We start from the raw sequence: 115,343 nt of genomic DNA on the forward strand, positions 1-115,343 counted from the left end.
TGCCGAGCCCGCGAGGCTGCGTTCGGCTGCGAAGCAGTCGTGAGTCCGGCTGACGCGGTATGCCTGATGTACTGCAATGACTGATTTTACGACTGCTACGCAGCCGAACGCAGCCTCGCAAGCTCGGCAGCTGCTACAGATCGCGTTACGGCTTAACTGACTGGCATTAGGCAGAGCGTCGGCCCTCTCTCACGTACTCGGCGATTTATGCCACGGATACCCTTTCGCGCNNTGAGTTGAAAGGCGTAATCGAACAAGCGCTTCATGTACTCGCCATCAAATCTATGATTGCGAGAAATATCAAAATCGGAGCCGATGTACGCCAGATTGAAGTCCGCCCCATCCTGCTGTGCAATTCGGTAAATGCGATCCAGATCGCTGATCCCCTGAGTCTGGATCAATGCGCTGATGGCGCGACCGCCGATGCTCAAGGTGCGGCGCTTGGTTCCGGACCACTGCAACTCCAGTTTGCCGTTGCGAATGACATAGAAGTGCCGTTCATCACGCAAACGCGCCCCGGACACGCGGTTCAGCGCCATCACGGTGCCGGGTGGGTAAAGGAACACCTGAGTCAAGACGCCTCCGTCCACGTGCATCTCCTGAAACTGATGGCCGTCAACCTCCACATCGATCATGACGGGTGAGACGGCGCCGGGAATACTCATCGACGCGATCATGATGTTGCGAAACAGGTCTAGCGCGCCCGGTGCCTGGCTGGAGGCAATAGCGCCCATGTTCCAGGTGACCGGGCGTCCTGAATCAAGGTCGGTGGTGCCGATCATCAGCAGTCGTCCTTTGGCGTATTCCGACGCGATCGCCGCAAGAACCTCGGCAGTGACGTGCTGTGCAATCAGCCGCGACAGTGGCTTGCTGTGCGCCATACCATCGCTGGCAAGACGGGTCAGCATATTGCGCGGATGGAAAATGTCTTTTGGACCGACTGCATTGCAGATACCCAGAATGACACCGTCGTACTGGGGCCCCAGGTAGGCAAACGGGGCCACCAGGGCGCCAGCGCTAATGCCGGTGACGACTTTGAACACGGGACGAGACCCATGCAGGGTCCATCCCGCAATGATGCCCCCCGCGAATGTACCTGCGTCGCCGCCCCCCGAAACGGCCAACATGCTTGCCAGCGGCAGGGTGTCACTGGGCATCCCTGCGCTGGCGAGCGCCTCAGCCTCTCGAAGGTTGGCTTGACTCACATCCCGAATGAACGGGGTCAGATCCTGGTCCAGCCAGTAGCGAGCATCTGGAATGTCAGGGATGAGCGCTTTTTCGGTTAACGTTGGCGGCACCGCATCTCGGCGTTGCAGGCACGCTTGACGCAACATGTTCAGCGTTGAGGCGCTAGGCCCGAGCAGGAATGTTTTCAAAACGCCTCCTCCGGCCCCTGCAAGATCCCGTCTGCCAATGTCAGGGCGAGTGTCTGAACACCTTTCATGCTAGCGCAAGCCCGGGCAGTCATAACGTCCGCGGGACGTCCGGTCTGTTCTGCGGCTGATCCTCCACCCATTGCCAGAACAACTGATAGCCGACCGCAAGCACCACCGGGCCGATGAACAGACCGAGGATACCGCTGGTGACCATGCCGCCCAGCGCACCGATCAACACCACCGGCATCGGCACATCGACACCGCGCCCCAGCAGCAAGGGCTTGAGTACGTTATCCACCAGGCCGGCAACGAACACATAGATGGCGAAGACGATGGTCGCCGTGCTGGCCCCTTCGGTGGCGAACACAAAGGCAATCACGGGCAGCGTAATCAGCGTCACCGGTAATTGCATGATGCCGAGCAGCAGCACCGCCAAGGCGAGCAGACCGGCGCCGGGGACACCCTTGATCACGAATCCGATGCCCACCAGCAGCATCTGGATGAAGGCGATGCCGACCACCCCCAGCGCGACCGCACGGATCGTTGCGGTACACAGTTCGGCGATTTTCGACCCCTTGCCCGGATCGCTGACGCGTGAAGCAATCTGTACCGCACTGCGCCTGCCGCTCTCGCCATAGGCCATGAAAATGCCGGCGATGATCAATGCAAAGATAAAGGTGAGGAACCCCATGCCGACGCCGGCCAGTTTGCCCAGGAAACTCAAGCTGAAATGTTTTATCTGCGGCAGGTACTTCGCTGCCAGGTCGGGAAGATCGGTTGAGGCCTGCAGCCATAAAGCAGAAACAGACTTGCCCACTAACGGCCAGTCAGCGACTGAATCGGCGGGTGGCGGAATATGGAAGTTGCCGTCCCTCACGGTGGTCATGGCATGCGCGACCGAATCGGCAATCGAGGTGACCAACAGATAGATCGGCACCATGAGCACAATGATAGCGATCAGCACAATCAGCGCCGCAATACGGCCGTCTTTCTGACCCAACGGCCCTTTGAGCCGCACTTGCAGTGGATAAAGGGTGATCGCCAGGATCAGCGACCACAGCATGAGGTCGCGGAACGGGCTGAAGATCTCAAAGCAGAACAGCACCAGTACGGCAATCAGCCCGGCACGGATCAAAACATCGAGCAGACTGCGTGTGAACGCCTTCTCGGAGCTGGAGGTGGGCACCATTGCTGCCTCCTTGCAGATCGCTGCAGAGGGATGAGATGGGTTAGCCCAGCATAGTCGCTCAATGGAAAACGCGAGCAATCACCGCAGCTTCAGCGGATCGACCAGTTCAGCGGCAATGGCCATGCCCACCAGGTCCGGCAAGGTATTGGCCTGCATGCGCTTCATCACCCGCGAACGATACAGGTCGACGGTTTTTGCGCTCACGCCCAGTTGCTCAGCGATCTCTCGGGTGGTGTACCCCTGAACCAGCGGCAGCAAGACATCGCGCTCCCGTGGGGTCAATGTCAGCAAGCGTGCCTGCAAGGCTTCATGACCCTGATTGCCCGAGCGGTTTGCTGCGCAGTTGCTTAGCGCCTGTTGCACGCTGTCCAGCAGCAATTGCTCGTTATAGGGCTTCTCGATGAAGTCATGGGCGCCCGCCTTGAAGGCGCGAACCACGATCGGCACGTCCGCGTGCCCGCTGACGAAGATGATCGGCAGGTTCAGCTCACGTGCGCGCATTTCTTCCTGCACGTTCAAACCGCCCATGCCGGGCATGCGAACGTCGAGCAGCACGCAGGCATCGAGCGTGGCATCACAAGCACTGAGAAACTCCACGCCACTGGTAAACGGCAAGGCCTTGAGCCCTACCGATTCCAATAACCAGACCGTTGAGTCGAGCATGCCTTGATCGTCGTCGACCACATACACCACGTGCTCCGTCACACCTGCCATTACGTTATTCCTGTTGTTGTTTTGTTGGGCCGGCCAGCGGCAAGCGGCAGCACATCAGCAGCCCGATAGCTTGGCGTCGGGCCTGCAATTCGCCACCGAAACCTTCGATGATGCTGCGGCTCATGGACAAGCCAAGCCCCAGGCCATCGGCCTTGCTGGTATAGAACGGGGTAAATATCTGCTCCAGTTCGGGCTCGCTGACGCCTGGCCCCTGGTCTTGCACACTGATTTCCACGGTGGCACCACCGCCCTGCCCCGCAGCCATCACGATCAGGGAAGGTTGCCCCGGATGTTGTTCGCGGTTGGCATCGATGGCATTGCGCAACAGATTGAGCAGCACCTGCTCCAGCAGCACCCGGTCGGCATAAATCGGCGGCAGATTATCCGGCAGGCGATCCTCGATTGTCACTTGGCAATTGCTCGCTTCCCAGGCACACAAGCGCACGGCCTCGCGGGCGACATCGGTGAAATTCAGGGCCTGCATCCGGCGTTGTCCCTTGCGCAGAAACGCCCGTAAACGTCTGATCACTTCTGAAGCATGCGTGGCGTGATGGGTAATGCGCTCCAGCCCCTGCGCCACTCGGGCGGCGGCTTGGGGATTGGAATCCAGCGTCTGTAAATAGCGCTGGCTGGCATTGGCATAATTGACCACCGCCGCCAGCGGCTGGTTGATTTCGTGAGCGATGCCCGAGGCCAATTCACCCAGGGTGACCAACCGCGCGGTGTGCGCCAGTTCGTCCTGATGGCGGCGCTGTTGCACTTCACGCAGTTCACGCTCGGTCATGTCCCGCGCCACCAAGGAGTAATAGCGCTCGCCGCCGGCCGAACGGTGCGCCAGCAACACCAGCGATACCGGCACTGAAGTGCCGCCACCCGGTGGCTGCAATCGCGCATCGGTGCTCCAGACACCGTCGCGTTCGGCGCTGCTCCAGCCATCACGCTGCAGACGTGTCAGGTCGCCGCTGGCGAACAACGTCGCCAGGGCCGGCATCGGTTGCTGCTCGTCGATCCCGAGGATGCGCCGAGCAGCAGGATTGAGATAAGTGACCTGCCCCTCGGAGTCGATGAACAACACCGGATCGGTGTTGGCCTCGACCACCTCCGCCAGACGCCGCTTGTTCTCCTCGGCTTGCACCCGAGCGGTAATGTCCCGGGACACGCTGACCACTTCAACCACCGTCCCGGTGTAGGTTTCACGAATCGCCCGGCTTGCGGTTTCGAACCACAGGTAATGCCCGTCGCGATGACGAATGCGATAGGTCATCGTGTGATAACCGTCCTGCTCCAGAGCATCCCGCGCGCGCTGCACCAGGCTGGCCAGGTCCTGACCATGGAACAAGCCCTGGGCCATTTGCCCGCGTAACTCTTCCGGCCAGTAGCCAAGCAATGTCCAGGATGCGGGCGATGCATCCAGAAAGCGCCCGTCCGGTGTGTGTCGGGAAATCAGGTCAGTGGTGTTCTCGATGATCAGCCTGTACAGCCGCCGTGCCGTGGCGGCTTCACGCTCGGCCAGCACTTGTGCCGTGGCATCGCGGCAACGGGCGAGCACACGGTTGTCCTGGGGATCGGGGATAAACGTCCAGATCAATATTTGCGCTTCGAACTGGGCTTCGACTCCCTCGATAGCGCGTTGCTGGTCGAGGCAGGCACGGACCAGCACCCGGTGATTGACCGGCAAAAAGCCCAGCACATCGGTCAGCGGCTTTTCGGCGAGCAGTGCCAACAGCGCGGCATTGAATTCCAGCGGCCGGCCCTGCGCATCGAGCAACAGACTCGGCTGCGGATCGTGACCCAACAGCGGCGAGCCCCGCAGCATGCCATTGACGCTGCTCAGCAACGTCGTCAGCAAGTCCTGCACCCAACCCAGCCAATCAAGACTCACGCCCTCGCACACTTCCACCAGCAACAACCCCGGTTGCCCCGGTTGCAAGGCCAGATCAAACACCTGGCCATGGCTGATAGCGGCCCGACGCAATCGGCCGGCCAACCAGCAATCGAGTTGCCGCACTTGCGCCAGGTCCAGCCGCCCCGCCTCGACCAGCCGATCAAACAGCCGCTGATCGCTGGCCAGCGAAGGGTCGCCCAGCCCCGGCGGAAAATGCTGGGCGGCGCCCTCGTGACTGTAAATCCGCGCATTGGCTTGCCAACTCAGATAAACCGCCCGGTGCACCTCGGGACATTCCTGCAACGCACGGCACAACGCATCGGCCCGGGCGGCCAGAGACACACCCTCGCGCTGCAGGCGCAACCAGCTGTGCAATCGAACGGGAGTCAGGGTCATTACAGGTCCGCTTCGTTGAGGAAGCCAAGGATATACCGGCCTTGGCGGTGTCACTGCATTCATTTAGACCTGCTAGAAGAAAATGTAGTACATATCCTATATGACGTAGGTTGTACTTCCATATCAGTAGCTGAATGTTATATAAAGCAAGCCGGACATAAAAGGTGCCCTCAGCGGCGACGCTGCAAGGTCACCTATAGAGCTAACAATCAGCCACCGAGTACCCGTACATGTCGATCTATGAACAAGGGCTAGGCCCTGCGGCTGTCAATCATATTGCCTTGTCTCCGCTCAGCTTCATCGAGCGTACCGCCAGCGTTTACCCCAACTACCCCGCCGTCATCCATGGCTCTATCCGCCGCACCTGGGCGCAGACTTACACCCGCTGCCGCCGCCTGGCTTCGGCGCTGGCCGGTCGCGGCATCGGCAAGAACGACACGGTGGCGGTAATGCTGCCCAACATTCCCGAGATGCTTGAAGTGCATTTCGGCGTGCCGATGATTGGCGCGGTGCTCAACCCGCTCAACGTGCGTCTGGATGCCGAAGCCATCGCCTTCATGCTGCAACATGGCGAAGCCAAGGTGCTGATTACCGACCGCGAGTTCCATGATGTGATTCACGCGGCGGTCGGCATGCTGGATCACCCGCCGCTGGTCATCGACGTCAATGACCCGGAATACGGTGAAGGCCAGGCTGTCAGCGATCTGGACTATGAAGCGCTGTTGGCTGAAGGCGACCCGGCTTTTGCCTGGCAGTGGCCGGCGAACGAATGGCAAGCCATCTCGCTGAACTACACCTCAGGCACCACCGGCAACCCCAAAGGCGTGGTGTACCACCATCGCGGTGCGTACCTGAACTCGTTGGGCAACCAGATGACCTGGGCCATGGGCAACCACCCGGTGTACCTCTGGACCCTGCCGATGTTCCATTGCAACGGTTGGTGCTACCCGTGGATCATCACTGCCATGGCCGGTGTGCATGTGTTCCTGCGCCGTGTCGATCCACAAAAAATCCTCACGCTGATCCGCGAGCATCAGGTCACCCATCTGTGCGCCGCGCCGATCGTGCTCAATGCCTTGGTCAACATGCCGGAATCGGCTAAAGCGGCGATCGATCACCCGGTCAACGCGATGGTCGCCGGTGCCGCGCCCCCGGCCAAAGTGATCGGTGCTGTAGAAGAAATGGGCATCAAGGTCACCCACGTGTATGGCCTGACCGAAACCTATGGCCCGGTGACGCTCTGCGCCTGGCATGCCGAATGGGATGAGTTGCCGCTGGACGAACGGGCGCAGATCAAATCCCGTCAAGGCGTGCGCTACCCGACGCTCGAAGGCGTGATGGTCGGCGATTCGAAGACACTGGAGCCGACCCCGCGGGACGGTCAGACCATCGGTGAAATCTTCATGCGCGGCAACACCGTGATGAAGGGCTACCTGAAGAACCCGACCGCCACGGCCGAAGCGTTCGAAGGCGGCTGGTTCCACACCGGCGACCTGGCGGTGTGTCATCCGAACGGGTACGTCGAGATCAAGGACCGGCTCAAGGACATCATCATTTCCGGCGGCGAGAACATTTCCACCATCGAACTGGAAGGTGTGCTCTATCGCCATCCAGCCGTCATGGAAGCGGCCGTCGTCGCCCGTCCCGATGAGAAGTGGGGCGAAACGCCCTGCGCTTTTATCACGTTGAAGGCTGATCACCAGGACGTTCGCGAGGCCGACATCATCAGTTTCTGCCGCGAACACCTGGCCGGTTTCAAAGTCCCGCGCACGGTGGTTTTCACCCTGCTGCCGAAGACTTCAACCGGCAAGATTCAGAAGTACGTTCTGCGCGACAGGGCCAAAGCGCTCTAACCGAATCCACGTTGTACCCGTCAAGCGGCCGGTGTTTTTACCGGCCGCTTCGGGCTCGTGCAGGCCGGATTCGGCTCTGCTCTGCCCTTAAATACCCAAAGCATCGATAACAACAACAAGATGGAGCCACCCATGATCGACATCCATTCAACCGATACCCAACGCTGTGAACGCATTCGGTCCAACCCGAAATTCCTTCAATTGGTGAGCAGTCGTTCGCGCCTGGCCTGGTCACTCAGTGCTGCGGTGCTGGGTACTTACTACGCGTTCATGCTGGTGGTGGCGTTTGCCCCGCAGTGGCTGCATGCGCCACTCGCCGAGCATCGGATGTTGACCCTGGGCATGCCGGTTGGCGCGGCGATCATCATTTTTTCCTGGCTACTGACCGGTTGGTACGTCTACAGCGCCAACACGCGCTTCGATGCACTGGGCGCCGCCATTCTTGAGGAGAGCAAGTAATGAACCTGCTCCGTAAACTTCTCCTCGCCGCTGCCGGGCTCTTGCCGGCCTCCGTTGTGCTGGCTGCACCCGCGCTGGGTGCGGTGGAAAAACAACCGCTCAACCTGCATGCGATCGGCATGTTCTTCGTCTTCGTGCTGGGCACGCTGGCCATCACCTGGTGGGCCGCGCGGCAAACCAAATCCACGTCGGACTTCTATACCGCGGGCGGTGGGATCACCGGGTTCCAGAACGGTCTGGCGATTGCCGGCGACTACATGTCCGCCGCCACGCTGCTGGGGTTGTCCAGCCTGGTGTTCGCCAAAGGTTACGACGGCTTCATCTATACCATCGGCTTCTTCGTCGGCTGGCCGATCATCACCTTCCTGATGGCCGAGCGTCTGCGCAACCTGGGGCGCTACACCTTTGCCGACATCGTGTCCTATCGACTGGACCAGAACAAAGTGCGGATCTTCGCTGCGTTTGGTTCGTTGACGGTGGTGTGCTGCTACCTGATCGTGCAGATGGTCGGTGCCGGTCAGTTGATCAAATTGCTGTTCGGCCTCGACTACCCGGTAGCCGTGGTGATCGTCGGCGCATTGATGTTGGTGTACGTGATCTTCGGCGGCATGATCGCCACCACTTGGGTGCAGATCATCAAGGCTGTGTTGCTGCTTGCCGGCGGCACGACTCTGGCGTTCATGGCCATGTCGCAATTCGGTTTCAGCTACGAAACCCTGGCCACCAAAGCCGTCGAAGCCCATGCCAGCGGCTGGAACATCATGGGCCCCGGTTCAATGCTCGCCGACCCGATCAACACCGCTTCGATGTCGCTGGGCCTGGTGTTCGGGATTGCCGGTCTGCCGCACATTCTGATGCGCTTCTTCACCGTGCCTAACGCCAAGGAAGCGCGTAAGTCGGTGTTCTATGCCACCGGTTTCATCGGTTTCTTCTTCCTTGTTGTCTGCACCCTGGGCTTTGCCGCAATGGTGATCATCGGCACCGACCCGCAGTACTACGTTAATGGTGAAGTCGGCGGCGCCTTGATTGGCGGCGGCAACATGGTCGCCATGCACCTGGCCAAAGCGGTCGGTGGCAACCTGTTCTTCGGTTTCCTCTCGGCCGTGGCCTTCGCCACCATTCTTGCGGTGGTCTCCGGGCTGGCCCTGGCCGGTGCCTCGGCGATATCCCACGATCTCTACGCCACGGTGTTCAAGAAAGGCAAAGCCAGCCAGAAACAGGAAATGCGCGTGACCCGCATGGCCACCGTGGGCCTAGGCATCATCGCGATTCTGCTGGGCATTCTGTTCGAGAAGATGAACGTCGCGTTCCTGGTGGGCCTGACCTTCGGCATCGCCGCATCGACCAACTTCCCGGTGCTGATCATGGCCATGTACTGGAAAGGCCTGACCACCAAAGGCGCGATCATCGGCGGTTTCGCCGGCCTGATCTGTGCGCTGGTGCTGGTGATCCTCTCGCCAGCCGTCTGGGTCACCGTGCTCGGCCATGCTCACGCGATCTTCCCGTACGACCACCCGGCGCTGTTCTCCATGCCGCTGGCGTTCTTCGTGATCGTCGTGGTGTCGAAACTCGACCGCAGCGTGCGGGCCGACAAAGAGCGTGACGCTTACGCCGACCAGTTCGTTCGCGCCCAGACCGGCCTCGGTGCCGCCAGCGCTTCCAGCCATTGATAGAGAGGGCACGGCCTGCTAAAGCGGCGCCGTGCCCATCGCACAACCTTTTGAGGTTTACGTTATGCCCGAATTCAACGCCCCGCTGCGCGACATGCGCTTTGTGCTGCATGAAGTGTTCGACGCCCCGGCCCTGTGGGCACGCCTGCCAGCCCTAGCTGACAGTGTCGATGCCGCCACCGCTGACGCCATTCTTGAGGAGGCGGCCAAAGTCACCTCGCACCTGATTGCGCCATTGAATCGCAGCGGCGACGAGGAAGGCGCCCAGTGGGTCGATGGCCAGGTCAGCACGCCAATCGGTTTCAAACAGGCTTATGCCACCTACATCGAAGGCGGCTGGGTGGGTCTTTCCGGTAATGCCGATTTCGGCGGCATGGGCATGCCGAAGATGCTCGCCGTGCAGTTCGAAGAAATGCTCTACGGCGCCAACTCCAGTTTCGCCCTGTATTCAGCGTTGAGTTCCGGTGCCTGCCTGGCACTGGATGCCCACGCCAGCGACACCCTGAAAAACCTCTACCTGCCGCCGATGTACGAAGGCCGCTGGGCCGGTTCCATGTGCCTGACCGAGGCCCACGCCGGCACCGATCTGGGGATTATCCGCACCCGCGCCGAACCTCAGGCCGACGGCAGCTTCAGCATCACCGGCAGCAAGATCTTCATCACCGGTGGCGATCAGGACCTGACCGAAAACATTGTCCATCTGGTGCTGGCCAAACTGCCGGACGCACCGGCGGGGCCGAAAGGCATCTCACTGTTCGTAGTGCCCAAAGTACTGGTCAATGCCGACGGTTCCCTCGGCGATGCCAACGCCGTGAGTTGCGGATCGATCGAACACAAAATGGGCATCAAGGCCTCGGCCACCTGTGTGATGAACTTCGACGGCGCCAGCGGCTGGCTGGTCGGCGAAGCCAACAAAGGCCTGGCGGCGATGTTCACCATGATGAATTACGAACGCCTGTCCATCGGCATTCAAGGCATTGGCTGCGCCGAAGCGTCCTATCAGAGCGCCGTCGCCTATGCACGCGAACGTGTACAGAGCCGCGCGCCGAGCGGTGCTATTGCTCCGGACAAAGTGGCTGACCCGATCATCGTCCACCCCGATGTGCGCCGCATGCTGCTGAGCATGAAAGCCATGACCGAGGGCGGCCGTGCGTTTGCCAGCTATGTCGGGCAGCAACTGGACCTGGCGAAGTTTTCCGATGACGCCAAGGAGCGCGACAGCGCGCAAACCCTGATCGCGCTGCTGACGCCGGTGGCTAAGGCATTCTTCACCGACACCGGCCTGGAAAGCTGCATCAACGGCCAGCAAGTGTTCGGCGGCCATGGCTATATCCGTGAATGGGGCCAGGAACAATTGGTCCGTGACGTGCGCATCGCGCAGATCTACGAAGGCACCAACGGCATTCAGGCCCTGGACCTGCTCGGACGCAAAGTACTCGCCGACAAGGGCTTCGCGCTGCGCCAGTTCACCGCTGAGATCCGACATTTCGCCCATCAGCCTGACGCGCCCTACGCCGCTCAACTGTTCGATGCCGTACAGCGTCTGGAAGACCTGAGCGACTGGCTGCAGGATCAGGCCACGACCAACCGCAACGAAATCGGTGCCGCTTCGGTGGAGTATTTGCACCTGTTCGGCTACGTCGCCTACGCCTGGCTTTGGGCGCGCATGGCACAGGTTGCCAAGCAAAAGCTGCACGAAGACGAAGGGTTTTATGGCGCGAAAATCGCCACCGCCGACTTCTATATCCACCGCCTGCTGCCGCGCGTTTTGAGTCTGGAGCAATCCATTCGTGCGGGCAGTGCCTCCTTGTTTGGCCTGAGTGCCGAACAGTTCTAACGATTGAACCGCACGCGGCGCCACGCTCCTATCTTTTCGGCGTTCGCGTTTTTTTATCGATAAGCCCTCGCCCACCTGGCGAGGGCCGCAGGACCTGTCTTTTCATAATAAAAACAAAAGGGGCTTCACCATGGACCGCAATACCCGCACCCTCGCTACCCGACTGTTGCTGGCCGGCGGCGTCATCAGCCTCTCGGCCCCCGCCGCTGCTGACTTTGTCAAAGACAGCAAGGCCAGCCTTGAGCTGCGCAACTTCTATTTCAACCGTGACTATCGCCAGGACAACGCCGCCCAATCCAAACAAGAGGAATGGGCACAGGGCTTCCTGCTGCGCTATGAATCGGGATTCACCGACGGTTTGATCGGTGTCGGTTTCGATGCCATTGGACTGGTCGGCGTCAAGCTCGACTCCAGCCCTGATCGCGCAGGCTCCGGCCTGCTCAAGCGCCACCGCGACACGAGCAAAGGTGCTCAGGACGAGTACGGCGAACTGGGCCTGACCGCCAAAGTGCGGGCCTCAAAAAGCACGCTGAAACTCGGCACGCTGCTGCCGAAACTGCCGACGATACTGGCCAACGATTCACGGCTGTTGCCACAAACCTTCAAGGGCGGTCAGTTGACGTCGCTGGAACTCGAAGGCCTGACAGTGGATGCCGGGCGACTGACCCAGGTCAATCAGCGCGACTCCTCGGACTACGAGGACATGGGCATCACCCGGACCGGCGCCAAGGGCATCACGACGCGTCATGTCGATAGCGACAGCTTCGATTTCGCCAGCCTGAACTACAAATGGACGAGCAACCTCGCCACCGGCTACAGCTACGGCCATCTCGACAACTTCTACAGCCAGCACTTGGTCAACCTGACCTACGTGTTGCCGGTCACAACCGGCCAGTCGCTGAAGACGGACCTGCGCTTCGCCCGCTCCACGGATGATGGCGGCAGCAATGTCGATAACAATGCCATTGGCGCGATGTTCACCTACAACCTCGGCGGGCATGCGTTGGGCCTGGGTTATCAAGGCATGAGCGGTGACACCGGCTACGCCTACGTCAACGGCACCGATGCCTTCCTGGTGAACTTCGTGCAGATCGGCGACTTCGCCAGCAAGGACGAAAAATCCTGGCAGGCTCGCTACGACTACAACTTTGCGGCCATTGGCGTTCCGGGGCTGACGTTCATGACCCGCTACCTCACCGGCGACAATATCGATCTGGGCGGCAATCGTACGGAAGGCAAGGAATGGGAGCGTGATACCGACATCGGTTATGTCGTGCAGAGCGGGCCGCTGAAGAATGTTGGGGTGAAATGGCGTAACGCGACGGTGCGCTCGACCAATTTCGGCAGTGATCTGGATGAAAACCGTTTGATCGTCAGCTACACCTTGCCGATCTGGTAAGTAGATCAAGAGATCGCAGCCTGCGGCAGCTCCTACGGGGTACGCATTCCTTCTGTAGGAGCTGCCGAAGGTTCGGGCCGCGTTCGGACGATCTTTTGATTCTGCCCTTAGCCCCTCCCTCCCAACACCAAACCGCTTCAGTGGCCAGAGTAGGTTAAGATGCCTGCAAACCAGGCCCGCCGCGAGACGCCCCGCATGACTGATACCACCCCCCGCCTGATCAAGAAGTACCCCAATCGCCGACTGTATGACACCCACACCAGCAGTCATTTGACGCTGGCGGACATACGCCAGTTGGTGGTCGACAAAATTGCCTTTCAGGTGGTCGATGCCAAGAGCGGCGAGGACCTGACGCGCAGCATCCTGCTGCAAGTGATTCTGGAAGCCGAAAGCGGCGGTGAGCCCATCTTCACCACCGAAATGCTGCTGGGGGTTATCCAGTTCTACGGCCCTTATCAGGGCGTTCTCGGCAGCTACCTGGATAAAAGCATCCAGACAGTCATCGACATCCAGTCCCAGACCGGCGCCCAGTCGTCCGAGGCCTGGAGCGACTTCATGCATCAACAGGCCCCGGTGATGCAGGACCTGATGCGCCAATATGTCGACCAGTCGAAGGCGTTGTATCTCAATACCCAGAACCTGTTTGGCATGTTCGGCGGCAAGCCAGACACTGATGGCGGAAAGAAAAAAGACGGTGAATGAAGTACTCCCGAGTCATTGACAGTCGTGCGACGTCTACTAGGCTCACAGTCATCCTGCCTCCCCCACTGAACCACGGCACTTAAACGCAAGGCTTGGTGAAGTCGTCAATCTTTAGCGCCTGTTCGCAGCTGTTCGAATGCAGACCTCAAGCAATCGTCAGCGCAACGGGCTAACGCTCTTTCGCACGCATTAATACTTAATGCATAACGCGAATGACCAGGCACTTTCCACCTGCACTTTCACATTGGGAGGCAGTCGTGCACAAAGTCTTGAAGCTCGTCAGCTATGCAGTGCTCGTGCTGATGGCCAGCGCGGTCGTCTATGCCGGAGTGATCGGCATCACCTATTGGACCGGTATCGGCGTATAGGGAGTTCGCAATGAACAAACGCCAGACACGCTCATTCGCGCTGATATCCACTGCTATTGCTACCGTGGTGTTTCTGGGCATGACCGTTGATAGTCACCGGCAGTTTCCCACACTGACCAATGCCCAACAGATCACGCCGCAGGTGACTCGCGGCAAGGATGTCTGGCATCAATACAATTGCATCAATTGCCACACCCTGTTCGGCGAGGGTGCTTATTACGCCCCGGACCTGACGAAAATCACCCAGCAGCGCGGCGCCCCGTATCTCACTGCGTTCCTCAAAGACCCCTCAAAGTTTTATGACGAGAAACGCCATCGGCGTCTGATGCCGAACCTGAAACTCGGCGATGAGGAAATCGCCGATTTGATCACCTTCCTCGACTGGGTGAGCAAGGTCGACAATCAAGGCTGGCCACCGCGCCCGATTCTGGTGACCGGTGCGTCGATCCCCGGCATGGACCTTACCGTGGCACAGCAGAATGCCACCGGCGGCGACCAACCACCCCCCGCCGCCCGCCCGGTGTCCGGCAAGGAAGACCCGATCGCCCTGGGCGAGGCGCTGTTTCGAACAACCGCAACCCCGGTGTGTAGCGCTTGCCACTCGATTGCGCCGGGCGTCAACCTCGCCGGTCCGTCCCTGGCCGGGGTGGCCAGTCGGGCCAAGCAGGTCATCGCCTCGCCTGACTACAAAGGCAAGGCCAAGGACGCCGAAGGCTTCATCCGCGAATCCATCGTCACGCCGAGTGTTTACCTGCATCCGGGCGACATGTTTTCCGCCAACGGTATGTCCTTCATGCCGGACACCTTCGCCAAATCGCTGACGCCCGAACAGATCGATCAACTGGTCGCCTATCTGGCGTCGTTCCAGTAACCGAAGGGGATGACCATGCGCTACAGATCTCAATCCGTCGCCTACTGGTATTTCGCCGTTGCCATGGTGCTGTTTGGCCTGCAACTGGTCTTCGGCCTGCTCTCGGCGGCCAAATACCTCGGGCCGGATCCGCTGCTGAACCTCTTGCCATTCGATGTCACCAAGTCCATTCACACCAACCTGTTGATCGTCTGGGTGCTCACCGGGTTCATGGGCGCGACTTACTGGATGGTGCCGGACGAATCCCGTGGCGAGTTGCACAGCACCAAACTGGCTTACATCCAACTCGGGTTGTGGACGGCCATGGGCGTCACCGCCGTTCTTGGCTACCTGTTCGGCTATGGCACCGGGAACAAGCTGCTCGAACAGCCACTGCCCCACAAGATCGTGATCGTGATTTGCATGCTGATGTTCCTCTACAACATCGGCATGACGATCAAGAAGGCCGGTCGTTTCACCGCCACCGAGGGCGTCCTGCTGCTGGGCCTGGCCAGCGCCGCCGTGCTCTTTCTGCCGGCGCTGCTGCATTATGAAAATTACGTGGTGTCGATCTATTACCGCTGGTGGACGATCCACCTGTGGGTCGAAGGTGTTTGGGAGATGATCCAGGGCGGCTTCCTTGCCTATCTGCTGATCCGGCTGTCCGGCGCTGACCGCGAGGTGATGGAGAAGTGGCTGTACGTCATCGTCGGCCTGGTGTTCATTGCCGGCATTCTGGGCACCGCACACCATTATTACTGGATCGGCGTTCCTCATTACTGGCTGCCACTGGGCGGTTTTTTCAGTGCACTTGAGCCGATGGCGCTGATCGGCATGGCGATCTATGCCTACAACGCGATGCGCCGCTCCGGCCTCTCTCACCCCAACAAACTGGCCTTGCACTGGACCTTGGGCAGCGCGGTGTCCACCATGTTCGGCGCCGGTCTGCTGGGGTTGGCTCACACCTTCCCCGACGTCAACAAGTGGACCCACGGCACCCTGATTACCGCGATGCATGGCCATGCGGCCTTCTATGGCGCCTACGCCATGATTGTCCTGGCGATGATCACCTATGCGTTGCCCGGCATGACCCGTCGTCCGGTGGAGGAAAGCAGTATCGGTTACTGGGCGTTCTGGCTGCAGTTGGGCGGAATGTTCGGCATGACCCTGTCATTTGCCACGGCGGGCATTGGGCAGGTGTACCTGGAGCGCATTCTCGGCCTGGGCTACCTGGACGTGCAGCTGAAAATTCAGGTGCACTTCCTGATGCTGGTGGCGACGGCGTCGATGTTCAGCCTGGGTGCGGGGCTGTTCATCTTCGAATTTTTCCGCCAAGCGCCGGACTTCAATGTCGATGAAGCCGATCCGGTCCTGGCCACACCTCAAGCCTCGGGCGCGGCGCTGTGATGGAACGTTCGCTGATGCACGTCGAACCCGCGTCGCTGCAAGCTGAACCCTATTACCAGCCCAGCGGCGACGAGGTGGCGATTTTCGAGCAATGCCATGCGCAGCAACTGGCCGTCATGCTCAAAGGACCTACCGGTTGTGGCAAAACCCGTTTTGTCGAACACATGGCGTGGCGTCTCAAACGCCCGCTGATCACAATTTCCTGCCATGACGATCTGAGTGCCAGCGACCTGGTCGGGCGCTTCCTGATCGGACATCAGGGTACCCATTGGACGGAAGGCCCGCTGACCCGAGCCGTGCGCGAAGGCGCTATCTGTTACCTGGACGAAGTGGTCGAAGCGCGGCAAGACACGATTGTCGTCCTGCACCCGCTGACCGACCACCGACGGATTCTGCCGCTGGACAAAATCGGCGAGACCCTCGAAGCCTCGCCACACTTTCAGCTGGTGGTGTCCTACAACCCCGGCTACCAACGAATACTCAAGGATTTGAAGCCGAGTACCCGACAGCGCTTTGTGGCACTGGATTTTGACTTCCCGCCGGCCGAGCGCGAAATCGCCATCGTCATCCATGAGGGTGGCACCGACTACGCCACCGCGCACGCCCTGGTCACCCTCGCCCAGCGGCTACGCGCCTTGCAGGACCGGGGCCTGGCGGAAGTCCCCAGCACCCGTCTGCTGATTGCCACTGCACGGCTGATTTCCCGCGGCATTGCTGCGCCCATCGCCTGCCGGGTCGCGTTGATCTTGCCGCTGTCCGATGACGCGGTGCTGGTCGCTGCCATGCGCGACCTCGTCGACCTGACGTTTATCTAGATGGCTGAAGCCGAGGACCTCATCACCGACGTCGCACGCCACGCTACGGTGTATGCGCAGGCGTTGTGGCGTCGTCACCGGGCACCTTCGGACACCGCAAAAGTCGTCACCCTCGGGGATGTCGCACAACACCTCGATTTACTGATCAAGGCCGTGTTCGACACCCACTATTCGCTGCGTGTCGCGCAACCACCCTCGCCCCCTACGTTCCTGAAAAAGCTTTTGCTGCGTCATGAAAAGCCGTGTCGGCAAAACGCCGTCCCGGCGACCGATGGCGTGACGATATGGCTGCCGGAGGACTTGGGCAGTAACGAGGATCCGCTCACGCTGCAACGCTATAAAACCCTGGCCTTGCAACAGGCGATGCGTGCCCGACGAGGCAGTGCCAGCGCCCTGTCAGCCCTCGACAACCCGATGCAGCGCAGCGTCTATCTGCTTCTGGAAGCCTGGGCTGCCGATACGGATTTAGTGCGACTGTTGCCGGGGTTGGCGCCATCGATCCATGGCTTACGCCAACATGCCTTGGCGACCCGCCCGCCACTTCACGCCTTTCCCAACCCGCGACAACCCCTGGAAAATTTCCTTCGTTTACTGCTGCGCAGCGAATGCGGCACGCCTCTGGAAGGGCTGGAGATACCCGCCAAAGCGGACGACTCGGTGCAACAGTCAGAAAACCTCGCAAGAAGTCTCCTGTCCGTCGACGAATCTCACAGGCTGGGCGCTCATCTGTTGCTGCTCGATGCCTGGACCGGCGATCTGCGCGAGCCGTCGGCGGGCCAGAAGGTGTCGCCCCTGCCCGGCGAAATCGACACCGCCGATACCCTGCCACGCAGCGCCCGCCTCGCACGTCAGCCCACTGTGCGTGAAGCCTGTGCCGACGAGGACGACGATCAGGAACAAGGCCCGTGGATGGTGCAACCCGCCGAACCGCTGGAAAAGGCCGAAGATCCCATGGGGATGCAGCGCCCTGCCGACCGGGATACCGACACCCCGGCGGCTGATTTTGCCGAGTCATTGTCCGAACTCAACGAAGCCCGACTGGTGATCGCGGCAGGTCGCCCGAAAGAAGTGCTGCTGTCCGACGGCCCGCCACAGACCCGCGCTCGGCACGGTGCACAGGATCTCGCCAACAACGCAATCAGCTACCCCGAATGGGATTACCGCCGCCAGGTCTACCGTGATCCGGGTGCGACCCTGCAACTGTGTCCCGCCCCGGAAGGCCCGCAGCAGTGGGTCGAGCGAACCCTCGACACCCACCGTCCGGTGCTCGATGCCATCCGCCGGCAATTTGAAAGTCTGTGGGCCCAACGCGTCAGGCTGCGCAAACAATGGGAGGGCGACGATATCGATCTGGAGGCGTATATCGACGGTTGCGCCGAGGCCCGCGTGGGTCTGAGCATGCCGCAGGCGCTGTATCAGACCCAGCGCCGTGGCCGGCGCGACATGGCGATCATGTTGCTGATCGACGTCAGCGGCTCCACTGACAGCTGGCTGTCCTGCCATCGCCGGGTCATTGATGTCGAGCGCGAGGCGTTGCTGCTGGTCTGTCTGGCGCTGGAGAGCCTGGGCGAGCCTTATAGCGTGCTGGCGTTTTCCGGCGAAGGGCCGCAGCGGGTCACGATCCGCACCCTGAAAGCATTCGATGAGCGCTACAGCGATGAAGTCGGTCGGCGCATTGCCGCCCTCGAACCGGAACGCTATACCCGGGCCGGTGCCGCCCTGCGCCACGCCAGCACATTGCTGATGCGCGAAGCCGCCACGCACCGTCTCTTGTTACTGCTCTCCGACGGCAAGCCGAACGATGTTGACCAGTACGAAGGCCGCTATGGTGTGGAAGACCTGCATCAGGCCGTGACTGAAGCCAAGCTCCAAGGCATCTATCCCTTCTGTTTGACCATCGACCGCCAGGCGGCGAATTACCTGCCAGCGGTATTCGGAGCGAGGCAATACGCCTTGCTGCACAGACCAGAACTGTTGCCCAGCGTTCTGCTGGACTGGATCAGACGACTGGTATCAGCGTGAGCCGGAGCCGCCCCGCCAAGGTTTTCGCGGCACAAAAAAAATGGCGATAGGGGAATGAACCCATCGCCATTGGTGCCGCTGATCTAATACGACTTACTTGTTACCGCTGGTAGCCTTGGCGCTTGCTTCTGGAGCCGCTTTGGTGGCTGCGGCAGTCGCTGCGTCGAAACTGCTCTGAGCCACATCGGCAGCCTGTTTTACGGCTTTCTGTGCGCTTTCGAACACAGTACCGGCATTCGCCAGGCTCGACTTGAACGCTGCCACAACAGGCTCGGAGCCGGCCGGTGCATTCTTGCTGATGGCTTCAACGAACTCTTGCACCTGTTGGGTGCCCGCTTCGACTTGACTCGAGGTCAGTTTGGCGATGTCCGACTGAGTACCGACAATCAGCGCTTGGACCTGACGGTTGAATTCAGCCAGACGTTCAGTCTGTGCACTCGGCTGGGTGAAAGAAGCCTGAAGCTCGGCGAAACCTTGTGGATCACGGACGGCCAGCAGCTTGCGAACACCTTCGAAGTGCTCTTCGGTGGAGTCGCGCAGTGCCTTGAACTGCAACTGGCTGAGCTGTTCAACGCTGGCGAAGACTTTGCCGCTGATTTGCTGCAAAAGATCGAGGTTGGCTTTCTGAGCGGTTTGCAGTTTTTCCGAATTGAAAAAAGACATGCTTGAATCTCCTGGTACTGGAAGGCCCTGATGGGCCTGAGGACGCGATAGCGATCCGGCCAGTCATCGCGTTAGCCTTGATATTGCAGTGCACAAAATTATTTGGCAACGTCTATTTTTGTGCGGCGCAAAATAAACTTTGCTCATGCCCTCCCTATTCGCTATAAACTCCAGTCTGTCGAACGGCCAGCCTAGCCCTCTTTAGCTAAAGGGTTCAGATGCGCAGGTTCTCATGCATAGCGTCAGGAGATCACAATGGGTCAGGAAGTTAATATTGCGCTGCAAGATGAAAAGCTCTCCGAACCCGCCGGCTTGTTCGAGCACCTCAATCATCTGCAACGACTTAATACCCGTAACGTCCTCGACGCCGTGCAGAAGCGCCAGGCGAAAACCTTCGCGCCTTTAAGCCTTGGGCAACTCAGACAGCCGACGCCCGCTGACTGGCAGGAATACTTCACGGACCTCGGACAACGCAGCGTGTTGTTCTGGGATACCTTGCGTCAGCGCGGCGACAACACCCTGGCCCACGAGCGCGCCGGGTATCCGCTGCTGCTCAAGTTCAATCATGAAACGCTGGTCGCCGGTGAAGACCTGCCCCGCCCGGTCAACTATTCGTTGTTGCAAATCCTCGGCGGCCCCGGTCAACAGATCGACAGCAAAAAACAGCCGGTGATCATCATTGACCCCCGCGGCGGTCACGGCTCGGGGATCGGCGGGTTCAAACAGGATTCGGTTATCGGCGAAAGTTTGAGAGCCGGCCACCCCACCTACTTTGTCTCCTTCAGTCACTCGCCACGCCCTGGGCAAACCCTCGCCGATATCACAGAAGCCCAGGCGCGGTTCATCGAAGTCGTCAGCGCCCGACATCCCGACAGCACCAAACCCGTGGTAATCGGCAACTGCCAGGCGGGCTGGGCGTTAATGGGCCTGGCCGCCACCCGGCCGGAGCTGCCAGGGCTGATCATTGTCAATGGTGCGCCGTTGTCGTACTGGGCCGGTGTCAATGGTCGCAATCCGATGCGCTACACCGGTGGTTTGCTGGGAGGTGGCTGGATGGCGCGCCTGGGGAGCGACCTCGGTAATGAGCGTTTCGACGGCACCTGGCTGGTCAGCAATTTTGAAAACCTGGACCCGGCCAACACCTATTGGGGCAAGTACTACCACCTGTTCAGCGAAGTCGACAGCGAGGCCGCACGCTTTCTGGATTTCGAACGCTGGTGGGGCAGCCCGACCCTGCTCAATGGCGAAGAGATCGAGATGATTGTCGACGACCTGTTCATCGGCAATCGGCTGTCCGGCGGCCTCGGTCGCAAGAGTAGCGGGCTTGACCTCAAACTGATTGAAGTGCCGGTGGTGGTGTTCTGCTCGTATGGCGACAACATCACCCCCCCGCAACAGGCACTGGACTGGATCTCCGACGTCTATCCAAGCGATCTCGCGTTGCAAAATGCCGGACGCACCATCGTGTACCTGCGGCACGCGAGCATCGGTCACCTGGGCATCTTCGTGTCCGGTGAAGTGGCGCGGCGCGAGCACCGTGAATTGCTCGGTGCAGTCGATGCGATCAATGCGCTGTCAGCCGGGCTGTATGAAATGCTGATCGAAGACCTGCCGGAGAATTCGGCGACGCCGTATGCCGTGCGTTTCGAGCCCCGGCGTATCGCCGACATCCATGGCCAGGTGCAGCCGCCCCGTGATGACGATCGCGAATTTGCGCTGGTCCAGCGCGCGTCCGATATCAACAACAGTGTGTACGACGAATTCATACGCCCGTGGTTGCGTCAGCTGATCAACGAACCAAGCGCCGAAATGTTGCGCCGGGCGCACCCTTTCCATCAGCAGCAAGTGGCCTGGAGCAGTTTGAACCCGGCGCTGTGGTGGCTGGCAGGCAGTGCCGCCCAAGTGAGCAAGGATCGCCACCCCGCCAGCCAGAACAACCCGTTGCTGGTCTGGCAGGAACTGTTTTCCAACCAGGTGCAGGACGCCTTGAACGGCTATCGGGATCTGCGCGATGCGGCTCAGGAAATGTGTTTCTACGGCGTGTATGGCGTACTCAATAGCCTCACCGGCAATGCACCCGGGCGAAATTTGCAGGAACATGCCGAGCAGCACGACAAGGTCCTGATCGAGCGCCTGCAGGATGCCCTGCCCCTTGGCGGTCTGATGGAAGCCTTGATACGGATCCTGTTCCTGCTGGGCCGCGACAGCGACACGTCGGGCAAGGAAAGCGTCGAAAAATTGATCCTGCAACTGCAGGTGCTGCTCCAGGACTACAGTGCCAAACCGCTTGATTTGCGCGAAACCCTGCGCCTGCAAAAACTGCTGGTCGCCACCCATCCGCAAGAAAGCCTGCACAGCCTGCCCTTGATGCTTGCCGAGGTCGAAGAGCGCCAGCAAGTGCTGGCGGCCGTCGCCAATTTGCTGCCGGAACTGCTGACCAGCGGCGCAGACAACCCATTCTGGTGTGAGCTGCACACGCTGCTGGACGTGCCGCTGCCGGGTTTCAGCCTGACCCAACCACCCGGTGAAGCCGATGCCATCGAAGAGAAAGTCCCGGCGATAGCTCCAGAGACGGTCAAGCAGGAAGCCCCAGTGGTCATCCCTGAGCCAATCAAGCAGAAAGCCCCGGCGGTAACCCCAGAGCCAATCAAACAGAAAACCCCAGCGGTAATCCCCAAGCCAATCAAGCAGGAAAAAACCGCAGTGGCCCCTGACCCCGTCGCCAAGGTTGCGAGTCCAGTGCGCAAACCTGCCAAGGGCAAGAAAGGCGTGAAAAAACCTCCGGTGAAATAACGTCGAACGCTGACGAGGACCGCGTCAGACCGGCGCGACCTCCTCGATTTCAAGCGATTCATCGGCCCGATACTGACCGGGTGTCATGCCAAACCAGCGGCTACAAGCTTTGTTGAAACTGCTGTGATCATGAAAACCAAGGAGATAGGCGACATGCTTCATGTTGAAGTGAGAATGACGCAGGTAAAAATCGGCCAGTTGCCGGCGCACCGCGTTCTGCACATCCTTGAATTGCGTCCCTTCTTTTTCCAGCGCGCGTTGCAGCGTCCGCTTGCTGATGTTCAATGCCGCCGCGATCGACTCCATGTCGCACTGTCCATGGCCCTGACTCAAGCGCTCGGTAAGCAGCGCGCGAATCCTGCCGACGATGCAAAAACCAAACAGCAGGTCCAGTTGCGCCTCGGCAAAACTGTCATGCAGCACTGCCAACGCTTCGTTGGCCATGCTCAACGGACGGAGCAGCTCCTGCCCGTCAAACAAAATGCTGTCGTAAGCCGCGTCGAAACGCAGGTCGCAGCCAAACAAACGTCGATGCTCGGTGGTGTCTTCAGGTTCGGGATAGCTGAACTCCACGCTCAAGGGTTGCGGTGAGTTGCCGCCCGCCAGCTTACGGCAGAAGCCCAGCAATGAAGCCAGCGCTGCATCGGTGTATTGGCGAGGTTTGACCGAGCCTTTTTGTTGATGATCGAGGCCGGAAAGTCGGTAATTCTGCTGTTCCGATGTAAAGAAAAGGCTGAATCCGGTGCCGATCAACGGACTGAAACGGACCAGTCGTTCAAGGGCTTTTTTCAGATTCAGGCTGGACATCATGGTGTAGCCGACGATCTGAAAGCTGCCGGGGTGGAAACTTCCATAGGCCCTCAAGCCAATGTGCGGATCACCCGAGGCCTGAGCGGCCAGATCCCATAGTCGATAGATAGCCCTTCGCTCGCAAAACGCTCCTGGTTTGTTCGCGAGCTTCATGTCTAGTTCAGCCTCCTGACACAGACTGGCAACATCCAGTCCTTGAGCCAAGAGCGTATTTACCAGCACGCTGGCATAGCCTGAACTCATTCTATACATGGCGTCCTCAATGACCTGTGGAACCGAACATCCTGTCCGGAGCCATGACTGATCTGCGATGAATCAAATACTAACGGGTGGTTCAGTTGCCAATATTGATCCCAGTATAGGTACTCCTGACTTTTAGCCACTATTTCAGGGCATTCGTCTCACCCTGTAGCAGCTGCCGAGCCCGCGAGGCTGCGTTCGAGCCGGGGTCGCGCTCGACCGAAGTCCTCGCAAATCCGGCGTACGCGGTTTGGCTGAAAGACCACGGTGTCCGGTTTTACGACTGCTTCGTCCGAACGCGGCCCGAGCCGAACGCAGCCTCGCAGGCTCGGCAGCTGCTACACGAACGCTTCGAGGCGACGACAGCAGTGTCGAATAGTTCTATTTCATTTCGTGCATGGCACCGTTGGACACCAGACCGTCACCTCTCAACACTTCCGCACACCCCGTCTATGCCGAACAATCCCCCCATCTTGCAACGCAAAATACAAAAAGGAAGAGAGCATATGAAGTCGCTTGGTCGTATTGCGTTGGTCACGGGTGGTATGGGTGGGATTGGCACTGCGATAAGCCAACGCCTGTACAAGGAAGGATTCAAGGTCATCGTGGGCTGTAGCTCAGATTCCTCCCGCAAGAAAGAATGGATGGCGAGCCAACTGGAGGCGGGTTATCAATTCGAATGCATCTACGGCGACATCACCGATTGGGAATCAACGCGCAAAGCGTTCGAGATGGCTCGCGAGCAGTACGGCCCGATCGATGTATTGGTCAACAACGCCGGCATCACACGTGATGCTTCCTTTCGCAAACTGACGCCCGAAGACTGGAACGCGGTCATCGGCACCAACCTGAGCGGCCTGTTCAACACCACCAAACAGGTGATTGAAGGAATGTTGGCCAAGGGTTGGGGACGGGTCATCAACATCTCATCGATCAACGGTCAGCGCGGCCAGTTCGGCCAGACCAACTACAGCGCGGCCAAGGCCGGCATCCATGGTTTCACCATGGCCCTGGCCCGGGAAGTGTCCGGCAAGGGCGTGACCGTCAATACCGTCTCCCCAGGCTACATCCAGACCAGCATGACCGCGGCCATCCGCCCGGACATTCTCGACACCATGATCGCGGCCACACCGGTCGGGCGCCTCGGCCAACCTGAAGAAATCGCTTCCATCGTGGCCTGGCTGGCTTCCGATGAATCAGCCTATAGCACCGGGGCCGACTTCTCGGTCAACGGCGGCATGAACATGCAGTAGACCTGTCAGGGCAAGGACGCCCTGCTTTCGCTCGACAAAATCTTAATGAGGTCACGCATGAACGAAGTCGTAATCGTTGCCGCTACTCGTACCGCCATTGGCAGTTTCCAAGGTGCCTTGTCCGCGATTCCAGCCACCGAACTGGGCGCGGCGGTCATTCGCCGCCTGCTGGAAGAGACCGGTCTGGACGGCTCGCAGATCGATGAAGTGATCCTCGGCCAGGTACTCACCGCGGGCTCGGGGCAAAACCCGGCACGCCAGACGGCGATCAAGGCCGGCCTGCCCCATACCACCCCTGCCCTGACCCTGAACAAGGTCTGCGGCTCGGGCCTCAAGGCGGTCCAGCTTGCGGTCCAGGCCATCCGTTGCGGCGACGCTGAATTGATCATTGCCGGTGGTCAGGAAAACATGAGCCTGGCTCCCTATGTGCTGCCCAAGGCCCGCACCGGTTTGCGTCTGGGTCATGCGCAACTGCAAGACAGCGTGATTCAGGACGGTTTGTGGGACGCTTTCAACGACTACCACATGGGCATCACCGCCGAGAATCTGGCAGAGAAGTACAGCCTCAGTCGCGAAGACCAGGACGCTTTCGCCGCGGCCTCGCAACAGAAAGCCGCTGCTGCCATCGAAGCGGGTTACTTCAAGCGTGAAATCACCCCGATCCTGATCCCTCAGCGCAAAGGTGAGCCGCTGGTCTTCGACACCGATGAACAGCCGCGTCCGGACAGCACGCTGCAAGCGCTGGGCAACCTCAAACCCGCGTTCCAGAAAAACGGCAGCGTGACCGCCGGCAACTCGTCGACCCTCAACGATGGTGCCGCCGTGCTGTTGCTGGCCAGCGCCGCCAAGGCCAAGGCCCTCGGCTTGCCGGTGCTGGCACGCATCAAGGCTTACGCCAGCGCTGGCGTGGACCCGTCGATCATGGGCATCGGCCCGGTGCCGGCCACCCGCTTGGCATTGACCAAAGCCGGCTGGAGCCTGGACGACCTCGACCTGATCGAAGCCAATGAAGCGTTCGCCGCGCAATCACTGGCAGTCGGCAAAGAACTGGGTTGGGACACCAACAAAGTCAACGTCAATGGCGGCGCGATTGCCCTGGGTCATCCGATCGGTGCATCGGGCGCGCGGATTCTGGTGTCGCTGTTGCACGAGCTGATTCGTCGCGACGGCAAAAAAGGCTTGGCTACGTTGTGCATCGGTGGCGGCCAGGGCGTCAGCCTGGTCATCGAGCGCTAGAAACACAGGAGTGTTTGCTTAAGTTGCTGACGCGGCGCCGAAGTCCGGCGCCGCGGTTTTTTTTCTGCCCGGTTTACGTAAGTGGGCAAGGAGCTCCATGGACAATAACGCGCATACCTTCAACACCTTCTGGTCAGGCCAGGTTCCGTTCATTGCCTCCTTTGCAGTGCAACAATTACGTCTCTGGGTCAGTAGCAATCCGTGGTTTACCGGCCAGGAATACAACGAGTGGTTTGACCTGCCGCGCGGCACCCTGGACAGCCTTCAATCGGATTACCAACAGCAATGGGGCGAACTCGGCCAGCAACTGCTGACCGGTCAGCCATTCAGCTTCGACGATCGACGTTTTTCCAGCGGCAACTGGAGCCAGCCACTGTTCGGCTCCCTCGCCGCCTTTTATCTGCTCAACGCAGAGTTTCTGCTGAAGCTGCTGGACACGTTAGCGATCCCGGACAAAAAACCGCGCCAACGCCTGCTCTATCTGGTGGAACAAGCCATCGCCGCCGGGGCGCCGAGTAACTTTCTGGCCAGCAACCCCGATGCGCTGCAACGTGTCGTCGATACTCAGGGAAGCAGCCTCCTCACCGGCCTGTTGCACCTGGCCAGCGACCTGCAAGAAGGCAAGATGCGCCAGTGCGACGCCGGCGCCTTCAAAGTCGGTGTCGATCTCGCCAACACCCCCGGCGAAGTGGTGTTCGAGAACGAACTCTTCCAGCTCATCCAGTATTACCCGCAAAGCGAAACCCAGTACCAGCGTCCGGTGTTTGTCGTGCCGCCGTCGATCAACAAGTACTACATTCTCGACCTGCGCCCGGACAACTCGATGGTTGGCCATTTGTTGAAACAAGGGCACCCGGTGTTTCTGATGTCGTGGCGCAACTTCGACCAGGAGCACGCTGGCACCACCTGGGATGACCTGATCGAAACCGGCATCATCAAAGGCCTGCAAGTGACCCGCGAAATTAGCGGCGAGCAGCGGCCCAATTGCGTCGGCTTCTGCATCGGCGGCACCCTGTTGAGTTCGGCGCTGGCGGTCCTGGCGGCGCGCGGTGACCGCGAGATTGGCAGCGTGAGCCTGTTGACCACCTTCCTCGACTACCTCGATACCGGCCCCATCGACATCTTCGTCGACGAACAATTGGTGGCCTACCGCGAGCGCACCATCGGCGGCCAAGATGGCCCCATCGGCCTGTTCAAGGGCGAGGACATGGGCAACACCTTCTCGCTGCTGCGCCCCAATGACTTGTGGTGGAACTACAACGTCGACAAATACCTCAAGGGCCAGAAACCGATCCCTCTTGACCTGCTGTTCTGGAACAACGACAGCACCAACCTCCCGGGCCCGATGTATTGCTGGTATCTGCGCCACACCTACCTGCAGAACGACCTGAAATCCGGTGAGCTGGACTGTTGCGGGGTCAAGCTGGACCTGCGCGCCATCGATGCTCCGGCGTACATCCTCGCCACTCATGACGATCACATCGTGCCGTGGAGAAGCGCTTACGCCAGCACCCAGTTGCTCTCCGGGACCAAGCGTTTTGTGCTGGGCGCATCAGGGCATATCGCCGGGGTGATCAACCCGCCGGCCAAGGAAAAACGCCACTACTGGACCAACAACCGGGTCACCAAAAACCCGGAAACCTGGTTCAAGAACGCCGAGCAACATCCCGGTAGCTGGTGGAATGACTGGTTCGTCTGGCTGGCTGAACAGTCTGGCGAACGCCAGCCCTCGGTGCTGCATACCGGTAACGCCCAATACCCGGCGATTGAGTCGGCGCCTGGGCGTTATGTGATGCAGTGATCGACAACCCTGCACGGCGAAAAACTCGGCTCTGTGGTAGTGCCATTTCAGCAACAACGCCTGTTTTGTAGCAGCTGTCGAGCCTGCGAGGCTGCTTCCGACTGCGAAGCAGTCGTAAACCCTGTGTATGCGGTGCGTCTGACGCACCGCAATGTCTGACCTTGCGGCTGCTACGCAGCCGGACGCAGCCTCGCAAGCTCGACAGCTGCTACAGCGCCGAACGGGGTGGAGCAGCATTCCGGCAAGCCCCCTCGCCACAGAGGATCGTGACTACTCAGATGGAACGCGCGATCTTGACTGTGTGGATTTGGCGCTAGCGCGGGTCCCACAAGTGGTGTCGAAAATCAAAAAATAGAGGATTTGTCCCACAAGTTTTTCGGGTTGGCCGTCGGACGCGCGACGTTTAACGTGGTGGCTCAAGTCAGGCAAGAGAGAGAGCGTCTGGCGCCCGGCAGGCTTGGTCAAACTCAATTGCGCAGGTTGCGACAGTTGGCGCTATGATTACGTCAAATGTCGTATGGAGGTAATCGGTATGCCCGCCGCGAATCAAGCAGACAAGCCTACCGTCAAATCCACAGGAAAAGCAGTCGTAGCGACGGAGACAAAAAGTGTCACCCGAAAGCCGACTGAGGTGCTGTTACATGGCCGCGAAGGTGATACGCGCATGTTGATCATCCGATACACAAAGGAAGGCTTTGACCTGAGCGACGTCAGGGACATGCTTTCTATATCCGATCTTTACATGGCGCACGGCCTTGTTCAGCGCATTACAGGGAAGTCCCTCAGGACTGTCCAGCGCTTGGCGAAGGAGACCAAACCAGTGCGGCTAAACCAACAACAAAGTACAGTCGCCTTCCAGTATGCGCAGGCCCTGGAGCACGCCATCAACGTGTTTGGCAATCAGCAGTTGGCTGAGGATTGGTTGAAGAAACCCTGCAAATACCTGGACGGAAATATCCCGCTGGAGCTGATCGACAACTCGCTTGGCTTCCAGGTAGTCGAGGACTATTTGACCCGGATTGAACACGGGGTTTATCAATGAATCCTCTGCCCTGGGATGGGAAGTGGCACGCTTGGCGCCTTGACCGCGAGGTCTTCAAGGACACGTGGGACAGTGGCATTGGTGCGCAGCAATCCGGTGGTCGTTGGAACCCTCCCGGCCGCCGGGTTATTTACGCTTCGGCCGACCCGTCCACTGCCATTCTGGAAGTCGCAGCCCACGCAGGCTTCGATACGCTGGATATGGTGCCTCACGTGTTGACGTGCTTCGAAGTGCTGGATTCGAATTTCATCAAGGTTGTTCAGCCCGATGATGTGCCGAACCCGAATTGGCTCATCCCGTCTCAACTCTCGCCCAATCAGCAGCTGTTTGCTGATGAGCTACTGGCCGAGCATCCCTTTCTGCTCATCCCGTCTGCGGTTACCCGTCATTCGTGGAATCTATTGGTGAGCTGCGACTTGGCCGCGGATCAATTCAAACTTGTTTCTCAGGAACGCTTTGGGCTGGATACTCGGTTGCTCAAGTGAAAGGAAAAATTGGCGGAAGGCAGCCGGAGTCGAACCTGCCCGGGAACGGATGCCGTCCCCAACCGGGTTTGAAGCCCGGCCGCGCCACCGGGCGCGATTGCCTTCCTTGAAGTCAGTGCTCGGTGCCTTGGGCCAAGGCATTGTCGAGGCGGATATGGCGCTTGTCGCCAAACCGTCGCGTCAGGCCGATCCGGTCGAAATATTCGAGAATCTGGATGCTGCGCTTGCGACCCAGGCCCACTGCATCACGAAACGCCGTGACCTGAATCACCGGGTTTTGCGCGGCCAGTTGCACAAGCATAGCCGTCAATCGACGGATCATCGTATCGGTGTAGAACAGGTCACGGACGACTTGATGCACTAATCCCAACCTCGCCATTTTGCACAGCAGCAAGCGCACGGCCGCCTCGTCATGGTCAAGGTCACGCACCCACAGCGGATCAAAACCAGCCTGTTCAAACAACGGTTGCAAGTGTTGCCACAGGGCTTCGTCGTCTTCGCTCAACCGCACCTGATGATCGGGCAAATGCAGCCATGGCCCGCTGGCGGCAATGACCCCGCTGGCGAGTAACTCGTCGAGCAGGCTGATGAACGTCGGACGGTCCAGCGCTGTGCCGGTGAACCGCCGCAGGCGATCCCGGTCCGGGCCCATTTGATCCGGTTCCAGTTGATGAAAGCGTGCGAGGTGTTCCAGCAATGGTGCTTTCAGTGCTTCCCAGCGGACAGCACTGAACAGTAATGGACCTTGGCGGGTGTCGATCAGGCGCACGTCATCGGGCAAAACCCACGTGTTGCGGGGGCGGTTGAACTGACGCTCCAGACGCTGCGGATCGAGCCCGGTATCGCTGTTGGCCAATAACGCCGGCAGGCTGTCTTCCAACTGATTGCATGTGGCGAGGGCGTGTAGCTGCGCCAGCCGCTCGGGGCTTCGGCGTTGTCGGGTCGGTGCAAACGGGTCGAGCACCCGCGCGCCGCCGAGGGTGCGTTGGGCGCTCTGGTCACGCAGGATCAACGGATCGCCCTTCACCGCCTGCACCGGCGCATTCAGCAGCAGTTGCGCAAACATCCGTTCACCTGGCGCCAGGCGGGCGCCTTCCAGCAACGCCACCCGCCCGGTCACATCCTGAGTCCCCATGTGAACGTGCACAGGTTGGAAGTGCTCGAAGGCTTTGGGTTCGCTGGCTAATAATTGCAGGTCGACATCCACTCGCTGGGTCGGCGCGTACAGCCACTCGGCCAGCAACCAGTGACCGCGATGAATCTGCTCCAGGGCCAAGCGTTCGGCACTCAGGTTCAACGCGACTCGCTGTCCGGCCATTGCGACTTCGGCGGCCCGGTTCTGTGCATGCAGGCCGCGCACACGCACGGGTTTGCCCTGCGGGCCGAGCATCAGCGTATCGCCCACTGCCACCACGCCAGACAACGCAGTGCCGGTCACCACGATACCGACGCCGGCCACGCTGAAGGCGCGATCGATCGCCAGGCGAAAACCACCGGTGGTGCTGCGTTGAACGACTTCACGCTGCGCCTTGAGCAAGGCTTGTCGCAGGGTCTCGATGCCCTCCCCGGTCACACTCGACAGCGCAATCTGCGGCGCGCTTGCATAGGGGCCCGGCGCGAGCAACGTCTGGATCTGATCGCGAACGGCTTGCACTCTGGACGGTTCGACGCGGTCGCATTTGCTGATCGCCACCATTGCCCGAGGGATGCCCAGCAGTTCAACGATGGCCAGGTGTTCGCGGGTTTGCGGCATGACGCCGTCGTCGGCCGCGACCACCAGCAACACCAGATCAATGCCCTGAGCCCCCGCCAACATGTTGTGGGTGAAACGCTCATGACCGGGCACATCGATAAAACCGGTCAGGGGCGCTTGCGGTTCCAGCGCCGCGTACAGGTAGCCGAGGTCGATGGTCATGCCGCGTTCACGTTCTTCCCGGCGACGGTCGCCGGCCTGACCGGTCAGGGCCTGGAGCAAGGCGGTCTTGCCGTGGTCGATGTGCCCTGCGGTGCCGACGATCACTCTGCGGCTCCTGCAATTTGATCGAGTTGCGCCAGCCACGCCGGCTCATCGTCCAGTTGCCGCAGGTCCAGCCACAACGCATCGTCATCAATGCGCCCGAGCACCGGAATCGGCAACGCACGCAGGGCCGCCTCCATACTGTGCAGCTGTCGTCCGCGAAGACGCTTGGACGCGTGCGGTCGCAGGCATAAAGCCGCACTCGGCAATCGCGCCACCGGTTGGCTGCCACTGCCGATCATACTCAGCGCCGGTACCGCGCTGACGCTCCAGCCGTCGCCCAAGACTTTGGCCAGCGAGGGTTGCAGGCGCTCAGCCAGCGCGAGGATGTCCGCCTGGGGTCGGGTCAGCAGACGCAAACTCGGCAACCTCTCAGCCAATCGATCAGGGTCGCGGTACAGGCCCAACACCGCTTCGAGGGCGGCCAGGGTCAGTTTGTCGACCCGCAAGGCGCGTTTGAGTGGATTCTTCTTGATCTTCGCGATCAGGTCTTTGCGGCCGACAATCAACCCGGCCTGGGGGCCACCCAGTAACTTGTCGCCGCTGAAGGTGACGATGTCGGCGCCATCGCTCAGCGCCTGGCGCACCGTCGGTTCGGCGGGCAAGCCCCAGCGCGTCAGGTCCAGCAGGCTGCCGCTGCCGAGGTCTTCAAGCAATGGCAAACCGTGTTTATGCGCGAGTTGCGCCAACTCGGCGGTCGGCACCCGAGCGGTGAAGCCTTCGATGTTGTAGTTGCTCGCATGGACGCGCATCACCAAACCACTACGGGGGCCGATGGCCGCCTCGTAATCGCGGGCATGGGTGCGATTGGTGGTGCCGACTTCGTGGAGCCTGACCCCGGCTCTCGCCATGATGTCGGGAATGCGGAAGGCGCCGCCGATTTCGATCAGTTCGCCCCGGGAAATGATGCCTTCCTTGCGCGCGCCCAGGCTGTTGAGCGTCAGCAACACCGCTGCGGCGTTGTTGTTGACCACCGTCACCGCCTCGGCGCCAGTCAACTCGCGGATCAGGCCTTCGATCAGATCGTCACGGTCGCCGCGCTTGCCGCTGTGCAGGTCGAATTCCAGATTGAGTGGATAACGGGCCGCCCTCTGCACGGCGTCGATGGCTTCCTCCGGCAACAACGCTCGCCCCAGATTGGTGTGCAGCACTGTGCCGGTGAGATTGAACACCCGGCGCAAGTTGCTACGATGCTGGGTGGCCAGGCGTTCACCCGCCCTGCCCGCCAACACTTCAGGCGTGATCTCAATGGCGTCGAGTTCCCCTGAAAGCACCTGTTCACGCAAGTCATCCAGCAATTGCCGCAAATTCGCCAACAACGCGTCACGCCCATAACGCTCGGCCAGCGGTTGGCAGGCGGGATGGCGCAGCAGACTGTCGATGGAAGGCAGCCGCAGAGTTTGGCTGGCGGATCTGGAGGACATCAGGCGCTCCTGATTACGAATGATCGTAGCGCCTGAGTGTAGCCGCAGAGTTCAAAGGCAGAGCTCAAAGGGGTAGCTCAGCCACCTCCGGGTGCAAGCAGAAGATTAGGCGCTGGACGCTGGTAGCCTTCCTGCTCCAGGCGCATGTCCAGCAGCAGGCTGGTCAGGTCGGTCGAGAGCGCTTCAGCTTCGGCGTCGTTTTCCAGGTAAAGCAGTTTCAGGTAGCTGCCGCAGCCAGGACAGACCTCCGCGCGTAACGGTGCCTGATTGGCGGCGTAGCGGTCGTCATCGAGGCTGACGTATTCAAGGCCTTTGCTCTGTTCGCAATACACGCATTTGACCCGCACAACATGCCATTCGCAGGCACACAGCGAGCACACCAGATACCGCAAGCCGTTGTACTTGCTGCGATGGCGAATCACCCCGGCCATGGCCGGCGAACCGCAGGCCGGGCATTGGCTGAGACTGTCGCCGGGTTTCAGCGCAAGGTCCGGTGTACTCAGCAACCAATGACTCCAGGCCACCTGCAACGCCGCGCCGAGAAACGGCACCACGGCGGCGGGCAGCAAGGCGAACTGGCCGCTGACCAGCGCAATTGCCCAGGCCTTGAGTTGCCCGACGTTGGCGCTGCGCAAGGTCGCCACGGCTTTTTCCACGGCTGGTTGCGATTGTGGCTGGTAACGCTGCAACAGCGCTTCGAGGTACGGCAGCCAATCGTCCTCGCGCACCAGACTGTCGGCGGCGAACGGCGGCAAGCCGTGTAGCTGGCACACGCGCAGGCGTTCGGCATCGGGCATGGCGGCCACGGGTGGATCGTCCATCAGACCCTGCTGCACGTGGCATAGGCCGGTCACCAGCCGCAGGTAATCGGCCAGTGGATGGCCGACGACCAGACGCTCTAGGCGCAAGGCGCGCAAGGTGAACAGGTTTTTCGGAGGCAGGTAGAGAAACGGCGGTGAACTCGCCGCCGCTTCGATCTCGCCAGGCTCAAGAATCGTCGCCAAGGGGGGTTATCCTTTTTTGCTGATCGGCCGGTCGGGGTGCTCGTCGCGGGTCACTTCGCGGTACCACAGTTCATGGTGTTTTTTCGCCCAGGCGCGGCTGACCCAGCCATGCAACATGGCGTTGACCGAGCCTTTGATCCAGATGCCGGCGTAGATGTGAACGATGATGCTCAGCACCAGGATTAAACCCGCCAACGCATGCAGCAGCATGGCCCAACGAATGCTGGTGATGCCGAAGTACTCGCTGAAATACGCGCGCCAGATCACCAGCCCGCTGAACAGCAGCACCAGCATGCAGGCCAACAAGGTCCAGAACAGCAGCTTCTGCCCAGGGTTGTACTTGCCGATGGGCGGCACGCCCTCCTCCTCGTTCTTGATCACCCGCCCGACTCGCCTCAGCCACAACCGGTCGTTGCTGATAAAGAAGTTCGCCCGCCAGAAACGGATGACCAGTCCAAGGAACAGCACGAACATCACCACGCCCATGAACGGATGCAGGATGCGCGTCCAAGGCCCGCCGCCAAACAGGTTGCTGAGCCAGAACAGCGCCGGGTGGAACAGCGCCAGCCCGGATAGCGCAGCCATGAAAAACAGGATCGCCACCAGCCAGTGATTGGTGCGCTGATTGCTGGTGTAACGAAGGATCGGTTTGTCGTTCATGGCCTGTCCTCCCCCTTCGGATCATAGGTATGCACCGATGGGTCGATTTCATGCACGGCGGGATCGGGGATGCTCGGGTGTTCGTCCTCCTCGACCAGCTGCGGCCCGATGCGCACGTAGTGGAAGAACCCGGCCAGCACCGCCAAGCCCATGGCCAGCAACTCCAAGGGTTTGCTCACGCCTTTCCACAGTTCCACCAGCGGACTGATGGTCGGGTGGTCCGGCAGACCGGCATACAACCGGGGCTCATCGGCATGGTGCAGCACATACATCACGTGAGTACCACCGACGCCTTCCGGGTCGTACAAGCCTGCGTGTTCGAAGCCACGGCTCTTGAGGTCGACGATCCTTTCGGCCGCATGGTCTTTCATATCGTCCTTGGTGCCGAACACAATGGCGCCCGTCGGGCAGGTTTTGACGCAGGCCGGCTCCAGCCCCACTGCCACGCGGTCCGAGCACAACGTGCATTTGTAGGCCTTGTGATCTTTTTGCGAGATTCGCGGGATATTGAACGGGCAACCGGTGATGCAATACCCGCAACCGATGCAATGGTCCTGGTCGAAATCGACGATGCCATTGGCGTGCTTGATGATCGCTCCCGGACTCGGGCACGCCGCCAGGCAACCGGGCTCGGCGCAGTGCATGCAGCCGTCCTTGCGAATCAGCCACTCCAGATTGCCGGCGTCGGTTTCGTGCTCGGTGAAGCGCATCAAGGTCCAGGTTTCTGCGGTCAGGTCTTGAGGGTTGTCATAGGTGCCGAGGTTGTGGCCGACCTCGTCGCGCAGCTCGTTCCATTCCGAACAGGCGACTTGGCAGGCCTTGCAGCCGATGCACTTGGTGGTGTCGATCAGCTTGGCCACTTCCTCCTGGTCGCGTACCGAGGACGGGACGGTCGTGGTGGCCGAACGGGCGATGATGTCTTGGCTGGCCATTTAGACTTTCTCCACGTTGACCAGGAATGACTTGGATTCCGGGGTCTGAGTGTTGCCATCGCCGAGGAACGGCACCAAGGTGTTGGTCAGGTAACCGTGACGCGTGAGCCCGGTAAAACCCCAGTGCAGCGGGATACCAATCTGGTGCACCACCTGATTGTTGACCTGCAGCGGACGAATCCGCTTGGTCACCACCGCCACCGCTTCTATATGTCCGCGCTTGGAACTGACACGGACCCGGTCGCCGGCCACGATGCCTTTCTCCTTGGCCAGCACCTCACCGATCTCGACGAACTGCTCGGGTTGGGCAATCGCATTGAGCTTGCAATGCTTGCTCCAGAAGTGGAAGTGCTCGGTCAGCCGGTAGCTGGTCGCGGCATATGGATAGTCCTTGGCCACGCCTAAGGAATCCCATACCGAATCGAAGATCCGCGCCGCCGGGTTGCTGGTGGCTTTCTTGTTTTCCGGGTGCAACGGGTTGATGCCGATCGGCGTTTCGAACGGTTCATAGTGCTCGGGGAAAGGTCCTTCATTCATCTTGTCGACGGCAAAGAACCGCGCCACGCCTTCGGGGTTCATGATGAACGGATTCATCCCGGCTTCCGGTGGCGAGTCGGCCTTGAAGTCCGGCACATCCGTGCCGCCCCAGACTTTGCCGTTCCACCACACCAGACGTTTTTTCTCGTCCCACGGCTTGCCTTGCGGGTCGCACGAAGCGCGGTTGTAGAGAATCCGTCGGTTCGCCGGCCAGGCCCAGGCCCAGCCCTGATGTTGTTTCATGCCGTACGGGTCGCTGTTGTCGCGCCGGGCCATCTGGTTGCCCGCCTCAGTCCAGCTGCCGCAGAAAATCCAGCAACCGGAAGCGGTGCTGCCGTCGTCCTTGAGCTGGCCAAAACCGGCCAGTTGCGCGTTGCCCTTGATCGCCGCGCCGGTCGCGTCAGTGAAGTCCGTGGTGGCATAGCCGTTGATTTCCTTGGCCAATTCTTCCGGCGAAGGCTCCTCGGCGATTTTGTACGGCCAGGACAGTTTGAGGATCGGCTCGGCATAAGCGCCGCCGTTGGCCTGGTAACGCTGGCGCAGACGGATAAACAGCTCGCTCATGATCCGCACATCGGTGCGCGCTTCGCCGGGGCCGTCGGCACCTTTCCAGTGCCATTGCAGCCAGCGGCTGCTGTTGACCAGCGAGCCGTCTTCTTCGGCGAAACAGGTGGTGGGCAGGCGAATCACTTCGGTCTGGATGCCAGCGGTTTCAACGTCGTTGTACGGCCCGACATTGCGCCAGAACTCCGAGGTTTCGGTGGACAGCGGGTCCATCACCACCAGCCACTTCAGCTTGGCCAGCGCCGCCATCACCCGGTTCTTGTCAGGCAACGCGGCGATGGGGTTGAAGCCCTGGCACAGGTAGCCGTTGACCTTGCCCTGGCCCATCAGGTCGAACACTTTCAGGATGTCGTAGTTCGGGATGTCCAGTTTCGGCAGATAGTCATAAGCCCAGCGGTTTTCGAGCGTGGCATTCGCGCCGTACCAGGCTTTCATCAGGCTGACGTGGAACTTGCCGTAGTTTTGCCAATAGGACAGCTGCCCCGGACGCAACGGCATTTGCGTGCGCTTGGTGATGTAGGCGGTGTAATCCTGCTCGGCGTCGCCCGGCAGGGTCAGATAGCCCGGCAGCGAATTGGACAGCAAACCGAGGTCGGTCAGCCCCTGGATGTTGGAGTGCCCGCGCAAGGCATTGACACCCCCGCCCGGCATGCCGACGTTGCCCAGCAGCAATTGCACCATGGCCGCGCTGCGAATGATCTGCGAACCGATCGAATGCTGCGTCCAGCCCAGCGCATAGAGAATCGTCATGGTCTTGCCCGGTTGCGAGCAGGTGGCGATTTCTTCCCAGATCTTCTGCATGGCATCCACCGGCATGCCGCAAATCTGGCTCGCCAGTTCGATGTTGTAGCGGCTGTAATGCTGCTTCATCAATTGATAGACGCAGTGCGGATCTTGCAGGGTCGGGTCGACCTTGACGAAGCCGTCTTCACCGAGTTCATAACCCCAGCCGGACTTGTCCGTGTAGCTGCGTTTGGCCGCGTCGTAGCCGCTGAAGATTCCGTCCTCGAAGCCATAACCGGCTTTGACGATGAACGACACGTCGGTATAGGCGCGCACGTACTCGTGCTGGATCGTGTCTTCAGTCAGCAGGTAATTGATCAGGCCGCCCATGAAAGCGATGTCGGTGCCGGTGCGAATCGGCGCGTAATAGTCGGCCACCGAGGCGGTCCGGGTAAAACGCGGATCGACCACGATCAAGCGGGCCTTGTTGTGCGCCTTGGCTTCGGTCACCCATTTGAAGCCGCACGGGTGCGCTTCTGCTGCGTTGCCGCCCATCACCAGGATCAGATTCGCGTTGCCGATATCGGTCCAGGTATTGGTCATGGCACCACGGCCGTACGTCGGGGCAAGACTTGCCACCGTCGGGCCGTGTCAGACACGCGCCTGGTTATCGAACCCCAGCATGCCGAGACTGCGAATGACCTTGTGGGTGATGTAACCCGCTTCGTTGGACGCCGCCGAGGCCGCGAGGAAACCGGTGGTCAGCCAACGGTTTACCATTTGGCCCTGGGCATTCTTCTCGATGAAGTTGGCGTCGCGGTCGGCCTTCATCAAGTCGGCGACGCGATCGAGCGCTTCATCCCAGGAGATGCGCGTCCACTCGGTGGTGCCAGGTTTGCGCACCTCTGGGTATTGCAGGCGACCGGGGCTGTGAATGAAGTCCAGCAAGCCGGCGCCTTTGGGGCACAGGGTGCCGCGGTTGACCGGGTGGTCGGAATCGCCTTCGATGTGGATGATGTTTTGCGCGACGTTCTTGGCGGCATCGCCCTGGCTGTACATGATCACGCCGCAGCCGACCGAGCAGTACGGGCAGGTGTTGCGGGTTTCATGGGTGTGGGCAAGCTTGAAGTGGCGCACCTGCTCGGCGAAGGCAGTCGCGGGGGCCATGCCCAGCGCGCCGAGGCTCGAGCCCGCAAGGCCGATACCAGCGACCTTGAAGAACTGACGACGGTTGAGGTCCATCGTGCACTCCTGTCAGGGGGAGACCCGGTACTTTTGCCGGGTTTTTCTGGACAATCACGGTTGTGGCAGTCTGGCTGCCGACATTTAAAACTGTAGACAATGTTAGAACTGACTGTGTGAAAACCGACCATCGGGCAATACCTTGTGGGAGCGAGCTTGCTCGCGATGGCGGTGGGTCATTCAACATCTATGCAAGCTGAGCCACCGCTTTCGCGAGTAAGCTCGCTCCCACAGGGGCTTGGCGTTTATCATGACTGTCGGATTTACCCTGCCCTTTATGAGACTGAGCATGACTTTCGATTTTGATCAGGTGTTCGACCGCCACAACACCGGCAGTACCAAATGGAGCCGTTACCAGGCCGACGTATTGCCGATGTGGGTGGCCGACATGGACTTCTCCGCACCGCCGGTGATCATCCAGGCCCTGCAAAAACGTCTGGAACACCCGATGCTCGGCTACAGCGTGGCCCAGGATGACTTGCGCGATGCCATCGTCGCTGACCTGTGGAACAAGTACGCCTGGCGCGTATTGCCTGAGGAGCTGATTTTCTTGCCGGGCGTGGAGTCGGGTTTCAACATGGCGCTGAATGCGCTGGTCCAGCCGCAGCAGAACGTCGTGGTTCAGGTCCCGAACTACCCGCCGCTGCGTCATGCGCCGGGGCACTGGGGTTTGAACAAGGTAGAACTCGAATTCGACGCGTTGGCGGACGGCACTTACGCCACGCCACTCGATGCCCTGAACCAGGCGCTGACCGGTGGCGGTGCGCTGCTGCTGAGCAACCCGCACAACCCGGTGGGCAAAGTTTTCCCGCGAGAAGAACTGCAAGCGGTCGCCGACATCTGCCTGGAGCAGGATGCCTGGATCATCTCTGACGAGATTCATGCCGAGCTGTGTTTCGACGGGCGTGTGCACATTCCGACGGCCTCCCTGAGCCCGGAAATCGCCAAGCGCACCATCACGCTGATGTCGGCGAGCAAGGCTTACAACATTGCCGGTCTGAAGACGTCTTTCATGATCATTCAGGACTCGGCGTTGCGTACGCGGGTCAACCACGCCCGCTGCGGCATGGTCGACAGCGTCAACCCGTTGGGCATGGAAGCGACTCGTGTCGCCTACAGCGAAGGCGGCCCTTGGCTGGCCGGGCTGAAGGCGTATCTGCAAAGCAATCGGGATTATCTGGTGGAAGCGGTCAACACACGACTGCCGGGTGTGACCATGAATATCCCGCAAGGCACGTATCTGGCGTGGCTCGATTGCTCGGCGCTGGGACTGGATAACCCTCAGCAGTTTTTCCTTGAGCAAGCCAAGGTCGGGTTGAGCCCTGGTCTGGATTTCGGCGATAACAGCAAACAGTTCGTGCGCCTGAATTTCGGCTGCCCGCGGGCATTGCTGGAAGAAGGCATTGCGCGGATGGAGCGTAGTTTGCTCAATCGCAAAGCCTGAATCCAGATCAAAAGATCGCAGCCTTCGGCAGCTCCTACGCGAAATTGCGTACACCCTGTAGGAGCTGCCGAAGGCTGCGATCTTTTGATTTTTCGCGACATGAAATCCAACCGAACTCAAGGCAAAACACCAGGGTCAACCCTTTGACTCTTCTGCCTTGCGAACGGAGATTTCCCAACGACTGCCTATCCCAAACCACCCTTCCCGAAACAGGCCCAGCCAGTCCCCGGTTCCCAAAAGAAAATGGACCCGTACCCCGACTGTGGCGAACAAAGCTACAAGGGCTCAGGCCGACTGGACGGCAAGATCGCCCTGATCACCGGTGCCGACAGTGGCATCGGTCGCGCCGTAGCGATCGCCTTCGCCCGTGAAGGCGCGGATGTCGCCGTCGCCTACCTCAATGAACATGAAGACGCACAGGAAACCGCACGCTGGGTCGAACAGGCCGGACGGCAGTGCCTGTTGCTGCCCGGTGACCTGGCGCAGAAAGCGCACTGCCAGGCCTTGGTGGACAAGACGGTCGAGCGCTTCGGCCGGATCGATGTGCTAGTTAACAACGCGGCGTTCCAGATGACCCATGAACACTTCGAGGACATCCCGGACGAAGAATGGGTGATGACCTTCGACGTCAATATCACCGCCATTTTCAGGCTCTGTCAGGCCGCGTTGAAGCACATGAAACCCGGCAGTTCGATCATCAACACCAGTTCGGTCAATTCAGACATGCCCAAACCCACCCTCCTGCCTTACGCCACGACCAAAGGTGCGATTGCCAACTTCACCGCTGGCCTGGGGCAGATGCTGGGGCCGAAGAACATTCGGGTGAATTGCGTGGCACCGGGGCCGATCTGGACGCCGCTGATTGTCTCGACCATGCCCGATGAAGAAGTGCAGAACTTTGGTGGGCAGACCCCGCTCGGCCGGCCGGGTCAACCGGTGGAAGTGGCGCCGATTTATGTGTTGCTGGCCTCGGATGAGGCCAGTTACATCACCGGACAACGGTACGGGATTACCGGCGGCAAACCGATGCTTTAAATTGAACCTGCCAGCATTTCCAGAACTCCACATTTTATAGGCCCTCCTTTGGCGGGCCTTTCGATATCTGGAGCAGCACGCACCCGACGAGTACCGAGCATGAGCTTCATTTTATGGGTGGCGGTGTTGGGTGCCGTGCTGCTGACACTGGCACTGACGTCGTCGTACCTGCGCTGGATGCCGGTGACTACGTCGGCGGTATGCCTTGTGCTGGGTGTGGCGATCGGGCCAGCGGGGCTCGGGCTGTTGAAACTGGACACCGATAATGCGTCCACCTGGATGGAGCACCTGACGGAAGTCGCAGTGCTGTTTTCGTTGTTTGTCTGCGGTTTGAAGTTGCGCTTGCCGTTCAAGGATAAAAACTGGCGCATTGCCTACGGCCTGGCCGGTCCGGTCATGGTGCTGACCATTTCCGGCGTCAGCCTGTTGCTGCATTACGGTTTCGAATTGTCCTGGGGCGCGTCCGTGTTGATCGGTTCGATTCTGGCGCCCACCGACCCGGTGCTCGCTGCCCTGGTACAAGTCAACGACGCCCGGGATGACGACAGCGTGCGCTTCGGGCTGTCGGGTGAGGCCGGGCTCAATGACGGGATCGCCTTCCCGTTTGTCATCCTCGGCCTGCTCCTGGTGCAGCACGACGGCAACCCCGGCTGGCTGAGCGATTGGGTGCTACGCAGTCTGTTGTGGGCAGTCCCGGCCGGTTTGCTCACCGGCTACTGGATGGGACGCGGTATTGGCCGCCTGACCTTGTTGATGCGAATCCAGAATGACGACAGCACCCTTTCCCCGAATGATTATCTCGCCCTCGCCTTGATTGCCCTGGCTTATGTCGGGGCCGAGTCGATTCACGGTTACGGCTTTCTGTCGGTGTTTGCCGCCGGTCTGGGCTTGCGTCACGAAGAAGTCAAATCCACGGGCGACGACGAACTTCCCGCCGAGCATCTCGTTCAGCCTGTTGTGGGACATCAGAACGTCGAGCCGCAAGACGCCGTTCATGGCGATACCGAGAACCTTGAAGACACCCAGGTCGCCGCGGGAATCATGATGGGCGACATGCTCGCCTTTGGCAGTCTGGTGGAACGGGCCATGGAAGTGTTTCTGGTGACGCTGCTCGGCGTGGTGCTGATGGCGCATTGGGACTGGCGTGCGTTGCCGATCGCCGGCGTGTTGTTTTGCCTGATACGACCGCTGAGCGTCATCGCCATGCCTTGGGGCAATTTGCTCAACGGGCGCCAGCGAATGTTGATTGGCTGGTTCGGCATACGCGGCATCGGCAGTCTGTATTACCTGTTTTATGCCCTGAACCACGGGCTGGGCGCGTCGATCTCAACACTCTGCATGGATCTGACCTTGTCCGTGGTCGCGCTCAGCATCCTCATCCACGGGATCAGTACTCAACCGATCCTGGCTCGATATGAACAACATAAAAAACAGGATATTTGATTTGAGGTCTGTGCGTTCAGGGTCGGAATTATCGAATTTTCACGTTCATAAATTTGAAATTCTTCGCGACCCGGCCAGTCACAACTCTAATCCCGCCCGGCTTTTGCACGGAGGGACTTGCCAGGTTCGGTTCCCCTGCGGCGTCGATACCTATCAACAGGAACCTTGAGAAAATCTGGTGCTGGTCATGATTCACTATTCCACCTCCGAAGAAATCAAAGCCTGCCGGGCCTTCGCCCAGGAACGTAATTGTCAAATGTTTGAAGACGCCCAGGCACTGAGCCGCAGCGCCTGGGCGTTACTTGAGGTGAGCGACATGGATGTGGAACGGTTTGATCGCTATCAGGCCATGCGCAGGAAGGCCGACTTGAAGTTCGAGGAAGCGATCGAGCACTTGCGGCTGCTCAACGAAGATTTCCCGCCTGTCTCGATGTCCACGCAAAACGCTCATCGTTTGCTCCAGCACCCCGAATCCCGAGCCTGAACTTGAAAAGCCCGGGGATAGTCGCCGGGCTTTTTATTGTCTGGAACATTAATGCTCCCCTGCGAACTGCATGAGTCAATTTCCAGACTCATGCAGGCTGCATGACCGCAGTTCGCCATCAGTCACTTCAACTTATTGTTTTATAAACAAGTTATCGCATCGGCAAACCGGCACGACAAATGCTCAAGGACAATGAGCGACTTTCGGCCTTGAGACCGTTCGCGCTCACCCCCTGACTCGTTGGAGAGACTCGACCATGAACGCCATAGACCTGTTGAAAGCAGACCATGAACGCGTAAAAGGCATCCTGACCCAATTAAGCGAATCCACCGAACGTGGTGTTAAAAAACGCGGCGAGTTACTGGCCAAACTGGAAATGGAGATCGCCATCCACACCCGTCTCGAAGAGGAGGTCTTGTACCCGGCGTACAAGAAGGCTGGGGGCAAGGAACAGGACGTCATGTATTACGAAGCCAAGGAAGAACATCGCACCGTAGATTCGCTGGTGCTGCCAGACCTGAAAGTCACCGATCCGTCCACCCCCGAATTCGCCGGTCGCGTGAAAGTGGTCAAGGAACTGCTGGAACATCACATTGAAGAGGAGGAAACGGAAATGTTTCCCCAGGCCAAAAAGTTGCTGGGTAAAGCCACCCTGGAGGAATTGGGCGCACAGATGGAAAGCTTGAAAGCCCAATACAAGAAAGAAATGAGCGCAGCCAATCTGGCGGCTTGATGCTGGTGGCGAGGCAGCAAAAGGCCCGGCATATGCCTAATGCTGGTCAGTTAAGGTGCAAAACCTGTGGGAGCGAGCTTGCTCCCACAGAGGTTGCGGTGTTCACCCCCTTAACTGACCGGCATTACGGCATATGCCGGGCCTTTTTTGTTGTTCGGTTCACGCGCCGGGGTTGGTCACCTGGATATAAAACGCGTAGCTGCCCAGCAGCACCCAGAAGGAGGCGAAAATCCATGGCGTACGCACCGAAAACAACAACGACTTGCGATACCCCTTATGGGACGATTCCATCTCACTGAACAGCGGCGACTCATCGTAAGCGAGGCCCATCAAGGGTTCGCTGCGCAACAACTCACTCTGCTTGAAATGCCAGTGATCGATGATGTCGTATGCCGCGCGAATCCCCGGCCAGGCGTTGAGCGAACTGAGCAGCCCCAATAGCGCCAGGAATGGCGGCACCACCAGGGTGAAGAGTTTTCCCCACTCGGGGTTGAGGTTGGACATGCAGGACGCGAAGGCAATCACCAAAAACGATTGCGCCGCCAGGTAGGCGTCGGTGCGATTGGCCAGAATGCTGGTTTCGTACTGGATTTCCCGGCGGTAGAAATCCAGGCGATCTTTGGGTGAGCCGAACATCTTCGCATTGTGTTCGGTCAGGCTTTCTTCGGTCGGGGCTTTGGTCAGTATTCTTGGCACAGGAGGGGCACGCACGGGGTAGGAAACGTTTAGAAGAAACGTCTACTGACAAGTTCAGCTGGATTTCAACGCGCCCTCCAGGCACCCATCAAGGCACCCTCGCCGCCATACACAGGATCGGCCAAGGGAAGTGGAACCTTGGCAATACGAGCAACGGACTGGTCGTGAGTCGTCGGGTCCGGACGCTGAATGTCATACTTTTCCTGGCCTTTTGGATAGGCACCAACGACCAGAAAATCACTGCTCTGGTCCAGGCTGCAGTGCCCGGTGCCCGCCGGCATAGGATGGCTCATGGCGGGAGTGCTCCAGGACGCTGTTAAAAACTCTGAGCCACTCGATGGCGAAAAATTCAAAGGCATCGTGAGGCAAAGCCTCGAACGGTGCCTCGTCACTGTGGTCCCTCACATAAGGGTCTGACATTAAGGAATGGGGATGGATTATCTCGATTGGGTGCAATGGCCAGCGATGCTGAACACGGTGCTGGCGGCGTGGTTGATCGGCTCGCAAAACCCCAGACGCAGGGTCTCGGGTTTCATCTGTTTTATTGTCAGCAATGTTTTATGGGTGATCTGGGGTTACCACACTCAAGCCTATGCACTGATCGTGTTGCAGTTTTGTCTGTGCGCCATGAACGTGCGCGGTTTCAAGAAGAACGCGGGATCCGCCGCCGAACATTGAGCTCGCTGGTCATTTCATGGCCGTGGCGATGATCTCCACCAGATTCAGTTGGGTAAAAGGTTTGGACAGGCGCGGAAGTCTGGTTGCGAAACCTTCCAGGCGCTCGGCGTAACCGGTGGCAAGGATGATCGGCAGGTCCGGCTTCATGGTTCGGATAGCCTGCGCCAGTTCCGCGCCATTCATCTGGGGCATGGCCATGTCAGTGATGACCAGGTCAATCGCTGACTCACTGTCGAATACTTTCAGCGCTTGCGCCCCGGACGTCGCACTGATCACCCGATGCCCCAGGTCTTCGAGTAACAGGCAGGTACTGGTCAACACCAGGCTGTCATCATCCACGACCAACACGCATAGACGGTGCATCGGCGGTGCGGCCTCCTCGGTAACGGGCTTGGCAACCGAACCAGTCGTGGCGATGGGTATCCACAGTTCGGCGATCGTGCCTATGTCCTTCTGGCTCTTGAGGACGAATCGTCCGCCCAGTTGCTCGATGTAACCATGCACCATCGAAAGTCCCAGCCCCGTGCCTTTGCCAACGCCTTTTGTGGTGAAGAACGGGTCCATTGCCGAAGCGAGTGTGGCGTCATCCATGCCCTCCCCCGTATCGCTGACACTCAGGCAGACATAACGGCCTGACAGCAGGGATAGCTGCGGTTGATCCCAGGTTTCTTCGGTCTTGGCACTGATCACGATTTTTCCGCCATGGGGCATTGCATCGCGGGCGTTGGTCACCAGGTTCAGCACCGCCAGCTCAAGCTGATTGACGTCGGCCAAGACCGGTTCCAGTTCTCGCGAAAAGCGGGTTTCAAGTACCACGGAAGGCCCAAGCGAGCTGCGCAACAGCCCGATGATCCCTTGCACCAGCGCCGGTATCTCGACGGGTTCGGCTTTGAGCTCCTGACGTCTGGCAAAAGCCAGCATGCGTTGGGTCAGAGAGACGCCGCGCAAGGCTCCCTGAGTGGCGTTGTCCACCAATCGGGTGATTTTCGGATCGTCCCCCACGCGTTTGCGGACGATTTCGAGATTGCCGAGGATGACGGTCAGCAAATTGTTGAAGTCGTGGGCAATGCCGCCGCTGAGTTGGCCGATGGCCTGCATCTTCTGCGCCTGAAACAGCGCTTCGCGGGTTTGCTCCAGCACCTGCTGGGCTTGTGCGGCTTCGGTGATATCACGGGTGATCTTGGCGAAACCGAGCAGCGTGCCGGTTTCGCCCCAAATCGGATCGACCACGACATTGGCCAGGAACCGCGTACCGTCCTTGCGCACGCGCCAGCCTTTGTTTTCGAATCGCCCCTCACGTATTGCAATGTCCAGGGTCCGTTGTGGGGCGCCGGCCTCGCGGTCTTCCGGGGTGTAAAACATCGAAAAATGCTGGCCGATAACTTCTTCGGGCAAATACCCCTTTATTCGCTGAGCCCCGGGATTCCAGTTGGTCACGCGACCATCCGGGGCGAGCATGTAGATGGCGTAGTCAGTGACGCTTTGAACCAGCAGGCGGAACTGCTGCTCGCTTTGCTTGAGGACTTCTTCGGCCATTTTGCGGTCGGTCAGGTCGCGGGTAATCTTGGCAAACCCTAGCAACTTGCCCGACGGGTCGAGAATCGGATCAATGACGACGTGGCACCAGAAATGCGTGCCGTCCTTGCGAACCCGCCAGCCTTCCCCCTCGAAACGCCCCTCCCTGATCGCCGTGTCCAGCGCTCGCTGGGGCAAACCGGCACGGCGATCCTCTTCGGTATAGAAACGCGAAAAGTGCTGGCCGAGTATTTCGGCTTCTTCATACCCCTTGAAACGCTTGGCGCCAGCGTTCCAGCTAGTAATGGTTCCATCGGGATCAATCATGTAGATCGCGTAATCAACGACAGCATCGATCAACAATCGAAAACGGCTGTCCTCGATGGCGCTGGCTTTTTCTCGACCCTCGCTCATTGATTCCTCACGGCACTGTTGTGTTTCTGGAGTATGCGGCAAACCACGAAATTGGAAAGTCAGATAAACGACTCTCGTCGTACGTGTTATCGATTCACGTGTTTGACGATGTAGGCGTACAGATCGTTGTAGACGAAATTCGGAACATGCGAAGCATGAGTCGCAATCTTGCACAGTGCCAGATGGCACTCTTTGACCACTTCGTCGCGATCGCTCACCGCGAAGACATGGTTGTCGATGATGCTGGAATAGACGCTGTACGCAAAATCCACCTTGGTTGTCGTTGTGGTGACGGAGCCGTCGGCAGCTTTGGTGTAGGTACTCTGGGCAATCAAGGTCCGCTCGTTCAACACGCCGAACCCGCGTTCGTACACATTGATTTGCGAGCCGCTAACCGCCTTTGCAGCCGTCTCGAAGGCCAGGATGATCGCAGGCGCATAACTCATGCTGGCATTCAGCTTCGATACCGTGAGAAACCGTTCCATTTTCTGGTCTTCAAGGCTTTTGAACGCTCGTTTAATGCTCGACACATGAGCAAACTCTTGAGTGCAGCCAACGATGTGAGTCTCGAATTGATAGCCGGCGGGGGTCGCCGAAGTCGCAAAAGCAACGAAATCGACACTGTCGAACGCACATTCCATGATGATGTTGAATTTATCCGTGAAGGCCTGCGTAAAGATCTTCCTACTGACTTCACGAACAAATGCCTCGGTATGCTCATACGCATGCAAGACGCCAAGTTTGATCATCTCTGTGTATTGGGGGTGTTTCTTGCGGTAGTCGGGCAGGTAAAGGCGAACATAGTTTTCGTAGCGTTTTGAAGGTAGCAGGTTCTTTTCCAGCAGATAGGTTTTGCCTGACCCTTGCAGCCCGGCAACGACCAGAATTTTTGGGGTTGCCTCGGCCGTGATGCCGCTGAACAGTGTCACTTTTATTTCATTGAATGCTGCGGTGACTTGCTCAGGGGTGTACGTGTATTTCGGTGCTACTGACATATCTTGATTTCCTTATCAAAGATTCAGCTTGAAAGTGATGACTGGCTCTTTGAATAAAGACGGCATTCACTGATTGTTCAAACGGGCCTTTCTTTCAAGATATGTCGATGTTTTTAAAGTAAAAAATCCTACTCGATAGCGTGCAAAATCCTCGGAGCAATCGACCACCAGCGCGGCAGTAACTGCTTGACCTTGCTGTCGCCAAACCGATCATCGATCAACATCACCACCCCTTGATCCTGCTGGGTACGGATCACCCTCCCCGCCGCCTGCACCACTTTCTGCACACCGGGAAACAGGTAGGTGTAGTCATAACCGGCGCCGAAAATCGCCGCCATGCGCTGTTTCAACTGCTCGTTGACCGGGTTGAGTTGCGCCAGTCCGAGGGTGGCGATAAACGCTCCGATCAGTCGCGCGCCCGGCAAGTCGATGCCTTCGCCAAACGCCCCGCCCAACACCGCGAAACCGACGCCCTGACTCTCGGCGGTGAACTGATCGAGAAAGTCCTGTCGCTGCCCTTCCCCCATGCCCCGGGACTGCGACCACAGATGGATGTGTGGATGTTTCTCGGCCAGCAACTGCGCCACTTGCTGCAAATAATCGAAGCTGCTGAAAAACGCCAGGTAATTGCCGGGACGTTGGCTGAACTGCCGGGCAATCAGCTCGACGATCGGCGCAAGGGAAGACTGGCGATGGACGAATCGCGTAGAGATCTGGCTGACGATGTGCACTTGCAGCTGATCGGCGTGAAATGGCGATTCAACGTCTATCCACACCGTGTTCACCGGCGTGCCGAGCAGGTCGGCATAGTAGTGGCGAGGGCTCAGGGTCGCGGAAAACAGCACGCTGCTGCGTGCTGCCGTCAAGCGCGGGCGGATGAAGCCGGCGGGCACCACGTTGCGCAGGCACAGCTGCGACAGGTTGCGTTGGCGGTCGAGGTCGCGCTTGCTGATGTCGAACAGAAACTGTTCATCAAAGAGCTCGGCCACCCGGCAAAATTGCAGCATGTCGAAATAGAAGTTCTGTAACGCTCCGTCCAGGCCTTGCGGATGATCGTTCAGGTAGTCGCCGATGCTCGCGCTGCACGATAACAACGCCTGGAGCAGTTTTTCCGGCGCCTTGTCATAGGCCTGATAGGCGCCGAGTTGCAGGTTATGCAGGGCATTCCACTCACGGTTGACCCGCTGCAAGGGTTTTTTCAACGCCTCGGGTGCGGTTTTTCGTACACCGTTGAGGGTCGATTGGTCGAGGCTGGCGCTGTACATCTGCCGGCCACGCTCCACCAGGTTGTGCGCTTCGTCCACCAGCACCGCGACTTTCCAGTTATTGGCCTGGGCCAGCCCGAACAGCAGCGCGCTGAAATCGAAATAGTAGTTGTAATCGGCGACCACCACGTCTGCCCAGCGGGCCATTTCCTGGCTCAGGTAGTAGGGACAGACGTCGTGTTGCAGGGCAACCTCGCGCAAAGCGTTCTGGTTCAGCAGGGACAACTTGCTGGCCGCCTGGCGAGCGGCGGGCAAACGATCATAAAACCCCTGGGCCAGCGGGCAGGATTCTCCGTGACAGGCTTTGTCCGGATGCTCGCAGGCCTTGTCCCGGGCGATCATTTCGAGCACCCGCAAGGGTGGCGCGTCGGCGCTGTCGAGGATCACTTGCGCGGCGTCCAGCGCCAGTTTGCGCCCCGGGGTTTTCGCCGTGAGGAAGAACACCTTGTCCAATTGCTGCGGCGCCAGGGCCTTGAGCATGGGGAACAGCGTGCCGACCGTCTTGCCGATCCCCGTAGGCGCCTGAGCCATCAAGCAACGACCGGTGCTGACGGCCTTGAACACCGATTCCGCCAGATGGCGTTGCCCGGGTCGAAAGTCGGCATGGGGAAACGCCAGTTGTTGCGCGGCCCGATTACGCCCTTCGCGATGAGCCATTTCCTGCTCGGCCCAGAGCAGGAACAAGGCGCAATGTTGTTCGAAGAACAGCCGCAATTGCGCGGCGCTGAAAGCCTCGACCAGGCAGGTTTCCTTTTCATTGACGATGTTGAAGTACACAAGGGCCAGATTGATCTGCGCCAGCTGCAGTTTCTGGCACATCAACCAGCCGTAAATCTTCGCCTGCGCCCAGTGCAGCTGACGGTGGTTGGCCGGTTGCTTGCTCAAGTCGCCGCGATAGGTTTTGACTTCTTCCAGGCAATTTTGCGCGGGGTCGTAGCCGTCGGCCCGGCCCTTTACCTTTAACGTTTGATACAGGCCTTCAAGCGCGACTTCACTCTGGTAGCCCTCGCTGCGCCGGGACGCCACCGTACGGTGGCCGACAATCCCTTCCAGCGCCGTCGGCGAAGGCGTAAAACGCAGGTCGAGGTCACCGACCTTGGCGGTGAACTCACACAGCGCCCGCACCGCGATGCTGTAACTCAAGCGCTCTGCTCCGCCCATTGCACGTAGCAGACGGCAATCGGCATCTGGTGCTCATGGCAGAACTCGAGCCAGCGCAATTGATTGTCTTGCAGGCGATCACCGGGGCCTTTGACTTCGATCATCCGGTAGGTTTTGTCCTGCGGCCAAAACTGGATCAGGTCTGGCATGCCGGCGCGATTGGCCTTGATGTCCAACAGCAGTCGATTGAACCAGTGCTTGAGGTGTTCGGCCGGCAGGCAATCGAGTGCCTGATCGAGCAATTCTTCGCTCAGTACACCCCAGAACACGAAGGGCGACTGCACGCCCCACTTGCTGGCATAGCGTTCACGAATCGTCTGGCGGTAACGCCCGTCATCGAGTTCAGACAGGCAACCCTGGAACAGCTCCGCGCGGCGCGCGTGAAAGTCCTCATTGAGCAGATCCACCGGCCCACGCTGGAACGGGTGGAAAAACGCCCCCGGCAACGGCGCGAAAATCGCCGGCCAGCACAGCAGACCGAACAGCGAGTTGATCAGGCTGTTTTCGACGTAATGCACCGGTGCCGACTCTTGCGCCAAATGCGCCTGAACGTAAGACTCCACCGACAACGCCGGGTCGGTTCTGGGCAGTTGCAGGTCCAGGCGCAGCATCTCCCGTGGGGACGAGCGCTTTATCACCGGCCCGCCCAACTTGCGCCGCAGCCTGGGCAGCACACGCAGCAATTGTTGCTGTTCGGCGGCACTTTCCGGCGATTGCTCCACCGCGGCGGCCAGGTCCATGGCCAGCTGGAATTCACCGCAGCGCTCCAACACGCGAATCAACCGCAGGCGCGCGCCGGGATAGGCACACTCGCGGTAGATCGCCAGTGCGGTAGAGAAATCCGCCATGCGCTCGCAGTGCTGACCTATCTGGAATAACAATTTGCCGCGACGTCGTTGCAGCCAGGGATTGCTCAGCGCCAGCCCTTTTATCTGCTCGACAATGCCGTCCACGGCTTCGCCGGCCTCGAAATGCTGCTGACACTCATAAAGGAAGAGGCAGGCGTCCACGTCGTCACGGCTGCGCAGGCCTCGGGAGTCGGCGCAGAACTCGACTTTTTCATAGGTAAAGATGCCCAGGTCAGCCAGCACGAACTCGGACCAGTCCTGGTACAGATTGCCGAAAAACATCAAGCGCAGGCGGTCGCACAGGCCCATGATGGTCAGGCTGAACAATCGGTCATCCAGCGACGGGCACCACTGGCCGAAGCTGTGAGCCTGAGGAAACTGTTCGCTCAATGCGGGCAGCCAATCGGTCTTTCTTCCTTTTGGTTGATCGATGGTGGTGCCAAAACACTGGAGAATTTCGGCCTTGAGCAACACCTCGAACAGCGCTTCGATCGACAGCGGCGATTGCTCATCGATCCAGCCCAGCGCCAGCAGTGGGCCGGCGGCGATGGCGATGTCGCCGATTTCGACATAATGCAGCTTGCTCGCCCGGAAGTGATTCCCCTTGCGCATCACCATCCTGACCAGCAGCGCCCTGGACTCACGGGGCAACCGCTTGAACTCGCGAATGAAGTGTTGCTCTTCGACGCTCAGCACATCGGCATAGCGATGCTCAAGCCAATCAAGCACTTGCATGAAGTTGTTCAAGTAGTAGAACGGATCGTCGAGAGGGTTTGCAGTCACAGGAAAAAGGCCATGGCGAGCGAGTACTGGTTATGCGTACAGATACCAGCTACGCCCTGCCCGGTGCAAACGGAAAAGGATCAGCGGCGGCGTTATTCGGTAATTTTTCGGATGGCTATGAACTTTCTGCCGATCCATCGCACCAACCGCGTTAGAGGTACAGTGACGATTGATTTCGCTCGTGGCAGTCGCGCTGTTTTTTTGAAGGATGAGAGGTGGTTATGAATATCAAGACTCTGGGCTTGCCCCTGGCGGTAGCGGCCTTTTTGGCCCTGGCCGGTTGCTCGACACCAACGGTTGTGACGCTGCAGAACGGCACCCAGTATTTGACCAAGGACACGCCGAAAACCAAGACCAAGGACGGCTTCTTCGAGTTCGAAGATATTTCCGGGGCGAAAGTGAAGGTCAAGGCCGATGAAGTGACCACGATTCGACAGGAAGACTGAACAGCAAAATCAAAAGATCGCAGGCTGCGCCAGCTCCTACACCCACGACCGGCGTAGGAGCTGGCGAAGCCTGCGATCTTTTGATGGTGTGGCAGCAAACCTAGGCGATAACGATTCCCCCGCCCGGCAAGCTATCCAGCCCAACCCCGACCAACGTCACCGAATCCCCCCCAAACGTCAGCACCGTGTCGTGCCCCACCGCCGTGGCATGCGCCCGATAGTCGTCGTTCGGCGTCACACCCTGAACCCCGAGAAACACCAGTTTGTCGCTGGCCTGGTAGCCAACCACCCGGTCCTGACCAAACGCGCCACTAAACAGGAACGTGTCGATCCCGCCTCCCGACTCCACCAAGTCATTGCCCGCCCCGCCGACAAACACGTCGTTGCCCTTGCCGCCGAGCAAATGGTCGTTGCCCTCCAGCCCCAACAACCAATCGCCACCTCCGTGAGCCGTGAGCGTATCGGCGCCGGTGCCGCCCTTCACCGTTGATGCGTACTGAGTCAGGTTGTTGCCTGCCTTAAGGCCATCGGCAGTGACGCTGTGGGTCACGTCATCCTTGAACAGCCCCCAGAGAAACCCCGGCTCTTTGGTCACAATGCTGCCGATGTCGCGGGTCATGCTGATGCCGCCATTGGCATCGCGGATGTACAGGCTTCCGGCGCCGTCATTGGCGAAGTCGAAGTTTTTCACCGACTGCTGCACATCCAGCACGTTGTTGCCCTTGCCGCCCAACAGGATGTTGTAACCACCACCGTCGCGGAAGGTGTCGTTGCCATCGCGGCCTTCCAGGTAGTCATTGCCCTTGCCACCCTGGATCAGATCGTTGCCGTCACTGCCGATGATGAAGGTGCTGCCCTTGTGGGTTTCGGCGTTGCGATTCAGATCCTGAACCCAAGTGTTGGCGCGCGCCGGGTCCGACAGATTGGCGACGATGATCGTCGAGTCTTTACTGGTGAGGTCGTAGAACTTCGACTCGATCACCCGGTTCATGCCGTCGCCATAGGCGGTGGGCAAGTGCGAGATCCAGGTCGGGATGTTGAGGATCGAAAACGGCAGTACATTCCACGCTGTCGAGGCGTAGTGGTCGTTGAAGCTGACGATGTTATCGGTCGTCGAAACCTTGGCGGCATCGTGCACGCCCACCGACGACAGGTTGAACGATGAACCGTCGAGGGCGCGGTACACCGGGTCGTTTTCGTAACCGACGTTCAGCACTTTGTCGGTGCCGCTTTGGGTCGGCGAGGCGTAGGCGATGTAGTTGGAATCCTGGTAGAACCCGGCCCACTTGTCGTTGCTCAAATCCGCCAGGCTGTTGACCGCCAGCCCGCCGAGGCTGTGACCGCTGACCAGCACGTCCTTGCCCGACAGGCCATTGGCCCGGGCAAAGGCCGCAACGTCGCCAAGCAGGTTGCCGAAGGCTTCGCCGACGTAGTTACTGGCGTAATCCTTGGGCCCTAGCGCCGCCAGCAGATCATTGATCACATCGCCGATGGAGTCGCTGATCTGGCTTTCTCGTGGGCCGCTGGTGCCGCGAAAGGCGATACCGATTTCGCTGAGATGCCCCTGCGCGTCGTACTTGCCGAGGATTTCCATCTGAGCGCTGGTGTACCCGGTCTTTTCGCCGAAGAACGTTCCGCGTGCGTCGACCTTGCCGTCATAGCCCAGTTGCGTGGCGGTGATCGGCGTCCAGCCGGCTTTCTGCACCGCGTCCAATGCGGCTTTTTCCGAATCGGGATTCCATGGGATTCCGGGAATAACGCCCTGGGAGTCGGTGCCACCGATCAGTGCGGACACCAGTGTCGCCGGCAAGCCAAGGCCGAAGCCGTTGTGCTGATAGCCAGTGGCAAAGCCGTTATCCAGGTTGTGGTAGGAATACAGCGTGATCGCCATCGCGTCGGTAAATAACGCTTTGGAATCGGCTGTACCGAAGTTTTTGTAGTCGTACACACCCATTGGTATTGCCTCTCTCTTTGTTGGAATTGTTAGAGATAGCTCACAACCAGGACGCCCGATCATGAGGCGCCCCGGAGCATTTAGTGCATGCAGCCTCAGGCAAACGTAATGCCTGAAGCCGACAGGTTATCCAGTCCCACCCCCACCAGGGTCACGGCAAAGTCGCCAATCTTCAGCACCGTGTCATGGCCCGACTGCGAAGCGTGTTGCTTGAAGTCATAACCCTGCCCCGCGCCCTGAACGCCCATGAACAGCAGTTTGTCGTTGCTCTGGTAGCCATTGATTACGTCGAAACCAAAGGCGCCGCTGAACAGGAACGTGTTGTTGCCACCTGAGGCCTGCATTACGTCATTGCCCGCGCCACCGACGAAGGTCACGTGGCTTTTGTCACTGCGCAGCAGATCGTTGCCGGCATTGCCGAACAACCAGTCGCCGTCGACAGTGGCCGCCAGTGTGTTGCCGTAGGCGTCACCGTTGAGCGAGTGGTTGTAGTGGGTCAGTTCGCTGCCGTTGAGCAAACCGTTGGCGGTGACGCTGTAAGTCACCTCCTTGCTCCCCCACCATGAGCCCGACTCCTGACTGACCAGCGCGCCGATGTCGCGGGTCATGCTGATGCCGCCATAGGCATCACGCACGTACAGCGTGCCGTCGCCGTCGTTGGCAAAGCTGAAGTTCTGCAATGGCTTCTGCAATTCGAAGGTGTTGCTGCCCTTGCCGCCCAGCAGGAGGTTGTAGCCACCGTCATCGCGGAACCGGTCATTGCCATCGCGGCCTTCGATGAAGTCATTGCCGGCACTGCCCTTGAGCAGGTCGTTGCTGTCGGTGCCGATGATGAATGTGCTGCCGGTGTGAGGTTCGCCGCTGCGTCCAAGGTCCTCGACCCAGGTCTTGCCCCGGGACGCTTGCGCCAGGTTGGACACGATCAGCGTCGAGTCCTTGTCGGTGAGGTCGTAGAAACGCGAGTCGATCACCCGGTTCAAACCGTCGGCATAACCCAGCGAGCCGTGAGCCGACCAGTTCAGCGGGTTGAGGATGCTGAACGGCACCAGGTTCTGCGAGGTGGACGCGTACTGGTCATTGAAGTTGACGATGTTGTTGGTCGCCGAGTCCTGATGTCCGTCGTGCTTGCCCAGGGAACCGCTGCTGAACGTGGTGCCGTCGAGTACCCGAAACACTGGATCGTTCTCGTAACCGATGTTCAGCACGTTGTTGCCGGTAGCGCTCTGGGTCGGCGAGGCGAAGGCAACGTAGTTGGCCTCCTTGAAGAAACCGCCCCAGTTGTTGCCGCTCAGTTCGGCGAGGCTATTGACGCCCAATCCACCGAGACTGTGACCGCTGACCAGCACATCCCTGGCGTTCAGGCCATGGGCGAGCGCAAACGTAGCGACGTCCTTGAGCAAATTGTCGAAAGCGTTTTTCGCGTAGTTCGTCGCGTAATCCACCGGGCCGACAGCAGCCAGCAGGTTGTTTTTCATGTCGCCGAAGGTGTCGCTGTAACCCAGGCCGCCGGTGCCACGAAAGGCAATGCCGATACCGATCAGCTTGCCCGCCGCGTCGTACTTGCCGAGCACTTCGGCTTCGGCGCTGGTGAAGCCATCCTTCTCACCATAGTAGGTGCCTTGTGCGCCGACCTTGCCTTGATAACCCAGCTGCGTGGCGCCAATCGGCGCCCAACCGGTCGCCGGCAGCGGTTTACCTGTTGGCGTGTACGCATACAGCGTCAGCGCGATGGCGTCGCTGTACAACGCCTTGCCGTCAGCATTTTTGTAATCAAACAGTCCCATAGGTTTGCTTCCTTTACGTTAAATCAGAACTGCCAGTCGAGTGTCAGACCCACACCGTGGTCTTTCTCGTTGGAGCCAAGCAGTCCGTTGTAATCCAGGCTCAAACGAACGTCCTGCGCCACCGCCAAACCGGCCCGCGCACCCACAACGGCGGCGTTACGATCCAGGGAAACGCTCTGCACGCTGAATGCGGTATTGCCGTTGGCGAAGGCCAGATGATCTTCGGAACGGGTGTTGCTCAGGTTGTGCTGCCAGCCCAGCGTGCCGGACAGTTCCAGCTGCTGTTTGTCCGACAGGGCAATCGCTTTGCTCGCCCGCAGGCCGAGGGTCGAGAGCACGGCGTCGCGGTTGTCTTCGCCACCCTTGAGCGCCGCGGCATCACCTTTCTCGGTGAAGCTGTCGCTGTTCAGGTGCACGTAAGCCAGGTTGGCGAACGGTTCCAGCGCCAGCGGTTGCAGGTCCAGGCGATACGCCGCTTCGGTAAACAGTTGCGCAGTCGTCGCATCGCGTTTGGATTTCTGTTTACCGCTGAGGTCGCCGAATTGCAGGTCACGTTTCACGTCGATGCGGTGCCAGCTGTAAGCGCCACCGACACTCAAACGCAGCGCATCGATTTCATGGCCCAGGTAGGCGCCCAAGTGATAGCTGTCGACGGAGGCTGACGAATGCGTGCCATCGCCCATGCTCAACGAACTGTCGCTGTAACCGGTCACGAAACCCAGCCGCGTATCTTCCGTGATCAGACCGTCGACACCGGCCAGCAAGCCGCCGATGGAGCTGTTGGAACTGGCGTTGTCATGCCCGCCATCGCTCTTGCCCCAGGCGCCGAGGACTTTGACCCAGGCGTTGCTACGGTCATCGGTGGGTGCCGCTGCATTGAACAGATCACGCTCGCGCAGGCGTTCGCCGACGGCATCGCGCAGGTAACGGCTGTCGTTGATCAGCAGCGTGCCGATCGCCGGGTGAATCTCACCGGACAGTTGCTGAAAGGCTTGTTGCGCGACGGCGGCGGTCGGCGAAAGCAGCAAGGTTTCATAGAGCGCATTGCCGGCGCCCAGTTGCTCGGCGGCCGCGGCGCCGGCGCGTTGATTCGGGGTTTGTCCGACGCTGGCGAAGGACGCTGCGTTGCGCTCTACCGCCAGTTGGATGCCATTGGCCGAGTAGCCGAGTGTGCCTCCGATGAACAGATAATCCGGTAGCACGGCGCCGAAACGCCCTTCGATCCCGCCGGCCGCTTGCAGAATGTTGTACTGATGGCCGAGCAGGGATTTCACTTCGCTGGTGGTCAGCAAGGTCGGACTGTTTTCCAGAGACAGGCTGACGGTAGCGCCGTCGATCACGGCTTTACCGCCCGCCACGATCTGATCGCTGCTGGTCGGCGACAACTCCACGGCGTACGTCGAGCCAGGTTCGAAGGTCACGTCGCCCGCCACCTGCAAGGTGCCAATTGAGTTACCTGGCGCCACGGTGCCGCCGCTTTTCGCGGTGAGCGCACTGATGCGACCGTTACCACCAAGGATCCCGCTATCGTTGACGGTGACCGCCGAGAGCAGCGAGCCGTTGATTGCCAATCGGCCCTGATTGACCAGCGTCGGGCCGGCGTAGGTGTTGGCGCCGGTCAGCACCAACGTGCCGATGCCCTGCTTGGTCAGGCCACCATGGCCGGAAATGTCGTTGCGCCACGTGTCGAGGCCGCAGTGCACGTCATTGCACACGCGTTCAGTCGGTTTGCCCGCGTCGATGATCGCGCCGATCCCCGGCAAGTCCGCCACAAACTGGCTCGAACCGTAGGCACCCTGGATGCGGAACTCCTCGGGAATGTCTTGCTCGGTGACAAACATCGCCGGGCCATCGATGCCTTTGCGCAGGTTGATCATGCCCCAGCCGTAGAGCGAATCGACACCTGGCGCACCGAGGTCGGTGGCCGTGGTGCGCAACACGCTGGCGACCTGGGCGCCGGTCATGTACGGGAAGCGTTCCATCAGCACGGCCATGGAACCGGCGACATGCGGCGCCGCCATTGAGGTGCCGTTGTAGTTGGCGTAGCCGGTGGTCAGGTTGTCGGCGTTGGTACCGCTGATGATCGAGCTGTAGATCTTGCTGCCCGGTGCGGACACGCAAAAGCTTGCTGTGTAGCCGCAACGCGATGAGAAGGTGCTGATGTTGTAGAGGTCCGGGCTGTTGAGGTCCGGGTTCCTCTGCAACGCCGCCACGGTGACCCAGTTCGGCGCGATGTCCGGGACGAAATAGCCCAGGCCGGCGATAGCGTCCGGGTTGTTGAGGTTGTAGTCGTTGCCGGCCGCGAAGATCGTCACGATACCGCTGCGAGCCGCCGCGATGGCGCCATCGTAGGCTCCGCCCGGTTTGGTCCCGAGCAACGGACGGATCTCGTTGAACTGCAATTGCGCGTCTTGCACCGTGAAATGCGGGTACGCGGGGTTACGTCCTCCGAGGTCGAAGCGATCGGTGATGCCGATGCCCCAACTGTTATTGATGATCCGTGCGCCGCTGGCGATCAAGGCATCCCATCCGGCCTTGTAGACCGCGCCGTCGTTGCCGCGAATGATGCCGTCTTCCGGGCCCGGATCTCCGTTGTCCGCACTGATGATCTGCGAGCCAAACGCCACGCCATGCATCGGGCCTCCATCGCGACTGCCGGCAGCGATTCCGCCAACGTGGGTGCCGTGGGCACCCAGCTTGCCGTTGGAACCGATCGAGGGCGAACCGTCGTAGCGAAACGCATCGCCGGCTTTGACCGGGATGTACGGGTCGGTGTATTCGCGGATGCCGCTGGTGACCAGAGTGATCACTTTGTTCGGGCCGGAAAACTCCGGATGCGCGGCGTAGACCGGTTGATCGAAGATCCCCAGCTTCACGCCTTTACCGGTGTAACCGGCGGCGTAGGCCTCTTGTGCGTTGACCGCTCCCAGCCCCCAATCGGCATTGAATTCAGTGCTGCGCCAACTGTTGGGATCGCCTGCTCTACCGTTTTCCACGTAAGGCGCCGCTTGCGCGGTACCGAGGGTGGCCAATGCGCAGAGCAAGGCCAGGTTGTTGTGCTTGTTATTCATCCAGCTACCGTCCTTAGTTGTGTTGCCAAAATCCCTGTGCCTTGAAAAGCACCCTTCAAATTCACACGTCCTGTAGCAGCTGGCGCAGCCTGCGTCCGGCTGCGCAGCAGTCGTAAACCCTGCATGCACGGTGTATCTGACGGACCGCAGTGCCTGATTTTGCGACTGCTACGCAGCCGGACGCAGCCTTCGGCAGCTGCTACAGGGTTCGGGTTAAAACTGCCAATTGAGGCTGAGCCCTACTCCATGGCTTTTCTCGCGGCTGGCCAGTTGGCCCGTGTAATCGAGGTTCAAGCGGATGTCCCGGCTCAGGGCGAGGCTGGCATGGGCGCCCAGCAGCGCCGCATCACGCACCATTGGCGAACTCTCCACGGAAAATGCTGTGCTGTCGCCGGCAAACGCCAGGTGCTCTTCGGAATCGGTATGGCTCAGGTTGTGCTGCCAGCCGAGGCTGCCGCTCAGGTCCAGTTTCTGCTGGCCGGAGAGGTTCACGGTTTTCAATGCGCGCACGCCCAACGTGCTGAGCACCGCGTCACGCGTGTCACCACTGCTTTTCAGTGCGGCGGCGTCACCTTTCTCGGTGAAACCTTCGGTGTCGAGGTGCACGTAAGCCAGATTCGCGAAAGGTTCGAGCGCCAGCGGTGGCAGGTTCAGGCGATACGCCGCTTCACCGAACACTTGGGTGGTCCCGGCATCGACCTTGGCTTTCTGTTTGGCGCTGACGTCGCCGTATTGCAGGTCACGTTTGACGTCGGCCCGATGCCAGCTGTAGGCACCGCCGGCACTCAGACGCCAGGCACCTGACTCGCGGCCGGCATAAGCACCCAGGTGATAGCTGTCGACCTTGGCCGATGAGTGAGTGCCAGAGCCCATGCTCACCGAGCTGTCGCTATAGCCGGTGACCAGACCGATCCGGGTTTGCTCATCGAGCGCTCCGTCGACACCGGCGAGCAAGCCGCCAATCGAGGTGGTGTAACCGGCGGTGTCATGGCGCTCATCAGTTTTGCCCCAAGCGCCCAGCGCCTTGATCCAGCCATTGCTTTGAGTGCCTTGGGCGTCAATCAGTCGCTCGCCGACAGCATCACGCAGGTAGCGGCTGTCATTGATCAGTACCGATCCCAGCGCCGGATAGATTTCCCCCGACAACTGCTGAAACGCCTGTTGGGCGGACGTCGCGGTGGGCGACAGCAGCAGGCTTTCGTAAACCGGATTGCCCGCCCCTAGGCCTTCCACGGCGGAGGCTACGGCGCGCTGGTTCGGCGTTTGGCCGACGCTGGCGAAGGTCGTGTCGTTGCGCTCGACACTCAGTTGAATGCCGGTGGCGGCGTAATCGAGGCTGCCGCCGATGAACAGGTAGTTGGGCAGCACCGCGCCGAACTGACCTTGAACGCCGCCGGCCGCTTGCAGGATGTTGTACTGATGACCGAGCAGGCTTTGCACTTGTTGAGTGCTGAGCAAGGTCGGGCTATTTTCCAGTGACAGGCTGACGGTCGCGCCGCTGACCATGGCCGTGCCGCCCGCGACGATCCGGTCGCTATCGGTCGGCGATAGCTCCACCGCGTAAGTCGAGCCCGGCGCAAACGTGACGTCGCCGATGACCTGCAAGGTGCCAATGGAATTGCCGGGCGCAACCGTAGCGCCGCGGTTGGCGGTCAGTGAGCCGACGCGTCCCGACCCACCCAGCGTGCCGCTGTCATTGACGGTCACTTGCGATGCCAGCAAACCGTTGACCGACAGCAGACCGCCATTCACCGTGGTCGGCCCGCGATAAGTGCTGTTGCCGGTCAGCATCAGGCGTCCGCCACCGGATTTGATCAGGCTGCCTTCGTAGACCCGAGTGGAGGCGGCGAGATCGCGTGCCGAGCCCACCGCATAGTCGGTCTGATCCTGCTGGCTGGCACCGACAGGTACACCGTTCTCCCAACCTTTGGTCTTCAGTGTCTGTTGCCAGGCACTGTGTTCCGCCGCGTCTTCACTCTGACGCTGGATCAGCGCCTTGTCGGTGATGTCGTTGCTCCAGACATCGCTCTGCCCTGCCCCCAGATTGGCATCGAAACGTCCGAGCAATTGCCCCGGCCCGTGCATCGCCCGTTCGAGGTTGGCGACGCCCCAGCCGACGCGGGTATTGGGCGCTTCGGTGATCGAACCGTCGAGTTGGGTGGCGGTGGTCAGCAGGGTTTCCAGCGCCTGCTGGTTGTTCATGTACGGATAGCGTTCCATCACCAGCGCCAAGGCACCGGTGGCATGCGGCGCGGACATGGAGGTGCCGGACTTGATCGCATAGCCTGCGCCGGGAATGGTGCTGTCGATCTTTGCGCCGGGGGTGGTGATGCACCAATACTTGGCGATCCCGCACTGGTTGTATTTCTGCTGGTTGCCTTGATCCAGCCCCGACACCGCCAGCCAGTGGCCTTCCAGGTCCGGCTCAAAATAAGGCAAAGCTGAGCGCACGCTGGCGTTGGGGTAACCGCTGTTACCGGCGCTGAACACGTTGATCACGCCGCGCCTGGAAACGTCCGCCGCCTCATCGAGCCAGGTGCCTTTGTTCCAGTGCTGGGCGTAGGCCGCATGCAGATCGTCGAGGGTCCGATAGCTGACGTCCGGCGGTTGGCTGCCCCAGCTGTTGTTGATTGCTCGCACACCGGCATCCGCCAACGCGTTATAGACCGCTTTGAAGTAGCGTGGATCAGGGTTGGGGCCGAACAGGAAGCTGTCGTTCTTGTTGGTGTTGCCGACGTAGACCTGCGCGTTGTAGGCCACGCCGTGCATGCCGGCGCCATCGCGCGAGGCACCGATAGTGCCGGCGACGTGCGTGCCGTGGGAGTCGTTGTTGGCGTTGAGTGTGCCGTCGACATTGAACCGGGAGCCGTCAACGTAACTGCCGCTGGCGGTCACCGCGTGGTAACGGTCGGTGGCGAATTCGGGATGGGCAGCATCGAAGCCTGAATCGAGCTCGCCGATTTTCACGCCTTTGCCAGTGATGCCGGCGGCGTAGGCTTGATCGGCTTGCATGCGGGCAAGCCCCCAGTCGCGCTGGAACTCCGTCGAGCGCCAACTGGCGGCATCGCCGGGCACGCCGGTTTCCAGGTAAGCGGCTTGCGCCGAGCCAGGCATTGCTGACACCAGGAGTAATAGCGTGCCGACCGACATCGGCTTGATCTGTACGTCCGTGTTCATGACTTCTCGCTTTTTTTGTTTTTTGTAGGAGCTGTCGAGTGAAACGAGGCTGCGATCTTTTAACGTTCTTGAAAGCGTTGAAGATCAAAAGATCGCAGCCTCGTTTCACTCGACAGCTCCTACAGGGGGGCATCTATTGGGTTCTCGGGCCTTGGCCGAACGCCTCGTCAACCTTGGCCAAATCCTGCTCACTCAATGTCCCGGCGTAGTAATGCAACTTGGTCCAGGCCATCAAGTAGTCGTAGCGTGCCTGTGCCAGATCGCGGCGGGTGGTAAATAGTTGTTGTTCGGCGTTCAGCGCATCGAGGTTGACGCGCTCACCGCCCAAGATGCTTTGCTTGGTCGAAACCACCAGCGCTTCGGCAGACTTCAGGGCTTTCTGATAAGCCCGCAACTTGTTCACGCCCGACAGGCAGGCGCTGAACTGCCGACGCAGCTCGATCAGGGTTTCCCGGGTCTTGCCATCCAGTTCGTACTCGGCCTGCTCCATGGTGCGGCTGGCCTGACGGGTCGATGCGGACACCCCGCCGCCGGCGTACAGCGGCACGTTGACTTCGATGCCGATGGTGTTGGTGTCGTAACGCTGGTTGTAGGTGTTGCCGCTTTCCGACTCGTTCTGGCGCACCGAGGCGTAGGCACTGACTTTGGGCAGGTGCCCGGCGCGGTTGCGTTCGACTTCATAACGCGCGACTTCCACGGCATGACGCTGCGAAGCCAGATTCGGGTTGTTGGCCACGGCCATCTCGTGCCAGGTGTCGTAATTGGCCGGCTGCAGGGTGAACGTCTGGAAACTCTGATCCAGCGGCGCCAAATCCCCGATGTCGATCGCCGGCACGCCAATCAGCGCGCCCAGCTCTCGTAACGACGCGTCCTGCTCATCACGGGCTTCGATTTCCTCGGCCGTGGCCAGTTCATAGCGGGACTCGGCCTCAAGGATGTCGGTACGCGTGCCCTCGCCCTGTCGGAACATGTGTTCGTTCTGCTGGAACTGTTGCTCGAAAGCCTTTTTCTTGGCCTGCGCGATGTCGATCTGATCCTGAGCGAACAGCGCGTGGGTGTAATTCTCCAGCACCCGAACCAGCAATTCCTGGCTCTTGCCGCGAAAGGCTTCGTCGGCAAACAGCGATTGCGCCACGCCTTTGCGGTACGACGCGTAAGCCTCGTAGTCGAGCAGCGGTTGTTGCAGGGTCAGGGTCGAGCCGTAACTGCTGTAGTTGCGGTCATCGGTCCGGTTCTGCCCGCGCTCATTGAGGGCGGTGGCCTTGGAGGAGTTGCGCCCCTTGTTGTAGTTGTAACCGATCCTGGGCAACAGCCCGGCGCGGCCGATGGCGCGGTTTTCAAGGCCTGCATCGCGTTCCTTGATGGCGCCGAGAAACACCGGATCATTGCGCAATGCTTGTTCGTAGATGTCGAACGGCCCCATCGCCAGCACACTGTTGCAGGTCAGCAACGCCAGGGTCGCGGCGAGCATGGAAAGCTTATTCATACAGCGGAACATCCTTATTCCTCAGTCAACGCGGAACCTGCCCGGTCGAGCAGCGGCTTGAACAAATAGTTGAGGAGTGAACGTTCACCGGTGCGCACGAACATTTCCGCCGGCATGCCAGGCTTGATCACCAGACCATTGAGTTTTTCCATGGCCTGATCGCTGACGCTGCTGCGCAGCACGTAATACGGCGCACCGGTTTTCTCGTCGATCATCTGGTCGGCGGAGATCAGGCTGACTTCGCCGGGCACGCGCGGCGTGCGGCTCTGGTTGAATGCAGTGAACAAGATGTCCACCGGCAAGTGCGTGCCGACCTTGTCGACCAGGTTGACCGGCAGGTGCCCTTCCACCTCCAGACTCGTCCCCTGAGGCACGATCTCCAGCAGGGTTTCGCCCTGACGCACCACCGCGCCCACGGTGTGAACCCCGAGGTTGACCGCAATGCCGTCGGCCGTGGCGATGATCTCGCTGTGTTGCAGATCGAACCCGGCGGAGGTCAGTTGCTCTTCCAGCGTCACGCTTTTCAATTGCGCGTCGGCCAACTGAGTACGGACTTCTTTCTGGTATTCCTCGATGTGCTGTTGCAGTTTCAGCCGCGATTCGAGGATGCCCTGCTCCACCCGGCCGCTGTCGCCGGTGTTTTCTGCCAATTGTTGCTGAACCTGCGACAGCTGACGCTGGTACTCCATCAACCGATTGCGCGGGATGTAGCCGTTATCCGCCAGGGGCTGAAGGTTGCTCAACTGTTGTTGCAGAGAACTGGCCTGAGCAGTCAAGTCCGTACGGGCGCGGCGCATGCCAGCCAGTTGCGCGCTGGCGCCTTCGATGCTGGCGCGCAAGGCAGCCTGTTCCCGGGAAAACGCTTCACGGCGGCTGCTGAACAACTGCCGTTGACCTTCCAGCACCAAGGCCAGACGCGGGTCAGGATTGTTGCTCAGTTCAGCGGGGAAACTCACTTGCTTGAGGTTGTCCCGTTCACTCTGCCACCGCGCCAGACTGGCCCAGGCCATGCGGTATTGAGCTTGCAGCGATTGCACGTCAGCGGCGACTTGCGTCTGGTCGAGCTGGAACAATGGCTGGCCCTGCTTCACCACTTGGCCCTCGCGCACCAGAATCTGGCTGACCACGCCACTGCTCATCGATTGCACGGCTTTGCGCTTGCCCGACACCACGACCGTGCCTTGCACGGGAATGCCTTGGTCAAGAGGCGCGAGACTGGCCCAGGTGAAGAAAGTGCCGGCGCCGACGATCGCCAGAATCCAGCCCATGCGGGCGAAGAAACGCGCGTCGCGCTCAGGGCGTTCTGCGATGTAGTCGTGTTCCATGGTGGCTTCGCTGATGTTGCTCATACACCCGAATTCCTTGTCGAGGGCTGATACTGCCGGCTCATGCTGAGCCCGCCCGGTGCTTGCGCGGCTTTTTCCCGTTGCTGTTCCTGGGCGCCGGAAAGCGCTTTCAGCACCTCCTGGCTCGGACCGAAGGCTTGCAAGCGTCCTTCGTTGAGCACCAGCAACTTGTCGGCCTGGGCCAGCGCCGAGGAGCGATGGGTGACCAGAATCACGCTGGTGCCTTGGGCTTTCATTTGCGCAATGGCGCTGGCCAATGCTGCTTCGCCCACGGTGTCGAGGTTGGAATTCGGTTCGTCCAGCACCACCAGGCGCGGGTTGCCATACAGGGCGCGGGCCAGTGCCACACGCTGCTTCTGCCCCCCGGACAAGCCGCTGCCGTCCTCGCCGAGCACGGTGTCGTAGCCTTGCGGCATGCGCAGAATTAGTTCGTGAACGCCGGCCTGCTGCGCGGCTGCAACGACTTTTTGCGGGTCCGCCTCGCTGAACCGGGCGATGTTTTCGGCGATGCTGCCGCTGAACAGCTCGATGTCCTGTGGCAGATAACCGATGTAGGGACCGAGATCGTCGCGGTTCCAGCGATGAATGTCCGCGCCGTCGAGCCGCACCGTACCGCCCAGCGTCGGCCAGACGCCAACGAGCACCCGGGCCAATGTCGATTTGCCAGAACCGGAGGCGCCGAGCACGCCCAGCACTTCCCCGGCACCGAGGCTGAAATTGACCAAATGCAGCGTGGCGGCCCGTTGCCCCGGCGGCGCGGCGCTGACCTGTTCGAAGCTGATCTGACCCTTCGGCGCCGGCAGCGCCATGGCTTCGTCACTCGGTGGAAAGGCTTGCAGCAACGAATCAAGACGACGGTAAGCGAGTTTGGCGCCGCTCCACTGTTTCCATACCGCGATCAACTGATCGATGGGGCTCAGGACGCGGCCCATCAGAATGGAACCGGCGATCATCATCCCGGCCGTCATATCACCCTTGATCACCAGCAATGCACCCAGCCCCAGCACCAACGATTGCAGGCACAGGCGCAGGGTTTTGCTCAGAGAGCTGATGACGGCACCGGTATCGCTGGCCTGGTTCTGCAAGCCGAGGAAACGTGAATGGACCTGGAACCAACGTGTACGCAACGACCCGAGCATGCCCATGGCCTGAATGGTTTCGGCGTTGTGCAGGTGACTGGTGGCCAGTTGGCTGGATTTCTGGGAATACCCTGCGGCTTCGCCCAAGGGCTTTTTGGTCATTGTCTCGTTGAGGCAAGCAAGGCCAATCAGCACCACCGCGCCCACCGTCGCAAACACGCCGAGCCAGACATTGAACAGGTAGATCACGAACAGGTAGACCGGAAACCACGGCGCATCGAAGAAGGCAAACAGCGCAGGACCGGTGACGAATTGGCGAATTTGCGTCAGGTCCCCCAAGGCTTGCCCGGCGTTGCCCTCGCCCCGAAACAGGTTGCGCTCGAATGCGGCCTGATAGACCCGAAGGTTGAAGCGGCGCTCCAGTTGGCTGCCGATGCGGATAACGATGAAGCTACGCACGATCTCAAGCAAACCGATGAAGGCAAAGAACCCGACCACCATCAACGACAGCATCGCCAAGGTGGTTTCATTTTGCGAAGACAGCACGCGGTCGTAGACCTGGAGCATGTAAATCGACGGGACCAGCATCAGCACGTTAATTAACGCAGTAAAACAACCGACGCTGATCAGGATGCTCTTGTAGTCGCCCAGCGCTTTGAATAATGGTGCGGTGGCCGGGCTCTTTGCCATCTTCATGGGTTATTCCTGAGGTGTTATTCCTCGCCCTATCTGGCGAAGTTTCCATTAACTGTCCGCGCAGGGGCGGATATAGGCTTTGCAGTTGCGCTTACAAACTAATAACAACTTTTCGTGGGCGGCAGAGCGCCTCCACTAGTTGTGTCGCGCTTATGTCGGCAATGACGAGCGTTATATTCGAATCGTGTTATTGCACCTGGCGCACAAGTGTTATGACCAGATCGGATTTCAATGTGGCTTTATACGATCCGTCGCGTTGGCGGCTGAGAAATAGAATCTTCGAGCCTTCTTTGCCGGTGATCGCCAGGCCATCCGGCTCAGGGAACCAGCCAATCGCAGATTCGCCGTCCAGCCAGGCGCTGAGACAATCGGCGCCCTCACCCAGCGTCTGTTTCGGTTGAAAGTCGATGACGCAGGCGTTGGACGGTTTGTCCTGCAACGCCTGGGACTCTGGCGAGTCATCTTTGGCGATCAGGGTCGCCTGCCATTTGCCGGCCAGTTCCGAGGGGTCTGCTAATTTCAGGCTGCTCGCCATGGCTACATCTCCAAAAAACATCATGAACGTCGCCAATAGCCACGCGGTTGCTCTGTAAGTGAAGCCGTTATCGATCATAAGGCGCTTTACTCCGATCAAGGTGCAGAGAGCAGCGCGTCTGCGCCGCCCTCCTTTTCACCTCACATTACGCAGCGATGTCGGAGTAAGCCGCCTGACCCACGGTGCTGACCAGGAAATCAGCCACGCCATGCCCGGAGAAGTCCACCGACAACAGGCTGTTGCCACCCGAAGAGGTCAACACCGCATCGCCTGCCGCACCGGTGAACGAGTTCACGAAATGCAGGCCTGCGCCGTTGGTGATACCGGTCAGGTCGATCTTGTCCAGGCCGCTGACAAAATCGAGGATCTGGTCGACAGCACCGGGTTTGGAATCGCTGCTGGCCGCGAACACGAAGGTATCCGAACCGGCGCCACCCCACAGTTTGTCCGCACCGCCCGCGCCGAAGAGGATGTCGTTGCCGGCACCGCCCTTCAGTTCGTTGGACACGCTGTTGCCGATCAGCAGGTCGTTACCCGAACCGCCGATAGCGTTCTCGACGGTGACGCCCTTGGCGATGGACACGTTACCCACCAGGCCGCCAACGTCGGAGAACGAGGCCTCATTGAGGTTGATTTTCTGGTTCTGGGTGAAACCGGAGAAGTCCAGGGTGTCCTTGCCGCCCGCATCCCATACCGAAAACACAACCTTGTCCGACGACGAAGTCGCGCTCAGGAAGTCGCGCCCGGCGTTGGAGTTGAAGCCGTAAGTGGTGTCACCGGTACGGGTGGTGGTGTTGGCGCCGTAGAGCTTTTGGATGGCCGCGATATCGTCCATCAGCGGACCGGACGAATAGGCTTCGACGCCGCCCTTGCTGAAGTTCTGGCTGGTATTGCTTTCACTCCAGTAGCTCATGACGCTGTAACCGCGGGTGTCTTGCCCGTAGGACGCGTCGTTGTAGGTCGGAGCGCCCTCGCCGGCGTTGTAGTCGCCAGGATGGGCCAGGCCCAGGGTGTGACCGATTTCGTGGGTCAGGGTTTGCCGGCCGTAATTGTTCAGGTCCGGCGTTTTGTTTGGCGTGTAGCTGCTGTTGGTCAGGTACCAGGAAGTACCGTCATAACCCGCGCCAGTGCCAGGCAGATAGGCGAAGGCCGCTGCACCATCCTGACCGCCGCTGTAGTTGCCGAAGGTCATGTGACCGTCGCCGCCCGTGGCCTTGTCGGTGAACGTGACATTGGCCACATCGGCCCAGGATTGCATGGCAAGCACAGCCTGGCCTTTCTGCTGAGCGCTGAACTGGCTGAACCCGGTAATCCCGTGCTTGTTCATGGTGCTCGACGACGCCGAGGTCAGGAACGTGTAGGTGAGTTCGATTTTGCCGCTGCCGTCCTTGTCTAGGTAGGCAGCGCCATCGCGCAGCAACTGGGTAGCTGCCTGGTCGACGGAGAAGGAGGGTTTGCCATTGACCGTAAGGTTACCGCCCCGATCATACTGATGGCTGAAGCTATTGATCTGGTTGAACGCAGAACTGGATGCAGCCAATGCTTGCAGTGGCTGGAACGCCTGTTCGGCGGTATCAATAGCGTTGTCTGTTACTTTCGACATAAACACACTTCCTTGTTTAGCTATGGAACAGTTTTTTGTCAGACAGCGACAATCTCTGGCGAGATCGTCCTATCACTCGCCCAATGAAGGCGAAAGAAAACTGACACAATTTGAAATCAACCGTCTACTTTTTTTTTGATGTCAAATTGAGTTATTCCTGCAAGTACCCGGAAACAATGCGTGCGGTGTCGAAATATTGTTTGTTAGATGGCGGCTTGCGCAAATCGTCTGACGATTTGCTATTTAATTATTAAATAGAGGTAAGTTTCTTTTTGTCGATGGGGTCTCACTTTGCTGGCGTTGTTAGTATAAGTGCCAGCATATTGCCCGCCTGACGCAACGCGTCAGGCGGGGTAGGAAGGTTTAGAATTCGGTGATGGAGTATTTCACGTCGACACGATAGCTAATGTCATCGATGACCGTCGTCTTGAATACAAGCTTGCCGGAAATAGGCGAATCGGGGTACGCATTGACGAGATCGACATGACCACTGATTGCCTCGTAGTACACCGAATGCCCTTCACCATCGACATCGTATTTCAAGTAGGAAAGGTGGAGTACTTTCGGACTGTCAAACGGATAGGTGCCTGTAGGCGCGTTTTTTTGACTGAGCTGAAGCGCAACAGCCACTTTTTTGTGATCATTTTCTGGGTCCGGCATCGTGCCATGAAAGCGTAGCGTTTCTTGCTGTTCGTCACGATAGATCCACGTGGCGTTAAAAGGGTATTCAATTTTAGTGATCAGATTAGTAATTGTTCCCTTGATTCCGCCTTTAGCCTCGCCCTTTGCGGTTTCCGAGGTTTCGGATGGGCTCAATGGTTTGCTGGACATGGTGATTCTCCCTGGCTACACCGCCGGCGATTGCCTGCGTTTGCCCAGCTATTTAGCAAGAAAATTGTATGGCTGTAACCTGTCACAAATGACAGGTATAAGAATCAAGTTTTTTATTCCGAATACATAGCTCACAGGTACAAAAAAGCCAAACGCCATCAACCAGGATGGCGTCTAACCAATGCTGATTTCCCTCAGTTCCCTGTCCGAATCTTGTTCCACACCCGCGTACGAACCCGGTCAATGTTCAGCGGCATCGCCTCCAGTGCGAACAATTTCCCCATCATGTCCGGGGTCGGGTAGACCTTGGTGTCATTCTTGATCGCCGGGTCGATCAGGCTGTCGGCCTGCTCGTTACCGTTGGCGTAGTGCACGTAGTTGCTGATGCTGGCCATGACGTCCGGGCGCAGAAGGTAGTTCATGAAGGCGTAGCCGGCCTTTTCGTCCGGGGCGTCTACCGGCATGGCAACCATGTCGAACCAGATGGCGGCGCCTTCCTTGGGAATCGAATAGCCGATGTCGACGCCGTTCTTGGCTTCTTTCGCACGGTTTTCGGCCTGCAGAATGTCACCGGAGAAGCCGACGGCCACGCAGATGTCACCGTTGGCCAGGTCGCTGGTGTACTTGGACGAGTGGAAATAGCTGACATACGAGCGGACTTTCATCAGCAGCGCTTCAGCCTTTTTGTAGTCTTCCGGGTTCTTGCTGTGATGCGGCAGGCCCAGGTAGTTCAGTGCCGCCGGCAACAGCTCGGGGCCGTTGTCGAGGATGGCCACGCCGCACTTCTGCAGCTTTTGCATGTTTTCGGGTTTGAAAATCAGGTCCCAGGAGTCCACTGGCGCGTTATCACCCAACACGGCCTTGACCTTGGCGATGTTGTAACCGATGCCGGTGCTGCCCCAGAGGTACGGGAAGCCGTGTTCGTTGCCCGGATCGTTGCTCTGCAAGGCCTTGAGCAACGCCGGGTTGAGGTTTTTCCAGTTCGGCAGTTGGCTCTTGTCGAGTTTCTTCAGCGCCACGCCTTGAATCTGCCGCGCCATGAAATGGTTGGACGGGAAGACCACATCGTAGCCGGATTTGCCGGTCATCAATTTGCCGTCGAGGGTTTCATTGCTGTCGAAGACGTCGTAGCTGAACGCGATGCCGGTTTCTTTCTGGAAGTTTTTGGTGGTGTCCGGGGCGATGTATTCCGACCAGTTGTAGATCTTGACGGTCTCGCCCGCGTGGCCGAGGGTCGCGAAGAGCGCAAGTGGAGCCAGAGTCAGTGTCTTTCGGATCATGAGTCGATTCCTGTTTGGTTTGTCTTCTTTTTATTGGAGAGCTGGCAGGCAATCAGAGGATCAAAAAATCAAAACGTAGGTCTTGCGCACGGTTTCCTGGACATCCCAGATACCAAGGCTGTTGGCTGGCAACATCAGTGCATCGCCGGCTTCTATGTGCAGGGTTTCACCGTCATCCGGGGTAAACGTGCAGCGTCCCTGGATGAAGTGACAGAACTCCTGGGCGACGATCTGCCGCCGCCAGCGGCCGGGCGTGCATTCCCAGACGCCGGTTTCGACGCCATCGTCGCGTTCAACGCTGGTGGTCGAGGCCACTGCCACGGGCATGCCCAGTGGTACGGCGACCGGATTCGACTCTTCCAGCTTCAGGGTTGCGGTGTTCTTGAATTGCGTGATGCTCATGGGAGTACCTGTCGATTGAGCCTATAGATGAAGAGCGCGCCGTTTACTGCATGAATCCTTCCATGAAGCCGGCAATACCGGTGGCCAGTTTGCGACGCCATGGTGCGGTGGCCGGGTTGGCCAGGGTCTGGTCTTCATGGGCGAAGCTGCGGATGATCGCGTTGTAACCAAGCCAGCGGCAGGGCTCCGGCTCCCAGGCCCTGAGCGCATCGAGCCCTCCTTGGATGACCCACGGCTGGCGAACCAGCTCGGTGTCGCGCTGCAGAATCAGGTCGGCCAGGGTCCGACCACCGAGGTTGCTGGCACCGACGCCCTCCCCGCCATAGCCACCCGACAAGGCGATGCCGCTGGCCTGATCGCACAGCATGTGCGGCTTGAAACGCCGGGACATCCCCAGATTGCCGCCCCAGGCATGGGTAATCCGCACGTTCTTGAGCTGCGGGAAGAGTTCGCCAAACAGATAACGCCGCAGCTCCACTTCGCTGGTGGTCAAGTCGAAGTCATGACGCAACTTGGCAGCGAACTGATAACCGCCCCGGGCACCGAACACCAACCGGTTGTCAGCCGTGCGCTGACCGTAAGTGACCTGGCGACTGTTTTCGCTGAAGGCCTGGCCGCGATTCAGGCCGATTTCATCCCACGTGGCAGCGGATAGCGGCTCGGTGGCCACTATCAAGCTCTGCACCGGAAGCTGATAACGCCCCAACGGTGGCAAGGTGACCGAGTAACCTTCGACCGCCGGCACGATCCAACGGCTGCGAACCGAGGCTTTCGCCGTACGCAGGCCACCCGATTGCCATTGGGTGACCGGGCTGTTCTCGTAAATCCTGACGCCCATTTTCTCCACCGTCCGAGCCAGACCTCGCACCAACTTTGCCGGGTGAATGGTCGCGACGTGCGGTGCATAGATACCGCCATAAGGTTTGGCGACTCTGATCTGTTGCGCCAACTGCTCGGGGCTGAGCCAGCGGTAATCGCTTTCGGTCAATCCTCGGCTGTAGAGGGTGTCGAGATAATGCCGAAGGCTGGCTTCCTGCTCTGGATAGCGTGCTGCGCAATACAGCGCCCCGCCTTTGCGGTAATCGCAGGCGATGTCTTCACGCTCGAGGACAATCCCGACTTCATCCGGAATGCCGTGCAGCAAATCGAAAGAAGCCCGGCGCTGTTCGGGCGGCAAGTCGGCGAGCAGGCGGTCTTCGCCCAGCACATTGCCCATCAGCCAGCCGCCGTTACGCCCCGAGGCGCCAAAACCGGCGGTTTGCGCTTCAACGATGGCAATGCTCAGGTCGGGCGCCTGGCGTTTGAGGTAGTACGCGGTCCAGAGCCCGGTGTACCCCGCGCCTATGATGGCGACGTCGACGTCCAGATCCTGTTCCAGCGGCGGACGCGCCAACAATGGCTCGTCGAGTTGATCCATCCACAAACTGATAGTGCGCCACGCCGACATGCAAGACTCCGCCACTCAAACTTCGATGGCGTCGATCCTAGTGCGTGGACTTAGACGCTGTCTTGCGCGCGTGCACGCAAAGAAATTTGTTTTACGTAGGCCTTGGGCGACTGGCCGGTGTGCTGACGGAAGCAGCTATAAAACGCCGACAGCGAATTGAACCCGGCGGCAAACGCCAGTTCGTCGATACGCAGTGGCGGCGTGGCGGTATCCAGTGTCGCGAGCAAATGCTGCAGGCGCGCCTGGTTGACGTATCGATAGAAGCTCTGGCCAAGCACCTGATTCAGCAGGTAGGAAATCTGATTGCGGCTATACCCGCACTCCTTCGCCACCCGTTGCAGGTCGAGTTCGGCATCGAGGTAAGGTTGTTGGCGCTGAAAATACTGCTGCAAATCTTCAGCCATGAAACTCAGCTGGCGTGCAGACAGCCCGAGTCGACTAACCGCCGGGCGTTGGCTGCTGGCGGCTTTGCTGACGGGCTGTTCATGGACCAGCGAGGCGTATTCGTTGACCTGCCAGATCAGTCCGTCACGTACGGTAATCGCCTCGCTGGCCCGGAACGACACCAGGCCTTCACCGCCGCGAAGGGTTATACGGTACTGAATGAACGCCGTGTTGCCGTCCAGACGAATACGGTCCGAGTGCTCCAGGGCTTCATCGGGATCGCGGGGCATGCTGCTGCGCACGTATTCACGTAATTCCGACAGCCCCATCACACGGTTCTGGAAGAAATCGCTGTACTGAATCTCTGGGTGATAGAGCGCCATCACCCCGCCCAGGTCCCGGTGTTTCCAGCGCAAGTGATAACGCATCACCGTGTCGCCCGTGGCCTGGGTTTGCAGCGGACCATCATCATCGGCGTGCATAAAGGACTCGGCGAGAAAAAGCCGAGCTTGCCGAAATTCCGTCTCGGCTTCAATGACCAACCAGTGGTGGCCAACTGCCGAACACCGACCGTTCCCGTGACCTGCATCAAAAAAACTGAACCAATCGCTAAACGGCCTGAAAAATCCACATCGTTTTCACATTTGGCTGCTACTTTTAAAGGCAGTCATCGGTTGAGCCATTGAAGGCTCTTCCCTCCTAACATGAGCTAAAGGAAGCGCTCGATGAATGAGGCGGGCTACATATGAATAAAGGGTTCAGTAAAGTCACCTTTCCAAACGCCTGCCAGCTGATGCGCTGGCATTTTCATCCCATGGGTTTCGAGGCGAGCATGGATGCGCCGGGCAGTATGATTGCCCGTCTATTTGACCGTGCCAGTGGCGAGACCATGATCGCCATCGCCGGCATTCCTTGCGCGACGGTAATGAATGCTGCGGATGTAGAACGAATAATCGAAGCGGTGGAAGACGAGCTTGAGGCTTTCATTCCACCCACCGCCCTCAGGAGCTACGCCTGAAGGCTGAACACTCAACAACAAGCCCACGTTAAGTGGGCTTTTTTGTGAGCGACGATCTCTTAAGGTTCACGCCGATGTCTTGCCCTGTCGGTGATCGGCAAAGAACGCCTTGCCCTTGCCGATCCGATCGGAAGCTTTAGGCAGGTTGGCTGCCTGGGTGTCTTGCCCATCGACATACCAATAGCAATGACTCACCGCCCGAGTGATGCCGACGTAAGCCAGTCGCAGGATCTCGTCTTTCTGTGCGCTGTCGTACGCTTCGCTGTCGCCAGCCTTGCCCAGACCCGCCATGCGATAGACCTGGTTCTTGTACGGCGAACTGGTCAGGTGCTGGCAATCACCCAACAGGAACACGGCGTCAGCCTGAAGTCCCTTGGCGCTGTGATACGTCAGCTGCTTCAGCCGTCGTGCTTCGTACGGCAAGCTAGAATCTACATTAACTACAGACTGAATATGTTCTTCTATCAATGACTTATCGCTACTTTTTCGATAAAGCATCAAGATCGAATCGCCCTTTCTGTAGTGCTCCATCAGGCGTTTGGCCATGCCTTGATCGTCACGATCGAGAACGTTAACCGGCAGCAATGCCTTCGGCTCGCCACTGGCCTTGGCCTTCTTGCCAGCGATCGCCGGCGCCGCACGAACGATGTGTTCGGCGGCATCGATGATGTGCTGATGGCTGCGGTAGTTGTCGCTGAGCATGACCTTGGTCGTGCTCGGCGAAGGAAATTCCTTGTTGAATTCAATGAAATACGTCGGCGAACTGCCCCGCCAGCCATAGATGGACTGCCAGTCATCGCCGACACAGAGCAACGACGAACGTTGTGCGCCGCGCCCCACGTGCATGGCCGGGCCGCGACTGCGGATTTCCGTGAGGCTCGCGCGAATCCAGGAAACGATCTGCGGCGATACGTCCTGAAATTCGTCGATCATCAAGTGCGACATCGGCCTGAGCAGCTCATCGGTCAGCAGCTTCAGGTTTTCCGGCGAATGTTCGCTGAACAAGGCGAACATCCGGTTGTAGGTCATCACCGGTGGTTTCTGATCAAGCAGATGATCTTCCAGCGCTCGCCAGTACAGGCTCAAGGCCTCGAAGAAAAACCGGTCGGGGTCGTCCTTGACAAAACTCATCTGGCCCACGGCATTGGGTACATCCAGGCCGAGGTTCTCGATAAATCCGGCGGCAGCGACAAAACAGTCCAGTAACGGCGCAGAGCTGAGTTCGCCCTTGACCTTGTAATCGAAGCCCGGCCCGGCACTGGCATCGCCTCCAAGGGACGCCAACACACGCTTTGATGACTCGTAACTATCCAGCCATATCAATGGCTTACGACAGAAAGCTTGAAACAGGGTGCGCTTGACCGCCCATTCCGCCCGCACGCTCAATTTGGCATTGGGGCGGCTGACCTGCGGGTTTTCCCGAGGATCGAACCCCAGCACCACCCAAGCGTCCAGGCTAGGAATATAGCCATGACAATGAAATGTCGAGCCGTTGATATCGAACGTCTGGCGCTTCGGCTCGATGCCTTTGATTGGCCAGGCGCTCGCACGAAACCACAAATCTTCGATAGCGTCGCAGAGCTCTTCGTCGCGTTTGGCGGCCAGTTCGGTCACAGCCATGCGCTTTTGCACGTCCGGGTGATCGCGTTCCAGCTCCTTGAGTTGCAGCGCGTGACGGGACAAGGGCTTGATCAATTCGCGAAAGCGCTCATTGCGAGTGTGCAGGCTGTGATAGCAAGCGTTGAGTTGCTGGCGCTGGGCGTCGTTGATGCGCAGGTCGAAAGGATTACTATCGACCTCCTCATCGCCGTTTTGCGGACGTTGACTGAGGTTTTCGAAGGCTTGCAGCCGCTCGAACCCCGGCAAGCTTCGAACCATCGGCAGGATTCGCGAATGGAAGGTGCGCACCAGATCACGCGCCTCTTTGAAACTGAGCGACCGATCCCAGAGTGCAAACAGCTCGATCAGTTTGTTGATGAAGTCTTTGCGCGATTCACGGGTAAAGGTCACCACCGTCATCGAACTCAGCTCGAACCCCAGATAATGGGTCAGCAGCAAAATTCGCAACACCAACGTGGTCGATTTGCCCGCACCCGCGCCGGCAATCACCGAGGTCGAGGGCGTGTCGCTGAAAATCATTTTCCACTGCGCGGCGCTGGGCTGGGCATGCGGTGGCAGCAAGCGAGCGACATCCGTCTTCATACGCTTCTTCAACTCGGCGCTCAACGGCAGACGCCAATCGTCGAACAGATTCTCGTCAACGTTGGGCGGCCGGTGTTCGGTCGAGCGTGAGTCGCGGATCAGCAATACCTGCCGGCCTTCTTCCAACCCTTCAAGTTTGCCTTCCTTATAGCCGTAATCCACCCCGGCACTGTGCCCACTGCGAAAGCCGTCAGCCTGGCCGTGCAGCCAGGATGCCCGGTGTTGTGCGCGCAGACGCGTCAGGCCGTGACCAAAGAACCGGGCGGCCAGACGCTTGAGCAGCGGCATCTCGGCCAAGGGACGAAGTTCAGGAGGAAGATCGGGGGTGTGTTGCGGCACGCGGGCTGACTCCAGGGTGTGAGGCTGTTGAGGGCTATGGTGTCTGCATTTGCCGTTCAGTTCTAGTGAAATGCTTACAGGTCATTGGCTTATGCGATGAAGTGAAGGTCGGGTGAGAATCTTTCGAGGTTATTTGATATCAAATTATTCGATTGTATTGAGGCATTTTTTACGCTTTTTATCGATCAGTGCCTGATAGATGATGCTCGCCATCAACCACCGGTTCGCGTTTCGTGGCTCAGGCGCTCTGCCCCATGACGAACCTTTTCAGGAGACGATCATGCTTGAACTCAGACCCTTCAAATCCCTGGGCGGCGCCCACCATGGCTGGTTGGATGCCCATCACCACTTTTCGTTCGCCGAATACCATGACCCAAAACGCATGAACTGGGGCAACCTACGGGTGTGGAACGACGACGTGATTGCCTCTGGCACCGGTTTCCCGAAACATCCGCACCGGGACATGGAAATCATCACTTATGTCCGTGAAGGCGCAATCACTCACGAAGATAACCTGGGCAACAAGGGTCGCACCGAAGCGGGCGACGTTCAGGTCATGAGCGCCGGTACCGGGATCGCCCACAGTGAATACAACCTGGAAGCGACAGAGACCAAGATCTTCCAGATCTGGATCATCCCGAACGAATCCGGTTTGGCACCGTCCTGGGGCGCCAAACCCTTCCCCAAAGGCCAGCGCGAAGGTTTCGTGACACTGGCGAGCGGCAAGGCTGGCGACGATCAAAGCCTGCGGATTCGAGCCGATGCCCGATTAGTGGCCGCGAACCTGAAGGCCGGTGAATCCGCCGAATATCGCCTGGACAATGGCCGTCGCGCCTATCTGGTACCGGCTACTGGCGTCATTGAAGTCAATGGCTTGCGTGCACAAGCTCGAGACGGTATTGCGGTTGCCGATGAGCAGGTGTTGCGGGTGACCGCCATCGAAGACAGTGAAATCGTCCTGGTGGACCTGGCTTGATCGGTTAAACGCGGGACAAAAAAAGGGGCGACCGTCATGGCCGCCCCTTTTTACATTCTGGATTACTTCGCAGAGATCGCGCCGTCCACCAGTGTTTGCGCTTCTGCCACCAATTGCTTGAGGTGGTCGTCACTGACGAAGCTTTCAGCGTAAATCTTGTAGATGTCTTCAGTGCCCGACGGACGCGCCGCGAACCAGCCGTTCTCGGTCATGACTTTCAGACCACCGATCGCTTGGTCGTTACCCGGTGCATGGCTGAGGATGCTCTGGATCGCTTCGCCCGCCAGTTGGGTCGAAGTGACCTGATCCGGCGACAATTTGCTCAGCAGTGCCTTCTGCTCAGGATTGGCCTTGGCATCGACGCGCACCGAAAACGGTTCGCCCAGTTCATCGGTCAAGGCGCGATAGGCCTGACTTGGGTCGCGGCCGGTGCGGGCGGTCATTTCTGCGGCCAGCAGTGCCGGGATCAAGCCGTCCTTGTCGGTGCACCAGACGCTACCATCCTTGCGCAGGAACGAAGCACCGGCACTTTCTTCGCCACCAAAGCCCAGAGAGCCGTCGAACAGGCCGTCAGCAAACCACTTGAAGCCGACCGGCACTTCGTACAGGCGACGACCCAGACGTTTTGCCACGCGATCGATCAAGCCGCTGCTGACCACGGTTTTACCCACGGCCGCATCGGCGCGCCATTGCGGGCGGTTCTGGAACAGGTAATCGATCGATACGGCGAGGTAGTTGTTCGGCGCGAGCAAACCACCGGACGGGGTCACGATGCCATGGCGATCGTGGTCCGGGTCGCACGCGAATGCTACGTCGAAACGCTCTTTCAGACCGATAAGGCCCTGCATGGCGTGAGTGGACGATGGGTCCATGCGGATCTGACCATCCCAGTCGACGGTCATGAAGCGGAAGGTCGGATCGACCTGTTTGTTGACCACTTCCAGATCCAGACGGTAATGCTCGGCAATCGCCGACCAGTAGCGCACCCCGGCTCCGCCCAGCGGATCGACACCCAGACGCAGCTTGGCATCACGGATGGCGTCGAAGTCGATCACGTTGATCAGGTCGGCGACGTAGGTATTGAGGTAATCGTGACGATGGGTCGTGCTGGCCTTGAGCGCCTGCTCGTAGCTGATGCGTTTGACGCCGGCGAGCTTGTTGCTCAGCAGTTCGTTGGCCTTGGCTTCGATCCACTTGGTGATGTGGGTATCGGCCGGGCCACCATTGGTAGGGTTGTATTTGTAGCCACCGCTTTGCGGCGGGTTGTGGGACGGCGTGATGACAATGCCGTCCGCCAGGCCCGACGTACGCCCGCGGTTGTAGCAAAGAATGGCGTGGGAAATGGCCGGTGTAGGGGTGTATTCGTCACCTTCGGCGATCATTACCGTCACGCCGTTGGCGGCCAGCACTTCAAGGGCACTGGCGCCGGCCGGGGTGGACAGCGCGTGGGTATCGATGCCGACGAACAGCGGGCCGTCGATACCCTGGGCTTCGCGGTACAGACAGATCGCCTGGCTGATCGCCAGAACATGCCATTCGTTGAAACTCAAGTCGAACGAGCTGCCTCGGTGCCCGGACGTGCCAAAAGCTACGCGCTGGGTCGAGATGGCGGCATCGGGCTGGCCGGTGTAATAGGCCGTCACCAGTCGCGGGATGTCGACCAACAGTTCTACCGGTGCCGGTTTGCCCGCAAAAGGACTGAGTGTCATGCAAAACCTCTGAAGTCGAGTGGTTCAGGAATAGGAACGCAGTTTACTGGCAGTTTCACCGCAACGCGATGGGATCGATCCATGAGTGTCACGCAGGGTATGTGGCCCCGTTCAATCGATCGATTCCATACGCAAGGCGTCCCCTAACAAGCCCACTGCCGCGGCAAGGTCGTGATCACCACCGAAGGTGTGACTCAGGCGCAAGTGTTGCGCATGCAAGCCCTGGAGACTGAACAGCTCTCCCGGCGCGATCACCACCTGGTGCTTGAGCAGGCGCTGAAACACGCGACGTACATCGACCTGGCGCAGCGAACGAACCCAGATGGTTGCACCACCCTGGGGTTCGACAAAGTGCAAGGCATCGCCCAGACGCTCCTGCAACAGCTGCGTCATCTGCACCTTGCGGTCCTTGAGCATCCGCCGTAATACCTGAAGGTGCTGATCGACACGGCCGTTGCCGTACAAGCGAGCGATGGCTTTCTGGCGAATCGGTGACAAGCGGAACGACCGCAGTAGAAAGTACCGTTGCAGTTCAGCACTGAAATGCCGCGACAGCAGATAGCCGTATGGCGCCTCCGGTCCGATGATTTTCTCGAAGGTGGAAAACACGATCAGCCGATCGGGGTCCAGCAAGTCGCGAAACCGCTGGCCGTCCGGTTCGAATCCGAGTTCGCCGTAGCAGTCGTTTTCCAATACCCAGCTGCCATGCCGCTCCAACAACTGCGCGACGGCTTGTCGGTTGTCGTCGGGTGCCAGGCTGCCTCGCGGCATGTTCAGCCCGGATGAAACCATCACCAGCCGCACCGGCTCGGTCTCCAGCAGCTCCTTGAGCCATTCGACGTCCAGGCCACCGCTGGATTGCACCGCCAGCTCGATCACTCGCACCTGCGCAGCCTGCAGCAACCGCAGAATCGCCCAGTCGCACGGCGACTCGACCAACACCGTGGCGTCCTTGAGATTCAACACAGCGATCAGTATTTCCAGCACGCCACGCAGGTCGGCGCCAATATAGACATCGTCGGCGTGCCAGCAGCGCAGCGGCGAGGTGGTGTAGCGCGCTGCCAAGGCAATGCGCAACTCCAGCTCGCCGCAAGGTTGCGATGTCGGTTGCGGCTGACGCGGATACTGGCGCAGCAGTTCTCGCTCCAGCAGTAACAACGGACTGTCGAGGGGTTGCAACAACGCCGGTTCATCGGCGCTCAAGACCAGCATTCCTGGACGTCTGGCGTTGACATAAACGGTTTCGAGCAGGTCGTTGCCACTGCTGAGCATGCTGATGGAGGACACCGGTAACGCGTAATAGCCAGACTTGGCCACCGAATAAACGCGCCCTTCCTTCTCCAGCAGCGAATAAGCGTACTGAATGGTCGAGATCGACACGCTCAGACGCTCCGCCAACTGTCGCAACGAAGGCAGACGGACTCGCGTGTCACTGACCGGTTCGTTGATCAGGTTAGTCAGATATCGGTACACCGCCTGATACGCGAAGTCAGTTTCTCGTGGCCCTTTCATGGGCAAGGGCCGAATGCCATGTGAACGTCATCACGCATCGTCGAGAAGTCCGTCAAACCAGACACTTTCAGCGCCCCGCTGACCATTCATCCGCCACAGCCGTGTCGTCGTCATAGTCGGCTGCTTCGGCTTGCAAACCCGCGCCGCCGAGTTCCGGGGCGTCTGCCCTACCCTCATCCGCAAACACCGGGCCCATGCGGTAAAGCTTGCCGATCAAGCTGACAGGCAATCCGCTGACGTCGATCATCCATTGCAGAACCTGCTCCGGCACCGGATTGCCCTGCATTGCCCGGTGCAAATCAGGCATCGCCACGAGCATGCCGGGGTGACACTGGCGCAGAAAACGCTCAAGCGCCGCGCCATTCTCGACGAAAGGTGAAAAGAGCAGGCACACCAGTTGAGCCTCGCTCAGGCCAAGGTTTTTTTGAGCGTCGGCCGCTGCCAGCACACGCTGCTCGGCCAACGCTGCCGGATTGCCGAACGCCTCTACCGCTTGTTCGCACAACCGTTCCGCCAGTTGTTTGCGCTGCATCATCACCAATGCCCGTTGCAGGTATTCGGCGACACCCGTCTCGTAGCCGCGGTCGTGCACGAAGCACGACTGCAAACCCCGCATGTGTGCAGAGATAGAAAGGCTGACGTACTCGTTGTCGCTGAGCTGGGCCGCCAGTTCGTCAGGTTGAAAACCGAGAAACTCTGTGAGCAGCGGCCAACGCTCTTCCAGGTTGCTGACCAGCATGTCGTGAATGTCGATGTACGTGGCGCGACGACAGGCCTCAAATCGTTCGGCCGGACGCCACGCAACCTGCTCATGCTCAGCATAAAAAGCGCGGTAGCAGTCGTTGCCCAGTTCATCGAGCAGCGCGAAAAGCGCCTCATAGCCGGTTTCGTGGTGATTCGAGGTCTTGAGCCCGGCCTTGGCGGCAGCACGTTTCAACCCGTCGAGAAACTGCTTCTGCTGACGAGGTGAATCGCTACTGATCAATGCATCGACACCGCTGTCCCAACGAGCTATTTGCCCATAGAACTCGCCGGTGGCCAGATACCCGTCGTCCCACAGATCAAGCGGCCCGTTCCAGGCGCGACGATGGCCCACCATCAAAAGATTGAGCCGATTCGACTCACGGCCGCCTTCGGAAACCGGCGTCAGGTGGTTGAACGGCAGGACTTCCCGGTTATCGACCATCAACACTTCGACCCGAGGATCGTCGTAGAGGAACAAGGCGCTGTAGCTGCGATGGATGTTTTCCAGGGTCGTCGGGCTTACGTCGTTCAAGCGCAAGGATGCCACTCGCAACTGGAATGTCGCAGGTGCCCGGCCGGCGATACTCAGTTGCGCAGCGCGCAGCAGCGCCAGGGTGTAACAACTGTCACGGGACCCGGACTGAATCGCCAAGACTTTGTAATCGCCAATACGCTCCATGCCCCCAGCGGCCACCACCAGTCGCTGAATCATCAGCTGCAATGCCGTGCGTTCGGCGCGCGAAAAGAAACTCAGCAATCGCTGCAGCACTTGCTGATAGACATAGTTCATCGCTTGGACATGGATATTGGTCATCTTTATTTACCTGATGCTTTTAAGTTCGATATCGCGCCAACAACGACACGCATTGCGCAATGGGTTGCTTGCCACGATTGAAGTACTGGACGTTATTGCCAAATGCTAGCACTTAAGCTTTTAGTAATTATTTGAAATAACTGGAGGTCTCCCCTGCTCCGTCCAGAGGCAGGTGGCCGCCAGGCCCTGTAGAGCCGGCCTCTTGCGGTTGCGAGCGACATCCTAGGAAATGTCCGACAGCGTCCCACAGACAATTAGCACAAGAAATAGAGAAAGAAGTCACCCATGTTTTTTTGGCAACTGCGCAACGACGAACTATTGGTCGGATATGTATTAACAGTGTGTATTGAAAAGTATCAACCTGATACCCAGCCATGACTCATTCCTTGAGATGAAAGTGATCATTCAATTATCAAGGCTTATATGATGATTAGAAGATACAGATTGAGAGCAAAAACCAGTTCAGTTGCTGAACTGACCCATTGACGGGGCAATGGGACGTCTCATTTTGGCAGGTGCTGAAAACAGAAGAGTCCGTGGGGGCACGGACTCTTGCAGAGGGGGCTTACATGAAGGGCTTATGCAGGCTCGACCTGGAGGGCGACCCGTTCGCGGCATGGGCATTCGTCCATGTAGCGGTGTGCTTCGACAAACTCGGCAAACGGGAAGACCCGAGTCTTGAGCGGCAGCAGCACGCGGTCGGCAGTCATCTGGTTGATGTCGCGCAAGGCGCGTTGCAGTGCGACCTGGTCCTGGATGATGCCCAGTTCAGGCTTGCCGGTGAAGTTGCCGATGCAGTGCACAAAGAACTGGATGTTCTTCTGGAACGCTGCGCAGGCCGGGAATGGCGTCTGGTTGCCACCTTGCAGGCCGTACAGCACCAGGCTGCCGCGAGGTGCAAGCACATCGCCAAGCAACGACATCTGTGGACCGCCGAGACCGTCGAACACAACGTCCACGCCGCGGTTGTCGGTGATCTTGTTGATCTGCATCAGCAGATCCTGTTCTTCGGTGACGATGACTTTCTCGGCACCCAGGGACAGCAGATTCTCACGCTCTTCCGCCGTCTTGGTCGCCGCAATGACCCGGATACCCAGAGCCTTGCCCAGTTGTACAAAGGACGGACCGGCACAGTGACTGGCGTCGGTCACCAAGGCGAATTGCCCGGGTTTGACCCGTGCCAGATCGACATAAGCGAAGTAAGCGATCAGCAGCGGCGTGTAATGCACGCTGGCTTCGATCGGGCTGAGCACGTCCGGGTAACGGGTAAGTGCCGAGCGCGGCAGAACGATCTGCTCGCCGTAGACCGGATAATCGTTGGGGCTTTCAGCCGGGAAGCTGGCGACCTTGTCGCCGACTGCCAGATCATCGACGCCTTCGCCGACCGCCGTCACGACGCCGGACATTTCATGGCCAAGGCCTGAAGGCAGTCGAGCGTGGGAAGAGGCCAGGTTCTGGCGCCAGAGAATGTCGTACCAGCTGATGCCAATCGCCTCGACGCGCACCTGCACTTCGCCCGGCGCAGGGAGAGCGGCCGCATGCTCTTCGCATTTGAGCACCTCGGCTGGACCAAACTTGTGAAAACGGATCGTGCGGGACATCACAAACCTCGTCAAAGAAACCTCTAATGCCCTGAACTCTATCTGGGCTTTCTACCCAAGACTATCAGTGGCTATTAATAGTCGACATGCCTGTCATTGATTCCGCAGCGCCGGTGACATCATCAAATGCCGTGAAAACCGAAGCAGCCATTTCAGGAAAACTGAATTACTCGGTGCAGAGTAGCAGCCTTTCCCCTTAATATTCATGCCGGCCATTGTTCTCATATGGCCGCTCTCGTCAAGCTTGATGACTCTGCCAGGACTCCAGATGAATCGTAATGACCTGCGTCGTGTCGACCTGAACCTGTTGATCGTTTTCGAAACATTGATGCACGAACGCAGTGTGACCCGCGCTGCGGAGAAACTGTTCCTCGGCCAGCCGGCCATCAGTGCGGCACTCTCGCGCCTGCGCGGGCTGTTCGATGATCCGTTGTTCGTGCGTACCGGCCGCAGCATGGAACCGTCCGCCCGGGCGGTGGAAATTTTCGCCCTGCTCTCTCCTGCACTGGATTCGATTTCCACCGCGGTCAGTCGTGCAGCGGAATTCGACCCGGCCACCAGCACCGCGGTGTTTCGCATCGGTCTGTCGGACGATGTCGAGTTCGCGTTGCTGCCGATGCTGCTCAAGCGCCTGCGCGCCGAATCACCGGGGATCGTGCTGGTGGTGCGTCGGGCCAACTACATCCTGATGCCGAGCCTGCTGGCCTCGGGCGAAATTTCCATCGGCGTCAGCTACACCGCCGACCTGCCGGCCAACGCCAAGCGCAAAGTACTGCGTCGCAGCATGCCGAAGCTGTTGCGGGCCGACACGGTGCCAGGGCCGTTGAGCCTGGATGATTTCTGCGCACGGCCTCATGCGCTGGTGTCGTTCGCCGGTGACCTGAGCGGCTTTATAGATGAAGAGCTGGAAAAGCTCGGGCGCAAACGCCATGTGGTACTCGCGGTGCCGCAGTTCAACGGACTCAGCACACTCATCAGCGGGACCGATATTGTCGCGACCGTGCCGGATTACACGGCTGAAGCGTTAACGGCGGCCGGTGGTGTGCGGGCTGAAGACCCGCCGTTGCCAGTGCGCAGTTTTGAATTGCACATGGCCTGGCGCGGGTCGCAGGATAATGATCCGGGCGAGCGTTGGCTGCGGTCGAGGATTCAGATGTTCTTTGGGGATCCGGATAGCCTTGCTTGATCCTGATTTTGCAGGAGGGCTTCTGGCCCTATCGCGAGCAAGCTCGCTCCCACAGGGGATTTGTGTCCGTTACCGATCCAGTGTGGGAGCGAGCTTGCTCGCGATAGGCCGCAACGCGGTCTCAAGCTGAACCTTTGCATTCCCCACAACACTGAATTGTCATTAATCTAATTGATAGCCGCCTAACGAAAGGTGCACGCTAGAGAGCTTGCATCGGACTTATATCATTCCGAATGATAGTTACCTTTGCCTCATTCGATTCGTGCGATACATCCTCGCCGAGCATCATCCGTCCATTCTCAATACATTGGCGGATGCATCCATGGAACAATCACTCAAACATTTACGCTTCCCGTTGGCCCTATTGGCCGTACTGGTGATGAGCGCCTGCGGCAAGACTCCGGACACGGCCGCCACTATGCCCGCAGCCAAGGTCAGCGTGGCCAAGGTGCTGGAACAACCGGTTAACGAGTGGGACGAATTCACCGGGCGCCTTGAAGCGCCGGAAACCGTAGAAATCCGTCCACGGGTCTCTGGCCAGATCGATGAAGTGGCTTTCACTGAAGGCGCATTGGTCAAGAAAGGCGACCTGTTGTTCCAGATCGACCCACGTCCGTTCCAGGCCGAGGTTCGCCGCCTCGAAGCCCTGGTTGCCCAGTCCCGCGCCAACGCCACCCGCAGCGAAAACGAATCCCAGCGTGGCGAACGTCTGCGCACCAGCAACGCGATCTCCGCCGAGCTGGCCGATTCGCGCACCAGCGCTGCTCAAGAAGCCCGCGCCGCCGTCGGTGCCCTCCAGGCGCAACTGGACCTGGCCAAACTGAACCTGAGCTTCACCCGTGTCACCGCGCCGATCAGTGGCCGCGTCAGCCGTGCGGAAATCACCGCCGGCAACCTGGTGACCGCCGATACCACCGCGCTGACCAGTGTGGTGTCCACTGACAAGGTCTACGCCTACTTCGACGCCGACGAGCGCGTGTTCCTCAAATACACCGCGCTCGCTCGCCAAGGCAAACGCGGTGCAACCACCCCGGTTTACCTCGGCCTCTCCAACGAAGACGGCAACCCACACCAGGGCGTGATGAACTTCGTCGACAACCAGGTCAACCCGAAAACCGGCACCATCCGCGGTCGTGCCGTGTTCGACAACAGCGACGGCGCCTACACCCCTGGTTTGTATGCACGTCTGAAACTGGTCGGCAGCGGCACCTATTCCGCCGTGCTGATCAACGACGAAGCGGTCGGTACCGATCTGGGTAAAAAGTTCGTGCTGGTGATGGATGCCGACAACAAAACGGTTTACCGCTCAGTCGAGCTGGGTCCGAAGATCGAAGGCTTGCGCATCGTGCGCAGCGGCCTGAGCAAGGATGACACCGTCATCGTCAAGGGTCTGCAACGGGTACGCCCTGGTTCGCCGGTCACGCCAGAAGTGATCCAGATGGCCAGTGAACAAACCCTCGCGGCACTCGCACAACAACGACAAGCGCTGGAAGCCAGCAACCTGCCCCAAGTCGCACCAGCCAAGGTCGCGCCGGGTTCGGTTGTGAAACTGGCTGCTGCGACTCCACGCGGTTAAGGGACGACAACTCCGATGAATTTCTCCCAATTCTTCATTTCACGGCCGATCTTTGCAGCGGTACTGTCGCTGCTGATCCTGATCGCCGGCGCCATCTCGCTGTTCCAGTTGCCGATCAGCGAATACCCGGAAGTGGTTCCGCCGACCGTTGTGGTCCGTGCCAACTTCCCGGGTGCCAACCCAAAAGTCATCGGTGAAACCGTAGCCGCTCCATTGGAGCAAGCCATCACCGGCGTCGAGAACATGCTGTACATGTCCTCGCAGTCCACCGCTGACGGCAAGATCACCCTGACCATCACCTTTGCGCTGGGCACTGACCTGGACAACGCACAGGTGCAGGTACAGAACCGCGTGACCCGGACCGAGCCAAAACTTCCAGAAGAAGTGACGCGCATCGGTATCACCGTGGACAAGGCTTCGCCCGACCTGACCATGGTTGTGCACTTGACCTCGCCGGACAAACGCTACGACATGCTCTACCTGTCCAACTACGCCTTGCTCAACATCAAGGATGAGCTGGCGCGTCTGGGCGGTGTCGGTGATGTGCAGCTGTTCGGCATGGGTGATTACTCACTGCGTGTCTGGCTCGATCCGAACAAGACCGCTTCGCGCAACCTGACCGCCACCGACGTCGTGACCGCGATTCGTGAACAGAACCGTCAGGTGGCTGCCGGTGCACTGGGTGCGCCACCTGCGCCGAATGCCACGGCGTTCCAGCTGTCGGTCAACACGCAAGGTCGTCTGGTTTCTGAAGAAGAGTTCGAGAACATCATCATTCGCTCCGGCGAAAACGGTGAAATCACTCGCCTGAAAGACATCGCTCGCATTGAGTTGGGTTCCAGCCAATACGCGTTGCGTTCGTTGCTGAACAACCAACCGGCGGTGGCGATCCCGATCTTCCAGCGCCCTGGTTCCAACGCGATCGAAATCTCCAACGAAGTGCGCGACAAGATGGCGGAGCTGAAAAAGAGCTTCCCGGAAGGCATGGACTTCAGCATCGTCTATGACCCGACGATCTTCGTGCGCGGCTCCATCGAGGCGGTGGTTCACACCCTCTTCGAAGCACTGATCCTCGTGGTTCTGGTGGTGATCCTGTTCTTGCAAACCTGGCGCGCCTCGATCATTCCGTTGGTGGCGGTGCCGGTTTCGCTGATCGGTACGTTTGCCGTGATGCATCTGTTCGGCTTCTCGCTGAACGCCCTGTCACTGTTCGGCCTGGTATTGGCCATCGGTATCGTGGTGGACGACGCCATCGTGGTGGTGGAGAACGTCGAGCGGAACATTGGACTGGGATTGACTCCGGTCGAGGCAACCAAACGGGCCATGCGTGAAGTGACCGGCCCGATCATCGCAACGGCGCTGGTGCTGTGTGCGGTGTTTATCCCGGCGGCTTTCATCTCCGGGCTCACTGGGCAGTTCTACAAGCAGTTCGCCCTGACCATTGCGATCTCGACTGTGATCTCGGCGTTCAACTCGCTGACGCTGTCGCCCGCCCTGGCTGCGGTATTGCTCAAAAGCCATGACGCGCCGAAGGACCGTTTCTCCAAGGTCCTCGACAAGATCTTCGGTGGCTGGTTGTTCCGTCCGTTCAACCGCTTCTTCGACAAGGCCAGCCATGGTTATGTCGGCACCGTGGGCCGGGTTATCCGCAGCAGCGGCATCGCCCTGCTGCTGTACGCAGGCCTGATGGTGCTGACCTTCTTCGGTTTCGCCAACACCCCGACCGGTTTCGTCCCCGGCCAGGACAAGCAATACCTGGTGGCCTTCGCGCAACTGCCTGACGCCTCGAGCCTGGACCGTACCGAAGACGTGATCAAACGCATGTCCGACCTGGCACTGAAACAGCCAGGCGTGGAAAGTGCCGTGGCCTTCCCGGGCCTGTCGATCAACGGTTTCACCAATAGTCCTAACGCTGGCATCGTGTTCGTCACCCTGAAACCGTTCGACGAGCGTAAAGACCCGAGCATGTCCGCCGGTGCGATTGCCGGTGCATTGAACGGCCAGTTCGCCGGGATTCAGGAAGCCTACATGGCGATCTTCCCGCCGCCGCCCGTACAAGGCCTGGGCACCATTGGTGGTTTCCGCCTGCAGATCGAAGACCGGGGCAACCTGGGTTATGACGAGCTGTACAAAGAAACCATGAACATCATCACCAAGAGCCACAACGTGCCGGAACTGGCCGCCCTGTTCACCAGCTACACCGTGAACGTGCCACAGGTCGATGCGGCTATCGACCGCGAAAAAGCCAAGACTCACGGCGTGGCCGTCAGCGACATCTTCGACACCCTGCAGATCTACCTGGGTTCGCTGTATGCCAACGACTTCAACCGCTTTGGTCGTACCTATCAGGTCAACGTTCAGGCTGAACAGCAGTTCCGTCTTGAACCGGACCAGATCGGTCAGCTGAAAGTGCGTAACAACAAAGGCGAGATGATCCCGCTGGCGACCTTCATCAAGGTCAGCGACACCTCGGGCCCGGACCGCGTGATGCACTACAACGGCTTCATCACCGCTGAAATCAACGGTGCAGCAGCCCCCGGCTACAGCTCCGGCCAAGCCGAAAAAGCCATCGAGAAACTGCTCAAGGAAGAACTTCCCAACGGCATGACCTACGAGTGGACCGACCTGACCTACCAGCAGATTCTGTCCGGTAACACCGCACTGTTCGTGTTCCCGCTCTGCGTACTGCTGGCGTTCCTGGTACTCGCGGCTCAATACGAAAGCTGGAGCCTGCCACTGGCGGTGATCCTGATCGTACCGATGACCTTGCTGTCGGCCATCACCGGTGTGATTGCGTCGGGAGGCGACAACAACATCTTCACCCAGATCGGCTTGATCGTACTGGTGGGGCTTGCCTGTAAGAACGCGATCCTGATCGTCGAGTTCGCCAAGGACAAACAGCAGGACGAAGGCCTCAGCCCGCTCGCCGCGGTACTGGAAGCCTGCCGCCTGCGTCTGCGGCCGATCCTGATGACTTCCTTCGCATTCATCATGGGTGTTGTGCCTCTGGTCTTCTCCAGCGGCGCCGGTGCCGAAATGCGTCATGCCATGGGTGTGGCGGTGTTCTCGGGGATGCTCGGGGTGACCTTCTTCGGTCTGTTGCTGACACCAGTGTTCTACGTACTGATTCGTAACTTTGTGGAGCGCGGTGAAAAGCGCAAAGCGGCCAAGGCCCTGAAACTGGAGGCGCAACAATGAGCCTGAAAGCCTTCCTGCCGAGCTTGCTGGTACTGGCCCTGAGTGCCTGTGCCGTCGGCCCGGACTACAAGACCCCAGCCACTGAGCCGGCCAACATCACGACCGCCACCGATGGCAGCGCCGGTCAGAAGAACTACGACCGCTCGCGTTTCGAAGGCATCTGGTGGCAGCAGTTCGAAGATCCGACCCTCAACCAGTTGGTGACTCAATCGCTGCAAGGCAATCGTGATTTACGCGTAGCCTTCGCTCGCTGGAAAGCGGCGCGAGCGATTCGCGATGACGTCAGCAATGACGCCATGCCAACCATCACCAGCCGGGTCAGCAGTGACCTGGCCAAGGGTCAGATCCCGGGCCAGACCACCAAGCGGGTTAATAGCGAACGCTACGACCTGGGCCTGGACATGGCGTGGGAGATCGACCTGTTTGGCCGTATCCAGCGCAACCTGGAGTCCGCCGACGCCGAACAGCAAGCGCTCGAAGCCGATCTGTACCAACTGCAAGTCTCGATGATTGCTGAACTGGTGGATGCCTACGGTCAACTGCGCGGTGCGCAGCTGCGGGAAAAGATCGCCCTGGCCAACCTGAACAACCAGCAAGAATCGAGCAAGATCACCGTCAGTCTGCGTGATGCCGGTGTCGGCGATCAGCTCGACGTGGTTCGCGCCGATGCACGTCTGGCGTCCGTCGAAGCCAGCGTGCCGCAATTGCAGGCTGAACAGGTTCGGCAGAAAAACCGCATCGCTACCCTGTTAGGTGAACGTCCAGACAAGCTGACCGTTGACCTGAGTCCCAAGGACTTGCCGGCGATCGCCAAGGCCCTGCCGATCGGTGATCCGGGCGAACTGCTGCAACGTCGTCCGGACATTCTCAGCGCCGAACGCAAACTGGCCTCCGCCACCGCCCGTATCGGCATGGCCAAGGCTGATTTGTTCCCTCGGGTCAGCCTCAGCGGCTTCCTCGGCTTCACCGCCGGACGCGGTTCGCAGATCGGTTCCTCGGCGGCCAACGCCTGGGCACTGGGCCCTAGCATTACCTGGGCCGCGTTCGACCTTGGCAGCGTGCGCGCCCGTCTACGTGGTGCCGATGCTGATGCCGAAGGCGTCCTGGCGACCTACGAGCAGCAAGTACTGCTGGCGTTGGAAGAATCGGAAAACGCCTTTAGCGACTACGGCAAACGCCAGCAACGCCTGATCTCGCTGATTCGTCAAAGCGAATCCAGCCGCGCCGCGGCCGACCTCGCCCAAATTCGCTACCGCGAAGGCACTGCGGACTTCCTCGTCCTGCTCGACGCCCAGCGTGAGCGCCTGGCGGCGGAAGACACTCAGGCCCAGGCCGAAGTCGATCTGTATCGCGGCATTGTCGCGATTTACAAAGCCCTGGGCGGTGGCTGGCAACCAGAGACGGTCGCCAGCAAGTAATGTCTTAACGAGCTCCTTTGGTTGGCCGCAACCAACCAATTCCTTTGCCCTGTGCCTCATTCGGTCGCGGGGCTTTTTTTTGTCTGTCCCAAATTCCACACATATCCCTGTGGGAGCGGGCTTGCTCGCGAATGCGGAGTGTCAGTCGACATAATTTTGCCTGACACACCGCATTCGCGAGCAAGCTCGCTCCCACAGGGTTAGTGGGTTGTGCTGCTATCGCGGGTTTCCATTATGGTTACGGTGGCGGTGGTGCCGGCACGCAGTCGGTTTTTGGCTGCGTAATCGGCGTCGATCTGTATTCGCACCGGTACCCGCTGCGCCAGTTTTACCCAGGTGTAACTGGGGTTGATGTTGGCCAGTAATCGGCCGCCGGGCAGGTTCTCCCGGTCGGAAATGGCGAAAGCAATGCTTTGCACAGTGCCGCCGAAGGTTTCGCCACTCATCAATTCGATCCTGACCCGGTCGCCCTCCTCGATTCGCGGCAGCTTGGTTTCTTCAAAGTAGCCGCTGACATAAAACGAATCGCTGTCCACCAGCGCCAACAACGCGCCTCCGGCCGCGGCATAGTCACCCTGACGGGTCAGCAGGTTTGTGACGTAACCCGTCACGGGTGCTTCGACCCGCGTGCGCTGCAAGTCCAGTTCGGCCTGGGTCAATGCGGCGATAGCCAGTTGCACGTTGGCGTGGGCTAAACCGAGGTTGGCCTGGTTGCGCAGCAACTCAGCCTGCGCCACCGCCACTTCCGTGCTGGATTTCTCCCATTCTTCGCCAGAAATTGCCAACCGCTGCTTGAGCGTGCGCCGTCGGCGCTCTTCACTCTGACGCTGGCGGAGCAACGCTTCACTGGCGACTATCGTTGCCTCAGACTGACCAAGGCTGGCTTTCGCCACTTCCACCGAACGCTTGGCATGCTCAACCGCCAGGACATAGCGCGCCGGGTCGATCTCCAGCAGCAACTGGCCTTTCTCCACATGCTGGTTGTCCTGCACGCCCAGGCCAACGATGCGCCCCGAGACATCGGCGGACAACGTCACCACATCGGCACGCACCCGTGCATCGCGGGTCCAGGGGGCGCGGGTGTAATGTTCCCAGGCAAACCAGCCGAGAACAAAGGCCAGCAGTACCACCGCCACCGTCGCAAGTCGGGCAAGGATCTCCTTCAAAGCATCAAGCTCCCATTACCAGAATCAGCGTTGCGCAAACGCAGGCGTACAACGCGCCTTCGAACAAGGCTTCATGCCAGACGAACCGCAGCACGCCAATACGGCGCAAGATCCAGTCCAGAAGCAGATAAATCGGCAGGGCCAGCAGTAACGCCTGGGCAATCGGCGGCAAGTAGACACCACCCAATTCAAAATCAATGGGCAAGGGTCGGCACTCCTTCCGCTTCTGCGGGTGAAAAGTATTTACGATGTCGCTCCAGAAACGACACCACGATCAACAACGCCACGCGCATCCTGAATACCGACCACAGGTGTTCATGAACGTCTAAATGCAAGTCGTCCATTTCATCGCCCAAGACACGCAAGTTTCCAAGTAGCTGCTCAAGGTCAATCCCGGGCCGCCCGGCGATCAATCGTCCTGTCTCACGGACAGCAGCGAGTAAACGGTTTTGTTGCTCAGTACTGAGCAACGTGTTGCTTTGCCCCTGCTGCCTGAGCTGGTTCAACGCCACACCCAGTGCCATGCATCCGAGGCTGACTTCGAACAGCTCGCTGGATTGCTTGTCGTTGGTAGCCGGCAATAATCCCAACATCATGGTCAGGCGATCGACCATGCGGCTTTCAAACGCAAATTGCTGCTCATCGGTGGCCGGTGTCTTCAGTAAAGCGTAGACCTGCTCACAGTTTTCATTGAACAGCCGGCGTATTCGCAAAACGGGCCTGAACGGGAAGATCAAGGCATAGACACTGAGCGCCAGCGCGGCTGCGCAAATATAGGAACCGGCAAACTCGAACCACTGAATGGCACTGTTTTGGCCGATTTCTGTGTTTTGCGGGCCCAACAACAGCATTGTCGTTAGTCCAAGACCAATGCCTGTACCCGTGGTTGGCGGACTGGACAACCCCACCGCGACGGCATACAGCAATGGGGTTAACAACAAGGCGAGTAACTCGAAGTCACTGATCATCGGTATCAGCAGGAACAGATACAGCGCCGATACCACCAAGGCCAGACCCAGCCCCCTGGCAAAGCTTTGGCTGGCCAGCAACGGCCGGGGAAAAGTCGCCATCAGCGAACAGAGAATTCCCGCCACGATCATCCCGCCACGCGCCCCGTCCCAACCGGTCTCGATCCAGATCAGACCGGCCACCACCAATGCGGTAAATGCGCGGATCGCGTTCATTGCCGCCAACGTGAAGTCCAGATGAAGTGGATTGTCCTGGCCGCGGAACATGCTACTGGCCGCACGCCCGTCCTGAATTGCGTCGCTCAGTTCGAGAATCTGGCCGAGCTGCTCCAGCATCCGCGCCTGTTCCCAGCGCAGTGCCCAAACCAGTGAACGCAGCGTGGCAGGCATCGTCTCGGTGAGTTGTTCGGCCTTGTAGGCCTGGTCATCAAAACGCTGTTGCAGCGCCGCGAAACGGTGCCGCGCCTCGGTCGACAGCGAGCGTCCCTGCTGGGCAAGGTCATCGAGAAAGACCAGTTCTTCGGCGCGCAAACGCTGTATCTCCTCCGGCAACGCACCTTTCCAGCGCTCGGCAAGCAGCTCCCGCTGGTGACGCAAAGCCGTCAGCCGCGACGTCAACAACACCAGCTGATTGCCCAGCAACTGCACCAACTCATTGGAGCTGCGCAACCGTGGCGCATCGAAATACAAATGCCGCCGTACGCCTTCCAAGGCGCTGATCGCACCGAGCAGTTGCATCTGCCGTCGATGGAAATCGGCTTCGCTTTCCTCGGTTCGAATGACCGCAGCGGCGTGGGTCGCAAGCAGCTTGATGACCTGATCGATCTTGGCGAAGTAATCCTGGGCCACGGCTTCCGGCCGCGCGGTGAGCAGGCTGACCACGCACACGCAAGCAACCGCCAATAGCGTCTCGGTCACGCGGGTGACCGCGAGAAGGAACGTGCCGTCCTGATCGGGCACCGCCAGCAGTGCCACGACCACCGCCGTGTACCCGCTCAAAACAAACGCCTGGGAACTGGTGTAGCGCAACAAGGTGCCGCCGGCGGTACACAGCGCCAGCCACAAGGCCAGGGTGAGGATGAAAGGCAGGGGCGCCTGGGGAAAGATCGCCATGATCAACACCGCCACGACCGCCCCGAGCGTGGTGCCGATGACCTGGCCGAAACTCCGGGCCAGGGCCATGCCGCCCAATGGCTGGCTGACAATGACCACCGCCATGATTGACCACTTGGGCTGCTCAAGGTCGAACAGGAACGCCAGATACAACGTCAGCAGCCCGGCCACGATGGTCCGCAGGGCGAACAACGCCACTCCGGGCCCGGGGTTGAGTATCGCTTTGAAGTACTGAAGCAGCGGTTGCATGGGAACGCTCATCGAGTCATCTCCAGCAAGCGTAGTCACTGCCAAGGCGCCTCGACGGGTTTCAATGTCGACGCAACCTGTAGGCGAAATCATTGAAAAGCCAGACTGCCTTGAATCGACTGACTCACGTATTCAACTGAGTCTTGGTTTGACTCACAGCCTTACCTGACCGAAGCTGGCAACTTTGCAACAGCTTGCCAGCTCCCGGATTCCTGCATGCCCCAGTCCCGCCGTTACTTGCTCATCAGCCTCTGCGTCCTGTTTGCCATCGGCCTTGCCTGGTTTTCCCTGCGCAGCACAACCCCCGCCGTGCCGGAGGCGATCAAGCGTGGCTACAGCGAGGCGCTGAACCAGGCTCGCGCAGGCCAACCGGGCGCAGCGCGGGTCCTCTACCAGCAATTGGGCCGCCCTGATATATCGCCCAAACGCCGCGTCTGGTTGCATGCCGAACTGCCCAACTACCCCAGCTCCGTGGCCCTGAAACTGGCGGATGCGGACTTGCAGCATGAATCGCCAGACGTGCGCATCGCGGCGATCAAAAGCATCAGCGGTCTGGTACCCAGCGGTCAGCGCAGCCTGCTGCTGGGCCCGTTACTCGATGACAGCGAACAGCGCGTCCGCTATGCCGCCGTGAACGCCTTGCTGGGGCTGTCGCCGGACGATCTCGGTTTGTACTTCGGGCCGCTGGAGCAAGCCATCGACGCCTGGGAACAGGACCTGAAGAGTCAACCGGAAAGCGCCGACAACCAATATCAACTGGCTCGGCTGCATCTGCACAATGCCGAATGGAAAGAGGCGCAGCAGGCACTGCAGAACACCTTGCGTCTTGCGCCCGGCAACCTGCCCGCGCTGGTGATGCAAATCGACGTGCTGGACCGCCTGGGCCAAAACGATGCGGCCCGGCAACTGTTGGCCAAGCAGCTAAAGGCTCAGCCCGACTCGGCCTACCTGCAACATGCCCTGGGGCTTTGGCTGTTGCATCACGGGCAAAGTGAGTTCGCCCTGCTCGGCCTTTCCAAAGCCGTGGAGCTGGAGCCGGACAACAAGGATTACCGCTACGACCTGGCCACCACACTTCACGATGAACAGGAGCTGGAAGCGGCGCAGAAACAGTTGCAGGAGATTGTCCAGCGGCACCCGGCCGACCGAAAAGCCCGGGTATTGTTGATCAATTACTGGAAAGAAAGCGGCCAGCTGCAGAACGTGCAGATTCTGTTGGCGCAACTTGAACAACTCAATCCCGACGACCCCGCCTTGCAGCAAGGGCTTTAACAACAGCAAAAATTTGGTTGAACTCGTCGTCTCGGTCAAGGGTCAAGAGAACAGGCAGTCCATTCAGGCACTTACGGCCTGCTGCCTCGTTTCCCCTAGTCATGAGAGGGCATTTTTTGTCTACATCAAACGAGTTGATCAGTGCAAAAGCCGCCACCGGCATCGAAGGTCTGGATGACATCCTGGCCGGTGGATTGTCCCGCGGGCATGTGTTTTTACTGGAGGGTGAACCCGGAACCGGCAAAACCACCGTCGCTTTGCATTTTCTGTTGGCCGGCGCCCGAGCCGGCGAGCGCTCGTTGTACATCACGTTGTCGGAAACCGAGCGGGAGCTGCGACAGGGTGCGTTGTCCCACGGCTGGGAGTTGGATGAGAACATCTACATCTTCGAGCTGACGCCCCCGGAAAGCCTGCTCAATGCCGAGCATCAGCAGAGCTTGTTGTATTCCTCGGACCTTGAGCTGGGCGAAGCTACCAAGCAGATTTTCGAAGTGGTCGAACGGGTCAAGCCGACCCGCGTGGTGCTCGACAGTCTTTCCGAGATCCGTCTGCTGGCCCAAAGCTCATTGCGCTACCGTCGCCAGATCCTCGCGATCAAACATTACTTCGTGCGCTATGACGCCACGGTGGTGTTGCTGGACGACCTGACCACCGAATCCCTCGACAAAACCGTGCACAGTGTGGCCCACGGCGTCATTCGCCTTGAGGAACTGACCCCCAATTATGGCGCCGAGCGTCGGCGGATCCGTGTGGTGAAATACCGTGGTCAGAAGTACCGAGGCGGGTTTCACGACTTCACCATCATGGGCGATGGCGTACATGTGTTTCCGCGGCTGGTGGCCGCCGAGCATCGCGGTCGCTATGTCCGCCAGCAGTTGACCAGCGGCATCAAGGCCATGGACGCCCTGCTCGGCGGCGGGATCGAGACCGGTTCCAGCACGTTGATCCTCGGCCCGGCCGGTACCGGCAAATCGCTGATCTCGATGATCTTCGCCGCTGCCGCCGTGGCCCGTGGCGAAAAAGCCGCGCTGTTCATTTTCGATGAAGAGCTCGGGTTGCTGTTCGAGCGCATGAAGAACATCGGCATCGACCTCAAGGCGCTGCAAGACACTGGCAACCTGCTGATCGAGCAAGTGGACGCGGCTGAGTTGTCCCCCGGAGAGTTTTCCTACCGGGTTCGTCGCTGCGTCGATGAGGGCAATATCAAGACCGTGGTGATCGACAGCATCAACGGCTATCAAGCGGCGATGCCAGAGGAAAACGCGCTGGTACTGCACATGCACGAGCTGCTGCTGTACCTCAATCGCCAGGGTGCCGCGACCTTCATGACCGTCGCCCAGCATGGACTGGTCGGTGACATGCAAGCCCCCGTGGACATCACCTATCTGGCCGACACGGTCATCCTGCTGCGCTACTTCGAGGCATTGGGCAAGGTTCGCCGGGCGATCTCGATCATCAAGAAACGCACCGGCAGCCATGAATCGACCATTCGTGAATACCGCATCAGCGCTCAGGGCATGACCATTGGTGAACCGCTGGATGCATTTCAGGGGGTATTGCGGGGTGTCCCGACCTATCTGGGTGCCAGCAATCCTTTGCTTGAGGAACAAAGCCCGTGATTGCCCAGGAAGCGATGTCCGAGCGCGCGATCATTCTCGCGCCGCTGGGTCGCGACAGCCAAATTGCGCTGATGATGCTCAATGAAGCGGGTTACGACGGGGTGATTACTCGGGACCTGGTGGCTTTGTGCAACGAGCTGGAGCAAGGGGCAGGATTGCTGTTGATCTCTTCCGAGGCCTTGTTGGGCGGTGATCTTGAACCGCTGCTCGGCCTGATCGAGCAACAGCCGGCCTGGTCGGACCTTCCGATTGTATTGATGACCTACCATGGCGGCCCGGAACAAAACCCGGCGTCGCGCTACGGCCCACAACTGGGGAACGTGACCTTTCTTGAGCGCCCCTTTCACCCGGTCACGTTGATCAGCCTGGTGACCACCGCGTTGCGCGGCCGTCGACGACAGTACGAAGCCAGGGACCGGCTGATCGATCTGAGTCAAAGCGAACTGCGGTTGCAAAACACCCTCGAAACCCTCGAACAGCAGGTCGAGGAACGCACCGCCCAGCTACGACACAATGAAGAAGCCCTGCGCCAATCGCAGAAGATGGAAGCGGTCGGCCAGCTCACCGGCGGTATTGCCCACGACTTCAACAACATGCTGACCGGCATCATCGGCAGCCTGGAGTTGCTGCGTCGACGCCTGGCCCGGGGTCGTACCGAAGACTTGGACAGTCTGATCGATCTTGGGGTGACCTCAGCCAATCGCGCGGCGGGCCTGACCCACCGTCTGCTGGCGTTTTCACGGCGTCAGTCGCTGGACTCCAAACCCGTGGCGATGAACACCCTGGTGGTCTCCATGGGCGAGTTGCTTCAGCGCAGCATCAACGAAACCATTCAGCTGGACATGCAGCTAGACGAGCAACTCTGGGTGGCCGAAGCCGATCCCAACCAATTGGAAAGCGCCCTGCTCAATCTGGTGATCAATGCTCGGGATGCGATGCCCGACGGCGGCAAACTGGTGGTGAAAACCAACAATCAGTATCTGGACATTGGCTTCACCGAGGCCCAGAGCAACCTTCAACCAGGTGATTACGTGGTGCTGAGCGTCACAGACACCGGGTGTGGCATGCCGCAAAGCACCATCAACCGGGCCTTTGATCCGTTCTTTACCACCAAACCCATCGGCCAGGGCACAGGCCTTGGATTGTCGATGATATATGGCTTCAGCAAGCAATCACGCGGCCACGTCGCCATTCACAGCGAAGTGGGCAAAGGCACCACGGTGAGTCTGTTTCTCCCGCGATTCGGCGGTGTAATGCCTCAGGACAGCCCGGTGGACGTCCAGCACGCTCCGTTCGCACAGCATGGCGAAACGGTGCTGATCGTCGAGGACGATCCGGCGGTTCGGGTGTTGGTCAGTACGGTGCTGAGTGATCTGGGCTATGCCTTCGTCGAGGCTGGCGATGCCGACAGCGCGGTGCCGATTCTCGACTCCGGGCAGCGTATCGATCTGTTGATCAGCGACGTTGGATTGCCCGGCATGAATGGCCGGCAACTGGCAGAAATCGGCCGCCAATACCGGCCGGATCTCAAGGTGTTGTTCATCACCGGCTACGCCGAACACGCGGCGGTGCGCGGTGGTTTCCTTGATCCTGGCATGCAGATGATCACCAAGCCGTTCACCTTCGACCTGCTGACGGCGAAGGTGCGGGAGATGATCCGGATTTGAAGATCACTCGTGTAGGAGCTGCCGAAGGCTGCGATCTTTTGATCTTGCTTTTATAAGATCAAAAGATCGCAGCCTTCGGCAGCTCCTACGATAGTACGCGGGATATCAGGAAAGCATTTCCTGCATAAGCTCTTGCAGCACTTCCAGATCGAACGGCTTGGCCAGGATCGGTGCTTTACGGGTGATCGGGCTGTCCGTCTCGCGGATCTCCTGCGGATAACCGCTGATAAAGATCACCTTGAGTTCCGGTCGCAGCTTCACGGCAGGTTCGGCGATCTGGACGCCAGAGATTCCGCCCGGCAGGCGGAAGTCGGTGATCATCATGTCCAGGTGCGGTTTGCTCGACAGAATTTCGAAGGCCTGCTCGCCGTTTTCGGCCTGCAATACCCGGTAGCCCTCACCCGACAGATAGGCCGACAGCACCATCAAAATCGAGGGGTCATCTTCGACGATCAATACGACGTCTTGTGCATCTTCACTCATGGGAAGCCTTTGTTCGGTCAATAGCTGCTGATACGACCGTGGGGTCGATCAGAGGTTGCGTTTATCCGGCTGTTTTCCTACAGCGGCAGACAAACGCGAAACAAGGCGCCTTCGCCAATCCGGCTTTCGACGGTAATGGAACCGCCATGGGCGGCCACAATCTGCTCGGAAATAAATAAGCCCAGGCCCAACCCCGCGACAGCGTGTTTGGCCGTGACGCGTTCGAACTGCTGAAAAATGCGCCTCTGGTTCTCCTCACTGATGCCAATCCCTAGATCGCGTACTTCCACCCAAGCCTGACCGCTCTCACTGTACACCTTAACGGTGATCGGACTCTTGGCGCCGTAGCGCAAAGCATTGGTCAGCAGGTTGGAAATCACCTGTTCAACGCGAAATTCGTCCCAACTTCCCACTACCGGTTGCTCGGCCTCCAGGGTGACCGAGGACTCGGCAGCATCGATCTGCGGTGCAAAGTTCTGCAACAAGCCGCGAACCAGCGTCGACAGATCGAAGCGCGTCGGTCGGATCGACAACTTGCCGGTACGAATGCGCGACACATCGAGCATGTCTTCGATCAGGCGGATCAGGCTTTTGATCTGCCGCTCGTCGCGGTCGACCATCGCGTGCATCTTGTCCAGGGTGAACGCCGCGGCGTTATCCCGGTCCAGGTGCATCTTGCGCAACTGGGTTTCGAGGATCAGGCCATTGAGCGGCGTGCGGACTTCGTGGGCAACGATGGACATGAAGTCATCGCGCATGCGCACCGATTGCTCCAGTTCCAGCTGGGTACTTTGTAATTGCTTGAGCAGCGTTTCCTGCTCGCGGCGGCTTTGCTCCAGCTCTTCGACCTGCTGTTTCATCGCCTTGCTTTGGCGATAAAGTTCGACGAACACGTTGACCTTGCTCTTGACCGCGTGGATATCCAGCGGCTTGTAGAGGAAGTCCACGGCTCCGCTCTCATACCCCTTGAACGCGTAGTTCAGCTCACGACCGGCGGCACTGACGAACACGATCGGGATGTTCTTGGTCTTTTCCGTGACGCGCATCAGCTCGGCCAGTTCGAACCCGTTCATGCCGGGCATCTGCACGTCGAGAATGGCCATGGCGAACTCGTGTTGGAGCAACAGCGACAAGGCTTCGTCGGCGGACAAAGCTTTATAGACAATACGGTCTTCGCGCCTGATCAACGCTTCGAGCGCCAACAAGTTCTCCGGCAGATCGTCGACGATCAGCAATTTGGCCTGGATAGTACTTAGCATGCGATTCGTTCCAGCTCGACAAGCAGACGGCCGATGCCGCGTATAGGGAGAATATGGTCCGGCTGGTGTATATCAAGCGCAGCCTGAGGCATGGTCGCGACCTGGGCTTCATCCGGGTCCTGGACGATGGTCATGCCGCCACGGCGCTTGACCTGAGCCAAGCCGCGAGCGCCATCGCGGTTGGCGCCGGTCAACAACACGGCGGCCAAGGCTGAACCGTAGGCATCGGCGGCCGACTCGAACAGGTAATCAATGGCCGGTCGCGAATAATGCACGCGGGCTTCCAGGCTCAAGGAAAAACTGTGGTCCTGCTCCACCGACAAGTGATAACCCGGTGTCGCGAAATACAGCGTTCCGGCTTCGACCAGCGTCTTGTCGTGGGCTTCCAGTACAGGCATGGCTACTCGCCGTGCGAACACCTCGGCCAGTTGGCTGCGACGTTCGTCCGGCAGGTGCAAAACCACGATGATCGGCAGCTTGAAGCCTTCTCGCAGTGGAGTGAGGATGCTCAGCAATGCCTCCACACCGCCGGCCGAGGCACCGATCACGATGGCCTCTATAGAAGGTAAATTCGCTGCACTGTTCATGATTTGCGGTAAATCCGTTCTTGTTTGACCAACGGTTCGAACTGGTTGCCGTAGGCCGAAAAATCCAGGGTTTCCTTGCTGCCCAGCACCAAAAATCCTCGATGGCAAAGGGATTCATGAAACAAACCGAACGCACGATCCTGAAGCTTTTTGTTGAAATAAATCAAAACATTACGACACGAAATTAATTGAGTTTCTGAAAAGACACTGTCAGTCGCGAGGCTGTGATCGGCGAAGGTCACGTTCTCACACAGTGTCTTGTCAAAAATGGCGTAACCGTAAGCCGCCGTGTAGTAGTCGACGAACGAACGCTGGCCACCTGCCTGCTGGTAGTTATGAGTGTAGGCGCGGACATTCTCCATGGAGAAAATCCCTTGCTTGGCCTTGTCCAGCGAGCGCGGATTGATGTCGGTGGCGTAGATGATGGTGCGATCGAGCAAGCCCTCTTCACGCAGCAGAATGGCCATCGAATAGACCTCTTCCCCCGTGCTGCAACCGGCGATCCAGATCTTGATCGAGGGGTAAGTCTTGAGCAGCGGCACCACTTCCTTGCGGATCGCGAGGAAATGCGAAGGGTCGCGGAACATTTCGCTGACCGGGATCGTCAGCAGTTGCAGTAACTGCATGAACGCCGTCGGGTCGTGCAGGACCTTTTCCTGCAACGCTGAAATGGTCGTGCACTCGAACTGGCTCAACGCGTGATTGACCCGGCGCTTGATCGAAGCGCCGGAGTAGTCGCGAAAGTCATAGCTGTATTTGAGGTAGATCGCCTCGATCAACAAGCGAATTTCGATTTCGCTATTTCGCTCCACTGAAAAATTGCGTTCCACTAAATGCGTTCCATTTTCGGTAACCACACGCGAATCAGCGAGAACAGGCGATCCAGGTCAATGGGCTTGGCCAGGTAATCATTGGAGCCCGCTTGCAAGCAGCGCTCCTGATCGTCCTTCATGGCCTTGGCCGTCACCGCAATGATCGGCAGCTTGCGCCAGCGCGGGTCCTTGCGAATCTCGATGGTGGCTTCGTAGCCATCCATCTCCGGCATCATCACGTCCATCAACACCAGATCGATGTCCTCGACTTCATTCAGTCTTTCAATCGCTTCACGGCCGTTCCGGCCGATGACCACGACTGCACCCTTTTGCTCCAGAGCACTGGTGAGGGCGAAGATATTGCGTACATCGTCGTCCACCAGCAGCACCTTGCGGCCCTCGAAAACCTTGTCGCGGCTGCGCGCGGTCTTGAGCATCCTCTGGCGCTCATGGGACAACCTGGATTCGACTTTGTGCAGAAAGAGTGTGACCTCATCCAGCAAACGCTCTGGCGAGCGCGCGCCCTTGATGATGATCGAACGCGAATACTTGCGCAGCTCAGCCTCTTCGTCCCGGGTCAGGTTGCGCCCGGTGTAGACGATCACGGGCGGGAACGAGCAGATATCTTCGGTGGACATGCGCTTGAGCAGATCGTTGCCGAGCATGTCCGGCAACTTCAGGTCGATGATCATGCAATCGAAAACCGTCGTGCGCAGCAGGTCCAGTGCATCCTGGGCCAGGCCAACGGCAGTGATCTCGATGTCATCGTCGCCGATCAGCCGGGCAATGCTGTCGCGCTGTACATCATCGTCTTCGACCAGCAGGACGCGTTTGACCTTCTGGGTCAGCTTGGCCTCAAGGCGGGCAAACACGTCCTTGAGTTCTTCTCGGGTGGTCGGCTTGACCGCGTAACCAATGGCGCCCATGTGCATCGCGGCTTCGACCCGGTCTTCCACAGAAATCACATGCACCGGAATGTGCCGGGTTTCAGCGTGTTCCTTCAGGCGTTGCAACACAGTCAACCCGGAATGATCCGGCAGGCGCATGTCCAGCAGAATGGCGTCCGGGATGAATTCCTTGGCCAGGTCGTAACCCTCGTCCGCGCCGTGCGCCACCAGGCACTGATACCCCAGCTCATGCGCCAGGTCATAAAGAATATTGGCAAAGTTCGGCTCGTCTTCCACCACCAGAATGCAACGAGTGGCGAATGGCGCTTTGGTGCGATCGTCGTCGAAACGCGGAATATCGACATCAGCAATCAACGGCACCAGCGCGGCCGGCGTCACTCTCGGTGTAATGGCCACCGGCGTGGCTCTCATCGGTTCGACAGGCTCTTCGCCCGGTTCAACGTATTGCTGCGGCAAAACCAGCGTAAACACACTGCCCTGCCCCGGCTCGCTGGTGACACTGATGGAACCGCCGAGCAAGGCGGCCAGGTCACGGGAAATCGACAAGCCCAGGCCGGTGCCGCCGTAACGGCGATTGGTGGTGCCATCGGCCTGGCGGAAGGCTTCGAAAATGCTCTCCTGCTGATCCGCGGCAATGCCAATCCCCGAATCGCGAATGATAAAGGCGATACCGTCGCCTGGCTGGCTGGCGACCGTCAGGCTGACCGTACCTCTTTCGGTGAATTTCACCGCGTTGGACAGCAGGTTCTTAATCACCTGCTCCAGACGCTGGCGATCGGTGAAGATCATCATCGGCGCACCGGCCTGCACCTCGACCTGGAAATCCAGTTTCTTGTCGGTCGCCAGGGGTTGGAACATCCCGCGCAAGCCATCCACCAGACGCGCGACACTGGTGTTCTCCGGTCGAATCTCAAGCTTGCCGGCCTCGACCTTGGAAATGTCGAGAATGTCGTTGATCAAGTTGAGCAAATCATTGCCGGCGGAGTAAATCGACTCGGCAAACTTGACCTGCTCGGCGCTGAGATTTTCCTGGGGGTTTTCCGCCAGCAACTTGGCCAGGATCAACGAGCTGTTCAGCGGCGTGCGCAATTCGTGGGACATGTTGGCGAGGAATTCGGACTTGTACTTGCTCGAGCGCTGCAACTCTTCGGCGCGTTCTTCGAGCTGGGTCTGGGCCTGATTGAGCTCGGTGTTCTTCAGGTCCATGGCGTCGCGCTGCTCGGCCAGTCTCCCGGCCTGCTCGGCGAGCTGCTCATTGGTTTGTTCAAGCTCGACCTGCTGGGTTTCCAGGTGCGCCTGAGACTCCTTGAGAATCCGCGACTGCTCTTCCAGTTCTTCGTTGGCGGTCTTGAGTTCTTCTTGCTGAACCTGCAGCTCTTCGTTGAGCTGTTGAGTTTCGGCCAGCACTTCCTGCAAGCGCTGGCGATAGCGAGCGGCCTCGATGGACGTACCGATGTTGCCGGCAATCAACTGAAGCAATTCGACATCGCGGTCCGTCAGCGGGCGCAGGAAGCCCAGTTCGATCACACCGTTGACCCGATCGTCGTCACTTGTCGGCACGACCAGCACGCTATGCGGCAGACCTTCGCCCAGGCCGGAGCTGACCTTGAAGTAATCGCTCGGTACGTCATCGAGACGAATCAAGCGAGCCTGGTTCGCTACCTGGCCGACAATGCCTTCATCGCTGTAAATCTGCTGTTCGCGCGCTTCCTGCTCGCGAGAGAAACCGTAGGAGGCAATGCGCTTGAGACCGCCATGGTCTTCGCGGACATAAATGGCTGCTACGGCAGAGCCCAGGTACTGCGCACAGAACTGCAGAATGTTGCGGCCCAGCAGATTAAGCGACAGTTGCCCCAGAACTTGTTCGGCCAGTTCGGTCTGCCCATTGCGCAGCCAGGCCTGCTGCTCCAGACGCTGGGCGCTGGCCTGTTGCGAGGCGAGGTTGGCGCTGTAACTTTGTGAAAGGTTGAGCAAGTCCCGACGGCCAATGTAGGCCAGCAATGCGCTGATCCCGGCGATGAACAACAGGTAAAGGCTGATGCTCCAGATCGTGGTGCGGCGCACGTCCTCGTTGCGCGTGGTGCGCAACTGTTGCTCCATGTCGATCACGTCTTCGAATTGCTTGCGGATCTCATCGGTCAGCCGCTTGCCGCGCCCGACCTTTACCGCGCTGCGGTAATCGCCGCTGGATCGCTGCAATTCAATTATTGCCTGCGCGTAAGTGGCCCATTCATTCTGCAAGGCCTGGAGCCGGTGCAGACGGTCGGTCTGCACCGGGTTGTCCGCGGTCAGTTCGAGCAAGGTATTGAGGGCGACAGCGATTCGCGGCTTGGCCATTTCGTAGGGTTCAAGGAAGTGCTCGTCGCCAGTGAGCAGGAAGCCGCGCATACCGGTTTCCAGATCGACGGTCAGCTTGATCGATTCATTGGCGTTATTGATCACCCGGGCGGTGTGCTCAACCCACTGGATCATCGACAGCAGATAAGTAATCAGCGAAACAAAGAACACTGCACTGAGCACGCCGACACCCAACGGCAGGCTGACGTTGCGGCTCAGGAGTTTACGGAATCGTTGCTCATCAACCGAAGACGCGGATGTCATGGGGGAAACCTTGTCGAGCTGTTGAAAACCAAGGAGTTTGCCCCAAAAGCGGCGGAGTGATCCAATTTTCTGACGCGTTTTCGCGCAAAATCCTACATTCCACTGCTCCAACGCAAAGGAGCGGTTATCCTTGTCAGCACGAGTACAGCTATTCTTTTTTCCACGGCGTTGGGAACTTGTCGGGTTCCGTCACTTACTCAAACAAGAGCCCGGCGATTTCGATCGACCGGCAACCGCGAATTCAACCTGAGAACCCCCCACTATGTACTCCAACACGTCCATCATCCTTGTAGTCGAAGACGATGACATCGTGCGCATGCTGATTGTCGATGTGCTGGAGGAGCTGGAGTTCAAGGTGCTTGAGGCCGATGGCAGTGAAAAGGCGCTGGAATTCCTCAACGATGAAGATCAGTACATCGATTTGATGATGACAGACGTCGGTTTGCCGGTGATGGACGGCCGTGAATTGGCCACCCAGGCCCGGATGCTGCGCCCTGAGTTGCCGATCCTGTTTGCCAGTGGCTATGCCGAAAGCATTGATGTGCCCGAAGGTATGCACGTGATTGGTAAACCGTTTTCCATTGATCAGTTGCGCGACAAGGTCAAAGGCATGCTGGCCTGAGACAGTTGACAGGGCATCCTGGCCCCAGCACTTTTCTGCATAAACCGACGTAAGGCTGCATTTTTCGGCGTTTTTGGGCTCTGACCTGTCAAGTTTGACAGTAGAAAAGGCCGCCCGCCTGGCGTTTGATTGGACCGGTAATCCCACTCATAAGGAACCGAGTCCATGCCGAGTCGAACCGAACGCTACGCACGTAATTTTAAAATCAGCGGATTATTGCTGATGCTCATCGCCGGATATGGTTGCCAGTCAGCCTCTTCCGACAATCCCCAGCACTGCTTTGAACAGAGCGGACAGGCGTTCAGCGAAGTATTGAGCTGCTATCGCAAAGCCGAAGCCACGCAACCGCTGCGCTACATCAGTAAGGGACAAGAGCAACAGCCCGGCGTCAACATCCGGCGCTTCGAGTTGACGTCACAGTCCTGGGGCCAGGGCGGTCAAGTCGCCCCGGCAGACTGGACCCATGGAGTCGACCTGTACATTCCCGACAACGTCAAGGGTACGCGTGCCGTGCTGGTCGCCAACGACGGCGTCAACAACCCTTTGTCCGGTGAGTCTCCGGGAGCACCCAACAACTTTTCGCAGCAAACACTGCTCAACATTGCCCGCCAAACCGGTTTGATCGTAGTGGCTGTCAGTAATGTCCCTAACCAGTATTTGACCTACAACGATGACGGCGTGCCGCGTACAGAAGATGGCAGCGTTGCCCACAGCTGGAAGCTGTTCATGCAGGGTCCGAAACAACAGCCTTTTATGTCGCTGCATGTGCCGATGATGGAAGCGCTGGTCAAGGCCATGGACCTGGCGCAAAAGGAAACGCAGCCAGGCCAGGTGCGGAGTTTCCTGGCCACCGGCGCATCGAAACGCGGTTGGGCGGTATGGCTGTCCGCCCTTGCGGACTCACGCGTCGATAGCATCGTGCCGTTTGTTATTGACGTCTTGAACACGGAAAAAGTGTTCGACCAGACGTTTCTCGCCTATGGCGGTAACTGGCCACTGGCGTACATCGACTACTACATGCAAGGCGTGATAGCCCAACGCAAGACCGAGCCGTTCAAGCAGCTGATGCAGATCGAAGATCCGATGACCTATCGGAATCTGTCCGGCTACACCGACCGCTTGAAGATCCCGAAATACATCGTCAACGCCAGTGGCGATGACTTTTTCATCCCAGATGCTTCACGCCAGTATCTTGCGGATCTGCCGGGTGACAATACACTTCGGGTCATTCCCAATTCCGCCCACGATGTGCGGGCGTTTGTTGAACCTGATTCCTTATATCAAGCGGCGGCAGACCGGCAATACCGCACCGAGATTAAAGGCACAGGAACAACGCCTTGACGCCACATCGACCAAGTTGCACCTGACCTTGTCCGAAATACCGATCAGGATGACCCAGTGGACAGCCCGCAACCCGCAGGCTCGGGACTTCCGGTACAACTGCGGCGTGCGCTACACCGCAGTACAATTGCCGGCCTCAATGGACGTCCAGACGACTCTCCGTGCTCCCAAGGTGGGTTGGAGCGCAGAGTTCTTCGAAGCTGAGTACGCGGACGGCGTTGTCGAGACGACGATGGTCAAGGTTCTTCCGGATACGTATCCGAATCAGGCACCACCCGCCGACGAGACGTTTTGCAGAACGCTACCCGCCACCCTGGGTCAGTAAATCAAGACACGACAATCTCAACCCTTTTGCTCTGTGGGGTTGTCGTGTTTCCTTGATTGTGCCGAAAGCATCGACGTGCCTGATGAGCTGCATGCGATCGGCAAGCCGTTTTCCATTGATCAGTTGCGGAATAAAGTCAAAACATTATTTAAAACTGAGATAAGTCACCTGACCTCTTGCCAGTTACGGCGAAGAGGTCTTTGCAATCGAACAACAAAGCAGCCAACTAAAGCCTTAATGATTGGCAGGCAAATGCAACACACACTTACATACGCCAGCTTGCCAGCATTCAAACATTCAAAGAGGATGCCTCAAACATATCGCCCAGAAAACAAATGAACTTACCATGACCATTAAAAACACAGACATTACCTTTCAACGACAGTTATCAAGGCCTTCAACGTATATCCCACCGCAAAATCACAACAGTCAAAAAGACAATATCGAACGCCAGGAATTCCTCAGCAAATTAAAGCGTCGCGCGCAAGTCTACAGTCACTCCAAGGAAGTCAGTCTGGAAGGTGCTTCCATCTCCCTGGAGTCTGGCTCATCGTTAGAAGAAGCTCTCCAGCCCGCAAGTGCCATGTTGCGAAAGATGGTCGAAAAAGCCTCTTTCAAAAAACTTCTGATGAAACTCCAGCTATCCGAAGATTCACTGTTTGAAATCACCGCTGATGGTAAGGTCAAGGCACACTACGCAGGCAGAACCCTGAGTTTCGAGAGTGCATTCAAACTGGCTCCGGATCTGGACGATGATCTTGTTGCATTGGTTGAAATGGCGCAATTGACCGGTGGCGTCGTCACCCTTGATGACCAAGTCAGCATGACTCAATGGTTGAGATTCCATCGTTACCTCCTCCCTCGGACGGTCATCGACGCCCAGAACCTGATTGCATTCCTGGAACAGCCACAGCCCGTCAGTCCGCCATTCGGCAACTATTGGGAAATGATAAAGGCCGGGGAAAACAATCCGCTTACTATGTCATCAGCAGAGCGCAGTCGGCTTCGAGCACTTATCAAGGAATACATCAAGGGCCGGCCATTATTGGAATATCTGTCAGGCACTATTTTGGGTGGACGATCCACTCACTTCAAACGGTCTGATGCGGAGTATTTCCTGCAAAAGCTTGTTTCCAGTTCCATTGCTCTAATCTGGGCAAAAGGTATTGTACGGGACCTGGATTGGTATGGTGCGCAAGATAATCAGCCCTTATCGGATGAGTCTCTCCAGCAAATACTTTTTACTGCGCTACTGTTGGATCTCCATCCGATGGTCGGGGAGCAACAGCCGCGCAATCAAGTTGCCGGTTTCGATCTCTATGCGGCCCAACACATAGAGAAGTCTTTCGCCAGTGTTCAAACGGAGTTCGAAAGACATCTGATCAATAACCACCGGATCTCTGAACAGAACGCGGCACTGGCCTCGCATTTATTGCTGGCCGGCACCGCGCCGGAGTTCCTGGTCAAGGATTTGCCGCCTACTCTGCTAATCGGCACCCCACAATGGGTTGATTACTGCCGGATCATCGAGGTGCAGGAAATCATTTCACCGGGATCGTCGCGCTCAATGACTCATGCGCAGATACAACACCTGATGAAGTCGGACTCCGTCACCGAGTCGCAACAGACACTCAATGCCTTGGCTGCTGTAGATCCAGTGATCGACTGGGCGTTGCTCAACGGTATCGCCACCCATAATGAAGTGAACCGGTCGACCAAGGACTCGCTTGAAGTGGCAGTGGCCGCTTACGCCCGCCATGCGAAAACCTTTGCTGAAACGGCTGAAACGTTGTCTCGCCCCTTGCCGACCCGCAAGAGCGTCGCCCTGGACATCCTCAAGCAAGTCGCCAAGGGATGCACCTATCTTGAAGATGACGTCCTTCACCAAAAGAGCAATCGATCACTGGAAGACGCCTATGCCAAACCGTTTCTCATATCCCCTGTAGAACTGCACATGTCCAACGACCTGCAGACAGGTGATTGGGACTTGAAGCATGGAGAGAGTATTTATAAAGCGTTTCCAAAGATGCTCCCCAATCTGATTTCTCCGGATGGAGAGTTTTACCGTCAATTCAATCGAAACTATGTGTCACAGGCGCAGGCCATGAGTACGCATTTGAAACTGGCCCTTTCATCCTTGCCGCTTCCTGATCGGGCGCGGCTGCTGCGCGGGCAAGTGACGATATTCTCTGTACGGCCTTCAGTCGCCACTCCTCGTCCAATCAACTACCCCCCCATGATTCCATTCTCATCACTCCTTGACGTCATCACGCCGAAGGATCCCATGGAGAGTCAGAAAGACAAAGAGCGGGCCACCGGTCGTTACGGCGTGGTGATGTGCACCTACTTCGAAGGACGACTGAGTTGTTATGAGCTGTTCACCTTGCACGGAGTCTGCCGTGAAAACATTGAACTGGCCGAGCTGATCGAAAGGGAGAACCTGTTACATACAAGCCCTCGCGGTAGTGAAAAAAACTACTCCCATCCGGCACCGGTGCATCAACTGCCCACGGACATCGAGTGCTACACCCATGGAGTCACACCTGGCCTTGTCAATACCAGTCGTGGCGTCATTGAAAAGATCGGTGAACTATCAGCGACACGCCTGCCTTCGAATACTGAAAGCAAAGGCTATTACCAAAGTTTCTATTCAAATGAATTCGACCCGCTCGTGAACTTCGTGCTCAAGCACCGGCCAATCGCAACCTACGAGGAGTTGGTAAAAGAATGTTGGGGGCAAACCCGGCTGGAGGCATTGCGCGCAGAACGCGAAGAAGGGTTAAACACGTTTCTCAATATTGTCGTACCGTTCAAATCATGCATCGAAGACATCAGCTCAGACGATCAGGATCGACAGTTCCAAGGAGTAGTTGCCTGCACCCTGGAAGCTGCGATGACACTTCTGTTGGTGGTCGGGGTCATCGCTAAGGTAGCCAGTCTTGCCGCCAGAAGCATGACCCTTGCAACGAAAGCCAGCGCCATGGCCAAGACTGGCCTGGGCCTGGTGAGCAGCTTGCTAAATCCGCTGGATGGCGTTACGGATTTGCTTAAAGGTGGCGCGAAACTGTTGCGCAAAGGTTTTAACGGGAGTATTGCGGCCTTGGAAAACGCCATTTCCGATCTTCGCCGTTTGAGGGGGCAGACTCAATTCGAGCAATTGGCCAGAACCGTCGATTCAGACATCATTCGTCTTGGAACCTGGCGCCCCGTGGATTCTTCGAAAGACCTTTTCCGGGTCTGGGGTATACGCCAGAACGACGAATGGTACGCTCTGAACCGATTTGGCCAGCCTTGGGGAGCCAAACTGAAGGGTTTTGATTTCAAACTTAAACTGCCCACCCCACACTGGCATAAAGTCATGCCTAAAAGCTACGCTCGTACAGTGATCAAAGAAGGTTTACCACTCGCCAGCAAAAAAGTAGACGATGCCATCAACGTATTGAATGACCCCACGCTGATTCAAGAATCGAATGCGGTTCTTGACCTTCTGCTTGCGAATGACTCTTCCGCAGCCCGAAGTACTTACCGCGACTACCTGATTGCAGTCAAAGAGGATCTTTCAAATATCAAACCCGGCAACTTCATCCTCGACAGCAGTAAAGAAAGCGACGCAATAGCCGAGCTGCATTGGGGGCTCTACAACGATTGGAAGACCGGCAACAAGGCGCAAAATGCCAATCACGAATTCATCCGGGTCTACAGCAACAACTTCAACGATGCTTATCACAGGGATCATTTCAACCCAGGCTTCACTGCCGATACTTTCGTTCATGAAATTTTCCACGGCGCGCCGAAAACCAAAGATTTCACCTACGCCGAACACAGCGGAATATTTCAACGCGGCTCTCAGCAATTGGACGTAAGTCCACTCCTGAATCTCGCCAACGGCAAGATATCCATGGGCCTGCCGAGTTTTCCAAATACCAACTACAACCGCGGCATGGCGTTTAAAAATGCCGACTCGTTTGCATTAACGACATCGCTGCTAAGCCAATTAAAGACCAACAAGCAAGCGTATCAGCAGAATATAGCGACCATGAAAGCGGCACTCAAAAATGCCAACCATGGATACATCAGTGGGCAGACACTGGTAAAAATCAACATTCTCTGAGTTTCAGACATACCGAGTTACTGAAGCCGGGCGCATGCGACCACTACTGTACTGTGGTTTAATTGCGCCCTTTTTTGCCCCCTCGCTTGCTGCAAAGGATCACTGTTCATGACTCAGCCCCACGCAACCAAAGTCCTAGTCATTGGTTACGTCTGGCCCGAGCCCCGCTCTTCAGCGGCCGGTGGGCACATGATGCAAATTCTCGAGACCTTCTTGCAGCAAGGCTGGGACATTACGTTCAGTAGCCCGGCCGGCACCGGTGAACACCGGGCAGACCTGACGGTGCTGGGCATTCGCGAAGTCCCGATCGAATTGAACAACAGCAGTTTCGACACGTTCATCAGCGAACTGGCCCCGGATATCGTTCTGTTCGATCGGTTCATGATGGAAGAACAGTTCGGCTGGCGAGTTGAGAAGCACTGCCCCGATGCCTTGCGCGTGCTTGAGACCTCCGACCTGCAAAGCCTGCGAGATGCCCGCCATCAACGCCTCAAGGAGCGCTTGAAGGCCAGCGACGACGCCAATGATTTCAATCAACTGTTCGCGCCGGCATTACGTGAAGAGTTTGAGCTCATGGCCCAGACCGATCTGGCCAAACGGGAAATCGCAGCGATTTATCGTTGCGACTTGAGTCTGATGGTTTCCGAAGTAGAGATCGAGTTGCTGGTCGAGCAATTCAAGCTGCCGCGCCACTTGCTGCACTGGTGTCCGCTGATGGTTGATCTACCGAGCGCGCCCCCGGTTTCGTTTGAAGACCGCGCGCACTTTCTCAGCATCGGCAACTTCCGTCATGCGCCCAACTGGGATGCGGTGCTCTGGATGAAAACCACTATCTGGCCGCTGATCCGCGCGCAACTGCCCGCCGCTCAGTTGCACATATACGGTGCTTACACGCCCCCCAAGGCGACTGCGCTGCACAACGCAAGCCAGGGTTTTCATGTAATGAACTGGGCAGAAGATGCGTTAGAAGTCATGTCTGGCGCGCGTATCTGTCTTGCGCCCCTACGCTTTGGTGCTGGTATCAAAGGCAAGATTGTCGACGCCATGTTGTGTGGCACGCCCACGATCACAACGCCAATCGGCGCAGAAGCAATGCATGGCGAACATCTCTGGCCGGGGGCTGTGACCCGTACAGCACAGGCGTTCGCCGATAGCGCGGTTCAGCTGTACAAGGACGAGGCTCTGTGGACGGACGCCCAATCCCAAGGGAAGACATTGTTGGCCGATCGTTATCGACAATCGGAACATGGTCCGGCGCTGATCGAAAAGTTGTTGTATTGCCAACAATACTTGGCACAACTTAGAAGCGACAACTTTACGGGAAGCATGTTGCGTCATCACCACCATAAAAGTACGCAATACATGGCGCAATGGATTGAAGCGAAGAATCGAAATCCGTTATAGAACTCACACCAACAACAAACATTTTGCATTACCGCTGTTATTGACCGAGCCCAACATCCTCCTTATAAACACCCAGCCAAACTTAGTTAAGTTCGGCACCATCAACCCTTCTTATAAATAAATGCAAGGATGCATTAAATGAGCAACTACGCCAATAATAACTGGATGTCCGCCACGCCGGCCATTGACACTTTATCGCTCTGCGAACTGACTCTGCCTGGCACTCATAATGCTGGCTGCGACTGGAAAGCGTCCTGGCCGTTTTTCGGCCCTCCCGCCCACTGGGTGGCCTGTCAGCATGAATCGTTCTACAACCAACTGTGTCATGGGTCCCGAGCACTTGATGCCCGTTTGATTTATGACGCCACTGCCCCAGGGTTAGGAAAATTCATATTTTTACATGACAGTTACCGTTCTAACCGCACGTTGGGAAACCTGGTAACCGATCTAAATAAATTCCTTTTGGAAAACCCTGATGAATTTGTCATTCTGGATTTTCACCAACTTAAGGACGGCAAGCAACCATTTGACTTCAAATACTTCAACGACATGATATTGAGGTTTATCGGCGATCGAATGATTCCTGCCCAAAACCAGGGCCTGAGCCTTAATAGACTCAAGCAAATCAGTCCACGCCAAAGGATACTGGTCGCGACCCCATGGCACAGTGCTCTTGATCGAAATGTATTTCATGAGCAGATCAAGCACAAATGGTCTGGCAGCGGTATTACCAGCACCGCGGATTTGGAAAAGCACATTATTAATGTGCTGAAATACCCGCCAGGCACATGGGCACCATGGTCGCTTTCCACCACCAGTTACAGCGCTCTCGGCGGCCCCGTGGACATTCATGATGAGCTTAACTCCTGGTTCGACCCGAAGAAAAATGACTGGGCGTTAAAGTGCAACATCATCAATGTCGACTTTATTGAAGAGTCCAACATTGTCTCTTATTGCCGAACTGTAAACCTGACCAAAGCGAGCAAGCGAAATTAACAATTTTCGCGCCATCAAATAGCTATTCTTGTGTAAGTGTTTCCACCGCTGGCAATACTGCCACGCACCTCTATGCTGGGTCATGAAGCCTTTTGTCTCAGGCGAGTGATACGGATGTAGCACCCAGCCACATCCGACACATGAACTTCTTCTCCCCATGGATG

At 58.8% G+C, this 115,343-nt stretch carries 80 protein-coding genes, 1 tRNA gene and 4 pseudogenes; 39 read left to right on the forward strand and 46 right to left on the reverse strand.

The features are described 5' to 3' along the window. Window positions 1–189: 189 nt before the first annotated feature. The 4 genes and pseudogenes from E3W21_RS22370 to E3W21_RS22385 all read right to left on the reverse strand — a co-directional run bounded on the left by E3W21_RS22370 (window position 190) and on the right by E3W21_RS22385 (window position 5,560). A pseudogene (locus E3W21_RS22370) lies at window positions 190–1,376 on the reverse strand (patatin-like phospholipase family protein). Between the two features lie 88 nt (window positions 1,377–1,464). Then, window positions 1,465–2,565, reverse strand: a complete 1,101-nt coding sequence (locus tag E3W21_RS22375) for an AI-2E family transporter (protein WP_134421876.1) — start codon at window positions 2,563–2,565, stop codon at window positions 1,465–1,467. A gap of 78 nt (window positions 2,566–2,643) precedes the next feature. Beyond that, a complete protein-coding gene (locus E3W21_RS22380; protein ID WP_134421877.1) occupies window positions 2,644–3,279 on the reverse strand; it encodes a response regulator transcription factor in 636 nt (211 codons plus the stop codon). 4 nt (window positions 3,280–3,283) lie between these two features. Continuing rightward, window positions 3,284–5,560, reverse strand: coding sequence for a PAS domain S-box protein (locus E3W21_RS22385; RefSeq protein ID WP_134421878.1), 2,277 nt, complete (start codon window positions 5,558–5,560; stop codon window positions 3,284–3,286). A 230-nt stretch (window positions 5,561–5,790) separates the two neighbouring features. On the opposite strand from E3W21_RS22385, the gene E3W21_RS22390 reads away from it, so the two are divergent. From E3W21_RS22390 to E3W21_RS22435, 10 genes are all read left to right on the forward strand, one after another. After that, complete coding sequence (locus E3W21_RS22390; protein WP_134421879.1) at window positions 5,791–7,413, forward strand: acyl-CoA synthetase; 1,623 nt, start codon at window positions 5,791–5,793, stop codon at window positions 7,411–7,413. Between the two features lie 132 nt (window positions 7,414–7,545). Then, window positions 7,546–7,872, forward strand: coding sequence for a DUF485 domain-containing protein (locus E3W21_RS22395; RefSeq protein ID WP_008146418.1), 327 nt, complete (start codon window positions 7,546–7,548; stop codon window positions 7,870–7,872). Beyond that, window positions 7,872–9,542, forward strand: a complete 1,671-nt coding sequence (locus tag E3W21_RS22400) for a cation acetate symporter (protein WP_129444145.1) — start codon at window positions 7,872–7,874, stop codon at window positions 9,540–9,542. Before E3W21_RS22395 ends, E3W21_RS22400 begins: the two co-directional genes overlap by 1 nt. A gap of 64 nt (window positions 9,543–9,606) precedes the next feature. Beyond that, window positions 9,607–11,379, forward strand: coding sequence for an acyl-CoA dehydrogenase C-terminal domain-containing protein (locus tag E3W21_RS22405; RefSeq protein ID WP_134421880.1), 1,773 nt, complete (start codon window positions 9,607–9,609; stop codon window positions 11,377–11,379). Window positions 11,380–11,509: 130 nt separating this feature from the next. Then, the gene (locus E3W21_RS22410) at window positions 11,510–12,778 is read left to right on the forward strand and encodes an OprD family porin (RefSeq protein WP_134421881.1); all 1,269 of its coding nucleotides are present in this window, start codon (window positions 11,510–11,512) and stop codon (window positions 12,776–12,778) included. Between the two features lie 159 nt (window positions 12,779–12,937). After that, complete coding sequence (phaR, locus tag E3W21_RS22415; protein ID WP_134421882.1) at window positions 12,938–13,480, forward strand: polyhydroxyalkanoate synthesis repressor PhaR; 543 nt, start codon at window positions 12,938–12,940, stop codon at window positions 13,478–13,480. 378 nt (window positions 13,481–13,858) lie between these two features. Continuing rightward, complete coding sequence (locus tag E3W21_RS22420; RefSeq protein WP_134421883.1) at window positions 13,859–14,719, forward strand: c-type cytochrome; 861 nt, start codon at window positions 13,859–13,861, stop codon at window positions 14,717–14,719. 15 nt (window positions 14,720–14,734) lie between these two features. After that, window positions 14,735–16,105, forward strand: coding sequence for a cbb3-type cytochrome c oxidase subunit I (locus E3W21_RS22425; protein WP_134421884.1), 1,371 nt, complete (start codon window positions 14,735–14,737; stop codon window positions 16,103–16,105). Continuing rightward, on the forward strand, window positions 16,105–16,920 hold the full coding sequence (locus tag E3W21_RS22430; RefSeq protein ID WP_134421885.1) for a CbbQ/NirQ/NorQ/GpvN family protein: 816 nt from the start codon (window positions 16,105–16,107) through the stop codon (window positions 16,918–16,920). Before E3W21_RS22425 ends, E3W21_RS22430 begins: the two co-directional genes overlap by 1 nt. After that, the gene (locus E3W21_RS22435; protein WP_134421886.1) at window positions 16,921–18,942 is read left to right on the forward strand and encodes a nitric oxide reductase activation protein NorD; all 2,022 of its coding nucleotides are present in this window, start codon (window positions 16,921–16,923) and stop codon (window positions 18,940–18,942) included. 93 nt (window positions 18,943–19,035) lie between these two features. On the opposite strand, the gene phaP is transcribed toward E3W21_RS22435, so the two are convergent. After that, a complete protein-coding gene (gene phaP, locus E3W21_RS22440) occupies window positions 19,036–19,605 on the reverse strand; it encodes a TIGR01841 family phasin (RefSeq protein WP_134421887.1) in 570 nt (189 codons plus the stop codon). 255 nt (window positions 19,606–19,860) lie between these two features. Between phaP and E3W21_RS22445 the strand changes: the two genes are divergently transcribed. Continuing rightward, window positions 19,861–22,398: a DUF3141 domain-containing protein gene (locus E3W21_RS22445; protein ID WP_134421888.1), complete on the forward strand. Its 2,538-nt coding sequence runs from the start codon at window positions 19,861–19,863 to the stop codon at window positions 22,396–22,398. Window positions 22,399–22,422: 24 nt separating this feature from the next. On the opposite strand, the gene E3W21_RS22450 is transcribed toward E3W21_RS22445, so the two are convergent. Then, entirely contained in the window at window positions 22,423–23,460 is a 1,038-nt protein-coding gene (locus tag E3W21_RS22450) for an AraC family transcriptional regulator (protein ID WP_134421889.1), read from the reverse strand. Window positions 23,461–23,954: 494 nt separating this feature from the next. Between E3W21_RS22450 and phbB the strand changes: the two genes are divergently transcribed. From phbB to E3W21_RS22475, 5 genes are all read left to right on the forward strand, one after another. Then, window positions 23,955–24,701 carry an acetoacetyl-CoA reductase gene (gene phbB, locus E3W21_RS22455; protein WP_129444160.1) on the forward strand — a complete coding sequence of 249 codons (747 nt, stop codon included), beginning with the start codon at window positions 23,955–23,957 and terminating at the stop codon, window positions 24,699–24,701. Between the two features lie 57 nt (window positions 24,702–24,758). Next, window positions 24,759–25,937: an acetyl-CoA C-acetyltransferase gene (locus E3W21_RS22460; RefSeq protein ID WP_134421890.1), complete on the forward strand. Its 1,179-nt coding sequence runs from the start codon at window positions 24,759–24,761 to the stop codon at window positions 25,935–25,937. Between the two features lie 97 nt (window positions 25,938–26,034). Beyond that, a complete protein-coding gene (phaC, locus tag E3W21_RS22465; RefSeq protein ID WP_134421891.1) occupies window positions 26,035–27,738 on the forward strand; it encodes a class I poly(R)-hydroxyalkanoic acid synthase in 1,704 nt (567 codons plus the stop codon). A gap of 532 nt (window positions 27,739–28,270) precedes the next feature. After that, window positions 28,271–28,780: an antitoxin Xre/MbcA/ParS toxin-binding domain-containing protein gene (locus E3W21_RS22470; protein ID WP_134421892.1), complete on the forward strand. Its 510-nt coding sequence runs from the start codon at window positions 28,271–28,273 to the stop codon at window positions 28,778–28,780. Then, the gene (locus tag E3W21_RS22475; RefSeq protein ID WP_134421893.1) at window positions 28,777–29,265 is read left to right on the forward strand and encodes an RES family NAD+ phosphorylase; all 489 of its coding nucleotides are present in this window, start codon (window positions 28,777–28,779) and stop codon (window positions 29,263–29,265) included. Before E3W21_RS22470 ends, E3W21_RS22475 begins: the two co-directional genes overlap by 4 nt. 10 nt (window positions 29,266–29,275) lie before the next feature. Here the strand turns inward: E3W21_RS22475 and E3W21_RS22480 are convergent. The 7 genes from E3W21_RS22480 to fdnG all read right to left on the reverse strand — a co-directional run bounded on the left by E3W21_RS22480 (window position 29,276) and on the right by fdnG (window position 38,368). Next, window positions 29,276–29,371 (reverse strand) — tRNA-Sec (locus E3W21_RS22480). 6 nt (window positions 29,372–29,377) lie between these two features. Further along, window positions 29,378–31,285: a selenocysteine-specific translation elongation factor gene (gene selB / locus E3W21_RS22485; protein ID WP_134421894.1), complete on the reverse strand. Its 1,908-nt coding sequence runs from the start codon at window positions 31,283–31,285 to the stop codon at window positions 29,378–29,380. Further along, window positions 31,282–32,706: an L-seryl-tRNA(Sec) selenium transferase gene (selA, locus tag E3W21_RS22490; RefSeq protein WP_134421895.1), complete on the reverse strand. Its 1,425-nt coding sequence runs from the start codon at window positions 32,704–32,706 to the stop codon at window positions 31,282–31,284. Before selA ends, selB begins: the two co-directional genes overlap by 4 nt. A 77-nt stretch (window positions 32,707–32,783) precedes the next feature. Continuing rightward, on the reverse strand, window positions 32,784–33,710 hold the full coding sequence (fdhE, locus tag E3W21_RS22495; protein ID WP_134421896.1) for a formate dehydrogenase accessory protein FdhE: 927 nt from the start codon (window positions 33,708–33,710) through the stop codon (window positions 32,784–32,786). Between the two features lie 6 nt (window positions 33,711–33,716). Next, window positions 33,717–34,370, reverse strand: coding sequence for a formate dehydrogenase subunit gamma (locus E3W21_RS22500; protein WP_134421897.1), 654 nt, complete (start codon window positions 34,368–34,370; stop codon window positions 33,717–33,719). Continuing rightward, complete coding sequence (gene fdxH, locus E3W21_RS22505; RefSeq protein WP_134421898.1) at window positions 34,367–35,302, reverse strand: formate dehydrogenase subunit beta; 936 nt, start codon at window positions 35,300–35,302, stop codon at window positions 34,367–34,369. Before fdxH ends, E3W21_RS22500 begins: the two co-directional genes overlap by 4 nt. Continuing rightward, window positions 35,303–38,368, reverse strand: a complete 3,066-nt coding sequence (fdnG, locus tag E3W21_RS22510; RefSeq protein ID WP_166793861.1) for a formate dehydrogenase-N subunit alpha — start codon at window positions 38,366–38,368, stop codon at window positions 35,303–35,305. Between the two features lie 289 nt (window positions 38,369–38,657). On the opposite strand from fdnG, the gene E3W21_RS22520 reads away from it, so the two are divergent. The 5 genes and pseudogenes from E3W21_RS22520 to E3W21_RS22540 all read left to right on the forward strand — a co-directional run bounded on the left by E3W21_RS22520 (window position 38,658) and on the right by E3W21_RS22540 (window position 43,507). Then, the gene (locus E3W21_RS22520; protein WP_134421901.1) at window positions 38,658–39,812 is read left to right on the forward strand and encodes a MalY/PatB family protein; all 1,155 of its coding nucleotides are present in this window, start codon (window positions 38,658–38,660) and stop codon (window positions 39,810–39,812) included. A gap of 180 nt (window positions 39,813–39,992) precedes the next feature. Beyond that, window positions 39,993–40,847: pseudogene (locus E3W21_RS22525) on the forward strand (SDR family oxidoreductase); the annotation flags it as partial. 99 nt (window positions 40,848–40,946) lie between these two features. After that, window positions 40,947–42,290, forward strand: coding sequence for a sodium:proton antiporter (locus tag E3W21_RS22530; RefSeq protein ID WP_129444188.1), 1,344 nt, complete (start codon window positions 40,947–40,949; stop codon window positions 42,288–42,290). Between the two features lie 187 nt (window positions 42,291–42,477). Continuing rightward, complete coding sequence (locus E3W21_RS22535; protein WP_134421902.1) at window positions 42,478–42,774, forward strand: hypothetical protein; 297 nt, start codon at window positions 42,478–42,480, stop codon at window positions 42,772–42,774. A 256-nt stretch (window positions 42,775–43,030) separates the two neighbouring features. After that, window positions 43,031–43,507, forward strand: a complete 477-nt coding sequence (locus E3W21_RS22540; RefSeq protein WP_046055244.1) for a hemerythrin domain-containing protein — start codon at window positions 43,031–43,033, stop codon at window positions 43,505–43,507. A 159-nt stretch (window positions 43,508–43,666) separates the two neighbouring features. Here E3W21_RS22540 and E3W21_RS22545 read toward each other — a convergent pair whose 3' ends face one another. Both E3W21_RS22545 and E3W21_RS22550 read right to left on the reverse strand, forming a co-directional pair. Next, on the reverse strand, window positions 43,667–44,203 hold the full coding sequence (locus tag E3W21_RS22545) for a hypothetical protein (protein WP_129445180.1): 537 nt from the start codon (window positions 44,201–44,203) through the stop codon (window positions 43,667–43,669). A gap of 65 nt (window positions 44,204–44,268) precedes the next feature. Beyond that, a pseudogene (locus E3W21_RS22550) lies at window positions 44,269–44,484 on the reverse strand (cupin); the annotation flags it as partial. 151 nt (window positions 44,485–44,635) lie between these two features. Here E3W21_RS22550 and E3W21_RS22555 point away from each other — a divergent pair. Beyond that, window positions 44,636–44,881: a hypothetical protein gene (locus E3W21_RS22555; RefSeq protein ID WP_134421903.1), complete on the forward strand. Its 246-nt coding sequence runs from the start codon at window positions 44,636–44,638 to the stop codon at window positions 44,879–44,881. 9 nt (window positions 44,882–44,890) lie between these two features. On the opposite strand, the gene E3W21_RS22560 is transcribed toward E3W21_RS22555, so the two are convergent. The 4 genes from E3W21_RS22560 to E3W21_RS22575 all read right to left on the reverse strand — a co-directional run bounded on the left by E3W21_RS22560 (window position 44,891) and on the right by E3W21_RS22575 (window position 51,862). Beyond that, window positions 44,891–46,810, reverse strand: coding sequence for a PAS domain-containing sensor histidine kinase (locus tag E3W21_RS22560; protein WP_134421904.1), 1,920 nt, complete (start codon window positions 46,808–46,810; stop codon window positions 44,891–44,893). Between the two features lie 86 nt (window positions 46,811–46,896). Then, window positions 46,897–47,805, reverse strand: a complete 909-nt coding sequence (locus E3W21_RS22565) for a zeta toxin family protein (protein ID WP_134421905.1) — start codon at window positions 47,803–47,805, stop codon at window positions 46,897–46,899. A 128-nt stretch (window positions 47,806–47,933) separates the two neighbouring features. Then, on the reverse strand, window positions 47,934–50,213 hold the full coding sequence (locus E3W21_RS22570; protein WP_134421906.1) for an ATP-dependent DNA helicase: 2,280 nt from the start codon (window positions 50,211–50,213) through the stop codon (window positions 47,934–47,936). After that, window positions 50,210–51,862: a VRR-NUC domain-containing protein gene (locus tag E3W21_RS22575; RefSeq protein ID WP_134421907.1), complete on the reverse strand. Its 1,653-nt coding sequence runs from the start codon at window positions 51,860–51,862 to the stop codon at window positions 50,210–50,212. Before E3W21_RS22575 ends, E3W21_RS22570 begins: the two co-directional genes overlap by 4 nt. 221 nt (window positions 51,863–52,083) lie before the next feature. On the opposite strand from E3W21_RS22575, the gene E3W21_RS22580 reads away from it, so the two are divergent. Further along, complete coding sequence (locus E3W21_RS22580; protein ID WP_129444202.1) at window positions 52,084–52,308, forward strand: YgdI/YgdR family lipoprotein; 225 nt, start codon at window positions 52,084–52,086, stop codon at window positions 52,306–52,308. Between the two features lie 100 nt (window positions 52,309–52,408). Here E3W21_RS22580 and E3W21_RS22585 read toward each other — a convergent pair whose 3' ends face one another. The 14 genes from E3W21_RS22585 to E3W21_RS22650 form a co-directional block, all read right to left on the reverse strand. Then, window positions 52,409–54,262: a polyurethanase gene (locus E3W21_RS22585; RefSeq protein ID WP_134421908.1), complete on the reverse strand. Its 1,854-nt coding sequence runs from the start codon at window positions 54,260–54,262 to the stop codon at window positions 52,409–52,411. Window positions 54,263–54,357: 95 nt separating this feature from the next. Beyond that, window positions 54,358–56,046, reverse strand: a complete 1,689-nt coding sequence (locus E3W21_RS22590) for a polyurethanase (protein ID WP_134421909.1) — start codon at window positions 56,044–56,046, stop codon at window positions 54,358–54,360. 23 nt (window positions 56,047–56,069) lie between these two features. Continuing rightward, entirely contained in the window at window positions 56,070–59,117 is a 3,048-nt protein-coding gene (locus E3W21_RS22595; protein ID WP_134421910.1) for an autotransporter serine protease, read from the reverse strand. Window positions 59,118–59,330: 213 nt separating this feature from the next. After that, the gene (locus tag E3W21_RS22600; RefSeq protein WP_134421911.1) at window positions 59,331–62,294 is read right to left on the reverse strand and encodes an autotransporter serine protease; all 2,964 of its coding nucleotides are present in this window, start codon (window positions 62,292–62,294) and stop codon (window positions 59,331–59,333) included. A gap of 133 nt (window positions 62,295–62,427) precedes the next feature. Beyond that, window positions 62,428–63,792 (reverse strand): TolC family outer membrane protein, encoded by a 1,365-nt coding sequence (locus tag E3W21_RS22605; protein ID WP_134421912.1) that lies wholly within the window; start codon window positions 63,790–63,792, stop codon window positions 62,428–62,430. Between the two features lie 2 nt (window positions 63,793–63,794). Then, entirely contained in the window at window positions 63,795–65,129 is a 1,335-nt protein-coding gene (locus E3W21_RS22610) for an HlyD family type I secretion periplasmic adaptor subunit (RefSeq protein WP_129444213.1), read from the reverse strand. After that, the gene (locus tag E3W21_RS22615) at window positions 65,126–66,901 is read right to left on the reverse strand and encodes a type I secretion system permease/ATPase (protein ID WP_134421913.1); all 1,776 of its coding nucleotides are present in this window, start codon (window positions 66,899–66,901) and stop codon (window positions 65,126–65,128) included. Before E3W21_RS22615 ends, E3W21_RS22610 begins: the two co-directional genes overlap by 4 nt. A 187-nt stretch (window positions 66,902–67,088) precedes the next feature. Then, entirely contained in the window at window positions 67,089–67,514 is a 426-nt protein-coding gene (locus E3W21_RS22620) for an AprI/Inh family metalloprotease inhibitor (RefSeq protein WP_134421914.1), read from the reverse strand. Window positions 67,515–67,581: 67 nt separating this feature from the next. Beyond that, window positions 67,582–69,039, reverse strand: a complete 1,458-nt coding sequence (locus E3W21_RS22625) for a serralysin family metalloprotease (RefSeq protein ID WP_134421915.1) — start codon at window positions 69,037–69,039, stop codon at window positions 67,582–67,584. A gap of 363 nt (window positions 69,040–69,402) precedes the next feature. Then, window positions 69,403–69,870: a hypothetical protein gene (locus tag E3W21_RS22630; protein ID WP_134421916.1), complete on the reverse strand. Its 468-nt coding sequence runs from the start codon at window positions 69,868–69,870 to the stop codon at window positions 69,403–69,405. Between the two features lie 194 nt (window positions 69,871–70,064). Continuing rightward, window positions 70,065–71,150 (reverse strand): polyamine ABC transporter substrate-binding protein, encoded by a 1,086-nt coding sequence (locus tag E3W21_RS22635; protein WP_134421917.1) that lies wholly within the window; start codon window positions 71,148–71,150, stop codon window positions 70,065–70,067. Window positions 71,151–71,210: 60 nt separating this feature from the next. Then, the gene (locus E3W21_RS22640; protein ID WP_134421918.1) at window positions 71,211–71,552 is read right to left on the reverse strand and encodes a cupin domain-containing protein; all 342 of its coding nucleotides are present in this window, start codon (window positions 71,550–71,552) and stop codon (window positions 71,211–71,213) included. Between the two features lie 43 nt (window positions 71,553–71,595). Further along, complete coding sequence (locus E3W21_RS22645) at window positions 71,596–72,999, reverse strand: FAD-binding oxidoreductase (RefSeq protein WP_134421919.1); 1,404 nt, start codon at window positions 72,997–72,999, stop codon at window positions 71,596–71,598. Window positions 73,000–73,049: 50 nt separating this feature from the next. Next, entirely contained in the window at window positions 73,050–73,865 is an 816-nt protein-coding gene (locus tag E3W21_RS22650; RefSeq protein WP_134421920.1) for an AraC family transcriptional regulator, read from the reverse strand. 263 nt (window positions 73,866–74,128) lie between these two features. Between E3W21_RS22650 and E3W21_RS22655 the strand changes: the two genes are divergently transcribed. Further along, a complete protein-coding gene (locus E3W21_RS22655) occupies window positions 74,129–74,401 on the forward strand; it encodes a DUF1652 domain-containing protein (RefSeq protein WP_129444231.1) in 273 nt (90 codons plus the stop codon). Window positions 74,402–74,467: 66 nt separating this feature from the next. Here E3W21_RS22655 and E3W21_RS22660 read toward each other — a convergent pair whose 3' ends face one another. Continuing rightward, window positions 74,468–76,942, reverse strand: coding sequence for a UvrD-helicase domain-containing protein (locus tag E3W21_RS22660; RefSeq protein ID WP_134421921.1), 2,475 nt, complete (start codon window positions 76,940–76,942; stop codon window positions 74,468–74,470). A 280-nt stretch (window positions 76,943–77,222) separates the two neighbouring features. Between E3W21_RS22660 and E3W21_RS22665 the strand changes: the two genes are divergently transcribed. Continuing rightward, a complete protein-coding gene (locus tag E3W21_RS22665) occupies window positions 77,223–77,918 on the forward strand; it encodes a pirin family protein (protein WP_134421922.1) in 696 nt (231 codons plus the stop codon). Window positions 77,919–77,980: 62 nt separating this feature from the next. Here the strand turns inward: E3W21_RS22665 and pgm are convergent, their stop codons facing one another. From pgm to E3W21_RS22685, 4 genes are all read right to left on the reverse strand, one after another. Continuing rightward, window positions 77,981–79,627 carry a phosphoglucomutase (alpha-D-glucose-1,6-bisphosphate-dependent) gene (pgm, locus tag E3W21_RS22670; RefSeq protein ID WP_134421923.1) on the reverse strand — a complete coding sequence of 549 codons (1,647 nt, stop codon included), beginning with the start codon at window positions 79,625–79,627 and terminating at the stop codon, window positions 77,981–77,983. A gap of 111 nt (window positions 79,628–79,738) precedes the next feature. Beyond that, the gene (locus E3W21_RS22675) at window positions 79,739–81,139 is read right to left on the reverse strand and encodes a PLP-dependent aminotransferase family protein (RefSeq protein ID WP_134421924.1); all 1,401 of its coding nucleotides are present in this window, start codon (window positions 81,137–81,139) and stop codon (window positions 79,739–79,741) included. 67 nt (window positions 81,140–81,206) lie between these two features. Then, window positions 81,207–82,697 carry a hypothetical protein gene (locus tag E3W21_RS22680; RefSeq protein ID WP_134421925.1) on the reverse strand — a complete coding sequence of 497 codons (1,491 nt, stop codon included), beginning with the start codon at window positions 82,695–82,697 and terminating at the stop codon, window positions 81,207–81,209. Between the two features lie 578 nt (window positions 82,698–83,275). Then, window positions 83,276–84,298 carry a zinc-dependent alcohol dehydrogenase family protein gene (locus tag E3W21_RS22685; protein WP_056743735.1) on the reverse strand — a complete coding sequence of 341 codons (1,023 nt, stop codon included), beginning with the start codon at window positions 84,296–84,298 and terminating at the stop codon, window positions 83,276–83,278. Between the two features lie 268 nt (window positions 84,299–84,566). Between E3W21_RS22685 and E3W21_RS22690 the strand changes: the two genes are divergently transcribed. The 4 genes from E3W21_RS22690 to E3W21_RS22705 all read left to right on the forward strand — a co-directional run bounded on the left by E3W21_RS22690 (window position 84,567) and on the right by E3W21_RS22705 (window position 91,676). Then, window positions 84,567–85,484, forward strand: coding sequence for a LysR family transcriptional regulator (locus tag E3W21_RS22690; protein ID WP_008156370.1), 918 nt, complete (start codon window positions 84,567–84,569; stop codon window positions 85,482–85,484). A gap of 322 nt (window positions 85,485–85,806) precedes the next feature. Continuing rightward, window positions 85,807–87,060, forward strand: coding sequence for a multidrug efflux RND transporter periplasmic adaptor subunit MexE (mexE, locus tag E3W21_RS22695; RefSeq protein ID WP_134421926.1), 1,254 nt, complete (start codon window positions 85,807–85,809; stop codon window positions 87,058–87,060). A 15-nt stretch (window positions 87,061–87,075) separates the two neighbouring features. Beyond that, window positions 87,076–90,258: an efflux RND transporter permease subunit gene (locus E3W21_RS22700; RefSeq protein ID WP_129444245.1), complete on the forward strand. Its 3,183-nt coding sequence runs from the start codon at window positions 87,076–87,078 to the stop codon at window positions 90,256–90,258. Further along, entirely contained in the window at window positions 90,255–91,676 is a 1,422-nt protein-coding gene (locus E3W21_RS22705; protein ID WP_134421927.1) for an efflux transporter outer membrane subunit, read from the forward strand. The genes E3W21_RS22700 and E3W21_RS22705 overlap by 4 nt, the downstream gene beginning before the upstream one ends. Window positions 91,677–91,876: 200 nt before the next feature. Here E3W21_RS22705 and E3W21_RS22710 read toward each other — a convergent pair whose 3' ends face one another. The 3 genes from E3W21_RS22710 to E3W21_RS22720 are packed head-to-tail and all read right to left on the reverse strand — an operon-like array spanning window position 91,877 to window position 95,184. Continuing rightward, a complete protein-coding gene (locus tag E3W21_RS22710; RefSeq protein WP_134421928.1) occupies window positions 91,877–92,842 on the reverse strand; it encodes an HlyD family secretion protein in 966 nt (321 codons plus the stop codon). 4 nt (window positions 92,843–92,846) lie between these two features. Then, window positions 92,847–93,047 carry a DUF1656 domain-containing protein gene (locus tag E3W21_RS22715; protein WP_008156381.1) on the reverse strand — a complete coding sequence of 67 codons (201 nt, stop codon included), beginning with the start codon at window positions 93,045–93,047 and terminating at the stop codon, window positions 92,847–92,849. Continuing rightward, complete coding sequence (locus E3W21_RS22720; RefSeq protein ID WP_134421929.1) at window positions 93,037–95,184, reverse strand: FUSC family protein; 2,148 nt, start codon at window positions 95,182–95,184, stop codon at window positions 93,037–93,039. The genes E3W21_RS22715 and E3W21_RS22720 overlap by 11 nt, the downstream gene beginning before the upstream one ends. Before the next feature lie 204 nt (window positions 95,185–95,388). Here E3W21_RS22720 and E3W21_RS22725 point away from each other — a divergent pair, with 204 nt between their 5' ends. The 3 genes from E3W21_RS22725 (at window position 95,389) to E3W21_RS22735 (ending at window position 99,730) form a co-directional block, all read left to right on the forward strand. Beyond that, window positions 95,389–96,444, forward strand: a complete 1,056-nt coding sequence (locus E3W21_RS22725) for a HEAT repeat domain-containing protein (protein WP_134421930.1) — start codon at window positions 95,389–95,391, stop codon at window positions 96,442–96,444. Between the two features lie 116 nt (window positions 96,445–96,560). After that, window positions 96,561–98,063: an ATPase domain-containing protein gene (locus E3W21_RS22730; RefSeq protein WP_129444255.1), complete on the forward strand. Its 1,503-nt coding sequence runs from the start codon at window positions 96,561–96,563 to the stop codon at window positions 98,061–98,063. 14 nt (window positions 98,064–98,077) lie between these two features. Further along, a complete protein-coding gene (locus E3W21_RS22735) occupies window positions 98,078–99,730 on the forward strand; it encodes an ATP-binding protein (protein WP_371927144.1) in 1,653 nt (550 codons plus the stop codon). A gap of 105 nt (window positions 99,731–99,835) precedes the next feature. Here the strand turns inward: E3W21_RS22735 and E3W21_RS22740 are convergent, their stop codons facing one another. The 5 genes from E3W21_RS22740 to E3W21_RS22760 form a co-directional block, all read right to left on the reverse strand. Then, window positions 99,836–100,213, reverse strand: coding sequence for a response regulator (locus E3W21_RS22740; protein ID WP_129444259.1), 378 nt, complete (start codon window positions 100,211–100,213; stop codon window positions 99,836–99,838). Window positions 100,214–100,290: 77 nt separating this feature from the next. Continuing rightward, on the reverse strand, window positions 100,291–101,472 hold the full coding sequence (locus E3W21_RS22745) for a hybrid sensor histidine kinase/response regulator (protein ID WP_134421932.1): 1,182 nt from the start codon (window positions 101,470–101,472) through the stop codon (window positions 100,291–100,293). Continuing rightward, window positions 101,466–102,059: a chemotaxis protein CheB gene (locus E3W21_RS22750; protein ID WP_134421933.1), complete on the reverse strand. Its 594-nt coding sequence runs from the start codon at window positions 102,057–102,059 to the stop codon at window positions 101,466–101,468. The genes E3W21_RS22745 and E3W21_RS22750 overlap by 7 nt, the downstream gene beginning before the upstream one ends. Then, the gene (locus E3W21_RS22755; RefSeq protein WP_134421934.1) at window positions 102,056–102,889 is read right to left on the reverse strand and encodes a protein-glutamate O-methyltransferase CheR; all 834 of its coding nucleotides are present in this window, start codon (window positions 102,887–102,889) and stop codon (window positions 102,056–102,058) included. Before E3W21_RS22755 ends, E3W21_RS22750 begins: the two co-directional genes overlap by 4 nt. Beyond that, on the reverse strand, window positions 102,889–106,380 hold the full coding sequence (locus E3W21_RS22760) for a response regulator (RefSeq protein ID WP_134421935.1): 3,492 nt from the start codon (window positions 106,378–106,380) through the stop codon (window positions 102,889–102,891). The genes E3W21_RS22755 and E3W21_RS22760 overlap by 1 nt, the downstream gene beginning before the upstream one ends. A 262-nt stretch (window positions 106,381–106,642) precedes the next feature. On the opposite strand from E3W21_RS22760, the gene E3W21_RS22765 reads away from it, so the two are divergent. The 7 genes and pseudogenes from E3W21_RS22765 (at window position 106,643) to E3W21_RS22795 (ending at window position 115,179) form a co-directional block, all read left to right on the forward strand. After that, window positions 106,643–107,002: a response regulator gene (locus E3W21_RS22765; protein WP_134421936.1), complete on the forward strand. Its 360-nt coding sequence runs from the start codon at window positions 106,643–106,645 to the stop codon at window positions 107,000–107,002. Between the two features lie 165 nt (window positions 107,003–107,167). Beyond that, a complete protein-coding gene (locus E3W21_RS22770; protein WP_134421937.1) occupies window positions 107,168–108,343 on the forward strand; it encodes a PhoPQ-activated protein PqaA family protein in 1,176 nt (391 codons plus the stop codon). Next, a complete protein-coding gene (locus E3W21_RS32435) occupies window positions 108,249–108,668 on the forward strand; it encodes a PhoPQ-activated protein PqaA family protein (RefSeq protein ID WP_134421938.1) in 420 nt (139 codons plus the stop codon). Before E3W21_RS22770 ends, E3W21_RS32435 begins: the two co-directional genes overlap by 95 nt. 60 nt (window positions 108,669–108,728) lie before the next feature. Next, window positions 108,729–108,815: pseudogene (locus E3W21_RS31945) on the forward strand (response regulator); the annotation flags it as partial. 199 nt (window positions 108,816–109,014) lie between these two features. Further along, on the forward strand, window positions 109,015–112,779 hold the full coding sequence (locus E3W21_RS22785) for a hypothetical protein (RefSeq protein ID WP_134421939.1): 3,765 nt from the start codon (window positions 109,015–109,017) through the stop codon (window positions 112,777–112,779). A gap of 108 nt (window positions 112,780–112,887) precedes the next feature. Then, window positions 112,888–114,183 carry a glycosyltransferase gene (locus E3W21_RS22790; RefSeq protein WP_134421940.1) on the forward strand — a complete coding sequence of 432 codons (1,296 nt, stop codon included), beginning with the start codon at window positions 112,888–112,890 and terminating at the stop codon, window positions 114,181–114,183. A gap of 138 nt (window positions 114,184–114,321) precedes the next feature. Next, on the forward strand, window positions 114,322–115,179 hold the full coding sequence (locus tag E3W21_RS22795; RefSeq protein WP_134421941.1) for a phospholipase: 858 nt from the start codon (window positions 114,322–114,324) through the stop codon (window positions 115,177–115,179). Window positions 115,180–115,343: the final 164 nt, after the last annotated feature.

This window comes from Pseudomonas sp. F01002 (assembly GCF_004402115.1).
Classification (GTDB): Bacteria; Pseudomonadota; Gammaproteobacteria; order Pseudomonadales; family Pseudomonadaceae; genus Aquipseudomonas; species Aquipseudomonas frigoris.

Coding starts and splice junctions, on each gene's coding strand:
- E3W21_RS22375 (WP_134421876.1), bottom strand. CDS start 2,565: ATGGTGCCCACCTCCAGCTCCGAGAAGGCGTTCACACGCAGTCTGCTC.
- E3W21_RS22380 (WP_134421877.1), bottom strand. CDS start 3,279: ATGGCAGGTGTGACGGAGCACGTGGTGTATGTGGTCGACGACGATCAA.
- E3W21_RS22385 (WP_134421878.1), bottom strand. CDS start 5,560: ATGACCCTGACTCCCGTTCGATTGCACAGCTGGTTGCGCCTGCAGCGC.
- E3W21_RS22390 (WP_134421879.1), top strand. CDS start 5,791: ATGTCGATCTATGAACAAGGGCTAGGCCCTGCGGCTGTCAATCATATT.
- E3W21_RS22395 (WP_008146418.1), top strand. CDS start 7,546: ATGATCGACATCCATTCAACCGATACCCAACGCTGTGAACGCATTCGG.
- E3W21_RS22400 (WP_129444145.1), top strand. CDS start 7,872: ATGAACCTGCTCCGTAAACTTCTCCTCGCCGCTGCCGGGCTCTTGCCG.
- E3W21_RS22405 (WP_134421880.1), top strand. CDS start 9,607: ATGCCCGAATTCAACGCCCCGCTGCGCGACATGCGCTTTGTGCTGCAT.
- E3W21_RS22410 (WP_134421881.1), top strand. CDS start 11,510: ATGGACCGCAATACCCGCACCCTCGCTACCCGACTGTTGCTGGCCGGC.
- phaR (WP_134421882.1), top strand. CDS start 12,938: ATGCCTGCAAACCAGGCCCGCCGCGAGACGCCCCGCATGACTGATACC.
- E3W21_RS22420 (WP_134421883.1), top strand. CDS start 13,859: ATGAACAAACGCCAGACACGCTCATTCGCGCTGATATCCACTGCTATT.
- E3W21_RS22425 (WP_134421884.1), top strand. CDS start 14,735: ATGCGCTACAGATCTCAATCCGTCGCCTACTGGTATTTCGCCGTTGCC.
- E3W21_RS22430 (WP_134421885.1), top strand. CDS start 16,105: ATGGAACGTTCGCTGATGCACGTCGAACCCGCGTCGCTGCAAGCTGAA.
- E3W21_RS22435 (WP_134421886.1), top strand. CDS start 16,921: ATGGCTGAAGCCGAGGACCTCATCACCGACGTCGCACGCCACGCTACG.
- phaP (WP_134421887.1), bottom strand. CDS start 19,605: ATGTCTTTTTTCAATTCGGAAAAACTGCAAACCGCTCAGAAAGCCAAC.
- E3W21_RS22445 (WP_134421888.1), top strand. CDS start 19,861: ATGGGTCAGGAAGTTAATATTGCGCTGCAAGATGAAAAGCTCTCCGAA.
- E3W21_RS22450 (WP_134421889.1), bottom strand. CDS start 23,460: ATGTATAGAATGAGTTCAGGCTATGCCAGCGTGCTGGTAAATACGCTC.
- phbB (WP_129444160.1), top strand. CDS start 23,955: ATGAAGTCGCTTGGTCGTATTGCGTTGGTCACGGGTGGTATGGGTGGG.
- E3W21_RS22460 (WP_134421890.1), top strand. CDS start 24,759: ATGAACGAAGTCGTAATCGTTGCCGCTACTCGTACCGCCATTGGCAGT.
- phaC (WP_134421891.1), top strand. CDS start 26,035: ATGGACAATAACGCGCATACCTTCAACACCTTCTGGTCAGGCCAGGTT.
- E3W21_RS22470 (WP_134421892.1), top strand. CDS start 28,271: ATGCCCGCCGCGAATCAAGCAGACAAGCCTACCGTCAAATCCACAGGA.
- E3W21_RS22475 (WP_134421893.1), top strand. CDS start 28,777: ATGAATCCTCTGCCCTGGGATGGGAAGTGGCACGCTTGGCGCCTTGAC.
- selA (WP_134421895.1), bottom strand. CDS start 32,706: ATGTCCTCCAGATCCGCCAGCCAAACTCTGCGGCTGCCTTCCATCGAC.
- E3W21_RS22500 (WP_134421897.1), bottom strand. CDS start 34,370: ATGAACGACAAACCGATCCTTCGTTACACCAGCAATCAGCGCACCAAT.
- fdxH (WP_134421898.1), bottom strand. CDS start 35,302: ATGGCCAGCCAAGACATCATCGCCCGTTCGGCCACCACGACCGTCCCG.
- E3W21_RS22520 (WP_134421901.1), top strand. CDS start 38,658: ATGACTTTCGATTTTGATCAGGTGTTCGACCGCCACAACACCGGCAGT.
- E3W21_RS22530 (WP_129444188.1), top strand. CDS start 40,947: ATGAGCTTCATTTTATGGGTGGCGGTGTTGGGTGCCGTGCTGCTGACA.
- E3W21_RS22535 (WP_134421902.1), top strand. CDS start 42,478: ATGATTCACTATTCCACCTCCGAAGAAATCAAAGCCTGCCGGGCCTTC.
- E3W21_RS22540 (WP_046055244.1), top strand. CDS start 43,031: ATGAACGCCATAGACCTGTTGAAAGCAGACCATGAACGCGTAAAAGGC.
- E3W21_RS22555 (WP_134421903.1), top strand. CDS start 44,636: ATGGATTATCTCGATTGGGTGCAATGGCCAGCGATGCTGAACACGGTG.
- E3W21_RS22560 (WP_134421904.1), bottom strand. CDS start 46,810: ATGAGCGAGGGTCGAGAAAAAGCCAGCGCCATCGAGGACAGCCGTTTT.
- E3W21_RS22565 (WP_134421905.1), bottom strand. CDS start 47,805: ATGTCAGTAGCACCGAAATACACGTACACCCCTGAGCAAGTCACCGCA.
- E3W21_RS22580 (WP_129444202.1), top strand. CDS start 52,084: ATGAATATCAAGACTCTGGGCTTGCCCCTGGCGGTAGCGGCCTTTTTG.
- E3W21_RS22585 (WP_134421908.1), bottom strand. CDS start 54,262: ATGGGTGTGTACGACTACAAAAACTTCGGTACAGCCGATTCCAAAGCG.
- E3W21_RS22590 (WP_134421909.1), bottom strand. CDS start 56,046: ATGGGACTGTTTGATTACAAAAATGCTGACGGCAAGGCGTTGTACAGC.
- E3W21_RS22595 (WP_134421910.1), bottom strand. CDS start 59,117: ATGAATAACAAGCACAACAACCTGGCCTTGCTCTGCGCATTGGCCACC.
- E3W21_RS22600 (WP_134421911.1), bottom strand. CDS start 62,294: ATGAACACGGACGTACAGATCAAGCCGATGTCGGTCGGCACGCTATTA.
- E3W21_RS22605 (WP_134421912.1), bottom strand. CDS start 63,792: ATGTTCCGCTGTATGAATAAGCTTTCCATGCTCGCCGCGACCCTGGCG.
- E3W21_RS22610 (WP_129444213.1), bottom strand. CDS start 65,129: ATGAGCAACATCAGCGAAGCCACCATGGAACACGACTACATCGCAGAA.
- E3W21_RS22615 (WP_134421913.1), bottom strand. CDS start 66,901: ATGAAGATGGCAAAGAGCCCGGCCACCGCACCATTATTCAAAGCGCTG.
- E3W21_RS22620 (WP_134421914.1), bottom strand. CDS start 67,514: ATGATCGATAACGGCTTCACTTACAGAGCAACCGCGTGGCTATTGGCG.
- E3W21_RS22625 (WP_134421915.1), bottom strand. CDS start 69,039: ATGTCGAAAGTAACAGACAACGCTATTGATACCGCCGAACAGGCGTTC.
- E3W21_RS22630 (WP_134421916.1), bottom strand. CDS start 69,870: ATGTCCAGCAAACCATTGAGCCCATCCGAAACCTCGGAAACCGCAAAG.
- E3W21_RS22635 (WP_134421917.1), bottom strand. CDS start 71,150: ATGATCCGAAAGACACTGACTCTGGCTCCACTTGCGCTCTTCGCGACC.
- E3W21_RS22640 (WP_134421918.1), bottom strand. CDS start 71,552: ATGAGCATCACGCAATTCAAGAACACCGCAACCCTGAAGCTGGAAGAG.
- E3W21_RS22645 (WP_134421919.1), bottom strand. CDS start 72,999: ATGTCGGCGTGGCGCACTATCAGTTTGTGGATGGATCAACTCGACGAG.
- E3W21_RS22650 (WP_134421920.1), bottom strand. CDS start 73,865: ATGCACGCCGATGATGATGGTCCGCTGCAAACCCAGGCCACGGGCGAC.
- E3W21_RS22655 (WP_129444231.1), top strand. CDS start 74,129: ATGAATAAAGGGTTCAGTAAAGTCACCTTTCCAAACGCCTGCCAGCTG.
- E3W21_RS22665 (WP_134421922.1), top strand. CDS start 77,223: ATGCTTGAACTCAGACCCTTCAAATCCCTGGGCGGCGCCCACCATGGC.
- pgm (WP_134421923.1), bottom strand. CDS start 79,627: ATGACACTCAGTCCTTTTGCGGGCAAACCGGCACCGGTAGAACTGTTG.
- E3W21_RS22675 (WP_134421924.1), bottom strand. CDS start 81,139: ATGAAAGGGCCACGAGAAACTGACTTCGCGTATCAGGCGGTGTACCGA.
- E3W21_RS22680 (WP_134421925.1), bottom strand. CDS start 82,697: ATGACCAATATCCATGTCCAAGCGATGAACTATGTCTATCAGCAAGTG.
- E3W21_RS22685 (WP_056743735.1), bottom strand. CDS start 84,298: ATGTCCCGCACGATCCGTTTTCACAAGTTTGGTCCAGCCGAGGTGCTC.
- E3W21_RS22690 (WP_008156370.1), top strand. CDS start 84,567: ATGAATCGTAATGACCTGCGTCGTGTCGACCTGAACCTGTTGATCGTT.
- mexE (WP_134421926.1), top strand. CDS start 85,807: ATGGAACAATCACTCAAACATTTACGCTTCCCGTTGGCCCTATTGGCC.
- E3W21_RS22700 (WP_129444245.1), top strand. CDS start 87,076: ATGAATTTCTCCCAATTCTTCATTTCACGGCCGATCTTTGCAGCGGTA.
- E3W21_RS22705 (WP_134421927.1), top strand. CDS start 90,255: ATGAGCCTGAAAGCCTTCCTGCCGAGCTTGCTGGTACTGGCCCTGAGT.
- E3W21_RS22720 (WP_134421929.1), bottom strand. CDS start 95,184: ATGAGCGTTCCCATGCAACCGCTGCTTCAGTACTTCAAAGCGATACTC.
- E3W21_RS22725 (WP_134421930.1), top strand. CDS start 95,389: ATGCCCCAGTCCCGCCGTTACTTGCTCATCAGCCTCTGCGTCCTGTTT.
- E3W21_RS22735 (WP_371927144.1), top strand. CDS start 98,078: ATGTCCGAGCGCGCGATCATTCTCGCGCCGCTGGGTCGCGACAGCCAA.
- E3W21_RS22740 (WP_129444259.1), bottom strand. CDS start 100,213: ATGAGTGAAGATGCACAAGACGTCGTATTGATCGTCGAAGATGACCCC.
- E3W21_RS22745 (WP_134421932.1), bottom strand. CDS start 101,472: ATGCTAAGTACTATCCAGGCCAAATTGCTGATCGTCGACGATCTGCCG.
- E3W21_RS22750 (WP_134421933.1), bottom strand. CDS start 102,059: ATGAACAGTGCAGCGAATTTACCTTCTATAGAGGCCATCGTGATCGGT.
- E3W21_RS22760 (WP_134421935.1), bottom strand. CDS start 106,380: ATGACATCCGCGTCTTCGGTTGATGAGCAACGATTCCGTAAACTCCTG.
- E3W21_RS22765 (WP_134421936.1), top strand. CDS start 106,643: ATGTACTCCAACACGTCCATCATCCTTGTAGTCGAAGACGATGACATC.
- E3W21_RS22770 (WP_134421937.1), top strand. CDS start 107,168: ATGCCGAGTCGAACCGAACGCTACGCACGTAATTTTAAAATCAGCGGA.
- E3W21_RS32435 (WP_134421938.1), top strand. CDS start 108,249: ATGTGCGGGCGTTTGTTGAACCTGATTCCTTATATCAAGCGGCGGCAG.
- E3W21_RS22785 (WP_134421939.1), top strand. CDS start 109,015: ATGACCATTAAAAACACAGACATTACCTTTCAACGACAGTTATCAAGG.
- E3W21_RS22790 (WP_134421940.1), top strand. CDS start 112,888: ATGACTCAGCCCCACGCAACCAAAGTCCTAGTCATTGGTTACGTCTGG.
- E3W21_RS22795 (WP_134421941.1), top strand. CDS start 114,322: ATGAGCAACTACGCCAATAATAACTGGATGTCCGCCACGCCGGCCATT.